Source organism: Pontibacter sp. SGAir0037, assembly GCF_005491705.1.
In the GTDB taxonomy this organism is placed as follows: Bacteria; Bacteroidota; Bacteroidia; order Cytophagales; family Hymenobacteraceae; genus Pontibacter.
Genome location: NZ_CP028092.1, coordinates 3516402 through 3631744, shown reverse-complemented (window position 1 = coordinate 3631744; position 115343 = coordinate 3516402). Strand labels below are relative to the sequence as shown.

The window sequence follows — 115343 nt, the reverse complement described above, 5'->3', positions numbered from 1 at the left end:
TAATGGCATGAATGGATTCTATGCCTAAATTATGCACATGGCTATGTAAGGTGGTTACATCGCTGAAGCCTACAATCCACTTCGGATTGCTTACAAAAGAGCTGAAGTCGACTTGATCTATAATGCGGCTGGTGCCATAGCCGCCTCTTGCACAAACAATACCTTTGATAGCGGGATTGTCCAGCATTTGCTGCAGGTCTTCTAGCCGCAGCGCATCGTCTCCGGCAAATTGGTTGTAGCTGGCTCCAATGGTTTTCCCCAGCACCACCTCTAAACCCCACTGTTCAAACGTCTGAACGGCAGCTTCTAGTTCTGGAAGTGCTATCTTTCGGGCTGTTGAAATAATGGCAATTTTGTCTCCCTGCCGGAGTGGTTTTAGCATAAGATATCTGGAATAGTAGCAAGCGAAGTTAAGCCTTTTTGAACGACAATTTGCTAGCCTGCTTTTTTTTAGACAAATTCGGAACCTTAAATATAGCAGGGAGCTACAATTGAGCTTAAGTGCTGCTCAGGTTTCCGCTGTTATCGAATTAATTTTTATGAGCCAAATACAAAAGAAAAGATCTGCTATCGACAAGTTTTTATCGGTAGTTGAGCGAATCGGAAATGCCCTGCCACACCCGGCTACTTTGTTTGCTGGTTTTGCCTTACTTGTTATTATTTTATCCTGGGTAGCCAGTCAGTTCGATATGGCTGTTACACACCCGGGTACAGGAGAGGTTGTAACACCTGTTAACCTTTTATCAACAGAGGGTCTGCACATGATCCTGACCCGGATGGTTACTAATTTCACAGCCTTTGCTCCGCTGGGTACAGTGCTGGTATCTTTATTAGGTATAGGTATAGCCGAGGGCACAGGGCTGATTGGTGCGGTGCTGCGCCTGGTGGTGCTGTCGTCTCCGAAGCGCCTTCTCACCTTTGTAATTGTGTTTGCAGGTGTAATCTCCAATACTGCCAGTGAGGTAGGCTATGTGCTGCTGGTGCCTTTGGCTGCCGTTATCTTCCTGGCTGCGGGTCGTCATCCACTGGGTGGCCTGGCAGCTGCCTTTGCCGGTGTGTCGGGTGGCTATAGTGCCAATTTGCTGCTTGGTACAGTAGATCCGCTTTTAGCAGGTTTATCTACAGAAGCTGCCAGAATTATCGACCCGGAGTATACCGTAAACCCTGCTGCCAACTATTACTTTATGTTTGCCTCTACCTTTATTATTGCAGCCTTAGGTACCTGGGTAACAGAAAAGGTGGTGCTGCCCCGCTTAGGAGAGTATGAGGGCGATGAAAAGCCACAAAGTATTGATAGATTAAATGCGCAGGAAAAGCGTGGATTGCTTTACGCTACCATTGCCCTGCTGCTTATGGTGGCCTTTGTGTTGGGTGGTTTAATTCCTGAGAATGGCTATCTCCGCGATCCTGAAACAGGGGAAATATTGCATTCGCCTTTTATGTCGGGTATAGTTGCCTTCATTTTCCTGATTGCAGCCATTGCGGGTATCGCATACGGCATAGGAGCTAAAACTATTAAAAACGACAGTGATGTGATGCGGGGTATGTCCAAATCAATGGAAACCTTGGGTTCTTATATTGTGCTGGTATTCTTTGCGGCGCAATTTGTGGCTTATTTCAACTGGACAAACCTGGGGCTGATATTAGCCATTAATGGTGCAGATGTGCTTAAAACAATGGGGTTGAGCGATATCCCGCTTATGATCATGTTTATACTGGTGGCAGCTGTCATTAACCTGGTAATGGGTAGTGCCTCGGCCAAATGGGCAATTATGGCGCCTGTTTTTATCCCTATGTTCATGCTGCTGGGGTATACACCAGAGTTTACGCAGGTAGCTTACCGTATAGGCGATAGCGTGACCAACATTATTTCCCCTATGATGTCTTATTTCGCACTGATTGTGGCCTTTATACAACGGTACGATAAAAAAGCAGGTATCGGAACGGTTATTTCTACCATGCTGCCATACACAGTGGCCTTCTTTATTGGCTGGACCATTCTGCTGATCATCTGGATATTGCTGGAGTTGCCTATAGGCCCGGGAGCTCAAATGTACATGCCTTAGTGCGGAGCTGATTATGAATGGAGCGTATTGCGAATTAGATCGAGGAAGTTCTGATACTATTTAACCTGACATAAAAGGAAGAGGCGCTTTGCATATGTGTCTTGCAAAGCGCCTCTTCCTTTTTAGCTAGCTAAAATTACTTTATAAACTTATAGCCTAAGCTCAGGATAAACTGTTCGTTTAACACAGAAGGATCAGTACTTAAAGAGGAGGTGAAGTTGCGCTTAATGCGCTCGTAGCGCAGGTCGAGTGTCAGGCTCGAAATATCTATACCTACACCAGCCTGTAAACCAAAATCAGTTTTGCTTTTGTAGCTTTCAAGGCTTCTGTCGGTGCCTTCATACTCATTCAGCATGATAGAGGCAACCGGGCCAGCCTGCACTCTAAAGAAATTCAGTAAGTTAACACCAACTGTAACCGGAACATCTAATCTGGAAAATTTAAACTCTTCTTCTGAGTTGGTAGGAGTGGCAGTTGTCTGATCCATAAAGGTAATTTTACCTCCTGAAGACGCAAACAGTGCTTCGGGCTGAATAAAGATGCTGGCTACCTGAATCCGGGCGAAGAGGCCACCGTGGTAACCGGTAATGTTTTGTGGATCCCTGTATTGAGACGTGTTGTCAGTTCCATCAATGGAAACTTTAGAAGAACTTACACCTCCCTTGATACCAAGTGAGAACTGTGCTTGAGCTGACATATGTAGTGTAATGACAGCCAGGATTGTTAAAAGAAAAGATTTCATAAATGGATAAATTTAATTCAACAGTTTTATTTTGCTAAGTTTTTAAGTCTGATAACGTACCAGGTTATATTTTCATACGCCACAATAAAAATATAGGGTTTCACCTGTGCATCAGGTTGCTTCAGAAACCCGATGCCTGGTAACCTAAAATGGGATTAGTTGCCGAAAATTAACTAAAAGGAATTTAAAAATAATCAAACCACCGTTAAATATATACTTATCTTAATATTTATATAAGGTGGTGTATCGGGTGCAATAAGCTCATGTATGTAACTAGCTGTGGTGCCGCGGCTAAGGCCATACAATGGCACTTGCTTCTATCTCTACTAACTGCTCCGGATGAATGAGTGCCTTAACCTCTATTAATGTGGAAGCTGGTTTAATAGCGTGAAAGAACTCGCCATGTGCACGACCAACAGCTTCCCACTGGCTGATATCGGTTACGTAGATACGGGTTCTGATTACCTGTTGTAGGGTGGCACCAGCCTCCTGCAAGGCTTTTTCTATTTTTTTCAGAATATACTTTGTCTGTTCGTAAGCATCACCCTTTCCAATAACAATGTCCCCTTCGGTTGCTGTGGTGCCTGCTACTTCTATAAATGGCCCTGCTTTTACAGCCCGGCTATAGCCGATAAGGTCTTCCCATACGGCACCCGAAGAGATGTTTAATCTGTTGTTTTCCATAGTCTTTGTTAAAGTTCAGTGGCAAGTATAGGTAAATTACTGCATCTCAGAATAAAATTTTCTGCTAAACTAGCTATAAGGGTGAGCCTCCGAAAAAGCATGTTTGGCAGATAACAGTCAGTTTAAGTTGCCCATAATTGTACAGCCTGCGTTTAAAACATATTTTGCCTGTATTCCTCAGACATTATTTATAATTTAGATGCTGGAAACCTGAAAGAGCTATGCGTTTAACCAAGAAGCCTGTACTTTGCAACTACTATGTTACCTACCGCTGTAATGCAAAGTGCTCATTCTGCGATATTTGGGAAAAGCCCTCGCCTTACATTACACTAGAAGATGTGCGGCAAAACCTGCTGGATATGAAGCGGCTGGGCGTACAGGTAATCGATTTTACAGGTGGTGAGCCCTTGTTGCATCGGCAGATTGATGAGATGCTGGGCATGGCACACGATATGGGTTTTATTACTACCCTTACAACAAATGGCATGCTTTACCCCAAGCTGGCACAACGGCTTAAAGGAAAAGTGGATATGCTGCATTTTTCCTTGGATTCTGTTCATAAAGAGACGCATGATACAGGCAGAGGTGTGGCTTGCTACGACTTTGTAATGCAATCTATCGAAGTAGCAAAAAGTTTAGGAGAACGACCGGATATTCTTTTTACCGTTTTTAAACATAACCTGAACGAACTGGAAGAGGTTTACGAGAAGATTATCCTGCCAAACAAGCTGCTGCTGATCCTGAACCCTGCTTTTGAGTATAATGATATTGATGCCGGTGAGCGACTAACAGAGCAAGAGTTGGATTTTCTGACGGCTTTTGGCAAGCGCAGGCAGGTATACCTGAATGATGGCTTTGTGCAGTTGCGCCGCGATGGCGGCAACCATATAGATAAACCTGTGTGTAAAGCGGCAAGCACTACACTTGTGATATCCCCGGAAAATGAACTGGTGGTTCCGTGTTATCACCTGGGCGAGAAAAGCTTCCCGATAAACGGTAATTTGTTTGAGCTGTATACTTCTAAAGAGGTAGAGGCCTTAAAAGCACTGGAAGGCAGACTGCCAGGTTGCGAAGGCTGTACCATTAACTGCTACATGCAACCAAGCTTTGCCGTTGAAGTAAACAAGTATTTCTGGGAAGCGCTGCCAAGTACGTTAAAGTATAATCTTTACAAAGGAACCTGGAAGCGTTTACTGCCTTTTTAGCGCATCATTTCTAATCATCATTTATAAATAAAAGTACAAATGCCTGTTATTCTTCCTGTAAAAGGTATAAGCCCGGAGTTCGGTAACAATTGCTTTGTTGCCGAAAATGCTACAATTGTTGGAGATGTTGTTTTAGGAGATGATTGTTCGGTCTGGTTTAATGCTGTTATCCGGGGTGATGTAAACAGCATCCGAATTGGCAACAGATCTAATATTCAGGATGGTGCCGTTATCCATTGTACTTACCAGAAGGCTGCTACTACTATTGGTAACAATGTATCTGTTGGCCATAATGCCATTGTGCATGGTTGTACAATAGAAGACAATGTGTTGGTGGGCATGGGCTCTATTGTTATGGATAATGCCCTGGTGCAAAAGAACACCATTGTGGCAGCCGGAGCTATTGTGTTGGAAAATACTGTTTGCGAATCGGGCTGGATATATGCAGGTATACCCGCCAAAAAAGTAAAGCAGCTTAGCCAGGAGCAAATAGATGGTCTGGATAAAGTAGCCGGTAATTATGTGATGTATGGCAGCTGGTTTACAGACTCGCAGTAGGAAATTACCTTTCGGTAACCTCTTCCTGGTATTCCTCTTTTACTTTAAATAACACCCATTCTACACGGCGGTCTGTTTTTTCGGTTACCCGCACATCGTATTCATTAAAGCTGGCAATCTCGTTCAGGTTTTCCGGTATTTGTCCGTAAATCATGGTAATAAGTCCGCCTACGGTTTCGTAATCTTCGCCTTCCGGCAGCGGGTAGGGTAGGTAATCGTTTGCGTCTGAGATAGCAGCGGCTCCGTTTACTTTATACTCAAAATCATTCACCAGTTCTACAATCGGCACCTCTTCATCATACTCATCCTGGATCTCACCCACCAGTTCCTCAATAATATCCTCAATTGTTACAATACCGGATACACCGCCAAACTCATCGGTTACAATGGCAATATGCATGTGGCGGCGCTGGAATTGCTGTAGCAGCCGGTTGATCTTTTTCGTTTCAGGAACAAAGTAAGCCTGGCGCATGAGCTTGGAGATAATAATTGGTTCACCTAAGCGCATCAAGCTAAGCAGGTCTTTGACATAAAGCACCCCAACAATGTTGTCTACGGTACCGTCATACACAGGCAGGCGCGAGTAACCTTCTGTATGGATTACCTGCATCAGGTCTTCTTCTTTAATGTTCACGTCTATGGCTACCATACGGGTGCGCGGCACCAGTATCTGCTTTACCATGCGTTCGTTAAACTGAAATACGTTCTCAATCAGCTCCTGCTGCGACTCTATAATCTGGCCGCTCTCAGCACTTTGTTCAAAAAGCAGGCGGAGTTCTTCGGCCGTGTGTACCTCAACACCATGCATAGGGCGTATACCCATTCCTCTGAGCACCAAGTTTGCCAGGCCGTTCAGCAACCATATAAAAGGAATAAATAATACATAGAAGAAGCGAAGCGGAAGGGCTACTGCCAATGTCGTAGACTCGGATCGTTGTATCGCGATAGATTTAGGTGCCAGTTCTCCGAATACAATGTGCAGCACTGTAATCAGGGCAAAAGAAAATGGTAACGCAATCTGGTGAGCAAGTGCGTCGCTTCCCTGAAAGCCGAAAGCATGCATGATGTTGATGATGATCTGTGCAACCACACTTTCACCGATCCAGCCCAAACCAAGCGATGCCAGCGTGATACCTAGTTGTGTGGCAGATAAGTATGCATCCAGATGGCCCAGCATGTGCTGGGCAAGTTTAGCCATCGAATGGCCGGCCTGGGCCCGGAGTTCTATCTGTGACGATCGTACTTTTACAATGGCAAACTCAGCGGCCACGAAAAAGCCGTTCAGGAGAACCAGGACTATGGTCACAATAATATTTAGAATCATAGCAAGTGGGGCTGTGCAAAATACGTTTATAGATAAATATACATATAAAAGCACAATGGCTGCAAATGCAGATGCGACAGCCCGTTTAGTTTGCTACAAAGTACGTATACCGTAGCTGAAAAGACAAAAGGATATAGAATATTTAATTTATTACCAGCCTTAGTAGCTGCTATTACTTTCCTTTTCAGCAGAGTCAAACAGTTCTCTTACATTTTCTGCCGATAATCTGCTCAGGAATATTTTTTTAGCCTCTGCTTCTGATATCAGTTTAAAGGTATGTGCATTAGGATAGGTGTCCTGTAAAGGATTACAGAATGTATAGATATACTCGTTGGCATATGTTCTGTAAATGATGTGAAAGTTATGGTGCTCGTCCCGAATCAGCTTAATCGCTTTAAATGTATTCTCGAACTCTCTACCACATTCTGTTACAAGGGTTGCAGTTTGATACTGGTTGTTTTGTAAATTTAGATTCATACAGTAGTTGTACCTTCATTGCTTCTGAGTTTTTGCAATACATTTACAGCCCGAATTAAATTCCTGATTTACAGGTGCGTAGTATGTTAATTAGCGAATGAATAAATTTAATATGTAGAGTAGCATAATTTTAATGCTAATACACTAAGTAATTAGGGATATTAAATTTATTATTTGCTTAAATAACTGTTAATCAGCTTTTTATCTGGTGTTGCTTAGCCTTTGTTATTTGGATGTAAACCAGGTGCTTCATTTATTTCTTTATGCTGAAACACCATTTATACTTGCTAGCTGTTATAATGTGGGAAACAAGGTGCCAGGTAACAGTGGGCAAAGCTTTGTACCTGGAGGCGAACCAGGAAATATGTGTTTATAGAGGCTTTGCTTATTTTAGGCTTGCTGCAGGAGGTGTTTGTCTGATATGGAAAGCAGGCAACACGTTACTGTATTCTTTCAGTTTAATTTCTTTATTTTTGTACTTCCTTCTAAAGGTAATTTCACTGTCTTATGTTGATTAACAACAGGTGCAGAATTTTATATACGAATCAACCAACATGAATAGAACATTCCTTTTAAAGCCGTTTGTATTTACTTTTTTACTGATGGCTATATCGCTGTTCACACAGGCTCAGATTCTGAAGCCAGCAGTCTGGAGCTATGCAGTTTCTGATAAACAGGTTAAAGTAGGCGAAGAAGTAGAGTTGATCTTTAATGTGCGCATCGATAAAAACTGGTATTTGTACTCCACCGATTTTGATCCTGATCTGGGGCCGATGGTAACAGAATTTAAATTTACCAAACACCCGTCTTACGAGCTGGTGGGTAAGGTAAAGCCTGTAAATCCAAAGAAAAAATACGATGAGCTATGGGACGGTGAATATACTTATTTTGTAGGTACAGCGCAGTTTCGGCAGAAAATTAAGGTGCTCCAGCCAAACCTGCTGGTAAAAGGAACTTACGAATACCAGGTATGTACTGATGTAGACGGAAAATGTATTCCGTTTGACGACAGCTTTACTTTTGATAACAGCCAGATACAGGTAGCAGCAGCTGCTCCGGTTGCAACGCCTGCTCAACCTGAGCAAAAACCGGAGGCGGCTCCGCAAAAAACACAAGAACCATCCGGGGCACAAACGCCAGGTATTGGTACAGAATCAGTGCCTGCCGACGAGGCCGCTGCGGTAGCAGACAATGATTTGGCAACTACTGAAGCAGCTACGCAAGACACCACAACATTAGCGGCTTCTTCCGGAAATGGTGCCGGTGCAGCTTCAGAAGCACCTGTTTTGCCAGTAACAGGTACAGACAATAGTTCTGAAAGCCTTTTCGGTTTTTTTTTGGTCGCTTTTATCTTTGGCTTGGGAGCACTGTTAACGCCATGTGTCTTCCCGATGATTCCCATGACGGTGAGCTTCTTTACAGGGGGCAGTGCTAACAGAGCACAGGGAATTTTTAAAGCCTTTCTTTATGGCATTTCCATTATTGCCATTTATACATTAGTGGGTACGGTCGTGGCAAAACTTTTTGGTGCCGACGGAGCGAACTTTATTAGTACACACTGGCTGCCTAACCTTATCTTTTTCTCTGTATTCATTATTTTTGCCATGTCGTTCTTCGGGTTGTTCGAAATCACACTCCCGAGCTCTTTCCTGACAAAAGTGGATGCACAGGCAGACCGCGGAGGTTTTTTAGGTTTGTTTTTTATGGCATTTACGCTGGTGCTGGTTTCTTTCTCCTGCACCGGGCCAATAGTAGGTAGTATATTGGTAGCATCGGCAGGAGGGGAAACCTTACGACCTGTAGTAGGCATGTTTGGCTTCTCTTTAGCCTTTGCCTTACCCTTTACTGTATTTGCAATTTTCCCTTCCTGGTTAAGTACCTTGCCCAAGTCGGGTGGCTGGTTAAATTCCGTAAAGGTAGTGCTGGGCTTTATAGAGTTAGCACTTGCACTTAAGTTTTTAAGCGTGGCCGACCAGGTGTACCATTGGGGAATTTTAGATCGTGATGTTTACCTGGCTCTCTGGATTGTGATTTTTACGCTGATGGGTTTTTACCTGCTGGGCAAGCTGAAGTTCTCTCACGATTCTGATCTTCCTTACCTGAGCGTGTCTCGCTTGTTTCTGGCCATTGCTACCTTTGCTTTTGTTGTTTACCTGATTCCAGGCTTGTTTGGCGCACCGCTCAAGGCACTGGCAGGTTACCTGCCACCGCAAAGCACACACGACTTCGACCTGAATGCCATTGTTCGGCAGAATGGAGGAGGAGCAGGCACACCTGTAACTGATCAGCTTTGTGAGCAGCCAAAGTACGCCGATTTCCTGGAGCTGCCGCACGGCCTGCAAGGCTATTTTGACCTGGAGCAGGCAAAGCGTTGTGCTGCAGAACAGGGAAAGCCCATCTTTATCGACTTTACCGGACACGGTTGTGTAAACTGCCGCGAAATGGAAGCTCGTGTCTGGTCTGATCCGCAGGTGCTGCAGCGCTTACAGGAAAACTTTGTCGTGGTGGCCTTGTATGTGGATGATAAAACAGAGCTGGCCCAAAGTGAATGGTATACCAGCAGCTACGACGGAAAGGAAAAGACAACGCTTGGGAAAAAATACGCCGACTACCAGATCACCAAATTTAACGTAAATGCGCAGCCATATTATGTGCTGATGGATGAGAACGAGAATGTACTGGTAAACCCGATTGCGTACGACCTTCATGTAGCCAACTTTGTAAACTTCCTAGATGCTGGTGTGGCAGCTTACAAAGCAAGAGAAGCGGTAACTGCAACCCGTTAGGAGCCTTTTGTTGTGTAGTAAATGTCGTGTGTTCAGCTAAAGGTTTAGACCATAGTTTGGTTGCTCTGAAACGGGAGCTAATTATAGCCGCTGAATCAAAAAAGCACCCTGCCAGTTTTAGCAGGGTGCTTTTTGTTATAATGGAACAGATCTAATTAGTATATGAGAACTAATTATTTCGCTTCGTTGTAACGACGCGTTACTTCTTCCCAGTTTACAACATTCCAGAATGCGCTGATGTAGTCAGGGCGACGGTTCTGGTAGTTCAGGTAGTAAGCGTGCTCCCAAACGTCCAGGCCAAGAATTGGTGTACCACTGCAACCTTCTGAAAAAGGCATAATTGTTACATCTTGGTTTGGAGTAGAGCATACTTCCAGTTTACCGTCTTTTACACACAGCCATGCCCAGCCAGAACCAAAACGGGTAGCAGCGGCTGCATTAAATTTTTCTTTAAACTGGTCGAAAGAACCAAAAGCGGAATTGATAGCCTCTGCTAGTTCGCCAGATGGCTGACCACCACCGTTTGGCGAAAGGATAGTCCAGAACAGGTTATGGTTGTAGTAACCACCACCGTTGTTGCGAACTGCTTTGTTATCAGCCGGAATGCTGGTTAAAATTTCTTCAATAGACTTACCTTCTAAGTCAGTGCCCTGGATGGCATTGTTCAGGTTGGTAGTGTAAGCCTGGTGGTGTTTTGTATGGTGGATTTCCATGGTGCGCGCATCGATGTGCGGCTCCAGAGCGTCGTAAGCGTAAGGTAGTTTCGGAAGTTCGAAAGCCATAGTTTTATAGATTTATATGTTAAAAATACTTGTACATACAATTATTTAATAATGTACGTCTTCGTTCAAAGTTAGTTAATTTCTTTTATTAGCAAAGAACGATGCCATAAGTTCCGCGCACTCCTGGGCTTTCACGCCGCTAACCATTTCGGTTTTAGGGTGTAGCAAATTTCCTATCCGCCTGTAGCCGCGCTTGGGTTCCGGTGCTCCGAACACCACTCTCTTCAGCTGTGCCCAATAACTGGCTCCTGCGCACATCACACAAGGCTCCACCGTCACAAATAGGGTGCAGTCGTGGAGGTACTTGTTGCCGAGGTATTCGGAAGCAGCTGTAAAGGCCAGCATTTCGGCATGAGCAGTTACATCGTTCAGCTTTTCGGTCTGGTTATAAGCCTTTGCAATAATTCGGTTTTTGCATACTATAACGGCCCCTATCGGAATCTCTCCCTCCTCAAAAGCATACTGCGCCTGCCGGTATGCCTCCTCCATAAAGTAATCGTCGTTGTAAAGTGATAAAAAGTCGTCCACGGTCCTTAAGTTTATTTTCTGGTTTACTGTAGTTCTGGTAAAGATCTTTTATAGCAGCACTGCTTCAGTTTACCCGAAATTATAAAAAAAAGCCCCTCCGGAAAAGGAGAGGCTTGAGAAAGTGTAGCTTCAAGAACTAACAGGAGACTTACATCTTAACCGAATTCATGATGTCTCGGGTAGTTTCCTGCCAGTCGCTTTTCAGCATGAAAGGAACGTGCATGGTAAAGATATATAGCTGATCTCCTTTTATAGTATACTGTACGATGCTATACTTCTGTACAGGAGCCAGGTTAGTGTTTCCGCGTTCATCAGCAACAGAAGAGACAAACTCAAATATTATAAACTCATTGCCTTTTACCTGTGTGATCTCCTGGCGAATGAAATCTACTTTGGTGAAACGCTCCATGATAGAGGCCTTGTAGAATTCTCGTAGCATGCCCAGGTCCTCCGGGCGGAAGCGGGACGGTTTCTGGGTAACGCTGAAATCGATTTGCCCATTCGGACTGGAGTATACAGCCAAAGGCCGGGTTGTAGCAGGGTACCGTCGTGCAATGCCATCGTCGGGCATAGGCGTAAAATCGCTGGGCAGCATGACACTGATTTCTTTGGTAATGTTTATTCTCTTAAGCTTGGTGTTGGCAAAGGCAGCGCCAGCTATTAGTATAATAACCAGAAAGGCTAAATATCGCATGTTCATATATTTCAGGAGTGCAAAAATATTAATTCTTAACTATACTTTAATCTACTAAAAGTCGCTTCTGCAATTATTTTGCCAAAAGCCTCAGCGTCTGTTGCCTAAAGCGTTTTGTTCCGGAATATCTTCTTTCAGAGAATCTCGTTAATAAAGTATAGCCCAATGGGGTTATAGGTATAACAGCATCATTCTTATTAATAGTTTAGAAATATGTTAGATAATATTATAAATGGGGTAAAAGGGCAGCTTTCAGGTGAACTGCAGCAAAAGTTTAATATTAATCCTGATCAGGCAAACCGTTCTGTAGATATGGCAAAGGATAACCTGAGCCACGGATTAAAGAAGGAGGCAACAGGAGGCGATTTCGGAGGCATTATGGATTTGCTGAAAGGGAAGAAAGCACCGGCTGAATCTTCGGCTGTAAACGGTATGACAAATAAATATATCAGCGATCTTACTTCAAAGCTAGGTATTCCGAGCCAGGTGGCAAATCAGATTGGCCCCTTTGTCATGACGTTCCTGATGAACAAGGTAACCGGTAAGGTGCAGTCTGATGGAATGGGACAAACTGATATCATGGGCATGTTAGGCGGTGGCTTAGCCGATAAACTGCCCAAAGGTATAGCCGATAAACTGGGAGGTTTCTTTAAATAGCAGATACAGTTAACAGAGTTATAATAAAGAAGCCGCCTCTAGCAGAGGCGGCTTCTTTGTTTCTTATTTGGTAGGTTATGTTGCGGACCAGGCATCTAACTTACATCTCACCTTAAAAAAGAATGCCTGGTATTATCGGGGCATTAGCTTGCCGACAATGTTTTTGTATTATCTTCCGGGTTGCGGTCAATAAGTTTGTTTTGTGGGTCTATACCTGCTTTGGCTGGCTGCTCATCTACAATAAATTCAAACTTGTTTTCGCCTGATTTTACTTTATGCTTTTTCAGGTAAAGCGGCTTGTCCTGCCAATGGCCGCCTATCTTCTTGCGGGCTATAACGCCTACATCTACCCAGTCATGCAAAGGTGCTGCTGTTTCGGTGCCAAGGCTGTCGGCATAAAACTTTTTCGCATCAACGGTTAGCGTTACTTTGTACTTCCCGTTGTCGAGCTTGGTATACTTGGCATCTGTGGTTTTATTCTCATACAAGGTAATGTTCTCAAACATATCGGTTACCAGGTACTGCAGCGAGTCAGGGGTAGCCTGGCGGATGTACTGCATAAACTCAACAGAATTGGTATAGGGCGCTTCCTGGAAAGCTACCTTGCGGATGTATTGTTGCAGCGCATTATTTAGCTTATCCTCCCCGATATAATCAGCCAGAGCATACATTACCAGGCTGCCTTTGCGGTAGTGGATGTAGCCCTGGTTCTCTACCTTGTAAAGCGGCATCTCTTTTTTTGTTTCGGAGGTGCGGCCAAGCAGGTAGGTGTTTAGCTCGTAGCGCAGGAATTTGTTCATTTTCTCCTCGCCATATTGTTGCTTCATCACCATCAGGGCGCTATACTGGCTCATGGTTTCCGACATAAGTACCGAACCCTGCACATCTCCGCCGATTACCTGGTGTGCCCACCACTGGTGTGCTACTTCGTGCGCGGTTATATAGAATGGATAATCAATATCCTCGGGATTCTTTTCGTCTACATTAGCAATAAAGCCAATCGACTCCGAGTAAGGAATGGTATTCGGGAAAGACTGCGCGAACGATTGATAACCCGGGAACTCCAGGATGCGCACCTGCCTGTGCTGGTAAGGGCTGAAGTTGGCAGTGAAGTAATCCAGAGACTTCTTCACCCCATTGATCATACGGTCGAGGTTATACTCGTGGCCTTTGTGGTAATATATTTCGATGGCTACTTCTTTACCGTCTTTACCTGTCCATTTAGCCTTCTTTACCTGGTAATCCGCAGAAAGAAAAGAATAGAAGTTCAGGATTGGAGCATCCATTTTATAGTGAAAATAATGGCGGTCGCCTTCTATCCAATCGCGCTGCAGGTAACCGGGAGCTATAGCCGTTTGCCCTTTCTTAGTGCTTACTACGGCTTCAAAATTAATCCAGTCGGCTTCACTGCTGATATAGGTATTGCGGCGGGCTAGTGAGTCGTTTACATCGGCCATGCGCTCTTTCGGAGACAGACCGTGTTCTTTGCGCACATTATCTTCCGATAGTTCAAAGGCTGACTGGTAACCGATTTTAGGCAGGTACTGGCTGTTGATAAAGGTGCCATTATATACAATACTGGTATTAGAGCCACTGTTTCGGAACCCTTTGGTCTCGAAGTTCAGGTCCATGTCGAGGCGCATAGAATCTCCGGGCTGCATGGGCTGCGCCAGTTTGTAAATGTAGTACTGATTGTCTTTGTCGTTGAGTACGAGTTCGGCCTTCTGGCTAAACTCCAGTTTACGCACATTGGCTTCATCGGCCAGCATCAGGTGCAGGGAGTCAATCGGTTGGCTGTGCTTGTTCTTGATCCAGAAGTACCCTTTAAAAGAAAAAGCACGCTCATCCGGGAAAATAGCTACATTCAGGTTTACATCTGTAATACGAGGCTGCGCAATGCCGTCATACTTCTTGTACTTCTTCTCAAAATCTGCCTGGCGTTCTTCCTGCTCGTCGGAAGTACGGTAAGTATTCAGGATGTTGGTGTTGTAGAAGATAAAGCCACCTGTAACCATAAATACAGCCAGTGCGGCTCCCGTAACAAACAGAGTAGACCTGGTAAGTTGCAGGCTGGCCAGCTTAAACCGCCACTTCAGCATCGATTCTGAACCCCGCACCCATAATAAATTGGCTACAATGGCAAGTAACAAAGCAAAGGCAGCCCAATAAACTTTAAAAACAGTAAATGGCCACACAAAATGCCCATAGCCATTCATGGCAGAGTAAGTGATGCCTGGTGTTGAGTTAAAAGAATACAGGTTGTGCTCCCAGCCCAGCTGCCCTTTAAAGATGTTGAGCAGGTAGTACACCACCATTACAAAGTGGCCCAGGTATTTGTTGTTTACCAGCACCTGCACCAGCATAGCCAATGCGCAAAGGCCGATGTAATCTACCAGCTTAATGCCAAACAAGCCTTTTACATATACATCGAGTTCATAATTGTAATAACCTTTAAAGGTTTGTATGATAATGCCGCAGAACATGATCACGGCTAACAGCACCACCTGAACCAGCACTAGGGCCGTAAGTTTAGACGCAAAAGGCACCCAGTTCGGAATAGGAAGGGCGTCATAAATCTGGTTGATGCGGTTGTCCCGCTCGCGCCACACCAATTCACCTGCATAAAAAGTAATAATGATCAGGAAAAAGAGGGCAAACGTGCCATTGAGTACCTGCACTACCTGCGATGTTACAGGAAAGAAATTAGTGTCGTACATCTTGCCGATCTGGGAGCCTGTCACGAACAGGAACATAACGCCTGCCAGGGTGATGGCAATAAAATAAACACTTTTCACCACACCCTTAAATTCCAGCTTCGAGAGCTTAAAGTACTGGCTCAGGCTCAGGTTAAAAGAGAAGTACTGGTTTACTTTCGGCAGTTGCAGGCGGTCAGTAGGAACAAAAGCACCTACAGCTTCGGCACTGGATTTTCGGCGAAACAGTTTAACGCCCTGGTTGGCAAAGGAGAAACTGAAGCGGAAATAGCAGAAAGCCAGTAGCGCCAGCCCTATTCCCACCCAAAGGGCCCGGTTCAGGAGAATATAGTCACTGAAAGGCAGCATCAGGGTATTGCGTTCTGCCGTTGTCCAGTAGCGCTGGGTAAAATAGACGGCTGAAGCACCCATGGGATCTAAAATGTTAGCCCACATTTCATTATCCAGATCACCGGTTAAAGCACTGGAAACGCCATACAGCACCAGGAACAGCACGCCGCCTACATAAATAGAGAGGGCACTACGGGTAAGGGTGGCAAAGGTAAAGAAGATGGCGCCAGTCAGCAGCAGGTTCGGGATAACAATGGTCAGGTAAGGCTGGATATACCACATTAGGTTAAACGGACCCAGCTTCTCAGGCTCCATCCAGGGCATGATGGAGGCAAACATAGCGCCGGCCGCTACACCTAAAAACACAAAGAGAGTAACCAGAAAGGAGCCTGTAAAACGGCCAAAGATATAGCCCGCTTTTGTAATAAGCGAGGTATAGTACAGCGAGTGGGTTTTATGCTCAAAGTCCCTGAAAATAGGTGTACCCATCATAGAACAGGTAATCAGTACGCCAAACCAGCTGAGCAAGGTAATGATCCAGTTGATCTGGTATGGAGAGTTGGCAAATACTTTTCCTCCGCTGGCATCGCCTATTATTACACCTCCTCCAAAAGCGCCACCCAATGCTATCATGGCCAGGAAAGCCATCAGGAAGAGCAGCATAAAGTATATGTAAGTAGCAGGGCGCTTCATCCTGTACTTTAATTCAAAAAGAAATATCTCTGAGAACATGGGTTAATTCAATTAGAAATTAAGAATTAAAAATTAGGAATGGGGGCTGTTTCTAATTGGCAACCAGTTCTTGCTTATGACTCTCTGCCTGGTCACGCAGTGCTGCTTCTTGAATTTTACTGAAGTATACATCTTCCAGGTCGGCTGCTACTGGTTCAAACTCAGGGCCTGGCTGTACATCGCTGACCACGTGGATAATGGTTTTACCGGCAAACAGGCGCGAAGAGATTACCTGGTGGTGTAGCTGATGCTCAACCAGTTCTGACTTATGGATAAACTTGCGCCAGATACGGCCATTCAATTCGTTGATCACCTGCAGCGGATCACCGGTTAAAAGTACCTCCCCCTTGTTAATGATGGCAAAGTTGCGGCAAAGGTCGGTTACGTCTTCCACGATGTGGGTAGACAGGATAACGATGATGTTTTCACCAATCTCGCTGAGCAGGTTGTGGAAACGGTTACGCTCTGCCGGATCCAGGCCGGCTGTTGGCTCATCCACAATAATAATCTGCGGGTTTCCCAGCAAGGCCTGCGCAATACCAAAGCGTTGTTTCATACCGCCGGAGTAGCCGCCCAGGTTTTTCTTGCGCACTTCGTAGAGGTTCGTCTGCTGCAACAGCGCCTTTACAATTTCCTTACGCTCTTTAGAATTGCTGATGCCTTTCAGAACTGCAAAGTGGTCGAGCATTTCTTCTGCCGAAACTTTAGGGTATACTCCGAACTCCTGCGGCAGATAGCCCAAAACCTTGCGCATTTCTTCTTTGTTGCGCATCACATCCAGGTTGCCGAGCATAATGCTGCCTGTGTCTGCTTCCTGAAGTGTGGCAATGGTTCGCATCAGGGATGATTTTCCGGCTCCGTTAGGACCAAGTAAGCCAAACATCCCTTTTGGGATAGTCAGGGTAATGTCTTTTAGAGCCTTGGTGCCGTTTGAGTAGGTTTTAGATAGGTTCTGAATGACTAAATCCATAAGTGAGATCGGTTAGGTAAGATGTATAAAGTAATTTAAGTAAGGTATATCTTACTCATATTCAAAATATACTATACCAACCCCTCACATTTATCGACAAATCTTGCAGAGCAGAATATAAGCAGATGGAGCCAGAGGAGTATAGTTCCCGGTGAAGCTTAAATCTGAAACTATTAAACTGTTCTATAACAGGTGTGGCGTTTCATTTTTAGTATTTTAAACTAAATTTGCAGCCACTAACAGCTACTATACCTGATGCCGGAAAACATACAAGCCTTGGTTTTAAAGTTCCTGAAGTTTGGCTTGGTAGGTTTTTCGGGGCTTGTGATTGATTTCGGCGTAACGTTTCTGGTAAAGGAGAAGCTGAAGTGGAACAAGTATGTTGCCAACAGTATGGGCTTTATACTTGCCAGTGTCAACAACTATACCCTCAACCGCATCTGGACCTTTAACAGCCTGGACCCGGAAATTGGCTGGCAGTTTTCGAAGTTTATGCTGGTGGCGGTTATCGGCCTGTTTTTTAACAACCTGATTGTATATCTGCTCACGGAGCGTGTCAGATTTAACTTTTACCTTTCAAAATTCTTCGCTATTGTGATTGTGTTCCTTTGGAACTTCCTGATAAACTACCTCTATACGTTTAATTAGAACCACCCTTACTCCCAGAAGTAAATTTTACTTTGCTGGTAATTCATCGAAATCTTTCTGGCACTGAAGAAGGGATAGCCTAAAAGCCCATCGATGCTGAGGCCGTAACCCTGGTTCATGTGCGAGATATCGGAGAACACGTAATGCATGTTGCTGTAGTTATGCCCGTTAACGAAGGTGGAGTTAACGTAGGCTTCCTGTACCGATACCTGTCCCTGGTTTGCACCCGATACACGGCCTGTTTTGCTTTTACGATAGTCTTTAGGGCTTAGCTTGTTTTGGCTCCTGAGATCGATCAGGTTAGCCTCCGCGCCTGTGTCTAACCCAAAGTATAAGGTCTGTGTGCCGATTTTTGCTGCTACTACAGGTATGTGTGCCTGTAGGGTAAAGTCCATTTCAGCTTTCGGTTTTACGGCTTTATGAAAATCTGTGGCATCAGGCTTAAAAAGCGTCAGCAGCTTGTTTTTGTAGTCGAGCAGTACCTCGTAATCCTTTAAGGTGCTGTAGCCGATCAGGCCGTCTATAGGGCGGTTGGTTATCTTTTCGAGGTGAGACAGATCCAGGGTAATCGCCTCTACCTGCTGCTGGTGCAGGGTTCCGAATTCAAAGTCCGGCACCTCTACCCGTTGGAGTTGCAGAGCTCCTGAAATACCTTTTCCCTCCAGCGTGTCAATAGCTTTGGCTGCCAGCCGGGGGTGCAGCACCAGGATAGGAGCACCCGAGTCCAGTATAAAGTTGGCAGGCTTTCCGTTTACCTTCACTTTTACAAACACCAGTCCGCCTTTCAATTCAAAAGGAACTTCTATTTTAGCAGGTACAGGCGGTGTTACTTTCGGTCTGGAAGTAAGGGGCGAGGTATAAATGGTGACAGCTAGCAGTAAGCTGATAAAAGGTAATAGCATGTATAGTTGCGTTTTCATAGGTTGTTTCACGCACCTGCAAAAGCAAGAAGTGCACTATAGAAACACGTCTTGTTGGTTATTTAGTTTAGTATGATGTAAAACAGATCATCTACGTGTTGTTTTTAGGTACATGCTACCGAAACTATTATTACTTTTGCAACAGTAAACTACTTTTAATACTATGCTCCGAACACATACTTGTGGCGAATTAAGAATTGATAATGCAGGCGAAGAGGTTGTACTAACAGGATGGGTACAGCGCCTGCGCGATAAAGGCGGCATGCTCTGGATAGACCTGCGCGACCGCTATGGCATTACACAGCTTTCTTTTGAAGAGGGTAATACGGCTCCTGAACTGTTAGAGCAAGCTCGTAACCTAGGCCGTGAGTATGTGATAAAAGCCGAGGGAAAAGTAGTAGAGCGGTACTCTAAAAACGATAAGATCCCAACAGGTGCTATTGAGCTGCGGGTAACAAAACTGGAGGTGCTGAACCCTGCCAAACTGCCGCCATTCCTCATTGAGGATGAGACCGACGGAGGCGATGACCTGCGCATGAAGTACCGTTACCTGGATTTGCGCCGCACGCCTGTGCGTAAAAACCTGGAGCTTCGCCACCGCATGATGCGCGAAACCCGAAATTACCTCGATAGCCTGAACTTTATAGAGGTAGAAACGCCTGTGCTTATTAAATCTACGCCAGAAGGCGCCCGCGATTTTGTGGTGCCTAGCCGTATGAACGAAGGCGAATTCTATGCGCTGCCGCAGTCGCCGCAAACATTTAAGCAGCTGTTAATGGTATCGGGCTTCGACCGCTATTTCCAGATTGTAAAATGCTTCCGCGACGAAGACCTGCGTGCTGACCGCCAGCCGGAGTTTACCCAGATCGACTGCGAGATGTCTTTTATTACGCAGGAAGATATTTTAAATACATTTGAAGGCTTTATCCGCCACCTGTTCCAGCAGGTAAAAGGTGTTACCATAGACACATTGCCTCGCATGACCTATGCCGATGCTATGCGGCTCTATGGCTCCGATAAGCCGGATACCCGTTTTGGGATGCAGTTTGTAGAGCTGAACGATATAGTTAAAAACAAAGGCTTTAAAGTATTTGATGATGCCGAACTGGTAGTGGGCATCAATGCCAAAGGTAGTGCCGGTTATACCCGCAAGCAACTCGACGAACTGACCGATTTTGTGAAACGTCCGCAGATAGGTGCCACAGGGTTGGTGTATGCGCGTGTGCAGGACGATGGCAGCATTAAATCATCCGTAGATAAATTTTACTCACCGGAAGACCTGCAAGCCTGGGGAGCTGCTTTTGAGGCAGAACCAGGAGATTTACTGTTGGTATTAGCCGGAGGTAAAGACAAAACACGCAAGGCCCTGAACGAGCTTCGCCTGGAGATGGGAGAGAGGCTGGGTCTGCGCGATAAAAACGTATTTTCACCGCTTTGGGTCGTAGACTTTCCGCTGCTGGAGTGGGATGAGGAAATGGAGCGCTACCACGCGATGCACCACCCGTTCACGTCGCCTAAGCCTGAAGATCTGCACATGATCGAAACGGCTCCGGGTGAGATTCGTGCCAATGCGTATGATATGGTAATCAACGGGGTAGAAGTAGGTGGCGGTTCTATCCGTATCTATGACCGTGGGGTGCAGGAGCAAATGTTCAGTCTGCTTGGCTTTACCAAAGAAGAGGCAGTGGCACAGTTTGGCTTCCTGATGAATGCCTTTGAGTACGGAGCGCCTCCGCATGGTGGTATCGCCTTTGGTTTTGACAGGCTTTGTTCTTTGTTCGGTGGTGCCGACTCTATCCGCGACTTTATTGCTTTCCCGAAAAACAATTCCGGGCGCGATGTAATGATAGATGCGCCTTCTCCGATTGCTGATGCGCAACTCAAAGAGCTGCATATAAAGCTGAATGAAGTTGCTGCAAAGTAAATCTTCGGAAACCATAAAACAGAAGCGGCTGCCTAACCTAGGCAGCCGCTTCTGTTTTATGGCAAATCCGCATGGCTTTTAATTGTGCCGGGTTTAGTTTTTCACCACGACGTATCTCCTTCGTGGTTGCTAAATCCGAAGCCAGGCTGGTAAGGTATTCCTTTGCCGTTCAGGTGGTTCCAGATATCGACCTGCATTTTGAGCTGGTCCAGCTCCAAGAACTCCTGCCACCGCTCCTGGTCCTCCTTCGGAAACTGCGCCATCATCTCTTTCAAATCAATCTTTCTGCCTTCCTGCTGCCACTCCTGTAGCTGTGGGTCGGTGCGGAGCATGTGCTCTATTTTAATGCGAAAGTAGGTGTTCAGTTCTTTGTATCTTTCTTCGTTCCAGTTCTCCATCAGGCTATAAGAATTAGAAATTGTAAATTAAAAATTAAGCCTGCGATATAGCTTAATTAAATAAACATACGCAAAACCGGAGAGAATCAAAATACCGGGCTTTTTAGTGCAATCAAACAATCTTTACCAAAGCTAAACTTACTGCTGCCATTCAATGTTATAGTTTATCATATCTTTCTGTAATTTCGAAGAATGGAATTTCAACTGACATCAGAATTTCAACCAACCGGCGACCAGCCAAAAGCCATTGCACAACTCACCGATGGGGTACAGCGGGGAGAACATGCGCAGGTGCTTTTAGGTGCTACCGGTACAGGTAAAACATTTACAATGGCCAACGTAATTAAAAACGTTGGAAAGCCTACGCTGGTGCTTTGCCATAACAAAACGCTTGCAGCCCAGCTATACGGAGAGTTTAAACAATTCTTTCCGAATAATGCGGTAGAGTATTTTATCTCTTACTACGACTATTACCAGCCAGAAGCCTATATCTCTGCCACCGACGTTTTCATCGAAAAAGATCTTGCCATAAACGAGGAAATAGAGAAGCTGCGGCTGCATACTACATCGGCTTTATTATCCGGGCGTAGAGATGTGGTAGTGGTGGCTTCTGTATCGTGTATCTATGGTATAGGTAACCCGGAAGAGTTTGGCAAAAATGTGCTGCACCTGGCGCCAGGGCAGCGCTACAGCCGCAACAACCTGCTTTATACTTTTGTGCAGATACTTTACAGCCGTACCGAAGTAGAGTTCACACGTGGAACGTTTCGAGTGAAAGGCGACACCGTGGATATTTATCCTGCATATGCCGACTTTGCTTACAGGCTGTATTTCTTTGGCGATGAACTGGAGGCCATACATCGTATAGATCCTGTGTCTGGCAAAAAGTTATCCGAAGAAAAGGCAATTACTTTATACCCGGCCAACCTGTTCGTAACAGGAAAAGACACCCTGAACCAGGCTATACATGAGATACAGTACGACATGGTAGCGCAGCACGAGTATTTCTTAAAAGAAGACCGGCCTGTAGAAGCGAAGCGAATAAAAGAACGTACAGAGTTTGATCTGGAGATGATCCGTGAATTAGGGTATTGCTCTGGTATTGAGAACTACTCCCGCTACTTCGACCGTCGTTCACCGGGGGCTCGCCCGTTCTGTTTACTCGATTATTTTCCGGATGATTTTCTGATGGTGATTGATGAGAGCCACGTAACGCTGCCGCAGGTGCGTGCTATGTGGGGAGGCGACCGCTCGCGTAAAGTGGCGCTGGTAGAATATGGTTTCCGCTTGCCAGCTGCTATGGATAACCGCCCGCTTACTTTTAATGAGTTCGAAAGCCTGATGCACCAGGTGGTGTTTGTAAGCGCCACACCGGGCGATTATGAGATGCAGAAATCGGAAGGGGTAGTGGTAGAGCAGATTATCCGTCCGACAGGCCTGCTGGATCCAGAGATTGAAGTACGACCAAGTGCCAACCAGGTAGACGACCTGCTGGATGAGATTGATAACCGTGTAAAAGAAGGTGCTCGTGTGCTGGTAACCACGCTTACCAAACGGATGGCCGAAGAACTGGCCAAATACCTGGACAAGCTTAGCGTGAAAGCTAAATATCTGCACTCCGAGGTTAAAACATTGGATCGGGTAGAGATTCTGCGTGAACTGCGGCTGGGCGAGATAGACGTGCTGATAGGGGTAAACCTGCTGCGCGAAGGACTCGATTTGCCGGAGGTAAGCTTGGTTGCTATACTTGATGCCGATAAAGAAGGCTTCCTGCGCGACCAGCGCTCTCTCATACAGACAATGGGACGTGCTGCCCGTAACGAAAAGGGTAAGGTAATTATGTATGCCGATCGCATGACAGGTTCTATGCAACGTGCAATAGACGAGACAAACCGTAGGCGGGCTACCCAGATGGCTTATAATGTGGAGCATGGCATAACCCCTAGAACGGTACTTAAAACAAAAGACGAGATATTTGAGCAGACCTCAGTGGCCGATGCGAAGAAGCGTGAGGTGAAAATATATGCCGGACCGGAGGAAGTTTCGATTGCTGCTGAACCGATCATACAGACTATGAAGCGGGATGAGCTGGAGAAACTGATCAAGAAAACGGAAAAGCTGATGGAAGCTGCTGCCAAAGAACTCGACTTCCTGCAGGCAGCCAAGTACAGAGATGAACTCGCAGAGCTAAGAAAGTTGCTGAAGTCGAAAAGAGATTAAACTTTTTAACATAAAGTAAAACAACCTGTTGCTTCTGCTATTGTTGCAGGAAAAGCAACAGGTTGTTTTTTTATTGTGATTTACCCAAAGCCAAGTATTGACTGCAGGATGAATAATCCATACATTTCATAAAATTAGTGTGTAGTGCTGAAATTTACCCAGAGCACATACCTCTGTTTGCTACTTAATTCCACCAAGCCAGGCTATGACAAAACAAATACTATACATTACGCTTGCTATCATTGTTGTCCCCCTATTTCTTTACTGCCTTTACCTGTTTAAGAAAGATGTCAGTAAGTCTTATAATACTTATAAGTTTAAGAAAGACAGGCTGAATAATAAGCGAACCAAAAAGAAAGATAAATAACATATTCCTGTTCCTCTTCTCCTATACCTTTTACAGGTTGTTTGAGAGTTTTACTATGTCGCCAGATACCACACCCTCTTTTGCTTTTCGGAAAGCAACGCCGGCCGATGCACAACTGCTCGCAGATTTAGGCTGGCAGACTTTTTACGAAGCCTTTGCCGCAGCTAATAATCCGGCAGATATGGAAGCTTTCCGGCCTACTATGTATAGCCTGGAATTACAGGAGGTTGAGCTGGCTGACCCGGCTACTGATTTTCTTATAGTAGAAAATGAAGGTGAGGCTATTGCTTATGTAAAGCTAACTGCCGGACCTGCCCCTGCCGAGATCAGAGCAGAAAACCCCATCCAGATAAGCCGGTTATATACGCTGGCACAATGGACTGGCTGTGGTTTAGGAGATAAGCTGATGCAGTATTGTTTAGAAAAAGGCAAACAGCAAGGGCATGATGTTATCTGGCTGACGGTGTGGGAGCATAATGAACGGGCAAAACGCTTTTACCGAAAGTATAACTTTACAGAAGCCGGCGAACTGGATTTTGTGCTGGGTGAAGATGTGCAGCGGGACCTGTATATGCAGCGGGAGCTATAAATAACTTATAAAAAAATTAAAGTATTGCCGGTTGCAGCTTTTGAAAAGTATTGTAAAGTTGTTGATAAGCTGTACTTGTAGTAGTACTATTTCTGTTTACAACCACTGTTTTTATCCTGAACCGGCCATTCTTTACCCGAATGGTAGTACCGGTATTGCTTTTTAAGTATCCTTCGAAAGTGCCTGTTACAGTATTATCTGTAAAATCGGTTACAGTTACCTGTATGCTGTTATTGCCGGAGTACCCCCAATAAGAAAAGTTATCCTGCAGACTGCCTTGGGGAGCGGTGCCCACTTTCTTTAGATCGAGCAACTCTATCTGCACGTTTTCGCAGTAGTCCAGGTTGGTGTGGGGGAGCACATAAGGCAGCGCCTTGGCAGGCATGCGGGTGTTAATAAAGTAAAAAGCAATCTGTATACTGTTCTCATTGTTTCTCCTGATCAGGTAAACGTTATCCAGCCCAATGCTTGTATCGTAGTACTGTGCATTAAAAGTAGTGTCGTGTGAAGGATACAGGTTTCCATGAGTGGTAGCCAAATGAATAGGCACGCCATCAAAATCGCCTGAAACAAAATAAGGAGAGGCCTTGTCATCAGGTGTGCATTCGCTCAAGAAGGGCAAAATCCCGCTTTTCTGCTCATCTTGGTCTAGAAAAGTTGTTTCACTCTCATCCTCACATGAAAATAATAAAGCAGTTAAGCAGAGGAACAAATAAGGGTAGAGGTGCTTCATTAACATAGTAAAGCCATTTTGAACTATGTAAAATTAAAAAAATAATTTTTATTGTTGTAAAAGTTATAACCTTATTTTTAATATATTTGTATATGAATTAACTTATATTTAATTGTAATAAGTGTATTTGGTTTATACTTGCTCCTTTATTTACAGATGAGGTTTATGTCAAACATATTTAACTTATTATAAGTATAGGGTCTGCATTTAGCCTTTAGAAAAACGAATGAAAAATATACTGCTTCTACTAATCCTGTGCGTCAATACGTCTGCTTTTGCGCAGAATGCTGCTCCTGTCATTATAAGCTATAGCTCCAATACAATTAATTCTGGTAATTCAGAAGAAGCATTACTTAAGAGCAGGTTAGAAAAAATATACCTGTCTGATCTGCACTGCAAAAAAATGATGGATTCTGTAAAAGTTACTTATGGAGAAAGTTCAGGAGAATGGAAGAAGTGTTCATCGCTGGTAAGAGTGCAGCACGAGGAAAACAGAAGACAGGTGGTAGAAATTTTAGACAAGTATGGGTGGCCGGGTAGAAAAGAAGTCGGGCTGGAGGGAAGTATGGCTGTTTTTCTTGTTTTACAGAATTCTGATAAAGCAACTATAGCCAAATACCTTCCGCTGTTAAGAGGTGCCGCTGCCAATGGCGATGCTCCTAAAAGCTCGTTGGCCATGATGGAAGACAGGTTCCGGATGCTGGAGGGTAAACCGCAGCTATACGGAAGCCAGGTAAAACTAAATGCGGGCACAAATCAGCATGAGCTTTACGAAATAGAAGACGAGTTAAGCGTGGATAAACGGCGTGCAGCAATGGGTCTGGGGCCTTTGCGGGAGTACCTGAAGCTCTTTGGAATTGAATATTTACCTCCTAAGGCCAGTGCTTCGCCACATTAAGGATTAGAAATGATAACTTGTTTCTAATGAATAAGCCGGAAGAGCACTGGCCGGAATCTTTTTTAAACGCTAAAGAAGCAGCAGGCCTTTTTCTCTTAATGTAAACCAGGTAGGAGAATGAAGAAACTCTGCAAACGTAAGGTTTGCCTCTGCCGGGAAGCTTTCTTCTAACTGCTGGAGTGTTACAGCCTGACTTTCCTCTGCCAGCAGTTTGCGAAGCAGATCAAACAGCCACTGCCCAATAGCGGCTGTTGTTTTTATCTGAAAATCTTCTGCTATCTCATAAAAAGTAAGCTCACAACGCTCCAGTGTCTGCCCTTTTTTGGCATACATGGTAAAATCGACCTCAGGCAGATTTCCCAACCAAAACACGCGCGCAGCTCTGCGTTCAGAGTCTGGCTTAACTGCCTGCTGCACGGCTCTGGCAATTAAATTCCGTTTGTGTGTGGTGCGAGGCACTTTAAAATCAAACCAGAAAGAAAGAGGCTCTTCCAGGGCCACGCCGTGCATATAGTTATAAATGGCTTTAGCCAATCCAGGGCCAAACATTTCATGGTCTGTTCCTGTAGGGTCCTCGTGCCATAGGTCGTTGTTGGCAAAGGGGCCTTCTTCCGGGCCCACCTTTACCACCCCATATTTTCCCGGATTCTTTCCTACAGGACTGTGAGCCGTCATGCTAAAGCGGTGCCAGTAGCCGGATTGAATTACATTATTAACAAAAAGCTGGCGCACCACTTCCAGCGAATCTATTGTTTCCTGGGCTGTTTGTGTTGGAAAACCATACATGAGGTAGGCATGAACCATGATGCCCGCCTGTGTAAAAGCATCGGTTACTCTGGCAACCTGTTCTATGCTTACTCCTTTTTCCATCAGGTGCAGGAGTCGGTCTGAGGCAACTTCTAAGCCTCCCGAAACCGCAATACAGCCCGACGCTGCCAGTAAACGGCATAAATCTGGAGTAAAGGTTTTTTCAAAGCGGATGTTCCCCCACCACGATATTTTTACGCCTCTCCTGATAAGCTCTATGGCCATGTCGCGAAGAGGTGCGGGCGGTGCTGCTTCGTCTACAAAATGAAATCCGGTCTGCCCGGTCTGTGCAATCAACTGTTCTATCCGGTCTACCAGCAAAGTGGCAGGAGCAACATCGTAACGGTTGATATAGTCTAATGTGATATCGCAGAAAGAACAGCGTTTCCAGTAGCAACCATGTGCAACGGTTAGTTTATTCCAGCGGCCATCGCTCCAGAGGCGGTGCATCGGGTTGATAACATCAATAACAGACAGGTAATTCTGGAGCGGCAGCCCATCATAGTCTGGTGTGCCTACTTCGGTATGAGGAACATCTTTATCGAGGCAGCCATTAATATAATCTACTTTATGGTTCTGCAACAGGAAAGTGCGCTGCAGAAAATCTACCTGGCGTTTGCCCTGGAGGTACTCCAGGAGTTTCAGCCACGGACCTTCGCCATCGTCCAGTGTTACAAAATCGATGTACTGGAACAGGCGGGGCTCGTGCAGGCTACGCAGCTCGGTATTAGGATAACCGCCACCCATCATCGTTTTTGTATGCGGGTAGTGCTGTTTGATGTATTGAGCTAATCTTAGCCCGCCGTATAAATTCCCCGGGAAAGGAATAGAGAAACCCACTACATCCGGTTGCACCTGTTGCAGGCGTTCTTCCAGTAGTTCCAGCAGCATCTGATCTACCAGGTTTGGCGCCTGTTGCAGTGCAGACTCCATAGAATCGAAGGTAGTGGCAGACATAGCTAAACTTTCTGCGTAGCGGCTAAAAGCAAAGTATGGGCAAACAGTTTCTTTGATAAGATCGCCTAAATCTTCTAAATAAAGAGTGGCCAGATAACGTGCCCTGTCGGTAATGCCCATACTGCCAAAAGCCCAGTCGATATCTTCAACCTGGTCGAAACGGGAAGCTTCCGGCAAATAGCGGCTATAGCTGATCTGTTGTGCCAGTGTATTATCTTTATTCTGAAGAAAACGGATAACAGGCTCAATGGTATTAAGGTATTCCCGCTTCAGGCGGAGCATGCGCAGACTATTATCCGTCAGGTTATAATTGCCCGTTTCAATTTGCTCAAAAATGCGTTTAAGGCCTTTGCGCGAAAACATTTTCAAGACCAGCTCAATACCAAAATCGGCCTGATCTACCTGGTAGCCCTGCATACCTAAAAAGCCTTTTAAATAAGCTGTGGCAGGATATGGTGTGTTCAGCTGCGTGAGCGGCGGCGTAATGAGCAGTATAACGGGTTTCTCCAAAATATGAATCTCTTAAATAAGCAGGGCAAAATTACTTCTTTCTGCTGGCTTTTCTAATGCTTACCTAATAACAGCTGCAACATGGCCGGAGGTTCATTGAAAAGCTTTTAATAAGGCAATTATGAGCAGATACTGTAAGTAGAGAAATTTAAATATATTATTAATTATATGTTTTGTTGATTTTATTATATTATTTAAAACATAATTATTTTTATATAAGTATAGTGATTTCATATTATGAAAGTAATTCTATAGCCAGAGCCTATGCTGAACAATGTACATATTTCTTTAATGGTGATGTTGATGATGGCAGCGACCATGTATTCTTTATACACGGAAACAGCATATTCTCCGAAAGTATTTACATTGCACGCAGCCAATAATAGCTACAGGGGCAAGGAGGCTGTTGCTCTTGGGGAGACGCAATCAGTGCATGAGGTTTTCTTTACCGATGAAGAACTGGAAGCTGGAGTTCAGATTGACAAAATTGCCTTTCTGGTAGATGACTTTGAAGGAGCAACCGAAGCGCTGATATCAGGCGACTTGAAATTTGCATCTACAGGCACAAGCGTATTTAAAACTTTAGGAGTATTTAATAAAATTAACCTGGAAGCGCTGGAAGATACAGGTAAGGAGGTAACTGTGCAAATGAGAGATGAGCTAGCAGTACAGGAGCTTATGCAGCTGATAAAAAGCAAGCGAACTGTTTGTTGAAATTGGAGCTTCCTCAGAGCGACAAAGAAATAGCAGCAGTTTTAGATTTCAGAATGTATATGGGAGAAAAGTAACCTTATCTGATTCTACTATAACAGGAAAAGCGTTTTGCTACAGGCCCTCCTGTTATAGTAGAATCAGGGCTTTACTACCGCACAATTTTATTTACACTATAGTTTACCGCAGGAATAATGCCAAGCACTGTCGTGCTCATTAATAAGAAAATGGCAAAGAAGGAGCGAAACCAGCGTAGCAAAAAGTCGGAGCTAAGGCCAAATGTATAAAGTTCGAGGGCAGAAGCTAACAGCAGGCTTAGCACTGCCAGAACAATTAAGGTGCGTTTTAATTTAGGGTTTATCGGTAACTTCCTCATATGGAATTAAATGTTCCCGCAAATGTACGCCAACTATTGTTACAGCGTATACTATGAATGTCCTTTTTCTGCTTCTTCTTCCTCTTTTGCCTGGCTATCGCCACCATTTTCTGATTCACCAGATTTGTTTGCTGGTGGTGAAGCAGGTTCAGTATGGTGCTGTACCTTTTCCACGTCCGAAGACATATCCTTTGTTGTCTCTTTTATAGTATTGTTCTCTGTATTCTCTTTCATCTTTTCTTGCCATTTGGTGTGATAGGTTTTACGTGAGACCGGAGCAGGATGGATGAAATTAACTCAGCTTATAGACTTGCGTACATTAGGACATATAAGGCCTTTAAAAGGCTTTGCAGAAACTAATTTTTGAGCTATGATAAGAACTATGATAAAAAATACAAGGTCGGCCTTCCTGATTGCAGGAATGGCTTTGCTAGGGCTAAGCTCTTGTAATACAGGAACAGATCCGGGTGAAACAAATACAGAGAGGAGCGATATCCAACATCCGCAGGAGCATGGTGCTAACAGAGAATATTCTGCCGGTACCGAAGACAAGGATACGACGAATCTGGAAAAATACTATGAAGGCAGAGACTCCACTACCTTTAATGACGGACCATATAACCAGGACGAGCAGCGCGAGAAGCGCGGACAATAGTGGCTATACTGTTTAAAAACGGCTGTGCCTGCTTTTGATTATCAAAAGCAGGCACAGCCGTTCTAGTTTGAGCTAACTATTATCTGAATACAAACCCGTTAGGGGCTATACCTACGCGAACAGAGTCTACAACTGCACCTGATGGGTTAAAACGCACTACCCAGCCATCTGTTGTGTAACCTGTTGATTTGCCTTGATAGATAAAGCTATTGGCTGGATCTACGCCCAAGGCATTAAAATCTGTTTTACGGTTGATGAGCGGTGTGGTCGCAAGCGCCGTAGCGTTTACATCCTGTTGGTATACTTTGTTGTTATACACATAGTATAATTTATCCTTTGCGCCGTTTGTAGTTAAGTTATGTGCTGTGGCTACATTGCTGCTGAAAGGAAGGGTGCTGGTTACCGTGTTAGTGCTCAGGTTGATTTTGGTCAGTGCGGCAGGTGTGCTTCCTTCCTCTAAATAACCTGTATAATCACTGTTGTAAACTTTCACGCCATTACTGATTACCCAAAGGGTATTGTTGCGGTCTACTACCAAGCTATTAGGTCTTGCCGTAACGGTGATATTGGTTTCCAAAGCATCGGTAGCTGTGTTGATAACCGAAACAGTGTTGCCACCGCCGTTGATGACATAAAGCTTGCTGCCTGCCAATACCAATCTTTCTGGGTTAACACCAACTTCTATGGTTTTGGTAACAGCATAGGTGTTTAAGTCTACCACAGCCACACGGCCATTGCCGCTGAAGGTAACGTACTCTGTTACATAGCCCTTGTTATCGTTTAGAGCAACAAAGTAGCGCGGCATCTCAAGTCCGGTGATTTCGCCCTCGGCCACAAAAGTATTTGCGTTTACAACGCTTACCTTCTGGCTGTTGTTCATCACTAGAAAAGCTCTGTCGCCGTGTGTGGCAACACTTTGTAGTACATCACCTAAAACAAGACCAGGGTTCGCTTTTGTGAAGATGTTGTTCTCTGCTTTTCCTGAGCTACGGTTGATGTAGCTAACTGAGGCGTTGGAAGCTCTGAAGTTTCCTTCATTAGACACCAGAACAGCGTTCTCTGCATACTCTCCTGAAGGGCTGTCGTTATCTTTATCGCAGCTGGTGAAGGCAAACGAGCCGCATGCTAACGCTGCTCCTAAGAAGAAGCGGCGCACTGTCGTAAACTTTTTCATTTATTTAATTTGTGTATTATAGTTAAGGAATTGTAAAGCGTAAGCTAAAAGTATAGCTGCGTCCTGGCATAGGCAGGTTCTGCATGGTTTTATAATCGGTATTGGTGGCATTATCGACACGAGCAGTAGCCAAAAGCTTGTTTTGCCCCAGTTTAAACTGCTTACCAAGCGATAGATTCAACAGTGCAAAGTGAGGCAAACTGCTCGTATTGTTATTATTGGTATAGCGTAACCCGTTATACATCAGGTAGCCCAGGAAAGTCCAGGAGCGGAAAGAGGCGTCGGTAGAGAGAGTAGCTTTGTGCAGCGGTACGTAAGCCAATTGAAGGTTTAGCTCCTCTGGCCCCTCATAAGAAGCCACTTGTTCTGAAGAGGCATAGGTATAACCTGCTGTAGCTCCCAGCGCTACCCCTCCTATTTTTTTACTCGCTCGTGAGCTTAGTTCCACCCCCTGTGAGCGGACCTTCTGCAGGTTCACCGGCGACCAATAGCCACGCGTTGGCATCCACTGAATCCAGTTATCCACCAGCATGTAGTACACAGTGGCTTCAGACTCTATTAAGAAATCCCCTGAAGAGTATACATGCCGCAGACCGCCTTCATAGTTCCAACCTTGTTCCGGCTTTAGCTCAGGGTTGCCTCCTGGCCTCCAGAACCTGTCATTAAGGGTTGGTACACGGTAGCTACCTGCTATATTTCCTTTCAGGTATAAGCTATGGTTGCTTTGAGAGAAGAAGTTCCAGTTAGCGCCTATGGTTGGCGTAGGAGCCGGGTTATAACCTTTGATAAACGTTTGGCGCAGGTTCAGGCTGAGGTTAAGTTGCTGCGAAGGGTCAAAGCGGAAAAGTATAAAAGCAGAACTCCTGTTTTCTTCCACAGCTCCACCATATCCATCTACATCTCCTCTGAAGTGTTGCAGGTTAATGCCTCCCCGCAGGCTCCATTGCCGGCCATAGGTATAGGTTTGCTCTGCCTGTAGCTGATAAGTTTTTATAGCTGTTTCGGAATGAGTTTCAACATCCGTATACTGAAGGTAATCTGAGAAGTAGGCTGTTTTTATATTTGTCTCGCCCCAGCGACTGCTCAGGTTGTACTCCGCCATGAGGCGCAGGTTTTTGTCGAGTTGGTTTGCATTTTGATAAGCGGCTCCCAGTGAAGGCTGTACTTCTCTATCGGTGGAGGTGTACCAGCTACGGAATGCCAGATAGCTTTTCGGGGAGAGGTGCCAGGTAAGGTCCTGCGTAAAGCCTTGCTGCTGCACTTCTGCGTTTTCCTGGGTTCTTTCAGGAGCGCCGAAGCGTGCATAATCTCTGTACGTAAACCTGTTCTGGGCCAAGTGCCAGAAGGCACTTGCTCCAACGGAGAGCTTCTGGTTTTTGTAGTTTACGGCAGCATTGGTATAGTATCTGCCAAAGCTGCCAACTTCCTGCTGCAACTCACCGCCAAAGCCTTTGCCTGTGTAAGCAGGAGAACTAAGCAGAACAGCCCCGCCAATAGCTCCGTTACCGTACGTTGAGCCTGATGCGCCATGCTGTACGGCTACTTCGCCCACACCACTTAAAGGCAGAGTAGCAAAATCACTCTGGCCAAGTGAGGGTAAGGCTATGTTTAAACCATTCCAGAGTACGGCTGTGTGAGAGGCACCGGTACCTCTGAAGGAGACGCTGGAAATGCCGCTCGCCCCGTACGTACGTACATAAACAGGCGTACGTGCCTGCAAAGCCTCCGCCAGGCTGCTTGAAATATACGTTCTGAGATAGGTGCTATCTAATGTGGCAATGCGGCTTCCGGCAGCAAATACTTCAGCAGGCTTGCCAAATATCTCTACTCCCTGCAGGTGCTGATACAGAGTATCCTGCTGTTGCTGCGCCCGGGCAACAAGAGGCACACCGGCATAAGTAGCCAGCAGCAGACAGAACAGAAAAAACGATTTTACCAACGTATAGCTTGCTTAAACCCCGAAGCATGCAAATGGGCAGACAGGCATAACAGCAAACGCTGGAAGAGCGGGAACTGTGTAGCTTTTTACCCGAAAGCATACGACAAAATATAGTCTGACTGGCAGGTCTCCTGGCTTTCTTCAGTTAGCCCGCCTTCCCATTCTGCTAAAGCAAAACAGTGGCTGTGGTGTTGGGCTAACCCTTTTAAAGAAGATTACAGTTGCGGGAACAGCATAGGTATTGCACCTATTTCCCTTTTAAGGCTTTTACAACAAGATGTAAAGGCCACCAATCTGGCCGCAAAGATAGCGTTTTATTTAAATAAATGAATCAGAAATAAGAAATGGGAAATAACTGCATTGCGAAGGGTTTTCTAACGCTGAAGCTGAAGCAGCCGTATCGAAGAGTGGACACTACCAAAACGTAATAACCTTGAAGCTAAATAAAGCATTTTATACCCGAGCAAATGTGGTGCAGGTGGCGCGTGAGCTATTAGGAAAGTACTTGTTTACAGATATAAACGGCACTATAACCGGTGGCATGGTTGTAGAAACAGAGGCTTATGCAGGTGAAGGAGACAGAGCCTGCCATGCACACCTGAACAAGAGGACGCAGCGCACCGAAATTATGTACCATGAAGGAGGAGTTGCTTATGTATACCTGGTGTATGGCATTTACCATTTGTTTAACATTATAACCAACATAGAAGGAAAGGCCGATGCAGTGCTGGTTAGAGCCATTGCGCCCGAAACCGGGGTAGCGGAAATGCTGCTGCGGCGGAAAATGCCCGCCGTAAAACCTAATCTTACTGCAGGGCCAGGAGTGATGAGTATTGCACTGGGTATAGATAAAAGGCTTTACGGAGCAGACCTGACAGGTGAGACTATCTGGCTGGAAGATAAGAAAGTAATTATACCTGAAGAGAACATTGCTGAAGGTCCGAGAATTGGAATAGACTATGCCGGAGAAGATGCCTTACTGCCCTGGCGGTTCTGGCTAAAAGGGAATCCGTGGGTAAGTAGAAAGAAATAGGAGCTTAAACTCTTTCCGGAAGGCCGAGCATAGCCCTGAACGACTCATTACCTACGGGCAGCTTTTTGAGGTTCTTTATTAAGAGTATAGCTCTGTCTATGCGTAATTGGCTGCTTTTTACAGAAGCAACATAATGTATTATATACCTTTGCTTACCTGGAGTTAACAGGTTGAATCGCTTGTTGCCTTCATCATCCTGCTGAAGTAGCTCTGCCAGTTCTTCTGGTATTTCCATGCCATACTTGCTTTCATCTTTAGCTAATGCCACTACTGCCTTGTCGCCTGCTTTCAGCTTTAGTTGCTTTAGCCTTTTTGTATTCAGGCTGATGTAGGCGCTGCCATTACCCAAAGCCATTAAGCCGCACTGAAAGGTAAGCTGATTATTTACGGTGCAGAGCAGCCTTACCTTTAGTTTTCCTCCTAATTGCTGCACAACAGGCTGTGGTACCTCCAGGTAATGCATGCCAACCAGGTATTCCAACCTGTTTATGGAGGTTTCAAACACAATGGGGGCTTCGGGAGCAGGCATAAAATTCAGTTTAAATAAATGCTTGACATAAATATATATAGTTATCGGCAATAAGCCATCCGTTCTGTATATAATCAGCAGCATAGGGTATGGTGCAGTATACCCACTCCCAGTTTTCTCTTAAATTAAATTTGCTTAATTATGTTTATATTGCCTGTTAATTAATGAATTATTTGCTGAATCTGCTTGGTTATAGGCAAGTAGTAGTGAAGGCAGCTACGGTGGTTCTTCGGCAAACAATAATGCTAAGCTTCATGAGCGAAAAAATAACCTTTACCTGGATAAAGTGTTTACTGGCGGTATTCTGTACGTTTGCCACGGTAGCACATACTGTGGCAGCATTGCCACAGCAGTACCGTTTTTCCCACCTCGATATAAATGCAGGACTTTCTAATAATCAGGTAAAATGTTTCCTGAAAGACAGTAGGGGCTTTTTATGGGTAGGCACTGCATCTGGCCTGAACAGGTACGATGGGTATAAGTTTAAGGTATTCCGGTACGATTCCAACGATTCTTCTTCTGTTATTAGCAACAATATTATAAAACTGTTCGAAGGGCCGGAGGGAGAGATATGGGTATTAACCTCCGAAGGGTTTAGCGTATATAACCCAAAAACAGAAAGTTTTAGCCGCCATAACAATGCTTACATAAAGCGTTATGCTTTGCCTGATGCTAATATAGAAGATATTGTAAAGGATAAGGATGACAACTATTGGTTTATTAGTACCGGACAGGGAATTACCAAGTATAACGCCAAGACAAAAAGGTCTATCAATATTAAAAATACCTTCTCCGGAAAAAGTTCTATCAGCACAAATTATGTTTCTGCTTTAGGCATTACGTCTAAAGGAGAGGTGTGGATAATCCATAGCAATGGTATTTTAGAAAAGCTGGATCGTGAAACACTGAAAGTGCTGGAACGAAACGACAAAATCTATACAAACTATAATCAGCAACTACAAACGTATGCCTTAACTATAGATAGCGATGATGATTTGTGGGTGTATTTGCCTGGCGCAGGTGGAGGCGTGTTTCTATATGAGCAGAATCATAAGCAATTGTCTCATATACATAAAGGATCTACACCTCTTAAATTAAACAACGATATTGTAAGAGGTGTGGTGGAGGGAGCCAAAGGAAAAATTTGGATTGGTACCGACCACGGTGGCATTAATATTATCCATAAAAAGGCTTCCTCTGTAGAATATGTGCTGCATAACAACGAGGTAAAAAACAGCCTTGCCCATAACAGTATCTACACGCTTTATAAAGACGGGGAAGGCATTATCTGGATTGGCACCTTTAAAAAGGGGCTTAACTTTTTTCATCAGAACATTATTAAGTTCCAGCACCTGGCGCACCAGACCTCGGATAAGAGTAGCTTGCCTTACGACGATGTAAACGCCTTTGTAGAAGATGAGAAAGGCAATCTTTGGATAGGTACAAATGGCAACGGGCTTCTTTATATGGATCGTGCCAGTGGGGCATATACCAGGTATACCCACGAGCCGGGTAATCCAAACAGCTTAAGTAGCGATATTGTAGTAAGCCTGCTTATCGATAAAAAACAGCAGCTATGGATTGGCACTTACATGGGTGGGCTTAACAGGTTTGATGGCAAAACGTTTACACATTATCAGAATGACCTAAAGAAGAAGCACAGTTTGGCAGATGATAATGTGTGGGAGCTGTTCGAAGATTCTAAAGGAAATCTGTGGGCAGGCACTTTGCATGGTGGTTTAGAGCTTTATGATCCACAGTTGGATGGCTTCAGGCATTCTATGGTGGGCTCGGGCGAATACTCTGTTCATTGTAACTATATTACCAGTTTGGCAGAAGACAGGCACGGGAACCTGTGGGTAGGCGGTGGCTATGGTATAGATGTAATTAACAAATACACAGGCAAAAGCTTCTATTTTTCGCATGATGCAAAACAGGCCGGCAGTCTGGTGAGCAACCATGTGATGAGTATTTACCGCGATAGTAAAAATAATGTCTGGATAGGTACTACAGAGGGACTGGATTTATACAATGAGAAAGACAATACTTTCCGGCATTTTACTATAAAAGATGGCCTTCCTAATAATACTGTTGTTTCCATTCTGGAGGATAGTAAACATAATCTGTGGGTTAGTACGCTAAATGGCTTGTCTCATGTGGTAGTTGACCGGGTAGGAGGCGACGCGCTGGCTTATACTGTTCAATTCAGAAATTATGATGAGCTGGATGGCCTGCAGGGGAAAGCCTTTAACGAAAATGCAGCCTTTAAAACCAGTAAAGGTGAGTTGTTGTTTGGAGGAGCCAGTGGGTTGAATATTATTCACCCGCACCAGATTGTGAAGAATGAAGTGGTGCCCCGTGTTGTGTTTACCGATTTACAATTGTTTAACAAAAGCATCGGAATTGGGAAAGAGGTTAACGGAAAGGTAAAGCTGGAGAAATCGCTTTTCGATACCGAATCCATAACATTGGAGCATAACGAGAACGTTTTTTCTATTGAGTTTGCGGCTCTGAACTTTTTCCACTCCGAAAAGAATATCTACAAGTATAAATTAGAAGGCTTTGATAAAGATTGGCACACATCCGATAGCCAGAACAGGAGAGTGACCTACACTAACCTGGACCCGGGCGAGTATCAGTTTAAGGTATTGGCGTCTAACAATGACGGTGTCTGGAATACAGAGGGTGCCACTCTTACGATTGTCGTACTGGCTCCTTTCTGGCAAACTACTACCGCTTATGTGCTGTATGTGCTTGTTGCTGTCGCTTTGCTGGTGGCTGTGAGAAAAGCTGAACTGAAAAAAGCGAAAGTTAAGTTTTTGCTGGAGCAGGAGCGAAGGGAGGCGCAGCAAACCCGGGAACTGAACCTGATGAAGATAAAGTTCTTCACCAACATTAGTCATGAATTCAGAACTCCTTTGTCTCTTATTCTGTCCCCGCTGGAAAAGCTGCTGTCTATTTCTGAGAACACAGAACAGCAAAAGCAGCTGCAGATGATGAACCGCAATGCAAAAAGGCTCCTGAACCTGGTGAATCAGTTGCTGGATTTCAGAAAGCTGGAAGTAGAAGATGTTAATCTGAGTCTGTCGGAAGGAAATATTGTTAAATTTATTAAGGAGTCTGTTAATTCCTTTTCAGATCTTTCAGAGAAGAAAAACATCTCTTTGGTATTTCATGCCAATATAGACCGCCTGCAGGCTTATTTTGACATGGATAAACTGGAGAAGATCCTGTTTAACCTATTGTCAAACGCCTTTAAATTTACTCCTGAAAAGGGTTCTATCAGCGTAAACTTAAATTGCTACGATAACGACTCCTCTTCGGAAGGCCTGAAATTGATTGAGATAAAAGTGCAGGATACAGGCATTGGTATCCCTAAGAACCTGCACGAACGGGTCTTTGAACGGTTCTTCCGAAACGATGTGCCAAGTAACCTGGTTAACCAGGGAAGCGGCATCGGGTTGGCTATTACAACAGAATTTGTGAAAATACATGGCGGTATCATAAAAGTTGACAGTGAACCGGGCAAAGGCAGCTGTTTTACAGTAACAATTCCGGTAAGAGAGATAGCTGCTTCGTTAGAGGCTATCGAAGCAGATGAAGCCGCAACTGATACTGCAGAAAGTGAAAGGGATGAGTTTGGATTGACAGGAGCACGTAAGCAGGCGACTGTAGCAAACCTGAACAGTAAGCCTATTGTGCTGATTGTAGAGGATAACGAAGATTTCCGGTTTTACCTGAAAGATAACCTTGGCACCCATTTTACTATTGTGGAAGCGCAAAATGGTAAAGAAGGCTGGCAAAAGGCTCTTTCCTGTATGCCGGATCTGATTGTGAGCGACCTGATGATGCCGGAACTGAATGGAATAGAGCTTTGTGAAAAGGTAAAAGGCGATTCCCGTACTTCGCACATTCCGTTTGTACTGCTTACCGCACATTCAGGAGAAGAACAAAAACTAAAGGGGCTCAACATCGGAGCGAATGACTATGTTACAAAGCCCTTCAGCTTTGAGCTGTTGCTAAGCCGAATCCGAAACCTGATTACCCAAAGGCAAATGTTGCAGAAGGTGCTGGAGAAGAAAATAAGTGTGCAGACCAGCGAAGTGGAAATCGTTTCTTTAGACGACAAGCTTATTCAGAAGGCTATAAAAGTAGTGGAGGACAATCTGGCGAACCCTGATTTTTCTGTGGAAATGCTCAGTAAAGAATTAGCCATGAGCAGGGTTCATTTATATAAAAAGGTTCTTTCGCTAACTGGTAGTTCTCCTGTTGAATTTATCCGCAAGATCAGGTTACAACATGCAGCGCAGCTATTGGAGAAGAGCCAGCTAACGGTAGCAGAAGTAGCTTACAAGGTTGGGTTTAATAACAGGAAGTACTTTACCAAGTACTTTAAAGAAGAGTATAAGGTATTACCTTCTCTGTATGCAGAGAGCAGGCAGAAATAAAAGCCATGAATACTTGACTATGGGTAAGTATTTACTTACTTTTGTAAAAGAGCGCTGCATAAGCTCTTGATCAGATTAGGTAAGGTTATTTTGGTTTAAATGATTTAGACAGCCTTGAGCAATCAAGGCTGTCTTTATTCTATGAATACCCTCAACAAAAAAGTAGATTAAACCTTTACTGAATTTAGTGCACCCCAGTGTCTTGCCCGGATTTATGCTTTTTTTCGAGTTAGACCTTCTCGTAAACATACAATTTAGCAGGTATAATAAGCTAAGCTTTAAAGGTTAAATGTTAACTTATAAAGTGTTTCTAAAACAATTATAGAGCTTTAGCCCCGCTTTTTCTTTGCTGCTTTTTCTTTAAATTTGATATTGTTGTAGTTGTTATTTAACATTTGATAGCTATAACAGAAACATCTGATACCCCTGCCTCATTTGATAACGCTCTACCTTAGGTACATGATTACTCCTCTTAGTGTGCAGTTTTATAAGTGATTGCTCACGAGGTGCAGTTTATTGTTAATTTACAATTTGCGCCATATGAAAATAGTGAACACCCTTTGTTTCCTCCTGCTGTTAACGCAGTATGTGCAGGGAAGCCCTAAAGTTTTAAGCTACCAAAAACTCGATGATGGAATAGTTGTAAAGCTGGAGCAGACTAATTCGGGAGATCCGCATACCCTCAGGCTTCGAGTAGTTTCTGATAAGATAGTGCAGGTTCTTGCTACGCCAACAGAAGTCACTAACAGACTGCAACCAAGTTTGATGGTTGTCAACAAGGCAGGCACTAAGCAAAAAGCTGACTGGGATCTGAAAGAAGAAAACAAGAACCTCACTTTAACTACTAATGCCCTTACTATAAAGGTGGATGGTAATACAGGCGCTATCACATTTTCAGATAAGAATGGCCGGGTGGTGCTACAGGAAAATTACGATGGCAAGCCTGTTTTTACTCCTGCTCAATTTGGACAGGAACAGGCATACCAGCTGCATAAAACTTTTCAGGCGGCTCCTGACGAAGCTTTTTATGGACTGGGGCAGCATCAGGCCGGCATTATGAACTACAGAGGCTATCAGGTGGACCTGACACAGTATAATGGCGTAGCAGTAGTGCCTTTTATGATGTCGAGTAAAAACTATGGCCTCTTATGGGATAATAACTCTATTACTAAGTTTGGTGATGTAAGACCTTATCAGCTACTGTCTAAGCTGACGTTGTATGGCAAAGACCAGAAAGCAGGGGGCTTAACCGCTACTTATGTGTCTGATCAGAAATCCGGCAAAGCGCCTATTGTTCGCCAGGAAAAAGAAATTGACTATGAATTTCTCAGTTCTCAGAAGAACTTGCCAGATGGGTATGCGCTGCAAGGAGGACTTGTAACCTGGGAAGGCTACATTGAAAGTGATGCAACAGGCAAGCATACCTTCCAGATGCCGGCTGCCGGTTATATAAAAGTATGGATTGATAACAAGCTGCTGCTTGACAAATGGCGTGAGGCTTGGAATCCCGGCTTAAATATTTTTACACATGAGCTTAAAAAGGGACAAAAGCACCCGGTTAAAATAGAATGGAATCCTGATGGCGGTGTGTCTTACCTGGCGCTACGCTACCTGGCACCGCAGCCTGAGCAAGACAAAAACAGGTTTTCTTTTGCCTCCGAAGCAGGCGACGAAATCGACTACTATTTTGTGTATGGCCAAAACAAGGATGAGGTAATCAGCGGCTACCGCCAGCTAACAGGTGATGCGCAGATTATGCCCAAGTGGGCCATGGGTTTTTGGCAAAGCCGTGAGCGCTATAAAACACAGGATGAGATTCTGAGTACGGTACAGGAGTTCCGTAAGCGCAAGATCGGACTGGATAATATTGTTCTGGACTGGTCTTACTGGAAAGAGGATCAGTGGGGAAGCCAGCAGTTTGACGAAACCCGTTTCCCGAATCCGGAGGGGATGATCAGAGAACTTCACGATAAATACAACACACACTTCATGATTTCGGTGTGGCCAAAGTTTTATGAAGGCATCGCAAATTATAAGCTTTTCAACGACAAAGGGTTGTTGTATAAACAAAGCATCAACGAAGGTATCAGAGACTGGATTGGGCAAGGGTATGTGTCTACCTTTTACGATGCTTATCATCCGGAAGGGCGTGAGTTGTTTTGGGATGTGTTAAATAAAAACCTTTACAACAAAGGAGTAGACGCCTGGTGGCTGGATGCAACCGAACCGGATATTTTGTCAAATGCTTCTATTGAACACCGAAAAGCATTGATGAATCCTACTTACCTGGGTTCTGCAGATAAGTATTTTAATGCTTATTCGCTGATGAACGCAAAAGGTATTTATGAAGGGCAGCGTGAAACGAATCCAAACGATCGTGTATTTATTCTTACACGCTCCGCTTTTGGTGGTTTGCAGCGTTATGGAGCCGCCACATGGAGTGGCGATATTGCTTCCCGTTTCGATGAACTGGAGCGTCAGATTCCGGGAGGGCTTAACTTTTCCATGTCGGGCCTGCCTTACTGGACAACCGATATCGGGGGTTTCTTTGTTGAAGATAAATATGACCGGCCAGACCCGAAAGGTGATGCCTTGGAAGAGTGGCGTGAGCTGAATGCCCGCTGGTACCAGTATGGCACGTTTACACCTTTGTTCCGTTCGCATGGCCAGTATCCGTACCGCGAAGTATTTAACATCGCTCCTGAAGATCACAAGGCTTACCAGTCTATCGTGTATTACAACAAACTGCGCTACCGCCTGATGCCTTATATTTATTCGTTAGCAGGCCAGGTATACCATAACGATTATACTATGATGCGGGCACTGGTGATGGATTTTGATACAGATAAGAATGTGTTGAATATCGGTGACCAATTTATGTTTGGGCCGAGCCTGCTCATTAATCCTGTTTATAAAAGAAATGCCACCAGCAGAAAAGTGTACCTGCCAGCCAATATAGGGTGGTATAATCTTTATGATGGTAGTTATCAGGAAGGTGGGCAAACAGTAGATGCTGCTGCACCGTATGAGCGCATGCCCATTTTTGTAAAGGCAGGAGCGATACTCCCTTTTGGCCCTGAAATAGAATATACCACACAAAAACCAGCAGATCAGATTACGCTTTATATCTACGGCGGAAAAGATGGCAGCTTTGAGCTTTATGAAGATGAGAATACCAACTACAACTATGAGAATGGAAAGTTTATCAAAATCCCGATCTCTTATAATGACGCTGCCAAGACACTAACCATCGGCAAGCAGCAGGGCGAGTTTGCCGGTATGCTGAAGAACAGAACTTTCAATGTGGTGTATGTAAGCCGGAACCAGCCAAAGGAACTTCAGTTTGATGCTAAACCCCTGAAAGTAATTAACTATAAAGGAAAAGCTACTTCGGTGAAGCTGATCTAACTGCTATGGCCCAGGGATTAAAACCAGCTACTGTTACCATTACTATAAAATAGGCTAAGATTTAGTTTAAAGAGAGTGCTTTTGTCACGCGTACAGGAATCTTCATATCTATGCTAAAATCAAAAAGTAAACCTTACAAACGTTTTGCGGCTGCCTGTGCTTTTGTGGCAGGTATAGCCTGGGGGCCAACAGCTGCCGGACAGTCTGCTACTGTGCCCTTACATGATCTGTCCTTTTTTCAGAATCCCGGCAAAAGCTGGCAGCTAGCTGCCGATGTTACAGCCGATCTGGGTAAAGCAAACATCCTGCATCCTGCTAAAGGGACAGGTGTTTTAGTGAATATGCCAAGCAAAAACAAAGGACAGGACCTGGTGTCTGTTGCGGAATATGGCGATGTAGACCTGGAACTGGATTTTATGATGGCAAAAGGATCGAACTCGGGCGTTTACCTGCAAGGCCGCTACGAAATTCAGCTGGAGGATAGCTGGGGGAAAAGCAATAGATCTGCCAGCAGCAATGGCGGCGTGTACGAACGTTGGGACGAAAGCCGCCCGAAGGGGCTGCAAGGGTTTCAAGGGTATGCACCTCGCCAAAACGTAAGCCGTGCCCCTGGCTTATGGCAGCATCTGAAGGTGTCATTTCAGGCACCCCGCTTCGATGCCAGTGGAAACAAAACCGAGAACGCCAAGCTGCTGCGCGTAGAACTGAATGGCGTAACTATTCATGAGAATGTGGAGCTGTTTGGTCCGACCAGAGGCGCCATCAGCAATACAGAGAAAGCAACAGGGCCTTTACGCTTTCAGGGTGATCATGGGGCAGTAGCCTTTCGAAACATTTTGATCAGCCATTTTACCAAGCCACGCCCTGTGCTAACAAATCTGGCTTATACTATTCATGGTGGCAGGTACGACCAAAGCAGGCAGTACCGTAATTTACCACCTGAAGCCGAAGGGCCTTCCGGCATCCTGACCTCCAACCTGGCTTATAAGTCGAAGCAGTTCCTGGTGCGCTACACAGGTACCCTGCAAATAAAAGATGCGGGCGATTATACTTTTAACCTGAATACCCCTGGTGGTGCAGGCATGGTGAGTATCAATAACAAGGAAGTAGTGCCGATGAATGAGTGGGACAGCAAAGGCAGTACTACGTTGCCTGCCGGTAACATTCCGTTCGAACTGCTTTACACCAAGTACATGGATTGGGCTGCGCCTGTGCTTAATCTTAAAGTATCCGGGCCGGGCTTACGGGAATTTATCATAAGTGATACAGAAGTAGGTTTAAGCGATGTGGTAGATCCTATTCTGGTAGATGCCCAGGATAAACCTGTGCTGCGAAGCTTTATGGATATTCCGGGAAACTATAGAGTAACGCATGCTGTATCGGTGGGCAGTCCTGCGCAGCTGCACTATACTTATGATATGGATCATGGCGCATTGGTGCAGTTGTGGAGAGGCGGTTTTATAGATGCTACTCCTATGTGGCATGAACGGGGCGATGGCTCATCAAGACCTGTTGGTTCTGTAAAACATTTTGGAAAGCCAACGCTCTCTATTGCAAAGCTTACCTCTGAGCAGGCAGCCTGGGCAACTGATACTACGGGGAGTTCTTACCGCCAGAAAGGATACAGCTTAACAACCGATGAGCAGCCTACCTTCTTATATGAAGCCTACGGCGTTAATGTGCAGGATGCAATTCGTGTGCTGGAAAATGGGCAAGGCCTGCGCCGTGAGGTAAATGTGCAAAATAATGGTGCTGGTTTATACATGCGTCTGGCCGAAGGAAGCAAAATTGAAGAGATGCCAAAAGGCATGTATTTAGTGGATGATAAAGCATACTATGTAAAAATTGAGGATGCAGGCGGAGCCAGGCCAGTTGTAAGAACAGTGGCAGGGCGTCAGGAACTGATCATTCCTGTAAAAGGAAAGGTAGCTTATTCCATTCTTTTTTAAACCAGAAGATGTTGTTACACATGAAGAATAGAAGTAAGAAAAATTTCTGGCGTGCCCTGTTTGCTGTAGCAGTGTTTGCCGGCACAGGTATTGCCGCACAGGCACAGGAGTCTCCGAAAGAAGAAGACTTCTTTAAAATTATGAGGATAAGTTCTCCGGAGGGTACTTTACTGGAGGTAGGTGGCCTAACTGTGCTACCTAACGGAGATGTAGGAGTATCTACGAGAAGAGGCGATATTTTTATAGTTGAAAACCCAACCAGTGCACGCCCGCATTTCCGCAAGTTTGCCTCTGGTTTGCACGAAGTACTGGGTTTAGCCTATAAAGATGGTGCCTTGTATTGTGCCCAGCGTGGCGAACTTACTAAATTAACCGATACCAATAACGACGGTAAGGCAGATCTTTTTCAGACAGTTTATGCCTGGCCATTGTCAGGTAACTATCATGAGTATAGTTTCGGACCGAAGATAGCACCGGATGGCTCTTTCTTTGTGTCTACTAACTTAGGTTTTCCTCCTTCCTGGTGGCACGCCATCAGTATGGTGCCCTGGAGGGGATGGTTGCTGCACATTACCGAAGACGGTAAAATGGAGCCATGGGCTACAGGCTTGCGTTCTCCGGCTGGTTTAGGAATGATAGACGGAGAAGTGTTTTATTCTGAAAACCAGGGAGACTGGGTAGCATCGGGTGGTATCTGGCACTTGAAAAAAGGAACCTTTGCAGCACACCCAGGAGGGCTTCGCTGGAGCAACAGACCTGAATCACCTGTTAAAATGACCATTGAGCAGATACATGCCAAGGTAGATCCGCGCAACGATACAGATGCAAGAGGCGAAGCTGTAAAACCTGAGAACATAGAAGGAGCCAAATTTAACACAATGTTCGAACTGAAGAAGGATTTCCCTGAAATGCGATTGCCTGCTGTTTGGCTTCCGCATGGTATTATGGGGATATCAAATTCTGAGATTTTGAAAATTCCAGACGGACATTTTGGGCCGTTCGAGGGGCAGCTGCTGATCGGTGATCAGGGGCAGAGCAAGATTATGCGCGTAATGCTGGAAAAAGTAAATGATGAGTATCAGGGTGCTGTAATAGATTTCCGGAGTGGCTTTCAGTCAGGTGTGCTGCGTATGGCCTGGGCCAAAGACCGATCTTTGTTTGTAGGTGAAACGAACCGTGGTTGGGGATCGGCGGGTGAAGCCAATGAGGGCCTGCAGCGCCTGGTATGGAATAATAAAGTGCCTTTTGAGATGCGCACTGTGCGGGCCATGCCAGACGGCTTTGAAATTGAGTTTACAATGCCTGTTGATAAAAAGTCGGCAGAGGACCTGGCTTCTTACGCTGTGGAAAGTTTTAGCTATAAGTACCATGCCGTGTATGGTAGTCCGCCGGTAAACCTGCAGAAATGCGTTGTTAAAGGAGTAAAAGTGTCGGATGATGGAATGAAAGCACGCATTGTAGTAGATAACCTGCGCCAGTCCTATATTCATACCATCTCTCTGAATGGTGTAAGAGCTAAAGAAAATTATTATGAGCTGGTGCACCCAACAGCATATTATACCTTAAATAATATACCTACAGGTCAGAAACTGGCAATGGGGGAAGTTAGTACAAAAAGATCTGCCGCTGCTAAAACTGGTTCTGTTGCAAATGCACCTGCCAGGGCTACAGCAAAAGCTTCTACTGCAAAACAGGCTGCAGCATCTAAGAAAGTACCTACTTTTGAAGATGTAAAGCCTTTGCTGGCAAAGAACACCTGTACAGCCTGCCACGCAGCAGATAAAAAACAAGTGGGCCCTGCCTTCAAAGATATTGCCAAGAGGAAGTATACCAGCAAACAAATCGTAGCGCTTATTCATAACCCGAAACCTGAAAACTGGCCAGATTATGCTACTCCCATGCCGCCTATGCCGCAGGTGCCAACAGATGAAGCATTAAAAATTGCCGATTGGATCAACTCCCTTCAATAAAAAATGATTTATTTGTAAGCTCCAACTGCTTCTGTTACAGGAGAGGTTGGAGTTTGTTTTATAAATACACTTTAAAGTCTACCTATGAACGTAAAGATGAAGTTATCTAAAAATCAAATTGCCTTAGCTGCCGCTTGTCTTGGACTCTGTGCTGTTTCCAATGTGCAGGCGCAGCAAAAAGTACCTGTTCCGCCTAAAATGTCACCTGAAATGACTGAGTTTTGGGAGCCTGAACCTCGTGTTGTAACCCCCGGACAAGGTACAGCAGCCCCTTCTGATGCTATTGTGCTTTTTGATGGAAAGGACCTGTCGCAGTGGAAGGCTAAGAATGGTAATGGAGAGGCTAAATGGCAGGTGAAAAACGGTGAGTTCACGGTTGGGAAAGGAGATATTTCTACCAAGAAAGAGTTTGGTGATTTTCAGCTGCATATTGAGTGGAGCGCACCGGACGAAGTTGTAAGTTCTAGCCAGGGCAGAGGCAACAGTGGTATTTTCTTGCAGGATCGTTACGAAGTGCAGGTGCTGGATTCGTACAATAACAGAACGTATTCTAACGGTCAGGCTGGTAGTATTTATAAGCAGCACCGCCCGTTGGTGAATGCAATGCGTAAGCCAACAGAGTGGAACGTGTATGATATAATCTATACAGCACCTAGGTTTAAAGAAGATGGAGCCTTATTTTCTCCAGCCAAAGTTACTGTTATCCATAATGGCGTGCTGGTGCAAAATAACACGGAGCTAAAAGGTCCTACTGAGTACATTGGTCTGCCTGAGTACAAAGCACATGGTAAAGCGCCTATCAGCTTACAAGATCACGGTAACCCTGTAGCCTATCGCAATATCTGGATAAGGGAGTTGTAGCAGAGCTTACCTTTTATAAGCAGCAAGGAGAGGAGGTGAAGGATATTTTACCTCCTCTCCTTGTTTATATAGTGATTGCATGCCCTTGCAAGTAACTCTTCGATGGTTCTAAAAACAGTCTAGCAGAGGTATGATACATTTTGGTCAAAAGAATGATAAAAAAGTTTCAAAACTGAGATTGCTTTACTAGGGTTGCACAGCCTATCTTTAGATGCATTTTAGAACATGTGATTAGTCACTGTTTTAGTGGAGCTGCTGCGAGATGTTTGGAGTAATCAATTATGTAATAACCAAGATGTGTTTTAGAAATTTTATAACATATAGTTTGCCACATCATCATCATTAACAAAGGTTTAATTATGATGATGCCAACGTTGGCGTCTTTGTTACAGGTATAGTAAGTATTTCTTCTGGTTAGGGTATGAGTGGTTGACTGAAAATAAGTAAACTGTATAAATAAAAATGCTATAACACAAGATTTGAAGCCTTTATAACCTGATTTTAGAGGGTGTTAACATTGTGTCTCCACATCAGAAACATTTTAGCTACTGCGGTTAAATCCTGATTATTATCTTTAGCTCAATTAAAAGGCCACTTTTAATTTTTTTTATAAGTGATTAATCACAAGTAGATAGTGTAAAAGTTTAAGTAATTGTAGTAGCTCTGCTACAAAACGGGTTAACAGGTTTAGAGACTGGAGGTGAGTGGAAGGAGTTAGGTTGATAAAATGAAAATAAGTTAAAACTAATATTACCAAAATCTATATTATATGAAGCATATTTACTATTACAGAGAATACTTTTCAGGTATTCCTGTATGTATTTTAAGTAGCAAATGGAAAATAGCACCGTTATTGGTTGCTGTATTTCTACTGCAGAGCATCTGCAGTTTTGCTCAAACAGCACAAACAATCACAGGTAAAGTTACATCAGCTACCGATAGAACAGCATTACCTGGAGTAAGTGTAAGGGTAAAGGGCGGTACAACAGGAACAGTTACTAATGCAGATGGTGATTTCACACTTCAGGCCCCAGAAAATGCGGTGCTGCAGGTTTCTTACATAGGCTTTACTACACAGGAAGTAAATGTAAACGGAAGGTCTCAGGTTAACATTTCTCTGGCAGAAGATCAGAAGATGCTTAACGAAGTAGTGGTTACGGGGTATGGTGAGCTAAGACGAAATGATATCACGGGTGCCCAAACAACCATCAGTTCAGCGCAAATTGAGAAAACTGTAAACACAACTATTGAACAAGCTATCCAAGGCCGGGCTGCAGGTGTGTATGTTACACAAAACACAGGCGCACCTGGTGGTGGTATTTCTGTAAATGTTAGAGGTGTTAACTCGATCAATGGTAGTAATGAACCTCTTTATGTTATTGATGGCGTACAAATTCAAGGTTCAACTTCTGCTTCCGGAACAAACCCTTTGGCGGCTTTAAATCCATCTGATATTGAAAGTATGGAGGTGTTGCAAGGACCTTCTGCGACAGCTATTTATGGCTCAAGAGCTACTAATGGAGTTGTGCTAATAACAACAAAACGTGGTAAGGCTGGTGAAGTGAGAATAAATTACTCTTACCTATATAGCCTACAAACGCCTCCCAAGCGATTGGCCGTTATGAATTTGCCGCAGTATGCTCAGATGGAGAATGAGTACAAAGCCATTGCCGGAGGAACAGTAAGAGAAGATTTTCTGGACCCTTCTTTACTAGGTGAAGGCACAGACTGGCAATCTGAATTATTTAACAATGCTCCCATGCAAAAGCATCAGGTAAGCTTAAGTGGTGGTGGCGAAAAAACTACCTATTACCTTTCCGGAGAATATTTAGATCAGGAAGGCATTGCTATAGGTTCAGGGTTTGATCGTTATTCGCTGCGATTGAATTTAGACAACCAAGCTAAAAAGTGGCTTAATATTGGAGCAAACTTTAATTATGCACAGACTAACGAAAGGTTATCAACAACTCAATCGAATATAATTTCGACAGCAATTCAACTGCCTCCTCATATTCCTGTAAGAAATTTGAACGGTACTTATGGTGGAGGTACTGTTACGTCAACTAATACGGCTGAGCAGTTTACTCCCCCTAACCCTATTGGCCTTGCTAATCTCACAACAAACGAATTAACCAGAAGGCAATTCTTAGGGGGGATAACATTAGGTTTCAAACTTATTGAAGGATTAGATATACGAACCTCCTTAAATGGGAATATAAATTATGCTAATTCACTTTATTTTTTACCAACATACCAATTTGGCTATCAACGGAATGTTGAAGCTACTCTTAATAATAGAGACGACATCAACACCTACTGGAACTGGAATCAGTTGATTCAGTACCAAAAGCAGCTTGGCAAGCACAGTATCAATGTTATGGCAACCCATGAAGCCCAGGAATCAACCTGGAGACAACTTTATGGTGAAAGACGCAAGTTCCAGACGAACGACATACTTGACCTGAATGCTGGTGATATTTTAACAAGCGTTGCGCGAGGCGGGCATGGTGACTGGGCAATGGAGTCTTACCTGGGAAGGATTAACTATAACTTTGGTGACCGCTATATTATACAGGCAGCTTTTCGTGCTGACGGATCGATCAACTTTGGGCCTGAAAATAAATGGGGATATTTCCCATCCTTATCAGCTGCCTGGAGAGTCTCAGAAGAACAGTTCTTTACTGTTCCGTTTGTAAGCGACTTAAGGCTAAGGTATGAAATAGGCCTTACAGGTAATCAGGGTAGTGGTGGTGCTATTTATGGTACACTTTCTCCTGGGCCTACAACATGGGGTACAGGTTTCATTGCAAACAGATATCCTAACCCGAATTTCCAGTGGGAGGAGACTAAAACAAATAACTTTGGTTTAAACCTAGGTTTATTTGATAATAGAGTACAGCTTGAGGCAGACTACTATATTAAGGACACCGATAACCTCATCTTAACTGCTACTTTGCCTTGGTACATGGGCACGAATGGTAATGGTGCTGTATCAGCTCCTTTGGTTAATATTGGTTCTTTGCGTAACAAAGGGTGGAGCTTTACCTTGAATACAGTAAACATTGATCATTCAAATTTCAGATGGGAATCTAATTTCAACCTATCTCATTTTAAAACTACGCTTAAAAGCCTTTCTACCGAAAATAGTATCCTTAACCGTACCACACGTGAATGGGGGGAATGGACTCAGCGCTCCATCGTAGGGCAGGCTCCATGGTTGTTTTATGGATATATAGAAGAAGGGATTTTCCAGTCAAGAGAAGAACTGGAGAACAGTGCTTTACCCGCTGATAATGACGGCAAAGAATATGCTATAGGGGAAAACAGCATTTGGGTAGGTGATGTAAAATACCGGGATGTTAATGGAGATGGTATTATTTCAGGAGAAGACCAAACCTTTATAGGTAACCCTTGGCCAAAATACTACGCAGGCTTTACGAACACTTTTTCTTATAAAGGATTTGATTTAAGCATCCTAATTACTAGCACCATAGGTAACGATATTTACAATTATCTGCGCAACGAGAATACAAATCCTAATAATATCAATCTTGGCCGCAACCTGTTTGTCGGAGCATTTGATTATGCTAAAGTAGCGGTTGATAACGAAGGGAATCCATATCTGTTGAATCCGGGAACTACAATCGCAAGAATGTCAGGAGGCAATAGGAACAACAACTTTGACCGTCATACTGATAAATATGTAGAAGACGGATCATTTGTAAGACTTAAAAATGTGACTCTGAATTACAATTTACCATCGTCAGTAACCGATAGAGTAAGCTTTATCAGGGGTGCCAGAATTGGTATAAGTGCACAGAACGTTGCTACTATTACCGGCTATTCAGGGTTTGATCCGGAAGTGGGGTCTCACGTAGGGGGCTTGGAAAACCCTAATTCTGCAGCCATAGGAGTTGATTACGGTCGGTATCCATTAACGCCAGTTTACTCTGTTAACATTGGTATTGATTTTTAATTTAAGACATCTGACAAAATGAAAAATAAATTTGTAATACTAAGCGGATTGTTGGCATTATCCCTTTTTACAGGGTGTGGGAAAGAATTTCTTGATAGGCCTCCGCAAGATACATTGGTTGATGCTATCTTTTTCAGCACCGATGACCAGCTTCTGGCAGCTTCTGCGCCTTTATATAGTGTCGTATGGAAAGACTATGCAGATAAGGCTTCCTGGGCACTAGGCGATTTAAGAGGAGGAACTACCTTTCGTGCATGGGGTTACAGAGATGATGTGTTGTTTAATACTACAGCTGTTTCTTCATCAAACAACGAAGCTTATCGTGCCTTTTATATTGTAATTGGTCAGGCAAATACATTAATTCAAAACATTAATACATATGCAGGAGCAGGCGTAAGTGAGGCCGTTAAAAATCATGCACTCGCTGAAGCAAGATTTATGCGAGCCACAGCTTATTATTATCTTGTTTCAAATTATGGTCCTGTACCTATTATTGAGAATAATATTGCTTTACTAAATGATAAAGACCTTACCCGAAATACAGTGGAGAGTGTTTGGGAATTTATCACAAGGGATTATCTTTTTGCTGCGGCTAATCTGCCCTCAAAGCCTGTACAACCTGGAAGAATATCAAAATGGTCGGCTGAAGGCATGTTGGCCAGAACATACCTTACAAGAGCAGGCGTAGGAAGTTCTGGTAAAACCAGGAATCAGGAATATCTTGATAAAGCAAAGGAATATGCGCAAAGAGTGATTGAAAGCAATGTTTATGCGCTGCTACCTAATTATGAAAACTTGTTTAGGTATCCTTATGATAATAATTCAGAATCATTATTTGAGCTGCAATGGGTTTTTACGACCGATTATGGCTATGCAAATACCATGGTTTCTCAGCTTACCTTTAGCAACGATATTGCAAATGGTGATGGTTGGGGAGGTGACCTAGGAGCATCCTGGTGGATGTTGAGCCTCTATGATGGATTGATTGACAAAGGGAACCTAAGTACAGAAGATGATGACGGTGTTCGGCCTGGCTTTACAGTTGACCAGCGTCTGAAAGCAACCTACATGTTGCCAGGTTTTCAATATCCTGAGATAAGCCAGACTGTAAGAAACGATGCAGGTGTAGAATCTGAACAGCGTTTAGTTTTCCCGGCTCCGGGAAATGATGCGGATCAAAGCTTTGCAAGCATTAAAAAATATGTGGTTGGTAAGGCGAAAGATGTAGGAGGCCAGGCTATAGCACAGCGTTATCCTAACAATACCTATATGTTGAGGCTTTCAGAGATGTATCTTACTTATGCTGAAGCAGCACTTGGTAACAATGCGTCGACTAATGATGCAAAGGCTTTGGAATATTTTAATGTGGTGCATATGCGTGCTGGTTTACCTGAATATGAAGATGCACTTACATGGGATGTAATATTCCATGAGCGCATTAAAGAATTTGCGATGGAGGGATTAGCTTGGTACGACTTAGTAAGGCTACATTATTATGATCCTGATAAAGCTTATAAAATTATAAACGAACAGGATAGGGGCCTTTTTGTAATTAAACCCGACCGAATGCCTAATCCTACTGGTTGGACTTTTACTAAAACATCCTGGTTTGAAGGCAGAAAAGCAAATGCAAATTCTGGGAATTTCCTCCTTCCAATACCTGCGGCAGAGGCAAGTCAAGCTCCTAACCTGAGAAAAGAGCCTGTACCTTATGACTTTGGGGGGTAATATCAATATTCATTGAGATAAAAATACTGCAAAATGAAATTAAATTATAAATCACTGCTGTTCCTTTTCCTTGCTTTTGCAATGGTAGGAATGTTCTCAGCTTGTTCGAAAGAAGATGATCTTCCGAACGATGGAAAGCCGGTCATTCAATATATCAGAATAACCAGACCTGATGCGTCTGATTCGCTTATTGTTAAGGCTGGCCAGGGCGCCATGATTGCCATTATAGGTCAGAACCTTCAGAACGCACGTGAAATCTGGTTTAATGATAGGCAAGGATCCTTAAGCCCGACTTTCATTACGAATACAACTATTATTACCAGGGTACCGACCCAGATTCCTACAGATATCACTGATAAGCTAAAGATTGTTTTTGCCAATGGAGAGGTATTGCTTCATGATTTTGAAGTTAGAATAAGCAAGCCGCTACTTACAAATTTAATGAGTGAGTATGTGAATGCAGGAGACATAGCCACCATAGTAGGTGATTTCTTTTACGAACATGAGCCTATTGTTGTAACTTTTACTGGTGGAGCACAAGGAGAAGTTGTATCAGTTGAGGATAATAACAGGTTGCATGTACGGGTTCCGGAGGGAGCAGAACCTGGGCCTATAACTGTTAAAACCTACTTTGGGCAATCAAAGTCGGCCTTCTGGTTCCGCGATAACCGAAACATTATTGCTGGTTTCGAGAATACCGATTTTTCTGGCTGGTGGCATGGAAAGGACTTTATCAAAGAATCAGATGCTGAAATAGAGGCAATTAATGGTAAGTTCATGCGCATAAATAGAAATCTTGGTGCTTGGGGCTGGTTCGAAATGTGGGTAGGAGAAGGTACAATAAAAGAGGATACAAAAAATATACCTGCCGATGCATTTGCAAATCCTGCTAAGTATAGCATGAAGTTTGAAATTAATACCTTGGCTTCGCTTACTGGTGCTGAAATTAAGATGTATATGGGAAATGGTGCTGTTGGCGACAGAGACAATGGCAGTTATACCTGGAAGCCTAACCTTAATACTGAAGGTGAGTGGCAAACTGTAAGCATTCCATTTGAGGATATTCTGGAGGCAAATAACAATGATAAAAATAAGTTCGAGTATAATCCGAACGGTTATGTTGTGTCCTTTCACTTTAGTGGTCCTCTGGCTGTAAATGCAAACTTTGGGCTGGATAATATCCGTGTTGTACCAACTACACTTTAATAGCAAGAGAATAAAAAAATTACATATGAAAAGTTTTTATAACATAAGGCTGCTATTGCTTGTATGCCTGGTAATATGTTTCGGTATCATTACCTCGTGTGACGACGACGATGATGCACTTACAAATTCGGGTGAGGTAGAATTATTAAGCTTTGGCCCGACGGGTGCTCAACACGGAGAAGAGCTGCGATTTATTGGTAGAAATTTAAATAAAGTAGAAGCTATTGTCTTACCCGGCGTTACAGTTGCTAAAGCAGATTTTAAGGCACAGTCATCTGAACTGATCACGCTTATAATACCGGCAGAAGCAACTGAAGGTAAGGTTACTCTTAAACTTGCTGGCGGGCAAGAACTGGTAACTAAAACTGTGCTAAGTTTCGAAGTGCCGGTTACTATTGCTACTATAACTGAAAAAGCAAGACCCGGAGCCAATATTACTATTACAGGTACTAAACTTAATTGGATAACAGGGGTTATATTTTCAACTGAACCCATTGATACGGTAGATGAGTTTGTATCTCAAACTCCTTCTGAACTAGTTCTTACTGTGCCAGTTAATGCGAAAACAGGCAAATTGCTGATTTTAACAGGTGGTACAGAGCCTTTAGAGCTTGAAACGGAAGAAGAGTTTGTTGTTGCATTACCAACTGTGACGGCTTTAGCGCCTGGCTTAGTCAGACATGAAGAAAACCTGACATTAACTGGTACTGATTTGGACTTGCTTGGAGCCATCGTATTTCCAGGAGGTACAAGAGTTTCTGATTTTGTTAGCCAAACAGCTAACCAGGTTGTGGTAAAGGTGCCTAATAATGCAAATGCCGGTTCCCTTACACTGGTTGCGAAAAATTCGTTAGTAGCAACAGAAACAGAGGTCGAATTAAAGCTTGTACTACCAGCAATCACCTCTATGACTCCGAATCCAGTTAAGCATGGTGCTAATCTTACAATAAGTGGTACCAATCTCGATCATGTAAAATCAGTCGTTTTCAACGGAGAAGGAGCAGTTGCCTCAACGTTTGTAAGTCAGAGCAGCAGCAGCATTGTAGTAACTGTTCCGAACAAAGCCACAGCCGGAAACCTAAAATTCATTACAAAACGTGGTGACTATTCTGTGACAACTGCGGCTGAACTTAGAATTGTTTTACCTGCCATTACAAATGCTACTCCATCACCGGTTGATCCTGGAGCTAACCTAACAATTACAGGTACTAATCTGGATCTTGTTAAATCTGTAGTGTTCAATGGTGATGCTTCTGTCTCAAACTTTGTAAGTAAAACAGCTAGTCAAATTGTTGTTACCATACCTAATAATGCCAGAAGTGGTGCTCTAAAATTAGTAACAACCAGTAACTTTGAAGTAACAACCCAAACTGAAGTTGAAGTTGTTTTACCTGCTGTAACTTCTCTTACTCCTTCCCCGGTACTGCCAGGTGCATATTTAACACTTAATGGATCTGGTTTAAATCTGATTAAAGAAGTACGTTTTGTAGGAGGCGCAAAAGTAACAAGCTTTTTAGCTCAAACAGCTTCGCAGATCATTTTAGGTGTACCTGCAAATGCAAAGACAGGTAAGTTAACGCTTGTAACTGTTCGTAATCTTGAAATAGAAACGAGCCAGACTGTTGAAGTTGGAACTGGCGGGCCGGCACCATTAGCTTATGCGCTATATGAAGATGCTTTGCAAAACGGATGGCAGGAATGGACAACAGGAGCTAATAAGCCTGATCTAGCTAATACAGAGCATGTACTTGTTGGATCAAAGGCCATAAAAGTGAATATAAACCAATGGGGATCCTGGGGCGGTGGTTTTAGTACAGCGGCTGCACCTGCCGGAAAGTATACTGAATTTACATTTTGGGTATATGGTGCTCCAGGTGTAAATGGTAAAGTCAGGTTGCTTGTTAATCCAGGTAACTGGGATGATCGAACAACATTTACTGTTGTAGAAGGCAAATGGACAGAGGTTACTATTCAACTGGCTGATCTTACAGATAACAATGGAGTCAGAAACCCAGCCACCTGGTCTGACATTCGGTTCCAATCAGAGATAAGCGGAGAGATGTGGTTTGACCACATTGGGTTTAGGTAATAGATTTTTTTTCAACAGTAGAAAGAGGCTATCCTTGATACGGGTAGCCTCTTTGTTTTTACTAAAGAACATATGTGAGGATATGCCATAGACAATGTACCTGCTAAACATACAATTATAAGATTGTGTACGATGTTAGCTTTTGTTTTACTGGTTGCTATGCCAGGAGTTTCTGAGCAAAAATTAAAATTAAGATGCTACTCTTTCTGGTTGCGCCACTAAAAAAATATAAGCAGCTTGTCCAGGAGGAAATGCTGTAGAACAAAAAGAGATGCATTTTATACGATGAACATAGCCCCCTACACCCGAAAAGGGAAAACCAGTATAGTAGCAAAAGATGGTATGTCGGCTTTTTGATGAAGTATAGGTGTAGTAAATGCTCACTCTGTTAATGTTTTCCGTGCCAATTTAAATGCTCAACAACCACTCTTTTTATAAAACTCACCAGGTTTAATCTACTGCTTTTATCTGATTAATCTCATAAAGGGTACAATCATGCGATGCCCTTATACCTCTTATCATCAGGCAGAATGTTTTACACTTCAGTAGACATAAATCTACTATTACCTATTTCTTTGGCTTAAGCAGAAATCTGGTATAATGGCAAATAATATAATAAAATGAAGTTATTGTGAACAATGGCTGAATTTGCAACAATGCTTCCTATAGTTTTAAAGTAATAGTTGCTGGCAGTTTTCATAAGATTTGCTTTAAGCAGTTCTGTTATTAGAAACTTAAAAACACCTTCGAAATAGCTTTAAATAGACCTTTAACATTTTAGGTATACATCAGAAACATTTCATCCGGTACAGCTATTAAGTAATTGGTAACTTTAAATTCCGACTAAAGGTAATATTTGACCGCTTGGGTATAAGTGATTGCTCACGAGGTATAATTGTATAAAAATAAGAAAGGAGAAAAAGCCGACCGAACTTAATAAAGTATGAACGAATGGAAGACACATCAGACAATAAGATAGCTGAAGGATCAGCAGTTAATCTCAATACAATAAATTAAAATTTACATTAACAAAATCCATAGACACAATGAAGCATCTGTACTTTCACAGGAAATATTCAGTGGATAATCCTGTAAGTATTTCATTCAGAAAATTAAAGTATACTCCCTTGCTGGTAGTATTAATGCTATTGCAGAGCATTGTTGGCTTTGCACAAACAACTCAAACTATTACAGGTAAGATAATTTCGGCCGCAGATAATAGTGGGTTGCCGGGTGTAAGTGTTCGGGTAAAAGGAACAACTACCGGTGCTGTTACTAATGTGGAAGGTAACTTTACCCTGCAAGCGGCAGAAAATGCTGTACTCCAGGTGTCATATATTGGCTACGTAACACAGGAAGTAAGTGTAAACGGCAGGTCACAGCTAACTATAGCCCTGGCAGAAGATCAGAAAGTGCTCAGCGAAGTAGTTGTGACTGCCTTGGGAATAGAAAGAGAAACCAAATCTTTAGGATATGCAGTTTCTGAAGTATCTAATGAGCAAATAACTGGTAACGGCGAAACCAATCCGATTTCCTCGCTGGCCGGTAAAGTGGCAGGTGTAAATGTTTCCGGTAGTACTGCCGGCCCCACAGGATCGAACCGTGTTGTTATTCGTGGTATCCGTGAATTGAATGGAAACAACCAACCGCTCTATGTGATAGATGGCGTGCCAGCCGTAAATGGAAATGTCGGAGGTGGTGTTGGTACTGGTGTTTATGGTGGAGGCTATGACACAGGTGATGGTTTATCTGATATAAACCCTAACGATATTGAGTCTATTTCTGTGCTGAAAGGCTCTGCCGCAGCAGCTCTTTATGGTAGCCGTGCCTTAAATGGAGTAATTCTGATTACAACTAAGTCTGGTAAAAACAGAAAAGGCTTAGGGGTAGAGTTGAACAGCAACACCACTATTGACCAGATCAGCACTGTGTATAAAGACCGGCAGCAAACTTATGGCCAGGGGCAGAATGGGGTATTTCCCAGAGATGCGATAAATGCCAATGATATAACTCAAAACTGGGGCCCCAGATTCGGCGATCCTAATTTTGCAGAGCGTATACAGGCAGATGGTTCGATTCGACCTTATCAGATAATTGATGATAATGCGCAGTCTTTTTACCGTACTGGTAGAACGTTATTAAATACAGTGGCAGTAGTTGGTGGTAATGAAGAAACCAATTTCAGGGCCTCTTACTCAAATACTGATATTGAAGATGTTTTTCCACAAAGCGGTGTAGACAGAAATAACATTACGCTAAGGGCTTCTAGTAAAATTTCGAAAGGGTTAACCGTAGATGGTAAAGTAGCCCTGACAGATGAAAGAGTAAGATTTCGACCTGCTTTAGGTGACGAACTAAACAATATAGGTAACGCATTGGCTGGTCTTGCTTTAAATTTTGACCAGGAGTGGCTGCGTTATTATGAAAATGAATCCGGTGCCTATATACCATACAGTGGTGATCAGTACAGAGCAAACCCATACTGGACCCTGAATAGAACAAATAATGCCAGTTCGAAGCGCAGAGTAAACGGATTACTTAATGTGGGTTATAAGTTTAACGATATGTTTAACCTGAACCTGCAGGCGGGTACAGACTTTTTCAGGTTTAGTAACCAGGTATTTGAAGACATTGGTACGCCTACAAGGGTGGGTGGTTCCTTAAACCTGTTCGAGTCAAACGTTAGCGAAACGAACTATCAGGGTATTTTTAACTTCAACAAAGATGTAACAAGCGACATCACGGTTGGAGCTTCCTTCGGAGGTAACATTATGAGGTATCGTAGCGAAGGAACACAAATATTAGGAACACAGGCCGGCAAAGCCGGTGGCGATAACATTACCAATTTTGCTAATGTTAATGTTACGCCAATTCCAGGAGACAGAGATATTTACTCTGTGTTTGCTACTGCTAATTTTAGCTTCAGAGACTATCTTTTCTTTAGCCTGCAAGGCAGACAGGACTGGGCCTCTACATTAACAACAAAAGAAAATACAAATGATTATTCCTTCTTTTATCCGGCAGTTGATGCGAGCCTTGTCCTGACAGATGCTCTAGACATAAAATCAGATGTACTATCATTTGGTAAAATCAGGGCAGCTTATGGTCAGGTTGGCAGTGACTTTTCGCCTTATCAGACAAACTTTGCTTATAGGCTAACGGGCAGGTATTACAACGGCATGCCAATGGGTGAAATTTTAGGTACAACCATTCCAAATGCTAACCTGAGACCACAAATCAAGACTTCTTTCGAACTTGGGGCTGATGTGCGTTTATTCTTGGATAAAGTAGGCATCGACTTTACCTTCTATAATGAGGTAACAAGTGATGTCCTGCTGCAAATTCCGGTACCAACTACAACCGGTTTCGAAAGAGCCGCTCTGAATGCGGGTGAGTTAAAAAATACCGGAGTTGAAATTTTATTACGTACCACTCCAGTTGAACTTGCCAATGGTTTCCGTTGGGACCTGTCTGTGAACTTTGCTAAAAACAGAAATGAAGTAGTACAGATTACCAATGAACTGGATGCCTTTGTAGTTGACCAAGCCCGTTGGGCAAGTGCCCAGATTGTGGCACAAGTGGGCAGACCTTTCGGAACTATTGTAGGTCCTGCTCTTCTTCGTGATGCGCAAGGTCGAATTGTACATGATGCCAGCGGATTACCCATGAGAACTCAGCAAGAGGATATTGTTCTGGGAGAAACTCTGGCTGATTGGACAGGTGGTTTAACTAACTCTTTCTCTTATAAAGGATTTGAGTTACGAGGTACGCTTGATATAAGAAAAGGCGGGGATATTTATTCTATGACAAACCGACAGATGTATCAGAACGGATCCCACATCGATACAGAGGCCGGGCGTGAATCCTGGAATGAATATCAGCAGGCGGTAAGAGCTTATCAGGATGCTAATCCGGGGGCTTCTAGTGCCGAAGTAATGGCTAATGTGCCGCAAAACGGGCGTGGGTTTATAGGTGCAGGTGTAAATGAAAACGGAGAGGCAAACACTGTTCCTGTTTCTCCATCTGCTTACTGGAATGCATATGCACAGAGTCCTGAAGGCTTTATATATGATGGAAGTTATATAAAACTAAGAGATCTGGGGCTAAACTACACCTTCGACAGGACAGTTTTAAAAGGATTACCGATTCAGTCTATCACGGTTGGTGTTATAGGCAGAAACCTGGCTATTCTTTACAAGAATGTCCCTAATATCGATCCGGAGTCAAGCTATAATAACAGCAATGGGCAAGGCTTTGAGTATGGCTCACTTCCTGCAAGGAGAAGATACGGTGTTAACCTGGTAGTAAGATTTTAATTAAGAAAAGAATGAAAAAAGTATCCTTTATAGTTGCAGCCATACTTGTGGTATTACAAGGTTGTACAGATCATTTTAATGAATTAAATGTAAACCCGGCTAGTTTTGCGGAAGTTGAACCGGGTACGCAGTTAACTAAAATACAGCTCGACATGACAGGCAACAGAGAGCTTGTCTGGTATGAAGACCTGGGAATTACATCACCACTAGCTCAACAACTGAGCGGCTCCTGGTGGGTGCAGCATGGCGGGCAATACCGCACTACAGAAAGAAGTCATTTTTATTCGTTATGGGAGCAGACGTATCCCAGGGAAATAAAAAACATAACCGATATTATAAGGGTTACTGCAAATGATCCGAATCAGGTAAATATGAATTCTGTAGCCAGAATGATGCGGGTATACATATTTGCCAAGCTCACAGATTTATATGGAGATATTCCTTACTCTGAAGCAGCACAAGGTTATACGCAAGGAATATTTCTTCCAAAATACGATAAACAGGAAGCCATATATGCTGATTTCTTTAAAGAGTTAGATGAGGCTGTAAGGGGCATGGACAATGCAAGGCCTAGAGCAACAGGTGATATCTGGTACAGCGGCGATGTGAACAAGTGGCGTAAATTTGGTAATTCTCTGCGGTTACGCTTAGGGATGAGACTAACCAAAGTAAATGCTGCTGAAGCACAGAAACAGGTAGCAGCGGCTATTGCTGCGCCTGGTGGTTTAATGGAGTCTGTTGCAGATAATGCTGTAACCAGGCACGCTGCAACTCCTTTTACAGCCGGCTCCGGAGACATTACAGGTAATGGCAGATCACAGGTATTCCAATCTACAAATAATTCTGAAAGCTACAGGCTGACAAGACCTTTGGTTAATCTGATGAAGAACCAGAACGACCCGCGCCTGTTCATTTTTGGCGGCACTTATCTGAAAGTAGAAGCAGGAGGCATATATCCGGGAGATGCTGAAAGCAATCCTGCAGCTAACGATATTACGCCATACTTACAAATGGGTATTGAGCCTGGCTACTTTGCCTGGAGTGCTTGGGCAGATCAACCAAATGTAAGAGTTGCCGATGGCCAAACAATTACGGTTGGCTCACAAGAAAAATTTATGCAGCCAAGCAAATATGTAGCGGCTCTAAATGCACCATTTTTTCATTTGACATATGCAGAAGTGAAGTTTTTGCTGGCAGAAGCTGCTGTACGTGGTTGGAATGTGCCCGGATCAGCTGAGGAAAACTTTATGCAAGGCCTTGAGGCAGCAGTTGCATCGGCTGAACAGTACCCTGGTGCTCCTGCCACTTCTACCACTGCTTTAAATACGTTTAAAGAAAGCTATGCTTCGATTTTTGGAGGCGGTAATACTCAGGATAAACTGGAAGCTATTGGTGAACAGTTGTGGTTAAACTTCTTCTTAAATGGTGCTGAGGCTTATTCTAGCTGGAGAAGAACCGGCTATCCTCAACTGGTGCCGTTTACAAGAACTCCTGAAGGAGAGGTAAGTACAACAAATGGCGTTATTCCTAGGCGTTTGTTTTATCCGTCATCTGAAGCTATACAAAACAGCGCGAATTATAACGAAGCCATCAGCAGAATGGGCGGCGACAATTGGCTGAACCGTGTTTGGTGGGATGCACAGTAATCTGAATTATAGCATAAAGCTTTAGAATATGCTGCTGAAAGCGAAGAAGGTGGCAAAGGGCTAACTTATAATCTGTACAAGATGTACCTGTAAACCGGCTCTAAACAGATCAGCCCAAAGCACTTCTTCAGCTTTCTTAAAATTTTAATTCACATCAGAAATGAAGATGTAACACAATAATCTAAACTAAGATGAATAAGATTTATAAGTTTTTTTGGCTCCTGGCTGTTCCTCTACTATCATTCATGGTAACAGGATGTGTTGATGAGGAGGATTATGTTGACCTACATCCTAGGATAGCTTCTATTGCTCCGGTAAGAGGTGTGCCAGGTACAGAAGTGACGATCATGGGGAGAAACTTAGCTGGCATTAGTTCAGTAAGAATTGGAGATTTGGAACTTGATGCAGGTAACTTTCGCATAGCAGGAGATAACAGCATTGTTATAACTATACCAGAAGATGCGGAGGCAGGAAGCCAGCAGGTAAGGTTAACAGGTTCTTCTGGTTCTTCGGTAGTTAATTTTGAAGTACAAGGTGCGGTTGCAATGCCTGACTATGTTATTTTTAATGATGCGCTTCATGCTGATTGGGAAGCATGGGGTGGCTGGGGAGGCGTTGCCTCTGATATGGCCAACAATGAGAATCCGATGGAAGGTGCAGGCACAAGAAATATGAAAATATCTTGGAGCGACGCTTGGGGTGGTTTTCAACTGCACCCAACAAATCCGAACCCATTCAGGCTGGCAGATTACTCCAGAGTAATGATATCTGTTATGGGTGGTGCAGGTATGGATGGAAAGAAAATCCATCTATTCATAAAAACCACTGCTGGAACAGAAGGTCCTAAAAAAGAGATTGTGCTTACGGAAGATTATGTGTCTTATAGCATTCCTCTTTCTGAACTTGGAAATCCTGTTGATATAAATGAGCTAAACCTTCAGAATGAAGAGGGTGGAACACTTATTTATGTAGATGCCTTTGGACTAGACTAGCGGATAGAACTAAGTAGTTGCGGTTATGATGCCCTTATAAAGCATAAACAATAAATCCTCCTGCCCGTGAGATACACGTTGTACCTGGGGCCTGGAGGATTTATTGTTTAAGAAGCTGCTAGTTTTATTTTTTATCTTGATCATATCATGCAGATTACTCAAAGCTTACAGTAACATTGTAAAACGAAAATACAGTTATGTCAATAAAGGCTATTTTTCTTCAATTCATTATTTTAGTTTGTTGCATCTGCATTTCCTGCTCCTCTGCCCAGCAGAACTCGGATGCAGGAGAACAGACTGCTGTGGTAACAGATGCCATTCGTTTAAACCAGGTTGGTTTTTATCCTAATGCTGAAAAGCTTGCTGTTTTAGTGGGAGAACATGCAGGAGGAAAATTTTTTATAAAAACAGCTGATTTGAAAGAAACCGTTTTTACCGGTGACCTTTCTGCCTCTAAAGCCTCTGAATTCTCGCAGAAGCCTACCCGCGTGGCTGACTTTACTGCTTTTACAAAGGCAGGCAGCTATGTGGTAGAGATTCCGGGTGTTGGCCACTCGTATGCATTTGAGATTGCAGAAAATGTGCATAGAGATGTAGCAGTTGCAGCTATAAAAGGCTTTTACTACCAGCGTTTGTCAGTAGACTTGCCGGAGCAATATGCAGGTAAATGGCATCGTGCCGCTGGCCATCCGGATAACAAGGTGTTTATCCATCCCTCAGCTGCTTCGCCTCAACGACCAGCCGGAGCTGTTATTTCTGCTCCAAGGGGGTGGTATGATGCCGGAGATTACAACAAGTACATCGTTAACAGTGGCATTACCATGGGTACTATGCTGTCGGCTTACGAAGATTTCCCAGCTTTTTACAAAGCCTTGGAATTGAATATTCCGGAAAGCGGCAATAGCGTACCGGATCTGCTGGATGAAGTGCTGTGGAACCTGCGCTGGATGCTGGCTATGCAGGACCCTTACGATGGCGGTGTGTATAACAAACTAACAAATCCTTCTTTCGACGGTATGATTATGCCTGCTGAAGCTACCAAACCAAGGTATGTAGTGCAGAAAGGTACAGCGGCCACTTTAGATTTTGCAGCAGTAATGGCACAGGCAAGCCGTGTATACAAAGCTTATAACAATGAGTTTCCTGGCTTGGCAGACTCCTGCTTAACTGCAGCAACAAAGGCCTGGGCATGGGCACAGAAGCATCCGGATGTAAACTATGATCAGAATGCCATGAACAAGAAGTTTAAACCTGAAGTAACAACGGGTGCTTATGAAGATAAAGATTATAGAGATGAATTTATCTGGGCTGCTTCTGAACTATATGTTACCACTAAAGATGAAAGCTTTTATGCAGCAGTAAATATGTTCCCTGACAATGACATGCCGTTGCCTTCTTGGCCGCAGGTTCGCTTGCTGGGCTATTATACCTTAGCCCGCTTTCAGAATAACTTAACAGCTGCAGCAAAGAAAGATTTTCCAGAACTTAAAAAGCGTATGGTTTCTTTTGCTGATGAACTTGTAGAAGGTGTTGCAACGAGGTCTTATCGTACCGTAATGGGCAAGTCAGAAAAGGATTATATTTGGGGAAGTAGTTCCGTGGCTGCTAATCAGGGTATAGCTTTAATACAGGCTTATAAGTTAACATCAGATAAAAAGTATTTGCAGGCAGCGCTCAGCAATATGGATTATCTGCTGGGTAGGAACGCAACAGGTTATTCTTTTCTGACAGGTTTTGGAACAAAATCAACGATGCACCCGCACCACCGCCCTTCTATAGCAGATGGTATTGAGGAGCCTATACCAGGACTGCTTTCCGGTGGAACCAATGCCAATGCTGCTAAACAAGACAAATGTACCACCTACCAGTCAACTTTTGCCGACGAAGTATACACAGATGATGATTGCTCTTATGCTTCCAACGAAATTGCCATTAACTGGAATGCGCCATTTGTTTACCTGGCAGGAGCAGTAGAAGCATTGCAAGGAAATACAACATTTTAATAGAAGTATAGTGTTAACCGCTTATGCCAAACTATAATGTTTCATGTGAAAAAAAGGCCGCAGTGTATGCGGCCTTTTTTATATTTTCCAGTACTCAGGTTAAGAATTACTTCTGATTATCCTGCTCATTATCTGTTCGGTTCTGAGGCGTATAGTTATTTACACCAGGATCACCTTTCGCATCTCTTTCCAGGCTATTAGATGTATCAGAACTATTGCTTTGTGACTTTTTCGTCAGTTCATCCTGTTTCTCCTGGCCTTTAGCCAGATCTTTATTATCTCCGTTCATAATCTTCTTCCTTTAAAGTTAAGTACTACTAAACTCATTGTACGATAGCAGGAGGTACTTGTTTAATTCCTGAAGTCCCTGCTTTGCCGGCCCTGGTCAGCTCTCATAGAATTGGCTGCTGCCTTATGCCAGTCGCGGGAGTGCCTGCCGGAGCTGCCGGCATTATTGGGTGTAGTCTTGTTATAAGAAGCTTGTTTTAAACCTGGAGACTTGCTTGTAGTTACTGTTTCTTGTTTGTTCTGAAGGTGCTTTAAAGTAGGTATCATAGCTCTTAATGGTAATATTTTATTTTTCATGAATTAAGTAGCTAGTTTTTACGGTCTTATGCCGAAGGTGTTCCTTATATAGTGAATTAAATTGGGAATGAACCGGAGGCAAAAACTTTTTGGCAAATCAAGACTACAGGCTTTTGCTGCCGGTCTGTTGTAAAGAATAAATACACCTCGCCACCCTCTTTTATACCTGTTTTCTTTCTGATAGCAGCTACGGACTCCGGGAAGTTCCGAACTGTAATATTTGCCTTGTGGGAGGGCGGAAGTTTTGCAAGCAGCTCTTTTTTATGGTAGCGACTTGTGCCTAAGCATTTGAAAGTGCGGCCCGGAAAGTTAGCTATAAGAGTTTGTGAGGTATACAGGTGGCTGTTTGGATGAAGCTTAGCAACTTTATAAATAGAACTAAGCGATTTGTATGCTCCTGCTTTTAGAATAGCGGCATTCGGTTCATAAATATATGTAGCCGGCTCCAGGTACTCTACCATTACGGTTTCTTCCTGCTCTTTCGTAAATGTGATCTGCTGTATTTCCCCATTCGGCAGCAGGTTTACTGCTACACGCGCTATTGTATCAGATTCCTGGTTCCGGATCAGGTAAAGCACCTCTTTGCATTCATTCTGAACAGCTACCACCCATACCTTTGCTACCTTCCCAAGCTGAGCCAGGGCTAGTCCTATATCCAGCATAGGAGATGTTTTAAGAAGAACAGCTTTGCTTTTTTTCAAGAGAAGAGGCAGAAGATGGAGTACATCAGGTTGGCAGTCTTGTAGCAGGTGTAATTTTTCTTTTTGCTCTCCGCGCCTGGCAGGATCTAAAAAGATAACATCAGCCATACCACTATATTGCTCTAAAAAAGCTTCAGCTGTATTGTTCTCGGCCTCTATGTTCCGGGCACCAAGTAACAAAAAGTTGAATGCCGCTATTTCTGATAGCTCAGGCTGTTGCTCAATGTGAATAACTTTACGAAAGCTCTTGGCGAAGAAAAAGCTATCTACACCAAAGCCACCTGTCAGATCGATCAATACATCACCTGTAACCAAGGATGCTTTATAAGCTGCTGTTTGCTCAGAAGAAGTTTGTTCTACAGATAAAGTCGGAGGGAAAACAGTATCAATAGAAGAAGTCCAGGTTGGTAATTTAAAAGCCGCCTTCTGCCTTGCCTGTATTTGCTGCACAAGATCTAGTACAGCCAGGTTGGAGTAGCGGCCTGACTGCAAAATTAATAGCGAAGGATCATGCTTAAGATGCTCTTGTATAAATTCCTTTTCTTCTAAAGTAAATGTGCGCATTCCGGAGCTAAATTTTAAATAAGATACAAAGTTATGAGAGCAGGGGGATTTATAATTGAAAGTTTTGTTTAATGATATGATGCAATTTTTAAACAATGTGAGTTATGAGGTGTTGTATAAGTATGGTTAAACATTATAAATAATAATTCCTATGAAAAAACTCTTAAGACCGTTACTTTTAATCCTTTTACCAGCACTTGCATTATCTAGTTGTAATGATGATGATACTACAGAACCTACTGTTTATCAGGCTCAGGTAATGGCTGTGCACGCATCCCCTGATGCTCCCGGTGTAGACTTACTGGTTGATGATGTTAAGGTGAACTCAAGTGCATTAGTTTATCCTAACAATACAAACTACCTGGAAGTACCTGAAGGCACACGTAATATTAAAGTTAATGCTGCTGGCACTTCAACCTCTGTTATAGATGCAGACCTGGATCTGGAGCGTAATAAGTTTTATACGATATTTGCTGCGGACATGCTCTCAGAGATAAAACCCATTGTATTAGAAGATGATCTAACAATGCCGGCTTCAGGTCAGTCGCACGTACGTTTTGTGCATTTATCTCCAGATGCACCGGCCGTTGACGTTGCTGTACAAGGAGGTCCGGTTCTATTTTCAAACAGAAGTTTTGAATCTGCAACGGCCTTTACACCAGTAGCTGGAGGAACTTATAATTTAGAAGTGCGTCCGGCCGGTTCAACCGATGTAGTTTTATCTGTACCGAATGTACAACTACAAGCCGGAAAAATCTATACGATATTTGCAAGAGGATTTTTAACACCTCCAAACGGTAATAATGATGCGCTTGGGGCACAAGTTATTGTAAATAGATAAGATGGATTGAGCAATAATACAAACAACCAGTATTGCTGTTAAGGTAGTACTGGTTGTTTGTGTAATAAAGGTGCTTCTGAACAGAACCTTCAATTGTTGATGTTACGCAACAATTTATGTAGTTTTGCTGTTCTCTTAGAAATAAATGCACGAAAATGATTGATACACAGCTTAAGTACAAAGTAAAAGATATATCGCTGGCCGATTGGGGCCGCAAAGAAATCAGACTTGCAGAAGCAGAAATGCCTGGTCTGATGGCTATTCGTGAAGAATACGGACAAAGCAAACCATTGGCAGGTGCACGCATTGCAGGCTGCCTTCACATGACAATACAAACAGCTGTACTTATTGAGACTTTGGTAGAGTTGGGTGCGGAGGTTACCTGGTCTTCGTGTAATATATTTTCAACTCAAGACCATGCTGCTGCTGCCATTGCCGCTGCAGGTATCTCTGTTTATGCCTGGAAAGGTATGACAGCTGAAGAATTTGACTGGTGTATTGAGCAAACGTTGTTTTTCGGTGAAGATCGCCAGCCACTTAATATGATTCTGGATGATGGCGGTGATTTAACTAACATGGTGTTGGATAAGTATCCTGAGCTTGCAGCCGGAATCAAAGGTCTTTCTGAAGAAACAACTACAGGCGTTCACCGCTTATACGAGCGTATGAAAAACGGTACCCTTCCAATGCCTGCTATCAATGTAAACGACTCTGTTACCAAATCTAAATTTGATAACAAGTACGGCTGTAAAGAATCTTTGGTAGATGCGATCCGTCGTGCTACAGATGTGATGATGGCCGGTAAAGTAGCTGTAGTGGCTGGTTACGGAGATGTAGGTAAAGGATCAGCTGCTTCTTTAAGAGGTGCCGGTGCCCGTGTTATTGTAACTGAAATTGATCCGATATGTGCGCTTCAGGCCGCAATGGATGGTTTTGCAGTTAAGAGAATGATTGATGCCGTAAAAGAGGCCGATATTGTGGTTACTGCTACTGGTAACAAAGATATCATCAAAGAAGAGCATTTCCGTTCTATGAAAGATAAAGCCATTGTTTGTAACATTGGCCACTTCGACAACGAAATTGACATGGCCTGGCTGAACGGCAACTACGGTCATACAAAAGATGTTATAAAACCGCAGGTTGACCTTTATAACATTGAAGGTAGAGACATTATTGTATTGGCAGAAGGACGCTTAGTAAACCTTGGTTGTGCTACTGGGCATCCGTCATTTGTAATGTCTAACTCTTTCTCAAACCAGACGCTGGCGCAGCTGGAGCTTTGGGCTAATGCCGAGGCATACGAGAACAAAGTGTATACTTTACCTAAGCATTTGGATGAGAAAGTAGCCCGTTTACACTTAGGTAAAATTGGAGTGGAACTGGATGAGCTTACACAGGAGCAGGCCCAATATATTGGAGTGGAAGTAGAAGGACCATTCAAACCTGAGTATTACAGGTATTAATTCTGATATACTAAAACAACAGAGGCCGATGCAATGCATCGGCCTCTGTTGTTTTATAGCTGGTAGAGTATCATTCCGAAAATGCACCAGACATAAAACATATTTTCAAATTTAATTCTTACTTGGGGTAATTAGATTAAATTTGTAACTCTGTTTTATGGTTCCTAACCTTGCAATTCATGAAAGTTAGTGGTTTTACCTTTGTGCGTAATGCCGTAAAGTACGATTATCCCATTATAGAGGCTATCACATCTATAATCCCTTTATGTGATGAGGTGGTAGTGGCAGTAGGCAATTCTGATGATGGTACATTAGAGCTGATACAAAGTATCGCTTCCCCTAAGATTCGAATAATTGAGACAGTGTGGGATGAGAGTTTGCGCATAGGCGGGAGGGTATTGGCTGTAGAAACGGATAAAGCTTATGCTGCAATAGCTCCTGATGCTGATTGGGCAGTTTACATACAGGGCGATGAGATAATGCACGAAGATTATCTGAATAATGTTCGTGAAGCAATGCTACGGTATAAAGATGACCCACAGGTAGATGGGCTACTCTTTAAATACAGGCATTTCTATGGCTCTTATGACTATGAGGGTGATGCAACCAGCTGGTACAGACGTGAGATACGTGTAGTTCGTAAGAGAAATGATATTTATTCTTACCTGGATGCCCAAGGTTTTAGAAAGGGGCAAAACCAAAAGTTACGGGTAAAGCTTATTGATGCATATATTCATCATTATGGTTGGGTAAGAGAACCACGAGCCTTGCAGCAGAAGTATGAAAACAGCCGTAAGTTTTGGCATTCAGATGAATGGATAGAAGAGCACATTGTAAAAGCGGAGCAATTTGACTTTTCAGATATAGAGCCGATTAAATTGTTTGAAGGAAAACATCCTGCTGTGATGCATGAAAGAATTGCGAGAAAGAACTGGAGCTTCAGCCGTGACTTGAGCAAAAAACATTATAGGTTTAAAGACAAGTTTAAGCTATTTGTTGAACGATTAACAGGGTACCGACCGTTTGAATATAAAAACTACAAGATTGTTTGAGTTTTTTGATATGAAGCTTTAGAAGCGTTTGTAGAGATCTTAAAAATTTTTAATTCCCTATTACTACAATACCTATAAAGTTTTAATATAAGTTAATGGCTTTTTGACGGTTATTTGAGCTTTGCTGCTAGTTTATATAAACTAGTGGTTCTATAAAAATTAATATGGCAAATCCCCGAATCTTAAAACAGGTAGACCCAGATTACTCATACTTGTTTTCCATATGTACTATTGTTAATAATCAAGATGAGTACTATGAGATGGTGCAAAGTTTTGAAAAATGCGGTTTTGTAGATGATTGCGAATATTTAATAGTAGATAATTCTCATACTAATGCTTTTGATGCATACAAGGCTATTGCTGGCTTCTTTAAACAAGCCTTAGGAAGGTACCTAATAATTGTGCATCAGGATGTAAGATGTTTAGATACTAAGGTTGAGTTAATCAAATGTTTGCAGGATTTGACCACTAAAGATCCAAAATGGGCGCTATGTGGTAATGCAGGTGGTAATGGTTATCATGCTAAAGTTTTTCATATTAATAATGATGGTATAATCATGTTAAATGAAGACTTACCAGCAAAAGTGAATTCACTTGATGAAAATTTATTAATTATTAATAGAGCAACTAACCTAACCATATCAGGAGACCTAACAGGCTTTCACTTGTATGGTACTGATCTTTGTATTATAGCAGATATACTTGGCTATACAAGTTATGTAATTCCATTTATGGTAAATCATTTAAGTGAGGGAAATTTAGAGGCTTTAAAAGAGCATATTCCTGACTTTTTGTATGCCTATGGGAAAAAACTAAGAAGCCGGTATGTTGAAACAACATGTACTAGATTCTATTTAAGTAATACTGAATTTAAAAATAAAGTATACAATAATGTTCGTGTAGTTTTCAATATTGTGAAAGCTGTAGAGCGATTTAAGTGGATAATCCGAATAGTTAAAGAAGGTAAGAAGCACAAAAAGATAAAAGTTGATAGGCTTTCATCACGAAAGGGCTATCAATTATTTTTGTAAATTAAACTCGAAATTTAATCCCTTTTAAATTTATTAGTTCTTTATCCTTTAAATTGCTTAATATAAAATTATTAATCTCTTTTAAAGTTTTCCTACTTTTAAGGTTTTGTGCAAGCATATTGAATTGGTTTTTAGATTTAGCTATCTCTTCTTGTGTGTTTAAAAACAGGTATAAGGATTTAGCATAATGCCATTTCAAAGATAGGAGTCTGAAGAGTAACTCAAGAAAAAGCTGAAGGAACCATAGAAATTTTGTTAACCCCTCCAAATGCAGAGCATGTAAATACATTTTATTACGATTATAAATCGTTTGAATGTAATTTTTTCTACATTTCTTTTTAATAGTAGTTGTTGCTTGATGTCTGCAAACACTGTTGTAGTCATAGTAACATTTAAAACCTAAGCGCCAAGCTCTTAACGAAAGGTCAACATCTTCTGAATAAAAGGGAGAAAACAACTCATTAAATCCTTGAAGTAGTAAAAACTTATCCCGGTCTATAAATGCATTTGCTCCTGAAATGTATAAAGAGTACAAACCTTCTTCCATCTTAGTATCATCAGTGAGTAAATAATTACCAGATGTCTTAAGTTTAGCGCCATGAAAGGAAGGAAGCTTTGCACCATCCTGTATTTTTTCATCATCCCAGCCTACTATTCTTCCCATAACACCAAAGGTGTCAGCTTTATTGAAATATTTTAATTGACTTTCAAAATAGGTAGGAGTTAATTTTACATCACTATTTAATATTAAAACTTTATCATAAGCAGCTGCTTTTACACCAATATTACATGTAATTGAAAAACCACTATTTTCTGATTTTGATATTACTTTAATAGAAGAGTAATTCTTACGGAGAAATTCTATAGAGCCATCAGTAGAGCAATCATCTACAATTATTATCTCCGATGGCTTATTAATATTTTGTAAAGCTTGTTTTATAGTAGGTAGGGTGTGTTCAAAAAGATGAACACCATTGAAATTAGGAATTATCACAGAAATACCGAAAACCATGAATCAATATATTAGGATAGATTATTTAATATTAAAGCTCTTTTAAACAGTAATTTATTTTAATCCCAATGAAAGTTGTTGAGAATTGTAAATTGGTCTAAGCAGAATCTAATGCTGCTTTTGAATTGCTTTATAACGGCATCAACTATATACAGTCTACTTCGCTAACTTATTCAAAAGTAAACTAGGTAAAAGTAGTATTTTGTTTATCTGATAGTATAAGCTTGCCTTATATATATTTAGGCGCTCAGGACTAGACTTCCCTAGATTTTTGTATATAGTATCTATTGCAATAAAATTTTTCTTCCGATGTTTCAGTAATGCCAGTTTAATTTTACCGGAGAAGTTTTTTATCAATAAAGACAAAACTGTATCCCATTTTTTTAACTGTTGTACTTTAGGTATCTCACTCCATACTCCACCTTCATGAACCCTATATTTTGCCATAGTCTCATTTAAAAACTTTATCTTCCCATACCTAGCATTCAGTAGGTGTAAAGGGTAATCGCCAACAATGGAAGCAAAATACCAGTTAGGGAATTTAAGTTTTTTATTTCTATAAATACAAGATACAGTATGTATATAGCTATTTTGCGCCAAATTTACAATAGTTGTAACCTCTGCCTGATCAGGGTTTGATAAGTAGTTCCTCTCCGGATGCTTTTCATGAATTACCTCAACTCTGTGAAAGCAAATAGCAAAATCAGGATTAGCCTCCAAAAAATCCACTTGCTTTTGTAATTTGTAAGGGTCTGTCCAATAGTCATCTCCTTCACATAGCGCGATGTATTCCCCTGTGCAGTTTTCTAGTGTTTTTACAAAGTTCTGCATCATACCGAGATTGCTTTCTGGAAGGAGAAGGCGGATTTTATGAGGGTACTGCTCCTGATAAGACAGAAGTATATTTCTGGTGTCATCTGTAGAGCAATCTTCTCCTACAACTAATTCATAACTGAAATCAGTTTCCTGCATCATGATACTTTCTACTGCCTGAGCAATAAATTTTTCATGATTATAAGTGATCATGCAAATACTTACTTTAACAGACATATCAGTTGTAATTAATTTGAAAATTTAACAATACGAGCAGGTATACCTACTACTTGGCTAAAGGAGGGAATGTCTTTTGTAACGATAGCACCTGCTCCAACAACCACGTGATCTCCTATTTTGATATTAGGTAATACTTTGGCTCCTGTTCCTATTATTGTAAACTCACCCACCGATACTCCTCCTGTAAGAATAACGCCCGGTGATAATTCAGTGTACCTGCCAACACTAACATCATGGTGTATCTGTACGCCGGCATTAATTAATGCGCCCTCTCCTATAATAACACTGTTTGTTATTATAACACCTGTCATAATATTTATTCCTGCTCCTAGTTTAACCTCATGATTTCCTATAGAAGAAGTAGGCGCAATAACCGATCGCAGTGTTCCCCCTAAATCTTTAAACTTATTAGCCAAGTTACATCGCAGCTTCGGATTTCCTATACCTAACACAAAATCAGCATTGTCTTCTAGTACTTTTTTTGCTTCGTTTGCAGACCTTAAAATCGGGTAGACTCCGTAAAGCAACTGTGGGCTATCAGGAGACACATCATCATAAAAATAAAGGTGATCCAATTTCTTGTTGATACTTAAGACACTTAAAATGTCTTTTGCATGCCCTTTTGCTCCAATTATAATCATCTTCAGTAGTTTTGAGCCCTTAATAAAGCTCTGCAAATCATATCGACTTCTTCAAACGACAGGTCGTGGTAAAGCGGCAGGCAAAGGACCCTTTTGGAAATATCATCCGACACCTCCATTTTTTGTCGTGGCTCCACATAGTTAAGTGTCTCGAGAGAAGGGTAAAAATACCTCCTGGGATATACATAGACACCATGCAATGCTTCCACTGCCTTTACTAGAGAAGCCTCAGTATTAAATATGATGGGATAGTAAGCGTAATTGTGTTGCCCCTCTGCCTGCTGCTGCGGCTTTGTGCAGTTCAAGTTTACAAGCATTTTATCGTATCTGGCAGAAAGCTCTTGCCGACGAGCAAGTATCGCTGATACATATTTTAGGTTGCAAAGCCCCATAGCTGCATGAAACTCACTGTTTTTGCCATTAATTCCCACACCGTAGAATTTCTCGGGGCCATTATGCCCGAAGTTACGCATAGAGGCAATGTCTCTTGCGATGGCTGCATCTTGTGTAATTATAGCGCCACCTTCTGTAGTGTGAAATAGCTTAGTGGAATGAAAGCTAAGGGTGCTGATATCCCCATAATGAAAAACGGAGTTCCCTTTGTAGCCTGTTCCAAAAGCATGGGCACCGTCATAAATAACACGCAACTGATGTCGGGTGGCAATATCATGTATAGCTTTAATATCACAAGGGTTTCCATACACATGGGTAGCCATAATGGCGGATGTGTTGGGAGTGATGGAGGCTTCTATTAAATCAGGGTTTAGGTTTAATGTTTTCGGATGTATGTCTACAAAAACAGGAGTACAGCCTTCCCACACAATGCTGCTGGTAGTGGCAACATAGGAAAATGGAGTGGTTATAATTTCTCCGGTAAGACCTAAAGCCTTAATAGCTATCTGTAAAGCAATAGTGCCGTTTGTTACAAAGAATAAGTGCGGCACGCCAAAATATTCTTTTAACTTTAACTCAAGTTCATTTACCAGTGGGCCATTATTAGTTAGCCACCCTCTACTCCAGATGCCATCTACATACTGTTCAAATTCCTCTCTGGGAGGCAGAAATGGCTTTGTAACGTTGATCATTTATTAATACCTCTCTAAATGGAAGCTGCATCAGCAATTATGACTCATAGAAATAATTAAGCCAGAGCTTGAGTGATAAAACCTGACTAAAGCAAAGATAGCTGGATTTAATCTTATTTTGAAATGAGCTTCAGGCTTGCCTTTTAAACTACTATTTAAAATGAATGAGTTCTAATGTATAATAGTTAATATAAAAGGGGAAGCAGTAGAATTACTGCTTCCCCTTTTATATTAACTTCAGAAGTTTTATTAAATAATATTAAACCTCGACATCAGGTTCTTTTTATAAGATTTTCCAATCGGGATATCGCCTTTGGAGAACACGACAGAGCTTTCTTCCAGCGCGTCTATTTTATCAAGGTTAGCAATATAAGACCGATGCACACGCACAAAATTGTTAGAAGGAAGCTTATGCTCCATGTCTTTAAGCGTAGAACTGACCAGGTACTTTTGGTCGGCTGTTACAATGAATGAATAGTTATCGTAAGCTTCTACCCATAAGATTTCGTTGTAATGAACTTTAATGATCCGGTGCTTTACTTTTACAAAGATATAGTCTGATAAAACATCCTGCTCTTTGTTGTTAACAGGCACAGGTGCAGTCTCTGCTTCTTTTGTATCTGTTTTCTGATCGTGTTTATAGAGGGCAATCTCTATAGCCGATCGTAAATTGTTTTCATCAAAAGGCTTTACAAGAAACCCGTCGGGCTCTGTTTCTTTGGCTCGGTCTATAGTAGCTTTATCGGCATAGGCAGTTAAATAGATGAAAGGTATTCCGAACTCCTCTTTTATTTGGGAGCCAAGGGTTACACCGTCTGCATTACCGCGCAGATTAATGTCAAGAAGAACAAGATCGGGTTGTGTTTCCCGAATCATATTAAGGGTGTCTTCGCCTGAGTCTATTGCACATGTCTCATAACCTAGCTCTTCCAGGCACGCAGCAATATCCTCTGCGATTATGACCTCATCTTCTGAAATAAGGATCTTTGGTTTTGTCATAGCATTAGGTTAATACGTATAAATATAAATTATGATGATAGATCGAAATAAAGAATTGAACTTGTGCCATGGTTGCTGCTGAATGTAACGGAGCCATTAAGCTTTTTGGCCAAAGATGATATTAGTTGTACACCGAAAGAGTTCTCTTTGCGTGTTTCAAAATCGAAAGGCAAGCCTTTGCCATTATCACACACAGATAGTATATAACTTTGATTATACTGGTGGCGAAGTTCAATCCGAAGTATACCTGTACTACCCTGAAAAGCGTATTTCAGGGTATTTGATATGAGCTCGTTTACGATAAGACCAAGTGTTATGGCCGAATCTATATCAACTTTTATGTTGGGTACATGTAGCTCCAGCGCTATTTGTTTGGTGGAGGTGCCATAGGAAGCATACAGGCTTTCGCATATACCTCTTATATAATCATCGAGGTCTATGCTGGAGAGGTCCTGGTGCTGATAAAGGCGCTCGTGCAAGAGCGCCATGGAACGAACCCTGTTACGCAGTGCCCGCATTACATCCAGCGTAAAATCATCTTTTAGCTGCCGGGCCTGGAGATTTAGCATACTGATGACAATCTGTAAGTTGTTTTTAACCCGGTGGTGTATCTCCTTCAGGAGAATCTCTTTTTCAAAATTTTTCTCTTCAAGCTGCTTGGTGCGATGTTTTACTTTAAGCTCTAGTACGGCGTTCATCTTCACCAGGCTCTTTTCCCGCAAACGGGCTACACTTACGGCGGTGCTGCCAACTACCAGAAGTAAAACAGCAATAAACCACTCCCGCTTCCAGATTGGCGGAGTGATAGAGAAAGTATAGTTCAGGGGATTGGAGGTCCAGTACCCATCGTTGTTCTGGGCCATGAGCTGAAATGTGTACGTCCCGGGTGCCAGCCCATCAAATGAAGCAAAAGACTGTTCTGTTGGTTCAGACCATTGCTCCTGGTACCCTTTTAGCCTGTATCTGTACCTGATCTGTTCCGGGTCAGATAAACAAATGCCCTTATAGTTGAAAGAAATATGGTTTTGATGATGAGCCAGTCGTAAATTTACAGGCAGGCCCGTTGTGGAATCTGTTTTATATCCCATTTTTGGCCAGTCAGTGTCCTGCATAAACAGCTTTATGGAATTTAATTGGCAGAACGGCTGTACCTTGTTATGCCTTTCTTTATCGGGCATAAACTGAGTTAGCCCTTTGGAAGTGCCAAACCATAAATTCCCATCTGCTGTCTGCATAATAGCATTATGGCCAACTTCAAGACCTGTAAATCCATCTTTAGAGTTGTAGGTATAAATGGTAAGCTGATCCTTCGGACTAAGGAGGTTAAGAGGCATTTTGGCAACAGAACGGCTGGTGCCTATCCACAAATTATCCGATCGGTCTACATATAAACCCGTAATACCTTCATTTGGTAACCCATCTTTTTTGGTGATCAGCCTTGGAGAATGCCAGTTGTTGTTGAAGGCAATAAGGCCGTAGTTGAAGCCTCCAAAAAACAAAGTGCCGTCTTTTGCTTCTGTTATGGCGGTTACTTCTCTAAAGTCGAAGCCAGCGAGTGCCGGGTGAGGCTCCAGTTTACCATCAACAAAATAAAATACGCCGTTCTCGGCTCCAATCCAGATTTGGTTGTCTCTGTCTATGTGAACAAAATAAGCTTTCCCCAAAGGAGTTGATTCGTTTACCTGGGGCCGGATGAGGTTATGCCGGGATTTTATAGCTACTCCATCAGCGGTGGCAAACCAGAGATTGCCGGCAGTGTCTGATAAACAATAGTATATGTCATCTGTCGGAAGGCCTGTGCTTTTACCATAGATTTTAGAGAAAGAGCCTCCTATTCTCCAAACCCCTTTATTAGTACAGGCTAATATCGTTTTGGTATTAATAGCCTGAAGTGTATAAAGCGTAAGATCATCTGGCCATTTAGGATCGGAAAGCCATTGTAAATGGTCGTTTTTGAAATATGCCAGCTGGCCATTTTCTGTTGCCAGCCACAGCCTCTGCCCTTCATCTTTTATGAGTGCTGCTATTCGAGAGTCCTTGGCTGCTTCGCCATTCGGATAATGTATAAACCAGGGGCTTCTGTACTGTTGCATACCATGGCCGTTTGTCCCGATCCATATATTTCCTTCCAGGTCAGCTTGTAGGCAAAGGATACTATTGGTTAAAAGCCCGTTTTCAGTCGAAACAAGGTTAAATCTTTTCCCATCATACCTTAGTAGCCCTTTGCTTTGTAATCCTATCCAAATGTTGCCATATAAATCTTTGGTAAAGGATTGAATAACAGAAGGAGTGGCGGCAAGGGGAAGTTTTAGAGGAGTAATTTTTTTTAACTGATGCTGTAGCAGCCCATTTAAAGTACCTATCCAGATGGTGCCTTTATTTTTCTCTATTAGACAACTGATGTTATCCGAGGTTAAGGTGCTGTTGCCAGTATGATAATGAGTTAAGCCATTATCATCAATTCTATATAAGCCCTGAGTAGCACTGCCTGCCCATAAAGCTCCGTTCGATGAAACCAGTAAAGAGGTATAAGCCTGGTCTGGCAAATCATCTAGTTTTCTATATGACCCGTCTTCAAAAGTAAAAACCCCACTGTCGCTGGCCAGAATAATTTTACCGAGTTTATCTTCTGTAATTGCTCTTATGCCTGTAAGCGCAGCGCCAGAATTGCTAGTATAAGTTATAAAGCTTGTGCCGTTAAACACCGATAATCCCATATCGGTCCCGACCCATATGTTTTTTTTACTATCCTCAAACAAAGTATAGATATTGGCGCCGGTCAGGCCATCGCGTTTGGTAAAAGTAAAAAAGGCAGTGCCATCGAAGCGACTAAGACCGCCTCGGGTACCAATCCACAACTGACCTTTATGGTCCTGAATTATTGTGTTTACCTGAGATTGTGGAAGCCCTTCTTCTAATGACCAGTTTCTGAAATTATACTGCTGGGCAAAGAGGAGCAAAGGGTAAAGCAATAGTATTGTAAGGGTGAAGCGCATTAATAAGATAGTAAACTTGCTTACATACGTTAAAAGTGATTATTGTTTTACATAGCTTGTTTTGCGGAGAGTATTATGATATACATATACTTATTTTAAGAAATTTTGTTGTTATAAAATGAATAAATAAATGGTTTGGCTTAGGTTTCATGTTCAGCAGCTTTTAAAGCTGCTGAACATGCTTAAAACCACTACTGGAGCGATATTTTACTGTTCAGGACGCAGGTGAAAGCCATAGCTAAAATCTTTTTTACAGGCAATTGCGTTAAAATATCTGATTAAGCACTTCTGCATATCTTTTTGCGCCAATTCTGCACCTGCCGTACAAATTTTAATTTCAGATTGCGTGCTGATTGTACAGATATAGCGCAGGAAGCCATATTTAAGCTGGAAGATGATTAAGACTTGTCGTTGCTTGAAACCCTTATGGAGGAAGCGCGGTATGTAATTAAAATTTCTATATTTGCGTATTAATGCGCTACTGAAAGGCTTTATCAAAAGTTCAAAACCAAATTAGATGAGCGAACAATCAGGTAAACAGATGAGTAAGGAGGAAAAGGACGCCAGGTTCGAGGCAGAACTATTGCCGGTTCTGGATCCTCTGTACAATTTTGCCTATAGGCTCACCTTAGATGAAGACGACGCAAATGACCTGGTTCAGGAAACTTACCTGAAAGCTTACCGCTTCTTCGATTATTTCGAACAAGGAACTAATGCAAAAGCATGGCTGTTCCGAATCCTGAAGAACTCGTTCATTAACGAATTTCGCAAGAAGAGTAAGCAGCCCGCTAAGGTAGACTATAGCGAAGTTGAGGGGTATTACAACTCCGATGATGTTGAAGGTGAAGCTGGCGTAGCCACAACAACCGACATGCGTACGGAGAGTGTACAAGACCTGATCGGGGATGAAGTGGCAAGTGCTCTTAATGCTTTGCCCGTTGACTTCAGAACTGTTATCATTCTATGTGATCTGGAAGGCTTTACGTATGAAGAGATGGCCAAAATACTGGACATTCCGATTGGTACGGTTCGCTCCAGACTCCATCGTGCGAGAAATTCTTTAAAGGAGAAGTTGGAAAAATATGCTAAAACCATGGGATATAATAGTTAAAGAACTTTAGTTTTGAGTTAAGATGGAATCGAAATTTACGGAAGCCTACCAAAAAACGACTGATGACTGTCAGGAGACTGATTGTGATAAGGTCATTGAATTACTAAACACCGTTATTGATGGTGAAGCCACTGCCGATGAGCAGCTTTTTTTTAACAGTCACATCGATAATTGTGTGTCTTGTTTCGAAAGCCATCAGAAGCAGCAACTGCTAAAAAGCCTCGTAAGTGGGCACCTAAAACGTGTATTAGTTCCAGAAGCGCTGGTTCTTTCAATAAAAGCCAAAATCCAGCAAACCGTATAAACACCCCTAATGCAACAAGGCAAGATTATCATTTTTTCAGCTCCATCCGGAGCCGGTAAAACTACCATTGTAAAGCACCTGTTATCGATTAACCCGCAGTTAAATTTCTCAATATCGGCCTGCACGCGCGACAAGCGTGGGCGAACCGAAGAAAATGGCAAAGATTATTATTTTATTACGCCAGAGGAGTTTAAAAAGAAAATATCAAACGATGAGTTTGTAGAGTGGGAAGAAGTTTACGAAGGAGCGTTCTACGGAACGCTTAAGTCAGAAATACAACGCATCTGGGACAGCGGAAAGCATGTGATCCTGGATGTGGATGTTAAAGGAGGATTAAGTATAAAGAACTTTTACAAAAATCAGGCTTTAGCGGTGTTTGTGAAACCGCCCTCTATAGAAGAACTTGCCAGCCGCCTCACAGCCCGCAATACCGATTCCGCGTCCAGCATTTCGAGCAGGGTGTTTAAAGCTAAATTTGAGCTGAGCTTCGAAGACCAGTTTGACAAGGTTATCGTGAACGACAATCTTGAAAAAGCCTTTGCTGAAGCCGAAAAGCTGGTAAACGATTTTATCGGAACCAAGCAACCTGCTAACGTATGAAGGTAGGGCTGCTGTTTGGCTCTTTTAATCCTATTCATATCGGGCATCTGATAGTAGCTAATTTTATGGCTACTAACACTGAGCTAGATACTGTGTGGCTGGTGGTATCACCCCAAAACCCGTTTAAGCCCAGCAATACACTGTTGCATGAGTTCGACCGGCTGCAGATGGTTACGCTTGCCATTGCCGATAACCCTAACCTGGGCGTATCGAATATTGAGTTCAGCATGCCGAAGCCAAGTTATACAATAGATACGCTTACTTACCTGCAGGAAAAGTATCCGAGCTACAGCTTTGTGCTGATTATGGGGGAAGATAACCTGCCATTGTTTCCAAAGTGGAAGAATTACGAGCGCATACTGGAGTACCATCAGGTATATGTGTATCCTCGTTCAGGATCGATAACAACTGAACTGCCAGAGATGCCGAACATCAAGTTTATAAAAGCTCCTGTTTTAGATATTTCGGCAACGTTTATCAGAAGCTGTATCAAAGAGGAAAAGTCTATCAAGTACATGGTGCCGGATGAGGTGGCATCTTATATCAAAACCCATAAACTATACATCTGAAAGTACGGCTTAAGCTGACAAAGTGAAAAAGGCTGACCTGTAACTACAGGCCAGCCTTTTTCACTTTGTTAAAGATACAGTACAAATTTTTAATCTCAGTTGATATGAATCAAGGCCAGTGTGGCTTCACATGGAAATAAAGCATATGTAAAAGATTAAGGATGTCCAGATCACTTTCTGTATGCTAACGTGCTGGTAGTGTAAAAAAATATCTGGAAACGGAAAACTTACGTGTGGTGTACCTTGTGGTTTAAAAAGGGGGAAGCCTGTAGAAACTACTTCTTTAGAGTAAAGTGGTGTAAGCAGCAAGGTGGGGGATAGCTAAAATTATATATTATAATGATTTGCACCCTCCTTTGATGAATCTTGATTAATCAATTAAAATTGTAAACTATTGGAGGTAAGGGTTATCAGAATTGATTTTTTTCGTATTTTATATATTGGCGGATGTAAATGATTGTGAAGCACGCCATTATAGGGTATAAAATCTAAATTTAGACCAATGAGCAGATTAAAAATTTTAACAACAGTAATTGTCTTTTTTTGTGTAAGCCATTTAGGTTTCGGGCAGTACGTGCAGGAGTATGAAATGAAGAAAAATATAACGCCACTCGAAAACTCATTAGCTTATATACAGCAACTGGAGCCACTGAAGTTTGAGTACAAAACTGACGAGTACGCCAAATTAAAGTTACCAAAGGGGCAGACCTATGGTTTCCTGACTGAAAATGTACAGGAGATCCTGCCTGATTTAGTAAGTACAGAAACACGGTCTTACTTCGTTGGGAAGAACAATTTAAAACGAGCTACGGTAAAATATACTGATCTGGAAAGCCTGGTGCCGATACTGGTAGGAGCCATACAGGAGCAACAGCAGCAAATTGATGAATTAAAGCGGAAACTCGAGGCCTTACAGGCAGAATAACAACAGAAAGGGCTGCCAATAATATGGCAGCCCTTTCTGTTGTTATCACTTACAAGTACGCCTGGTGGATGTACTATAGCAAATTATATTGTCATGATCTCTGCCTCTTTCTTGCTAAGCAGCTCATCAATCTTTACAATGTAAGCATCTGTTAATTTCTGCACTTTGGCTTCTGCATCGCGTACAGCGTCTTCCGATGTTCCTTCTTTCTGAAGTTTTCTGAGTGCATCATTCACATCTTTGCGGATGTTGCGGATACTTACCTTACCTGCTTCAGTTTCGCCTTTTACCTGCTTTACCAGCTCACGGCGGCGGTCTTCGGTCAGGGCAGGTATATTTAAGCGTATGGCATCAGCCTCGTGCTGTGGGTTCAGATTAAGATCGCTGTTTTTAATAGCTTTGCCGATTTCGGCCAGCATATTTTTTTCCCAAGGCTTGATCAAAAGAGTGCGGGCATCCGGAGCAGTTACGTTTGCTACCTGTGCAATTGGAGTAGGAGAACCATAATAGTCTACCCGAAGGCTATCTACCATGGCTGGTGACGCTTTTCCTGCGCGGATTTTAAGAAGCTCTGCATTTGTATGTTGCACTGCTTTTTGCATAGACTCCTCTGCTTCGCTGAGGTAAAACTGAATTTCTTCCGTCATATCAATTTTAGCTTAATAAGATTCTGATGATACTATAGATATAGTGTGTCTACAATAATACTAATTTTTACCTGAACAGTTTTAGGCACAGGTTATTCAAAGATAATAGTGCAGCTACCTGTTACAGCGACTGGGCAATCTCATCCATAGATACAAGAGTACCAACTTGCTCTCCTTGTATCAGGCGTTTTAAGTTGCCAGAAGTGTTCATATCAAACACAATAATAGGAAGGTTGTTTTCCTTGCAAAGTGTAAAGGCTGTCATGTCCATTACATTCAGGCCTTTTTCAAATACATCCTTGAAGGAAATGTTTTGGTAGAAGATTGCGTCTGGGTTCTTTTCTGGGTCAGCTGAGTAAATACCATCTACTCTGGTGCCTTTTAATACCACATCAGCTTCGATTTCGATAGCCCTTAAGCTGGCAGCCGAATCGGTTGTAAAGTAAGGGTTTCCGGTTCCGGCACCAAAAATTACAACACGCCCTTTCTCCAGGTGCCTTACAGCACGGCGTCTGATATATGGCTCACAAACTTGCTGAATATTAATGCCTGACAATAAACGGGTAAATACACCTGTTTTCTCTAAAGCACTCTGAAGCGCCATGCTGTTTATAACAGTAGCTAACATACCCATATAGTCGCCCTGTACACGGTCCAGGCCAACTTTTTCAGCCTGCACGCCTCTAAAGATGTTACCGCCGCCAATTACTACAGCTACTTCAACACCCAGTGCGGATACTTCTTTAATCTCCTGCGCGTACTGCATCAGCCTGTTAGAGTCTATGCCGTACTGCTGCTCACCCATCAGCGCCTCGCCGCTTAACTTCAGCAATATTCTTTTATACTTCACGATCGTATGTATATGTTATAGGTTAAGTTTGCAAATATACGGGCAGGCAGTAAATGCAACCCGCAGGCAACAATAATTTATTTAGAACAGGATTAACACCTGGTTCTTTTCTACGTTCTGTTTTACAGCCACCTTCACTTCCTTCACTACGCCATCTCCAGGAGCTTTCAGGATATTCTCCATTTTCATTGCTTCCAGAATCATAATGGGATCGCCTTTTTTTACTTCCTGCCCTGGCTGCACCTTAATATCCAGAATCAAACCAGGCATAGGAGCCTTCACATCGTTTACCTTTTGCGTGTTGGCATCGCTCATTCCTAACTGGTCCAGCAGTAGGTCAAAACGATCTTTTACCATTACGGTTTGTAATGCGCCGTTAATTTTAAAGGTAAAACTTTTGGTTTGATAATCTGCCTGCACGAGCTCTGCCGTATAGGACTTGTCGTCCTTGATAATATGGAAAGTTTTGGGACCGATAGGAGATAAATCCCAGTTAAAAGGATTTCCGTCAAGAAGAATAGTGTCTTTCTGAATATCAACCTGCCTGGTTTTGCCGTTAGCAGTTTTTATCTGGAGCATCGCGTTTATCTGGTTTTAGAGCTTAAAGATAATTGATTTGTCAGAGTATTTTAAGAAATTGACCTCAAAATTATAAATCCACTTATGAATAATAGGTTTTTAAGTATAGTTGGTTTGGCAGCAACCTTGGCTTTTACAGGCGGCTGTGCATCCAATAAGAGTGTTTCTGGGCCGGAGCAACGTGCCGTAGTAGTAACAGATACAGTATCGCAGGCTACAGAGACGGTTCCTGTATGGGCGCCTAAAAAACATAGCTTTAACCCTTCCCGCACCCGGAAACATGATTTGTTGCACACCAAGCTCCGTGTAAGCTTCGACTGGGAAAAGCAATACCTGAAAGGTATAGCAGAGCTTACACTAAAACCATACTTTTACCCGCAAAACACCTTGGTGTTAGATGCCAAAGGATTTGATATCCATAGCGTAGGTTTAATGAAAGGGTATGATGCCACTCCTCTGAAATATACTTATAACGGGTTGAAGCTGAGCATTGATTTAGGTAAAAAGTATACTCGTGACGAAAAATATACCATTGAAATCAATTACACAGCCAAGCCTAACGAGCTGGTAAGCACAGGAGGCAGTGATGCAATAACCGAAGATAAAGGCCTGTACTTTATTAATCCGCTGGGAGAAGATCCAGGCAAGCCGCGTCAGATTTGGACGCAGGGTGAAACAGAGGCTAACTCTGCCTGGTTTCCGACCATTGATTCTCCAAATGAGCGTATGACACAGGAGATTTACATTACAGTAGATCCTAAGTTTACGACACTGTCGAACGGTACGTTTGTATACTCCCGCAATAATGCAGATGGCACCAAAACAGATTACTGGAAGCAGGAACTTCCGCATGCGCCTTACCTGGCTATGATGGCCATAGGAGAGTATGCCGTAGTAAAAGACAAGTGGCGCAATCTGGAAGTGAATTACTATGTAGAGCCGGCGTATAAAAACACGGCCAAAAAGATTTTTGGACACACACCGGAAATGATGGAGTTCTTTTCAAAGAAACTTGGTGTGGATTATCCGTGGGCAAAATATTCACAGGTTGTAGTGCGGGATTTTGTATCCGGAGCTATGGAAAACACCAGTGCTTCTACTTTTATGGAAGACCTGCAACTGAATGAGCGCGAACTCTTGGATAAAAACTGGGACTATATAATTGCGCATGAGTTATTTCACCAGTGGTTTGGTGATTATGTTACAACAGAATCATGGGCAAATCTGCCTCTGAACGAATCTTTTGCAAACTACTCTGAATACCTGTGGGCAGAACATAAATATGGTGCCGACCAGGCCGCATATCAACAGCTAGACGAGCTTAGCCAGTACCTGACGGAGGCAGAAACAAAGCGGGAGCCACTTATACGTTACCATTATGCCGACCGAGAGGACATGTTCGACAGCCATTCGTATGCAAAAGGAGGAAGAGTATTACATATGTTGCGGAAGTATGTTGGAGACGATGCTTTTTTTGCGGCTCTTAAACTATACCTCACGCGCAACAAGTTTACGGAGGTGGAAATAGCGGAACTGCGCATTGCCTTCGAAGATGTAACAGGTGAGGATCTGATGTGGTTCTTTGATCAATGGTTTATGAAGCCGGGGCATCCGGAGTTGCAAGTGGAACATAGCTACCAGAGCGGCCAGCTTCAGGTTCGTGTAGTGCAGCAACAGGATACGCTTTATCAGCCCGTTTACAGGCTTCCATTAAAAATATCAGTATGGGCAGGAAACAAACGCACAGATTATCCAATTGAAATAACGCAGGCAAACCAGGTATTTACCTTGCCGGTAGCCAGCCAGCCCCAATTAGTGCTGTTTGATGGTGATCAGCAGCTTTTAGGGGTGGTCAATCATACAAAATCAGATGAAGAGCTTGCTTCTCAGTTCAGGTTAACAAATCAATTAATACCTAAACTCGAAGCGCTATCGAAGCTCCAGGAGAAGGTTACATCCCCAGCTGTTATGCCTCTGTTTCAGGAAGCCCTAAAAGATAAGTTCTGGTATGTAAGAAGTGCTGCATTAGATGCTGTTAGCAGCTTAAGTGCAGAAGAGGCATCGGCCTTCAAAGATCAGATACAGCAGATGGCTGTAAACGATAAAAAAGGAGAAGTACGGGCAGGTGCTTTGTTGTTAATGGCAAATTGGGGCGGTGATGCCTATACAGATATGTACATGAAAGCACTGCGTGATAGTTCTTACCAGGTAGCAGCTGCAGGAATATTAGCCTATGCGGGTACAGGTGCGCCAGATGTAAACGCGCGGTTAGCTCCTTTTGAAAAAGAAAACAATGAAGAAATTGTAATCGCGCTATCAAGTTTTTATGCAGTAAACGGAGGACCGGAAAAATATGATTGGTTTATGCAGAAGCTCAAAAATGCCAAAGGAAGCGGGTTATATTATTTACTGCAGGGGTTTGCAGCTTACCTGGCATCAAATAGTCAGACAAATACCCCGGACGCAATAGCTGCTTTAGCAGATCTGGCAAAGAATCATAACCTCTATTATGTTAGAATGTCGGCCTTCCAGGCGTTAACTGTCATGAGTGAGAAGCCGGAGGTACAGGAGTTGCTAAAAGAAATAAAAGAAAATGAAAAAGATAAACGCCTGATAAACATGTATAACCAACTGCCACAGCTATAATGTTGAAAAAAAACTGATATTTTTTTTCAGGAATATTTGACTCTAATGAAAAACCGCTTAATTTTGCATCTCCTTAGAACGAAGAACGCAATGCGGCTCAGAATTCAAGGGAAAACGTTCTGCTAAAATTGATGTTTAGTAGTAGTCGGGGAGATTCCAGAGTGGCCAAATGGGACGGACTGTAACTCCGTTAGCGTAAGCTTTCGAAGGTTCGAATCCTTCTCTCCCCACGGATGATTGAACGAATAGTTGAGGGTTTGAGTAAGCTTTTTAGTTAATTCATTCTTTCAATTATTCATTCTTTCAAAAAGCAAAAGCGGGAGTAGCTCAGTTGGTAGAGCGATAGCCTTCCAAGCTATAGGTCGCGAGTTCGAACCTCGTCTCCCGCTCTTTTGAAGGTATTACAGACTTATGGGTTTAATGGGAAGGAATTTCATTTAGATGGATTTCCTTTTTATTATAAGCAGGGTTTTGAAAATTTAGGAAATTGCAAGCCGACGTAGCTCAGGGGTAGAGTACTTCCTTGGTAAGGAAGGGGTCGTGGGTTCAATTCCCATCGTTGGCTCAAAGTCCGTTACTTGTGCCGAAAGCACAATAATAAACTTAATCGTTTTTAACCTTAATTTAATATCATACAATGGCTAAAGAAACATTTGACCGTTCCAAACCGCACGTAAACATCGGTACAATCGGTCACGTTGACCACGGCAAAACTACCTTGACTGCTGCCATTACTACAGTATTGGCTAAAAAAGGTCTTGCTGCACTACGCGATTTCTCTTCAATTGATAATGCTCCTGAAGAAAAAGAAAGAGGTATTACAATTAACACTTCTCACGTAGAGTATGCAACTGAAAACCGTCACTATGCTCACGTTGACTGCCCTGGTCACGCTGACTACGTGAAAAACATGGTTACAGGTGCTGCGCAGATGGACGGTGCTATTCTTGTAGTTGCTGCTACAGATGGTCCGATGCCACAAACTCGTGAGCACATCCTTCTTGCTCGTCAGGTAGGTGTACCTCAACTTGTAGTGTTCATGAACAAAGTGGACATGGTAGATGACCCAGAGCTTCTTGAGCTTGTTGAGATGGAAATTAGAGAACTTCTTTCTTTCTATGAGTTCGATGGCGATAACATTCCTGTTATCCAGGGTTCGGCTCTTGGTGGATTGAACGGTGATGAGAAATGGGTTAAAACTATCGAGGAATTAATGGATGCAGTAGATAGCTTCATTCCGATTCCAGCTCGTTTAACTGACCTTCCATTCTTGATGCCAGTTGAGGACGTGTTCTCAATTACTGGTCGTGGTACTGTTGCTACAGGCCGTATCGAGCGTGGTGTAATCAACTCTGGTGAGCCAGTAGAAATCCTTGGTATGGGTGCTGAGAACCTTAAGTCTACAGTTACTGGTGTTGAGATGTTCCGTAAGATCCTTGACAGAGGTGAAGCTGGTGACAACGTAGGTCTATTGCTTCGTGGTATTGAGAAAACTGATATCCGTCGTGGTATGGTTATCTGTAAGCCAGGTTCTGTGAAGCCTCACACTGTATTCAAAGCAGAGGTTTACGTTCTTTCTAAAGAAGAAGGTGGACGTCACACTCCATTCTTCAACAAGTACCGTCCACAGTTCTACTTCAGAACTACAGACGTTACTGGAGAGATCAAACTTCCAGAAGGAGTAGAGATGGTTATGCCTGGTGATAACATCACTATTGAAGTAACTCTGATCAACAAAGTAGCCATGGAGAAAGGTCTGCGTTTCGCTATCCGTGAGGGTGGTAGAACTGTAGGTGCTGGCCAGGTAACTGAGATCCTTGACTAATAATTTATTATTCAAACCCGTTTCTGAAAAATAATTTAGGAACGGGTTTGTTTTTAAAATACTTTTGAATAAATTTGCACTCCATTTCAAAAGTGGCGTGCATTTTTTTACGGGTGTAGCTCAATTGGTAGAGTAGTGGTCTCCAAAACCATTGGCTGGGAGTTCGAGTCTCTCCACCCGTGCAATTTCAACCTTTAGTAAGACAAACAATGAGCAAGTTCAAAAGCTATATAGGCGATACAGTTGAGGAGATGAAACAAAGAGTCTCATGGCCGGCTTATGGTGAGTTGCAGAACAGTTCAGTACTTGTGCTGATCGGATCTTTGATATTTGCTCTTGTTATTGGTGCAATGGATTTTGTATTTGATTCTTCACTTTCTTGGTTTTACAACCAATTTTAAGGTAAGTCTATGGCTGATTTAAAATGGTATGTAGTACGCGCGGTTAGTGGTCAGGAGAAAAAAGCGAAAGCTTATCTTGAAAACGAAATTATAAGACAAAATCTTGGAGAATATGTTCCTCAAGTTCTTATACCTGCTGAAAAGGTGTATGAAATGCGGGGAGGTAAAAAGAGAATCAGAGAGCGCAATTTCTTTCCAGGCTATGTTTTAGTTCATGCAGATCTTTCTCATGGTGAAGCAGAACATATTATAATCAGTACACCTGGAGTAATTGGCTTCCTGGGTTCAAATGAAGGTGCGGCTGTTAAAAAGCCTGTTCCTCTTCGCCAATCAGAAGTAAACAGAATTCTGGGTACTGTAGATGAGGCAGAAGAACAAACAGAAGTGCTTGATACGCCATTTATAGTTGGAGAAATGGTGAAAGTGATGGATGGTCCTTTCAGTGGTTTCTCAGGTACTGTTGAAGAGGTGTTTGAAGAGCGTAAGAAGCTTAATGTAATGGTGAAAATATTCGGAAGGAATACACCTGTTGAGCTGAATTATATGCAAGTAGAAAAAGAATCGTAGTAAATATATAAATGGCAAAGGAAATAAAAGGTTACCTGAAACTTCAGGTAAAGGGAGGTGCAGCGAATCCATCGCCACCGATTGGACCTGCACTTGGTTCCAAAGGTCTGAACATCATGGAGTTCTGTAAGCAGTTTAATGCTAGAACACAGGATAAGCCAGGGCAAGTGTTACCAGTTTTAATTACTATCTACACTGATAAGTCTTTTGACTTCGTGATTAAAACTCCACCTGCTCCAATCTTGTTAATGGATGCTGCAAAAATTAAGGTTGGTTCTAAAGAGCCTAACCGTAATAAAGTAGGATCTGTTACTTGGGATCAGATAAAAGAGATCGCAGAAACCAAAATGCCTGATTTAAATGCTTTCAAACTGGAGTCTGCCATGAGAATGGTAGCTGGTACAGCAAGAAGCATGGGTATTACAGTTACTGGTAACGCTCCGTGGAACGAATAATTAGAGTTAAAGGATAATGGCGAAGATAAGTAAAAACAGAAAGGCTGCTTTAGCTAAGGCAGACCTTACAAGAGAATATTCTTTAACAGATGCCGCTTCTGTAGTTAAAGATATCACCTTCACTAAATTTGATGCCTCTGTTGATATCGACGTGCGTTTGGGTGTTGACCCACGTAAGGCTGATCAAATGGTGCGTGGTATCGTAACACTGCCTCATGGAACTGGTAAAGAAGTAAAAGTATTGGCGCTTGTAACTCCTGACAAAGAGCAGGAAGCTAAAGATGCCGGTGCTGACTACGTTGGCCTAGACGACTATATCCAGAAAATCGAAAAAGGCTGGACAGATGTTGATGTTATCATTACGATGCCTGCTGTAATGGCTAAAGTTGGCCGTTTAGGTAGAATTTTAGGGCCTCGTAACCTGATGCCAAATCCAAAATCTGGTACAGTTACGCAAGATGTAGCTAAGGCTGTTAAAGAAGTTAAAGCTGGTAAAATCGACTTTAAAGTTGATAAGACTGGTATTATTCATACAAGCGTTGGTAAAGTTTCTTTCTCTGCCGACCAACTTGCTGCAAATGCTGCTGAGGTTATTCAGACCCTTAACAAACTGAAGCCTTCATCTGCAAAGGGTACTTATATTAAGAGTATAACATTGTCGAGCACAATGAGCCCTGCCGTAATCGTTGACAAGAATTCAGCTATCTAAGAACATGACCAGGGAAGAAAAAGAGATAATCATAAGAGAACTGACTGAGAGGTTCGCTACAACGAACTACTTCTACATCACAGACGCTTCAACAATGTCTGTAGCAAGCATCAACCAGTTCAGAAGATTGTGCTTCGACAGAGGTATAGACTATAAAGTATATAAGAATTCACTTATTAAAAAAGCACTAGAAACTATAGACGCTGATACGTCAGCTCTTAATGGTGTTTTAAAAGGTGCTTCTGGAATCTTATTCTCTGCTGAAGCTGGTAATGCACCTGCTAAACTAATTAAAGAATTCAGAAAAAGAGGAAATCAGCTTCCATTACTGAAAGGTGCATACATTGATGCTGGTATTTACATTGGCGATAACCAATTAGATACACTTACCAACATCAAGTCTAAAAATGAACTTATCGGTGATATCATCGGTTTACTTCAGTCGCCTGCTAAGAATGTTGTTTCTGCACTTCAGAGCAGCGGTGGTAAACTGGCAGGTATCCTGAAAACTTTGTCAGAGAAAGAATAATTTTAAAAACGTAATCAATAAGTAACTTTTAATTTCAATAAAATGGCAGATTTGAAAGCATTCGCTGAGCAGTTAGTAAATTTAACTGTGAAAGAAGTTAATGAACTAGCTACAATTCTTAAGGACGAATACGGTATCGAGCCAGCTGCTGCTGCTCCAGTAATGGTTGCTGGTGGTGGTGCTGCTGAAGGAGGAGCTGCTGCAGAAGAAAAAACTTCTTTTGACGTAATCCTTAAGTCAGCAGGTGCCTCTAAATTAGCAGTTGTTAAACTGGTAAAAGAGTTAACTGGTCTTGGCTTGAAAGAAGCTAAAGAACTGGTAGACGGCGCTCCTAAGCCTTTGAAAGAAGGTGTTGCGAAAGACGAAGCCGATTCACTGAAGAAATCTTTAGAAGAAGCTGGTGCTGAAGTAGAGGTTAAATAATCTCACTGAACCAACATACCGAGAACAGGTAGACCTGGCAATTTCGTCAGGTCTTTTCCTGTTTGTATATGGATTCAATTTTGAATCCTTTTTTGCCGTCAGATTGGTCCATTTTCTGATGGTTTGTAACAGATTGTAAACGTTAAAATTCCAGGGCTTTGGCTAAGAATAAAACGACAGAGCGAATCAATTTTGCCTCTATTAATCCTGTAATCGACTATCCTGACTTCCTTGATGTACAGTTGCAGTCGTTCCAGGACTTTTTCCAGCTGGAAACACCAGCTGAAAATAGAGCACAGGAAGGCTTGTTCAAGGTTTTTGCCGAGAACTTTCCAATCTCTGATTCTCGAGAAAACTTCGTGTTGGAGTTCATCGATTATCATATAGATCCACCGAAATACTCTGTAGATGAATGTATCGACAGAGGTTTAACATATTCTGTTCCTTTAAAGGCAAAGCTTCGTCTGATCTGTAACGATGAGGACAATGAAGACTTTGAAACAATTGAACAAGAAGTTTTCCTGGGTAACATCCCATACATGACTGAAAAAGGCTCCTTCGTTATTAATGGAGCTGAACGTGTTATTGTATCTCAGTTACACAGATCACCAGGTGTATTCTTTGCACAAAGTAAGCATACGAATGGTACTAAATTATATTCTGCCAGAATTATTCCTTTCAAGGGATCTTGGGTAGAGTTTGCTACAGACGTTAACAACGTAATGTATGCTTACATCGACCGTAAGAAGAAATTCCCTGTAACAACGCTATTACGTGCTATCGGTTATGGTACGGATAAAGACATCTTGGATCTGTTTGGTCTTTCAGAAGAAGTACCAGCTACTCCGGAAAACCTGAAAAGCGTTGCTGGTAGAAGACTCGCGGCACGTGTTTTAAAAACATGGACAGAAGACTTTGTTGATGAGGATACAGGTGAAGTTGTTTCGATAGACAGAAACGAAGTTCTGTTAGAGCGTGATTCTGAAATTACTTCTGATGACATAAGCGTTATTTTAGATTCTGGTGTGCAGTCTATCATTTTGCACCGTGAGAATGTAAACATAGCGGATTATGCTATTATATATAACACCTTACAAAAAGATAACTCTAACTCTGAGAAAGAAGCTGTAGAGCAGATTTACCGTCAGCTTCGTAACACAGAGGCTCCGGATGAAGAAACAGCACGAGATATTATTCAAAAGCTTTTCTTCTCTGACAAGCGTTATGATTTAGGTGAAGTTGGTCGTTATAGAATCAACAAAAAGCTTGGTCTTGATACAAACTGGCATGCAAAGGTTTTAACAAACGAAGACATTGTTCTTATTGTGAAATACCTGATCGGCCTGATCAACTCTAAAGCTGTTGTGGATGATATTGACCATTTGAGCAATCGCCGTGTAAGAACAGTAGGAGAGCAGCTATATGCGCAGTTTGGTGTTGGTCTGGCTCGTATGGCCCGAACTATCAAAGAGCGTATGAACGTTCGTGATAACGAAGATTTCAAGCCTGTTGATCTAATCAACGCGCGTACTTTATCTTCTGTTATCAACTCCTTCTTCGGAACAAACCAGCTTTCTCAATTCATGGACCAGACAAACCCTCTGGCAGAGATCACGCACAAGCGTCGTGTATCAGCCTTAGGACCCGGTGGTCTTTCCAGAGAGCGTGCAGGTTTCGAGGTACGTGACGTACACTATACTCACTATGGCCGTTTATGTACAATTGAAACACCGGAAGGTCCGAACATTGGTCTGATATCTTCTCTTTGCGTTCACGCTCGTGTAAACCACATGGGCTTTATCGAAACACCTTACCGTAAAGTAAACGAAGGTGTCGTAGAAATGAGTGGCGCTGTAGAATATCTAACAGCTGAAGAAGAGGATACACACCACATTGCTCAGGCTAATGCCATTATAGACGAGTCAGGTAATTTTATCAACCCGACTGTTAAAGGACGTTTCGAAGGTGACTTCCCTGTGGAGAAACCAGAAACATATACTTATATGGACGTTGCTCCGAACCAGATTGTATCGGTTGCGGCTTCGTTGATTCCATTCCTGGAGCACGACGATGCTAACCGTGCACTGATGGGATCGAACATGCAACGTCAGGCTGTACCTCTTTTAAAACCAGAAGCACCAATTGTTGGTACTGGTTTGGAAAGAAGAGCTGCCATCGACTCAAGAGCACTGGTTATTGCTGAAGGTGATGGAGAAATTCATTATGTGGATGCTAACAGGATTATTGTAAAGTATGACCTGACTGACGAAGAAAAACTTGTTTCTTTCGATGCAGAGTATGTTACTTATGAAATGATCAAGTTCAGAAGAACTAACCAGGACACCAGTATCAACCTGACTCCTATTGTGAAAAAGGGTGAGCGTGTAGTAAAAGGCCAGCCGCTTTGCGAAGGTTATGCAACAAACCAGGGAGAACTTGCTATCGGTAGAAATATGCAGGTAGCGTTCATGCCTTGGCAAGGATATAACTTTGAGGATGCTATTGTAATTTCTGAGCGTGTAGTACGCGAAGACATATTTACTTCTATTCACATTGAAGAGTTTGAGCTGGAAGTTCGTGAAACAAAACGTGGTGAGGAGGAATTAACTTCTGAAATCCCGAACGTAAGCGAAGAAGCAGTTAAAAACCTGGATGAGAATGGTATCATCCGTATAGGTGCTGAGGTACGCGAAGGAGATATTCTGATTGGTAAGATTACTCCTAAAGGAGAAACTGATCCGACTCCGGAAGAAAAACTTTTACGAGCAATCTTCGGCGACAAAGCAGGAGATGTGAAAGATGCATCGCTTAAAGCGCCACCTTCATTAAATGGTGTTGTTATTGATACTAAACTTTTCTCAAGACCTAAGAAAGACAAAAACCTTCGTGCTAAGTCTAAAAAAGAGGTTGAAGAGCTGAAAGTTAAATACTCTAAAGATCTTACAGCTATTAAAAATGTGATGGTTGATAAGCTTGTTAACTTGCTTGATGGCAAGACTACAAACGGCGTAAGACATAAATTCGGCGATGAGATCTTAACAAAGGGAGCTAAGTTCTCCAGAAAAAATATCATAGAAGCACTGTTCCCTGAGAAGAACCCATACAAGGACGAAAGTAACTATGCGGTTCCTGAGGAAGTGAATATGTTCAAAGATCTGATTCTGGAAAACTGGACAAACGACGAGCAAACGAACTCAATGTTGGTACAGCTTGTTAAGAACTATAACAAGCGCCGCAACATTACATCTGCACATTTCAAACGTGAGCGATTCACATTAGAGGTAGGAGATGAGTTACCAGCTGGTATCGTACAGTTAGCCAAAGTATACATTGCTAAAAAGCGTAAGCTTAAAGTAGGTGATAAAATGGCTGGTCGTCACGGTAACAAAGGTGTAGTTGCCCGTATCGTGCGTGAAGAAGATATGCCATTCCTGGAAGATGGCACACCAATGGATATTGTACTGAATCCGCTGGGTGTACCTTCAAGGATGAACATTGGTCAGATTTACGAAACCGTACTTGGTTGGGCCGGAAAAAAATTAGGTAGAACTTATGCTACTCCGATTTTTGATGGTGCAACAGAGGATCAAGTTTCTGCGGAACTGGCTGAGGCAGGTCTTCCGAAGTTTGGCCGTTCTTACCTGTACGACGGTTTAACAGGTGATCGCTTTGATCAGCCGGTAACAGTAGGTGTGATTTACATGCTGAAGCTGGGCCACTTGGTAGACGATAAAATGCACGCCCGTTCAATCGGACCATACTCACTTATTACGCAGCAGCCGCTTGGTGGTAAAGCACAATTCGGTGGTCAGCGTTTCGGTGAGATGGAGGTGTGGGCGCTTGAGGCATTCGGTGCATCAAACGTTCTGCAAGAAATTCTTACAGTAAAATCAGATGATGTGATTGGCCGTGCAAAAGCCTATGAGGCGATTGTAAAAGGCGATGTATTGCCTAAACCAAATATCCCTGAATCATTCAATGTATTGATTCACGAGTTAAGAGGTTTGGCTCTCGAAATTACATTAGAATAATAAAGTAAATGCTAAGCGCTTTGGTTAACTCCGAAGCGCTTAGCGCACTTTATACTGTTAAGCTGTAAAGCATATCATTGTATCGACATTATTATAATAATATGGCATTTGCAAAAAATAAAAAATTAACTCAGGACTTCTCTAAAGTAACGATAAGCCTTGCTTCGCCAGAGTCGATTCTGGAGCGTTCTAATGGAGAGGTAACAAAGCCTGAGACCATAAACTATAGAACCTATAAGCCTGAGATGGGTGGTTTATTCTGCGAAAGAATATTCGGACCTGTGAAGGACTGGGAATGCCACTGCGGAAAATATAAAAGAATCAGATATAAAGGCATTATCTGCGACCGTTGCGGCGTAGAGGTGACTGAGAAAAAAGTGCGTCGTGAGCGTATGGGCCATATTGAGCTTGTAGTTCCGGTAGCACATATCTGGTACTTTAAATCGCTTCCGAACAAAATAGGTTATCTGTTAGGCTTACCAACAAAGAAGCTCGACCAGATCATCTACTACGAGAGATATGTAGTTATTCAACCAGGTATTCTGGCAGAAGACGGTGTTAATAACCTGGACTTCTTAACAGAAGATGAGTACCTGGATATGATTGATAAGCTCCCACGTGAGAACCAGTTGCTGGATAACAACGATCCAAACAAGTTCATCGCGAAAATGGGTGCTGAAGCATTACAAATGTTGCTGGAGCGTACGAACCTTGACGATCTGTCTTATGAACTTCGTCATGCTGCTGCACATGAAACTTCTCAGCAACGTAAGGCAGAAGCGTTAAAGCGTCTGCGTGTAGTAGAAGCTTTCCGTGATGCTGCAACAAGAATTGAAAACAGACCGGAGTGGATGATTATCCGCATGGTACCTGTTATTCCACCAGAGCTTCGCCCACTTGTTCCCTTGGATGGTGGTCGTTTCGCAACTTCTGATTTGAACGACCTTTACAGACGTGTAATTATCCGTAACAACCGTCTGAAGCGTCTGATCGAAATTAAAGCGCCTGAAGTAATTCTTCGTAACGAGAAGCGTATGCTGCAGGAAGCGGTAGACTCTCTGTTTGACAACTCACGTAAAGTGAACGCTGTTCGTGCAGAAGGTAACCGTGCGTTGAAATCACTTTCTGACATGTTAAAAGGTAAGCAGGGACGTTTCCGTCAGAACTTACTTGGTAAGCGTGTTGATTACTCCGGCCGTTCTGTAATTGTGGTTGGTCCTGAACTGAAGCTGCACGAGTGTGGTCTGCCTAAGAACATGGCAGCTGAGCTCTTTAAGCCGTTCATCATCCGCAAGCTGATCGAAAGAGGCATTGTGAAGACTGTGAAGTCAGCTAAGAAAATAGTAGACCGTAAGGACCCTGTTGTTTGGGATATCCTGGAGAACGTGCTGAAAGGCCACCCAGTGCTCCTTAACCGTGCTCCTACGCTCCACAGGTTAGGTATTCAGGCATTCCAGCCAAAACTGATCGAAGGTAAGGCTATCCAGCTGCACCCACTGGTGTGTACTGCGTTCAACGCCGACTTTGACGGTGACCAGATGGCGGTGCACGTTCCTCTGGGACCTGCTGCTGTACTGGAAGCTTCTATGCTGATGCTTGCTTCGCACAACATCCTGAACCCTGCCAACGGTGCTCCTATTGCGGTACCTTCTCAGGACATGGTACTTGGTCTGTATTATGTATCAAAGGGAAAGCGTAGCACAGAAAATGAAAAAATTGCTGGTGAAGGCATGAGCTTTTACTCTGCAGAAGAAGTTATCATTGCTATTAATGAAGGACGTCTTTCTAAGCAGGCTTACATTAAAGTAAGAGTAAAGGTAAAAGACGAGAAAGGCGAGCTTGTTACAAAGTTAATCGAAACAGTAGCTGGCCGTGTGCTTTTCAATCAGTTTGTACCAGAAGAAGTAGGATATATAGATGAACTGCTTACGAAGAAAAAACTTCAGCAGATCATTTCGCGCGTGTTCAAAGAAACAGGAATGGCGCGTACTGCTCACTTCTTAGATGATATCAAAACTCTTGGATTCCAGTCGGCCTATAAAGGTGGTCTGTCAATGGGTCTTGGAGATATCAATATACCAGCTGAAAAAGATGCTCTGGTTGAACAGGCTAAAAGAGAAGTAGATGCTGTATGGCAGAACTACTCAATGGGTCTGATCACAGATAACGAGCGTTACAACCAGGTGATTGATATCTGGACTCGTATCAACAACCAAATCACTGAAACGTTGATGCGTCGTCTGGAAAATGATGATCAGGGCTTTAACTCGATCTTCATGATGATGCACTCAGGTGCCCGTGGTTCTAGAGAGCAGATTCGTCAGTTAGGTGGTATGAGGGGTCTGATGGCGAAACCTCAGAAATCGCTTCAGGGGTCAGTAGGTGAGATTATAGAAAACCCAATCCTTTCAAACTTTAAGGAAGGTCTGGATGTAATCGAGTACTTCATCTCTACACACGGTGCTCGTAAAGGTCTTGCTGATACAGCGCTTAAAACTGCGGATGCCGGTTACCTGACTCGTCGTCTGGTAGACGTTTCGCAGGACGTTATTGTGAACGAAGAAGACTGCGGTACACTACGTGGTCTGGAAGTAAGCGCACTGAAGGACAACGAGGATATTGTGGAGTCACTGTCTGAGCGTATCCTGGGCCGTGTAACAGTACATGATGTGTTCGATCCTATTACAAATGAACTGATTGTAGAGTCAGGTTCAGAAGTAACAGAAGAAATTGCACGTGCTATTGAAGCAACAGCTATCGAGACAGTAGAGATCCGTTCAGTATTAACCTGTGAATCTAAGCGTGGTATTTGTGCTAAATGCTATGGCCGTAACTTGGCAACAGGCTTTATGGTGCAGAAAGGTGAGGCTGTTGGTGTAATTGCAGCACAATCTATCGGTGAGCCAGGTACACAGTTAACACTTCGTACATTCCACGTGGGTGGTACTGCCTCTAACATTGCTGTTGATGCAACAATTAAAGCAAAATTCGGAGGTAGAATAGAGTTTGAAGATGTTCGTACAATTGAAACGATCAATAATGAAGGTGAACCTGTTAAAGTAGTAATGGGTCGTTCTGGTGAAATAAAGATTGTTGACGTAGCTACTGGGAAAGTATTTATCAGTAACCACGTTCCTTACGGATCTTTCATCAGCGTTAATGATGGACAATTAGTAGAAAAAGGTGATCAAATCTGTAGCTGGGATCCATATAATGCGGTTATACTTTCTGAATTCGATGGTGAGGTCTCTTACGAATCGATTATCGAAGGTATCACATACCGTGAGGAGTCCGATGAGCAGACAGGTTACCGTGAAAAAGTTATTATTGATACCAAAGATAAGACACAAAACCCTGCTATAGTTGTTAATCCGAAGAATGGCGAACCGAAAGGCTATAATATTCCGGTAGGAGCACACTTAACAGTAGAGAATGGTGAGAAAATCAAAGCCGGGCAAATCCTGGTGAAGATACCTCGTGCAATTGGTAAAACAAGAGACATTACAGGTGGTCTGCCACGGGTAACGGAATTGTTCGAAGCCAGAAACCCTTCTAACCCGGCAGTTGTGTCAGAAATTGATGGTGTTGTAACATATGGCAGCGTGAAGCGTGGTAATCGTGAAATTTACATTGAGTCGAAAGACGGTGTGAAGAAAAAATACATGGTGCCGCTTTCCAAGCACATCCTGGTACAGGACAATGACTTCGTACGTGCAGGTATGCCATTATCTGACGGTGCAATTACACCAACAGATATCTTAAATATTCAAGGCCCGGGTGCTGTACAAGAATACCTGGTAAATGAAATTCAGGAGGTATACCGTCTGCAAGGTGTGAAAATCAATGATAAGCACATCGAGGTAGTTGTTCGTCAGATGATGCAGAAAGTTGTTATCATTGATGCTGGTGATACAAGCTTCCTGGAACACCAGGTAGTTGATAAAGTGAACTTCATGGAAGAAAACGACAGGATCATCGACATGAAAGTGGTGGAAGATGCTGGAGATTCTGTGAACCTGAAGCCAGGTCAGATTGTAACGGCAAGAAGGCTGAGAGATGAAAACTCCAGCTTAAAACGTCGTGATATGAAACTGGTAACAGTACGTGATGCGTCACCAGCTGTATCAAGACCAACGTTGCAGGGTATTACCCAAGCTTCATTAGGTACGCAAAGCTTTATTTCAGCGGCATCATTCCAGGAAACAACTAAAGTACTGAGCGAGGCTGCCATCAAAGGTAAGGCAGATGAATTGCTAGGCTTGAAAGAAAACGTAATAGTAGGTCATCTGATTCCGGCAGGTACAGGCTTAAGAGAGTATCAAAAGCTGATTGTAGGAAATCAGGAAGAATACGATTCGCTGGTAGAGTCAAAGAAAACCTCTACAAGATCAAGACAGCAGGAGTATCAGAACAGATAATTTAAGTGGCAGTGGAAAAGCAAAATCAGATAAATATCGAGCTGACAGAGGAAGTGGCAGAGGGGGAGTATGTAAACCTTGCCATGATAGCGCATTCAAGCAGCGAATTTGTCATAGATTTTATTAAACTCATGCCAGGACTGCCTAAAGCAAAAGTAAAATCAAGAGTAGTTATCACGCCGGAGCATGCCAAAAGATTATTGGCTGCTCTGGCTGATAATATTCAAAAATTTGAGGAAAGCTTTGGGGAGATAAAACAAGCACAAGACGCTCCATCATTCCCAATGAACTTTGGGGGAACCATGGGACAAGCTTAAGGTGCTAATAATTAATGAATTAAAATTTTGATATTGCAAACCAATTTGTATACCTTTGCAATCCGAAATTTTGAGTGGAAAAAATCTATAATTAACAGATTGTAAATGCCTACTATACAGCAATTAGTAAGAAAAGGAAGAGAGAAATTAACATCAAAATCAAAATCTCCTGCCTTAGATTCATGCCCACAGCGCCGTGGAGTATGCACCAGAGTATATACAACTACTCCTAAGAAGCCAAACTCTGCCATGCGTAAAGTAGCAAGGGTAAGGTTAACGAACGGAAAAGAGGTGAATGCTTATATCCCTGGTGAAGGACACAACCTTCAGGAACACTCCATTGTGTTGATCAGAGGTGGTAGAGTAAAAGACCTTCCAGGTGTACGTTACCATATTGTACGCGGTGCATTGGATACTGCCGGTGTTAACGGAAGATTACAAAGCCGTTCTAAATACGGTGCTAAAAGACCAAAGCCAGGCCAGGCTCCAGCAGCTGCAGGTAAAGGCGGTAAGAAAAGATAATAGATAGAGTTATATAATACAATGAGAAAAGCAAAGCCTAAAAGTAGAGTTCTCCTTCCGGATCCAAAATACAAAGAAACGTTAGTAACACGCTTCGTGAACTACCTGATGGTAGACGGAAAGAAGAGTATTGCTTACGGAATATTCTATGATGCTGTAGAACTAGTAGAGCAAAGAACGAAAGAGAACGGTCTTGAAACTTGGAAAAAAGCATTGAACAATGTGATGCCAAGCGTAGAGGTAAAAAGCCGCCGTGTAGGTGGTGCTACTTTCCAAGTGCCGACTGAGGTTCGTCCGGACCGCAGAGTATCTCTGGGCATTAAATGGATGATTTCTTACGCTCGTAAAAGAGGTGAGAAAACAATGAAAGACAAATTAGCTGGCGAAATAATCGCAGCTGCAAAAGGTGAAGGTGCGGCCGTTAAGAAAAAAGACGATACGCACAGAATGGCAGAGGCAAACAAAGCATTCTCACACTTTAGATTTTAATTAATGGCAAGGGATTTAAAATTCACAAGAAATATTGGTATTGCCGCTCACATCGATGCTGGTAAAACAACAACGACGGAGCGTATTTTATACTATGCTGGAGTAAGCCACAAAATCGGTGAGGTTCACGATGGAGCTGCAACGATGGACTGGATGGAGCAGGAGCAGGAAAGAGGTATTACTATTACTTCTGCTGCGACAACAGTTAGCTGGCCTTACAGAGGTGATAACTACCATATCAACATCATCGATACTCCCGGACACGTTGACTTTACAGTAGAAGTTAACCGTTCTCTTCGTGTATTAGATGGTCTGGTGTTTTTGTTTAGTGCAGTAGATGGCGTAGAGCCACAATCTGAAACTAACTGGAGACTTGCTGATAACTACAAAGTAGCTCGTATTGGTTTCGTAAACAAAATGGACCGTTCCGGTGCTGACTTCCTTGCTGTATGTAAGCAGGTGAAAGAAATGCTGGGAAGTAATGCAGTTGCTCTGCAGTTACCAATCGGTGCAGAAGATAACTTTAAAGGTGTAGTTGATCTGGTAAATAACCGTGGAATTATCTGGAATGAAGAAGATAAAGGTATGACCTTTACAGAAGTTCCAATTCCGGATGACATGGTTGAAGAAGCTGCAGAATACAGAGAAAAACTTCTGGAAGCAGTGGCAGAGTACGATGAAACTTTAATGGAGAAGTATTTCGAAGATCCGGATTCAATTTCTGAAGATGAAATCTTAGCTGCTTTACGTGCTGCAACTATAGATATGGCCATTGTGCCGATGCTTTGTGGCTCTTCTTTCAAAAACAAAGGTGTACAAACAATGCTTGACTATGTGATGGCGCTTTGCCCTTCACCTCTGGATAAAGAGAGCATTGTAGGAACAAACCCTGACACTGGTGCTGAAGTTGCGCGTAAGCCAAGCGAAAGCGAACCATTTGCAGGACTTGCCTTTAAAATTGCTACTGACCCTTACGTAGGTCGTTTATGCTTTGTTAGAGCTTATTCTGGTGTACTGGAATCTGGTTCTTATACATTCAACACACGTTCAGGTAACAAAGAGCGTATATCCCGTATCTTCCAGATGCATGCTAACAAGCAGAATCAAATCGAGAGATTATCTGCTGGTGACATCGCTGCGGTAGTAGGATTTAAAGACATCAAAACCGGAGATACACTTTGCGATCAAAATGCTAAGATCGTATTGGAGTCTATGGAGTTCCCAGAGCCGGTTATTGGATATGCTATCGAGCCTAAAACTCAGGCTGACTCAGATAAAATGGGTATGGCTATTGCTAAACTCGTTGAAGAGGATCCAACACTTCAGGTAAACACTGACGAGGAAACTGGTCAGACGATTTTAAGAGGTATGGGTGAGCTTCACCTGGAGATCATTATCGACAGGATGAAGAGAGAGTTTAAAGTTGAGTTGAACCAAGGTGCACCTCAGGTTGCTTACAAAGAAACAATCACTAAAACTGTTGAACACCGTGAGGTATTCAAGAAGCAGTCTGGTGGTCGTGGTAAGTTCGCTGACATCGTGTTCAATATGGGACCACGCGACGACGACAAGCAAGGGCTTCTGTTCGAAAATGCAATTGTAGGTGGTGTAATTCCTAAAGAATTCATTCCGGCTATTCAGAAAGGTTTTGAAGAGGCTATGAAGAATGGTATTCTGGCAGGTTTCCCACTTGACTCTATGAAAGTGCGATTGTTCCATGGCTCTTTCCACGATGTTGACTCTGATTCACTTTCATTTGAATTAGCTGCACGCCAAGGTTTCAAAGAAGCTGGAAAACAATGCGCTCCTAAACTTCTTGAGCCAATTATGGCTGTTGACGTTGTTACGCCGGATGAATATACTGGTCCTGTAACTGGTGACTTGAACAGAAGAAGAGGTATCATGAAAGGTATGGATACGAAAGGAACTTCAACAGTTGTTAAAGCTGATGTTCCACTTTCAGAATTGTTCGGTTACGTAACAGATCTACGAACTATCACATCAGGTAGAGCTACAGCTTCTCTTACTTTCTCTCACTACGAGCAAGTACCACAGAACTTAGCAGATGGCATTATTGCAAAATTAAAAGGAACTGCAGCTAAATAGTAGTAAAATAATGAATCAGAAAATTAGAATTAAGCTTAAGTCTTACGACCATAACCTGGTAGACAAATCTTCTGAGAAGATTGTAAAAGCTGTGAAAGCTACTGGTGCTATCGTAAGCGGACCAATTCCTCTTCCAACAGAGAAAGATAAATTTACAGTATTGCGCTCACCACACGTAAATAAAAAATCACGTGAGCAGTTCCAGCTTTGCACATACAAAAGACTAGTTGATATTTACTCAACCAGCTCTAAAACAGTAGATGCACTTATGAAGCTTGAACTTCCAAGTGGTGTAGATGTAGAGATCAAAGTTTGATAAAACAGATCTAAGTATATAAAAAAAGAGAACTGAGAAATCAGTTCTCTTTTTTTATAACTGCATGGTTTAGAAATATTTTAGAAGAAAGTTGCAAAGAGAAATATTAATTCATTATCTTTGCACTCCCTTAGCAAAACTGAGGGCTTAAATATTTATATCCATCTTTTAAAAAACAAGTTGAATGCCTGGAATTATCGGTAAAAAAATCGGAATGACAAGCCTCTTCACTACAGATGGTAAATACACTCCTGTAACGCTTATCCAAGCTGGGCCATGTGTAGTTACTCAGGTGAAGACGGTTGAGACTGATGGCTACGCAGCTGTACAGCTTGGCTACGGTGAAAAGAAGTTAAAGAGAACTACTAAAGCCGAAGCTGGTCACTTTAAAAAAGCTAATACGTCACCTAAGAAAAAGGTTGCCGAATTTGATGTAGAAGGTATCAATCCTTCTCTTGGTGAAGTTATAGATGTAAATCTGTTCATAGAAGGAGAGTACATCGATGTAGTAGGTACATCAAAAGGTAAAGGTTTCCAAGGTGTTGTAAAACGCCACAACTTTGCCGGTGTTGGCGGACAAACTCACGGTCAGCACAACAGGGCAAGACACCCTGGATCTATTGGTGCTTGTTCTTGGCCTTCAAGAGTATTCAAAGGAATGCGCATGGCAGGTAGAATGGGTGGTAACAGAGTAAAAGTTCAGAACTTAACTGTGTTACGTGTTATTGCAGATAAAAACCTTTTGGTAGTTAGTGGCTCCGTACCTGGTGCCAAAAATTCTTACGTGTTAATTGAGAAATAAAATGGAGCTTTCTGTATTGAATATCAAAGGTGAAGATACAGGTAGAAAGGTTACCCTTTCTGATGCTGTATTTGGTTTAGAGCCAAATGAGCATGCGATGTATCTTGACGTGAAGCAGTACCTGGCTAATCAAAGACAGGGAACGCACAAATCTAAAGAAAGAAACGAAGTAGCTGGTTCTACAAAGAAAATCAAGAAACAAAAAGGTACAGGCGGAGCCCGTGCAGGTAGCTTAAAAGCACCATTGTTTGTTGGTGGTGGTAGAGTATTTGGTCCTAGACCAAGAAACTATAGCTTCAAGTTGAACAAAAAGTTGAAGAACGTAGCTCGTTTATCAGCTCTTTCTCTTTTAGCACGTGATAATAAAGTGGCTTTAGTAGAGGCAATTAACTTAGATACTCCTAAGACAAAAGACTTTATTGCCATTTTAAATAATATTCAGGCTACTGGAAAAACACTTATTGTTACTTCTGGTGTAAATCAGAATGTAGTGTTATCTAGCAGAAACATACCAAAGGTAAAAGTTTCTACAGCAAGTGATATTAATACTTATGATCTGCTAAATACTGAGAAATTAGTATTGGTAGAAGATTCAGTTAATGTTTTAGAAAACCTCTTTAGCGCAAAATAATGAACGTTCTTAAAAGACCGCTTGTAACAGAAAAATATGCTGCCTTAAACGAGGTTGGAAAGTATGCTTTCGAGGTTGAAAGAAAAGCCAATAAAGTAGAAATCAAAAAGGCAGTTGAAAAACAGTATGGTGTTACTGTTGAAAAAGTAGCAACCATCAGAACTCAAGGAAAACTGAAAAGCAAGTACACAAAATCAGGTGCAGTATCTGGTCGTACAGCTTCCATGAAAAAAGCAATTGTAACCCTGAAAGAGGGTGAAGTTATAGACTTTTACAGCGGTATATAATTAATTAGAAATGGCTTTAAAAAAGTTAAGACCAACAACACCAGGTCAAAGATTTAGAGTAGCTCCAGCTTTTGATGAAATCACAGCTTCTACTCCAGAGAAATCTTTGTTGGCACCATTATCAAAATCTGGTGGACGTAACAATTCTGGTAGAATGACAATGCGCTATATAGGCGGTGGTCATAAAAGAAAATACAGAATTATTGATTTCAAGCGTACTAAGCATGGTGTTCCTGCTACAGTAAAAACAATTGAGTACGATCCGAACAGAACTGCTCGTATTGCTCTTGTATTTTATGTAGACGGTACGAAAAGCTATATCATAGCTCCAGCTGGTCTGCAAGTAGGTACTCAAATTATGTCAGGCCCTGGAATTGCTCCAGAAGTAGGAAATTGCCTGCCATTATCAGATATTCCTCTAGGTACTATTATCCACAATATCGAGCTGCAACCAGGAAACGGTGCTGTTTTAGCAAGAAGTGCAGGTTCATATGCTCAGCTAGTTGCAAGAGAAGGCCGCTATGCTACTATTAAGCTTCCTTCAGGTGAGCTACGAATGGTATTGGTTAACTGTTATGCAACAGTAGGAACTGTTTCTAATGCCGACCACATGAACGTTAAGCTAGGTAAAGCTGGTCGTAACAGATGGTTAGGCAAGCGTCCACGTGTAAGAGGTGTAGCCATGAACCCAGTTGATCACCCTATGGGTGGTGGTGAAGGTAAGTCTTCAGGCGGTCACCCTCGTTCACGCAAAGGCTTATATGCTAAAGGCCTTAAAACTAGAAACAAGAATAAGTATTCTGAGAAACTTATAGTTAATAGAGGAAAGAAGAAATAAGAAATGGCTAGATCATTAAAAAAAGGGCCTTATATTGACTATAGGCTCGAGAAAAAAGTAGCTGTTCTGAATGAATCAGGAAAGAAATCTGTAGTAAAGACATGGTCTCGCAGATCAATGATTTCTCCTGATTTTGTTGGACATACATTTGCAGTACACAACGGGAATAAATTCATACCGGTTTATGTTACTGAAAACATGGTTGGACACAAATTAGGTGAATTTGCTCCAACCAGAAACTTCAGAGGTCATATTGCTAAAAAAGATAAAGGCAAGCGTTAAGATGGAAGCAGTAGCAAAATTAAGAAATGTGCCTACTTCTCCTCGTAAGATGAGATTAGTGGCAGGCTTAGTACGCGGTAAAAGCGTTTCTAGAGCTTTAGGGTTACTTAAGTTCGAGCCTAACTCTGGCGCTGCTAAAATTGAAAAGCTATTATTATCAGCTTTAGCAAACTGGCAGCAGAAGAACGAAGACGAAAGAGTAGAAGATGCAAACCTTTATATCAAAGAAATCTTTGTTGATGAAGGTAAAATGTTGAAGCGTCTTCGTCCGGCTCCTCAAGGCCGTGGTCATCGTATCAGAAAGAGATCAAACCATGTGACAGTTGTTATCGACAGCATGACTGAAGAGCAACTAGAGCAGAAATCAAAGAAATCTAACAAAGCCAACAAGTAAGAAATGGGACAGAAAGTAAATCCAATCGGTTTTCGACTAGGAGTTATCAAAGGATGGGATTCTAACTGGTATGGCGGTAAAGATTTCGCTGATAAACTGATCGAAGACGAGAAAATCAGAAAATATATACTTGCGCGTATTCCTAAAGGCGGTATTTCTAAAATCATTATCGAAAGAACCCTTAAGCGCATCACTATTACTGTTAATACTGCCAGACCAGGTGTTGTTATCGGTAAAGGTGGCCAGGAAGTAGATAAAATTAAGGAAGAGCTTAAAAAACTTACAAACAAGGATGTTCAAATTAACATCTTTGAAATTAAGCGTCCTGAACTAGATGCTAAATTAGTTGGAGAGTCTATTGCTCAACAATTACAGGCTCGTATCTCCTTCCGTCGCGCTATGAAGCAAGCTATTGCTTCTGCTTTACGTGTTGGTGCCGAAGGTATTAAAGTGCAGGTGTCAGGTCGTCTTGGTGGTGCTGAGATGGCAAGAACAGAGCATTATAAAGAAGGAAGAACTCCTCTTCATACACTTCGTGCCGACATCGACTATGCATTATCTGAAGCTCAGACAGTGTATGGTAAACTTGGAATTAAAGTATGGATCTTCAGAGGTGAAGTTTATGGTAAAAAAGATCTTACTCCAAATGCCGGTTTAGAAAGCAAAGGACCTGGTGCATCAGGTGGTGGTAATGAAAGACGTGGTGGCAATGACAGACGCGGTGGCAACCGAAACAAAAAATCGGATGGTGTCGGTGGTCAGAAGCGCAACAATAAGCCACGTCAATAATTGTTTGTTAACATTATTAAGTTTTAGAAAATGTTACAGCCTAAAAGGACTAAATATAGAAAAATGCAAAAAGGCCGTGTGAAAGGTCTGGCTCATAGAGGCAGTACTATTTCATTTGGTTCCTTTGCAATCAAATCACTTGAAGCATCATGGATCACAAGCCGTCAGATTGAGTCTGCACGTATTGCCATGACAAGAGCCATGAAACGTGAGGGTCAGGTGTGGATCCGCATATTCCCTGACAAGCCTGTTACGAAAAAGCCTGCTGAGGTTCGTATGGGTAAAGGTAAGGGTTCTCCTGAGTATTGGGTAGCCGTTGTAAAACCTGGTACAATCATGTTTGAGTCTGATGGTGTTCCTTTGGAAGTTGCAAAAGAGTCGTTGCGTTTAGCTGCTCAGAAGCTTCCTGTTAAAACAAAATTTGTAGTACGTAGAGATTACGTTGAGAAATAGTATATGAAAAATTCAGAGATAAAAGCTTTGTCTTTAGAAGAACTGAAAGAAAGGCTTAACACTGAGAGCTCCAACATGCAAAACCTGCGTTTTGCGCATGCTATATCTCCGTTGGAGAATCCGATGAAAATTCGTGAGACTAAGAAGGCGATTGCTCGCCTGAACACAGAGATACGTCGTCGTGAAATTGAAGCTAACTCTTAATAGTCATTAAATCATGCAAGAGAGAAATCTTAGAAAAGAAAGAAGTGGTAAGGTTGTTAGCAACAAAATGGACAAGTCTATCACTGTGCTTGTAGAAAGCAGAATGAAGCACCCGATCTACGGTAAATTCGTTAGCAAGTCTACAAAATTCATGGCTCACGACGAGAAAAATGAGTGCAACATCGGTGATACGGTACGCATTCAGGAGACACGTCCGCTTAGCAAAAATAAAAACTGGCGTTTAGTAGAAATCATAGAAAGGGCGAAGTAAAATGATACAGCAGGAATCAAGATTATCTGTAGCTGATAATAGTGGAGCAAAAGAAGTTCTTTGCATCCGCGTATTAGGTGGTACAGGAAAGAAATATGCTTCTATCGGTGATAGAATCGTAGTAACTGTAAAATCAGCCCTTTCTTCTGGAAACGTTAAGAAAGGAACTGTTTCTAAAGCAGTTATCGTTAGAACAAAAAAAGAAATCAGAAGAAAAGACGGTTCTTATATCCGTTTCGATGATAATGCCGCAGTATTGTTAAATGCTAACAATGAACCACGTGGTACTCGTATTTTCGGACCGGTAGCACGTGAACTTCGTGAAAAGCAGTTCATGAAAATTGTTTCGTTAGCTCCTGAAGTTCTTTAACCCTAATTCAGAAATTACAAGATGAATAAGAAAAAACTTCATGTTAAAACTGGCGATACTGTTAAAGTGATTGCTGGTGATGAGCGCGGCAAAACAGGCCGCATCACAGCTGTTAATATCGAGAAGCAGAAAGTAGTAATAGAAGGATTAAACCTGGTAACTAAGCATACCAAGCCTAGTGCAAAAAATCCTCAAGGTGGTATCTCAAAAATAGAGGCACCTATCCATGCTAGTAATGTAATGCTAGTAGATGCTAAAGGAGAGACTACTAAAACTGGCAGAAGAAAAAACAGCGAAGGTAAATCAGAGCGTTATTCTAAAAAAACAGGAGAAGTAATCTAAGATGGCTACTACAAGATTTAAAGAAAAATATCAGTCAGAGGTAGTGCCTGCCCTGAAAGAGAAATTCCAGTATAAAAACGTAATGCAGGTTCCTAAACTGACTAAGATCTCTATCAATAAAGGTATAGGTGCTGCAGTAGCTGACAAAAAGCTTGTTGATATTGGTGTTGATGAATTAACAACTATCACAGGACAGAAAGCAGTTGCAACCATTGCTAAGAAATCTGTTTCTAACTTCAAACTTCGTGAAGGCATGCCAATTGGAGCACGCGTTACCTTGAGAGGAGAGAGAATGTATGAGTTCTTGGACCGTCTTTTAACTATCGCCCTTCCACGTGTACGTGACTTCAGAGGTGTTAGTGATAAAGGTTTCGATGGCAGAGGAAACTACACGCTTGGTGTAAAAGAGCAAATCATTTTCCCTGAAATCAGTATTGATAAAATTAAAGCCATTAGTGGTATGGATATCACTTTCGTAACGACAGCTAAAACGGACGAAGAAAGTTACGAACTGCTGAGAGCTTTTGGTATGCCTTTCACTAATATTAAGAAATAAGAAAAATGGCGAAAGAAGCAATTAAAGCAAGAGAGCTTAAAAGACAGAAACTGGTAGCAAAATATGCTGCTAAAAGAGCTGAACTGAAAGCAAAAGGAGATTACGAAGGACTTGATAAACTTCCAAAAAACGCTTCTCCTGTTAGACTACACAACCGTTGCAAATTAACTGGCAGACCACGTGGTTACATGAGAAAGTTCGGTATATCACGTGTTACTTTCAGAGAATTAGCATCAGCTGGTAAAATTCCTGGTGTTACAAAAGCAAGCTGGTAATTTTTTCTTCTTGTAGTAAGAAAGAACAAAAGATATTTGTATCTTTGCGGCTCGCTTATTAAAAAGCATTCATTATTTAAGTGATTCATAATGAACACAGATCCAATAGCAGATTATTTAACTAGAGTGCGTAACGCTATCAAGGCTAACCACAGAGTAGTTGAAATACCATCTAGCAACTTAAAAAAAGAGATAACTAAAGTACTGTACAATAAGGGGTACATCCAGAGCTATAAGTTCGATGACTCTACAGTACAGGGCACAATTAAAATTGCCCTTAAGTATAACCCAGCCACAAAGCAGCCTGCTATTGTGAAGCTTGAGAGGGTTAGTACGCCAGGTCTACGTAAATATGCCGGTCATGATAATCTTCCGCGTGTATTGAATGGTTTAGGCGTGGCTATCTTGTCTACATCTAAAGGTGTAATGACAGAGAAAGAAGCAAAGTCACTTAATGTGGGTGGCGAAGTATTATGTTACGTTTATTAATAGGAGGATAGACAATGTCACGTATAGGAAAATTGCCAATCACCCTGCCAAATAACACAGAAGTTACTGTTAGTAATGATAATGTTGTAACGGTTAAAGGACCGAAAGGTTCTTTAAGTACTTCTGTTGATAAAGATATTGCTGTGAAGCAAGAAGATAACAGAATCATTGTGGAGCGTCCAACAGAACAAAAGCGTCATAAAGCTATGCATGGTCTGTACAGAGCGCTTATTAATAACATGGTGGTAGGTGTTAGCCAAGGTTATCAGGAAAAGCTCGAGCTAGTTGGTGTGGGTTACAAAGCATCTGTTCAAAATAATGTATTGGAGCTAGCATTAGGATATTCACACAATATCTTCATGACATTACCGAAAGAAGTAGTTGCTAATGCAGTTACTGAAAAAGGTAAAGCACCGGTAATCACACTTGAATCGAATGATAAGCAACTATTGGGTCAGGTTGCCGCAAAAATCAGATCTCTGCGTAAAGTAGAACCTTACAAAGGTAAAGGTATACGTTTCGTAGGTGAAGTTGTAAGAAGAAAAGCTGGTAAGACAGCGTCTAAATAATCATCATCATGTCTGTTAACAAAGTAGAAAGAAGAGTAAGAATTAAGAAAAGCATCAGAAACAAGATTTCTGGTACTTCTGAAAGACCAAGATTGTCTGTGTTTAGAAGTAATCGTGCTATCTATGCTCAGATAATTGATGACACTACAGGTAAAACACTTGTAGCTGCCTCTTCAGTAAAGCTTGATGATGCTTCTAAAGTGAACACTGAAACTTCAAACAAAGTTGGTAAGGAAATAGCTGCAAAAGCCCTTGAGTTGGGAATATCGCAGGTAGTATTTGACCGTTCAGGTTACCTTTACCATGGCAAAGTTAAATCATTGGCAGAAGGCGCTCGCGAAGCAGGCCTTAAATTCTAAGAGATTATGTTGAAGAATAATATACGTAGTGTAAAGGCTAGCGAAATTGAACTAAAGGAGAGAGTAGTTGCCATTAATCGCGTTGCCAAAGTAGTTAAAGGTGGTAGAAGATTTAGCTTTGCTGCTATTGTTGTTGTAGGTGATGGGAATGGTGTTGTAGGTTACGGATTAGGTAAAGCTAACGAAGTAACAGATGCTATTGCCAAAGGTATTGATGATGCAAAAAAGAATCTTGTTAAGGTTCCTTTGTATCACCATACTGTTCCTCACGCAATGGAAGGTAAGTATTCAGGTGGTTTCGTTTTAGTGAAGCCTGCTGCGGCTGGTACTGGTGTAATTGCTGGTGGTGCAATGCGTGCTGTTTTAGAAAGTGCTGGTATTAAAGATGTACTTTGCAAATCAAAAGGATCTTCTAACCCGCATAACGTGGTTAAAGCTACTTTTGATGCTCTTTCAAAAATGCGTGATCCATTGGCTGTTGCTCAGCAACGTGGAGTTAATTTACAGAAAGTATTTAACGGTTAATTGAGATGGCTAAGGTTACTATAAGACAAGTAAAAAGCATTATAGACAGACCAAAGAACCAAAAGCTGACAATTAAAGCTCTAGGTCTTGGTAAGATAAACAAATCAGTAACTGTTGAATTAACTCCTCAGATTGCTGGTATGGTTAACAAGGTTCACAATTTAGTAGAAGTAAACGAAATATAACATGTACCTAAGTTCATTAAAACCTGCAGAAGGATCTGTAAAGGCTAGAAAAAGAATAGGTCGAGGAACTGGTTCTGGTAAAGGTGGAACCTCAACCAGAGGTCACAAAGGTGCTAAGTCACGTTCTGGATACTCTCAGAAATCTGGCTTCGAAGGTGGTCAGATGCCACTTCAGAGACGTGTGCCTAAGTATGGCTTTAAAAACTTTAATAGAGTTGAATATACTAGTATCAACCTAGATGTTATTCAATCTTTAGCGGAGTCTACTAAAGAAACTGTATTCAATTTCGATTTCTTTAAAGCGCACGGACTAGTTTCAAAGAATGATAAAGTGAAAATCTTGGGAAGAGGAGAAGTTTCTACAGCAGTAGAAGTACACGCTCACGCATTCTCACAGTCTGCAAGTTCAGCTATTGAAAAAGCAGGAGGTAAAACAGTTGCTCTTTAACAGATATGAAGAAGTTTATAACAACAATTAAGAACATTTTTGCAATTGAGGATCTTAGAGTACGTATCTTAAATACTCTAGGCTTCTTGGCTATTTTCAGATTAGGTTCTTATGTTGTTCTTCCAGGGGTTGACCCTAACCAGTTAGCATCTAATACAGCCGGTATATTCGGCTTGTTAGATACATTCTTAGGTGGCGCATTCAGCAATGCGTCCATCTTTGCGTTAGGTATCATGCCTTACATATCTGCTTCTATCGTGCTGCAGTTACTTACAATTGCAGTACCTTATTTTCAAAAGATGCAGAAGGAGGGTGAGTCTGGTCGAAAAAAAATCAACCAAATCACCCGAGTTCTTACTATCGTTATTACATTAGCTCAGGCAGTCGGTTTTGTAGCTACTATTAATGCTGAAGCAATAGCGATTAATACTACTCTTTTCACAATCACTTCTATGATTGTTTTAACATCAGGTACCATATTCTGTATGTGGCTTGGTGAAAAGATTACTGATAAGGGTATTGGAAATGGTATTTCTATGCTGATTATGATCGGTATTATCTCACGTTTCCCTAGTGCAATCATTTTCGAGGCGACTTCAAAGCAGCTGAATGGCCTGCTGTTGTTTATTTTTGAGTTGGTTATTCTATTCTTCGTTGTAATGTCTGTTGTTATGCTGACACAGGCTGTAAGAAGGATTCCGGTTCAATATGCTAAGCAAGTAGGAGGAAGTTCTTTGTACAGTGGTCAAAGACAGTTTATTCCTCTGAAAGTTAATGCTGCTGGTGTAATGCCAATCATCTTTGCTCAGTCTTTAATGTTCTTGCCTTCTATGATAGCATCCATTTGGGCTGATACAAGTGATATAGCTAACTACATCGGTACAACATTCGCTGATTTTACTTCATGGCAGTACAACCTGGTATTTGGTTTGATGATTCTTATCTTTACCTACTTTTATACTGCTATCACTGTTAATCCTAACCAGATTTCAGATGATCTGAAGAGAAGCGGTGGTTTTATTCCTGGTGTGAAGCCTGGTAGAGCTACTTCTGAATACATTGATGAAATTTTAACCAGAATCACATTACCGGGAGCCATTTATCTAGCCTTAGTTGCTATTTTCCCTGCTCTGGCAATGTTGTTAGGAGTTACAAGAGAGTTTTCACAGTTTTTTGGAGGTACTTCTCTTATTATCATGGTGGGTGTTGTGCTGGATACACTACAGCAAATCGAAAGTTATTTATTAATGCGTCATTACGATGGTATGATGAAATCTGGAAAACTACGTGGTCGTACAGAGAATATAGCCATGGTATCTTAATAGATGGTATTTTATAAAACTGAAGAAGAAATTGAGCTAATTCGCCAGAGTGCCCTTATATTAAGTAAGGCACATGGCGAAATAGCTCGTCTTGTAAAAGAGGGTATATCAACAGCTGCTTTAGATAAAAGAGCTGAAGAGTTTATTCGTGATAATGGCGGTGTGCCTTCTTTTAAGAATTATAATGGTTTTCCCTACAGTTTGTGTATATCTGTTAACCAAACAGTGGTACATGGAATGCCTAGTAGCTACATTTTGAACGATGGAGACATTATCTCTGTTGATTGTGGTGTTTACTATAAAAATTTTCATAGTGACTGTGCTTATACACATCCTGTGGGAAATGTTTCTGAAGAAGTTT

At 42.4% G+C, this 115343-nt stretch carries 103 protein-coding genes, 4 tRNA genes and 1 riboswitch (2 of these 108 cut by a window edge); of the genes, 76 read left to right on the top strand and 31 right to left on the bottom strand.

The window, feature by feature from the left end:
* On the bottom strand, window positions 1-382 hold the start of the coding sequence (locus C1N53_RS14865) for an LD-carboxypeptidase (RefSeq protein WP_137760059.1). Its footprint begins 512 nt before the window's first position; the window shows 382 of its 894 coding nt (coding positions 1-382); it begins with the start codon at window positions 380-382; its stop codon lies beyond the left edge, outside the window.
* Window positions 383-539: 157 nt separating this feature from the next.
* On the opposite strand from C1N53_RS14865, the gene C1N53_RS14860 reads away from it, so the two are divergent.
* Complete coding sequence (locus tag C1N53_RS14860) at window positions 540-2066, top strand: AbgT family transporter (protein WP_137760058.1); 1527 nt, start codon at window positions 540-542, stop codon at window positions 2064-2066.
* Window positions 2067-2202: 136 nt separating this feature from the next.
* On the opposite strand, the gene C1N53_RS14855 is transcribed toward C1N53_RS14860, so the two are convergent.
* Complete coding sequence (locus C1N53_RS14855) at window positions 2203-2808, bottom strand: porin family protein (protein ID WP_137760057.1); 606 nt, start codon at window positions 2806-2808, stop codon at window positions 2203-2205.
* A gap of 291 nt (window positions 2809-3099) precedes the next feature.
* Window positions 3100-3492, bottom strand: coding sequence for a RidA family protein (locus C1N53_RS14850; protein WP_137760056.1), 393 nt, complete (start codon window positions 3490-3492; stop codon window positions 3100-3102).
* Window positions 3493-3713: 221 nt separating this feature from the next.
* Here C1N53_RS14850 and C1N53_RS14845 point away from each other — a divergent pair, with 221 nt between their 5' ends.
* Window positions 3714-4697, top strand: coding sequence for a radical SAM protein (locus tag C1N53_RS14845; RefSeq protein ID WP_137760055.1), 984 nt, complete (start codon window positions 3714-3716; stop codon window positions 4695-4697).
* A gap of 39 nt (window positions 4698-4736) precedes the next feature.
* Entirely contained in the window at window positions 4737-5255 is a 519-nt protein-coding gene (locus C1N53_RS14840) for a gamma carbonic anhydrase family protein (protein WP_137760054.1), read from the top strand.
* Window positions 5256-5259: 4 nt separating this feature from the next.
* Here the strand turns inward: C1N53_RS14840 and C1N53_RS14835 are convergent, their stop codons facing one another.
* On the bottom strand, window positions 5260-6579 hold the full coding sequence (locus C1N53_RS14835; RefSeq protein WP_137760053.1) for a hemolysin family protein: 1320 nt from the start codon (window positions 6577-6579) through the stop codon (window positions 5260-5262).
* Window positions 6580-6738: 159 nt separating this feature from the next.
* A complete protein-coding gene (locus C1N53_RS14830) occupies window positions 6739-7056 on the bottom strand; it encodes a hypothetical protein (protein WP_137760052.1) in 318 nt (105 codons plus the stop codon).
* A 554-nt stretch (window positions 7057-7610) separates the two neighbouring features.
* On the opposite strand from C1N53_RS14830, the gene C1N53_RS14825 reads away from it, so the two are divergent.
* Window positions 7611-9842, top strand: a complete 2232-nt coding sequence (locus tag C1N53_RS14825) for a protein-disulfide reductase DsbD (protein ID WP_137760051.1) — start codon at window positions 7611-7613, stop codon at window positions 9840-9842.
* Window positions 9843-10015: 173 nt separating this feature from the next.
* On the opposite strand, the gene C1N53_RS14820 is transcribed toward C1N53_RS14825, so the two are convergent.
* The 3 genes from C1N53_RS14820 to C1N53_RS14810 all read right to left on the bottom strand — a co-directional run bounded on the left by C1N53_RS14820 (window position 10016) and on the right by C1N53_RS14810 (window position 11846).
* Complete coding sequence (locus C1N53_RS14820) at window positions 10016-10624, bottom strand: superoxide dismutase (RefSeq protein ID WP_137760050.1); 609 nt, start codon at window positions 10622-10624, stop codon at window positions 10016-10018.
* 75 nt (window positions 10625-10699) lie between these two features.
* On the bottom strand, window positions 10700-11152 hold the full coding sequence (locus tag C1N53_RS14815) for a nucleoside deaminase (RefSeq protein ID WP_256377477.1): 453 nt from the start codon (window positions 11150-11152) through the stop codon (window positions 10700-10702).
* A 148-nt stretch (window positions 11153-11300) separates the two neighbouring features.
* Entirely contained in the window at window positions 11301-11846 is a 546-nt protein-coding gene (locus tag C1N53_RS14810; protein WP_240773232.1) for a hypothetical protein, read from the bottom strand.
* Between the two features lie 213 nt (window positions 11847-12059).
* Here C1N53_RS14810 and C1N53_RS14805 point away from each other — a divergent pair, with 213 nt between their 5' ends.
* Window positions 12060-12503 carry a DUF937 domain-containing protein gene (locus C1N53_RS14805; protein ID WP_137760048.1) on the top strand — a complete coding sequence of 148 codons (444 nt, stop codon included), beginning with the start codon at window positions 12060-12062 and terminating at the stop codon, window positions 12501-12503.
* A gap of 143 nt (window positions 12504-12646) precedes the next feature.
* Here the strand turns inward: C1N53_RS14805 and C1N53_RS14800 are convergent, their stop codons facing one another.
* Together C1N53_RS14800 and C1N53_RS14795 are read right to left on the bottom strand one after the other, a co-directional pair.
* On the bottom strand, window positions 12647-16279 hold the full coding sequence (locus C1N53_RS14800) for a M1 family aminopeptidase (RefSeq protein ID WP_137760047.1): 3633 nt from the start codon (window positions 16277-16279) through the stop codon (window positions 12647-12649).
* A gap of 52 nt (window positions 16280-16331) precedes the next feature.
* The gene (locus C1N53_RS14795; protein WP_137760046.1) at window positions 16332-17249 is read right to left on the bottom strand and encodes an ABC transporter ATP-binding protein; all 918 of its coding nucleotides are present in this window, start codon (window positions 17247-17249) and stop codon (window positions 16332-16334) included.
* A 255-nt stretch (window positions 17250-17504) separates the two neighbouring features.
* Here C1N53_RS14795 and C1N53_RS14790 point away from each other — a divergent pair, with 255 nt between their 5' ends.
* Window positions 17505-17897, top strand: coding sequence for a GtrA family protein (locus C1N53_RS14790; protein ID WP_206077579.1), 393 nt, complete (start codon window positions 17505-17507; stop codon window positions 17895-17897).
* Window positions 17898-17905: 8 nt separating this feature from the next.
* Here C1N53_RS14790 and C1N53_RS14785 read toward each other — a convergent pair whose 3' ends face one another.
* A complete protein-coding gene (locus C1N53_RS14785) occupies window positions 17906-18817 on the bottom strand; it encodes a retroviral-like aspartic protease family protein (RefSeq protein ID WP_137760045.1) in 912 nt (303 codons plus the stop codon).
* A 163-nt stretch (window positions 18818-18980) separates the two neighbouring features.
* Between C1N53_RS14785 and aspS the strand changes: the two genes are divergently transcribed.
* Entirely contained in the window at window positions 18981-20741 is a 1761-nt protein-coding gene (aspS, locus tag C1N53_RS14780) for an aspartate--tRNA ligase (protein WP_137760044.1), read from the top strand.
* A gap of 101 nt (window positions 20742-20842) precedes the next feature.
* On the opposite strand, the gene C1N53_RS14775 is transcribed toward aspS, so the two are convergent.
* Window positions 20843-21139, bottom strand: a complete 297-nt coding sequence (locus C1N53_RS14775) for a hypothetical protein (RefSeq protein WP_137760043.1) — start codon at window positions 21137-21139, stop codon at window positions 20843-20845.
* A gap of 192 nt (window positions 21140-21331) precedes the next feature.
* Here C1N53_RS14775 and uvrB point away from each other — a divergent pair, with 192 nt between their 5' ends.
* Complete coding sequence (uvrB, locus tag C1N53_RS14770; protein ID WP_137760042.1) at window positions 21332-23359, top strand: excinuclease ABC subunit UvrB; 2028 nt, start codon at window positions 21332-21334, stop codon at window positions 23357-23359.
* Between the two features lie 422 nt (window positions 23360-23781).
* A complete protein-coding gene (locus tag C1N53_RS14765; RefSeq protein WP_137760041.1) occupies window positions 23782-24315 on the top strand; it encodes a GNAT family N-acetyltransferase in 534 nt (177 codons plus the stop codon).
* A 16-nt stretch (window positions 24316-24331) separates the two neighbouring features.
* Here the strand turns inward: C1N53_RS14765 and C1N53_RS14760 are convergent, their stop codons facing one another.
* Window positions 24332-24928: a hypothetical protein gene (locus C1N53_RS14760; RefSeq protein ID WP_137760040.1), complete on the bottom strand. Its 597-nt coding sequence runs from the start codon at window positions 24926-24928 to the stop codon at window positions 24332-24334.
* 346 nt (window positions 24929-25274) lie between these two features.
* On the opposite strand from C1N53_RS14760, the gene C1N53_RS14755 reads away from it, so the two are divergent.
* Window positions 25275-25946, top strand: a complete 672-nt coding sequence (locus C1N53_RS14755; protein WP_137760039.1) for a DUF6624 domain-containing protein — start codon at window positions 25275-25277, stop codon at window positions 25944-25946.
* Window positions 25947-26015: 69 nt separating this feature from the next.
* On the opposite strand, the gene C1N53_RS14750 is transcribed toward C1N53_RS14755, so the two are convergent.
* Window positions 26016-28220 (bottom strand): radical SAM protein, encoded by a 2205-nt coding sequence (locus C1N53_RS14750; RefSeq protein ID WP_137760038.1) that lies wholly within the window; start codon window positions 28218-28220, stop codon window positions 26016-26018.
* Between the two features lie 264 nt (window positions 28221-28484).
* On the opposite strand from C1N53_RS14750, the gene C1N53_RS14745 reads away from it, so the two are divergent.
* Window positions 28485-28934: a hypothetical protein gene (locus tag C1N53_RS14745; protein ID WP_137760037.1), complete on the top strand. Its 450-nt coding sequence runs from the start codon at window positions 28485-28487 to the stop codon at window positions 28932-28934.
* A 148-nt stretch (window positions 28935-29082) separates the two neighbouring features.
* On the opposite strand, the gene C1N53_RS14740 is transcribed toward C1N53_RS14745, so the two are convergent.
* Window positions 29083-29307: a DUF2798 domain-containing protein gene (locus C1N53_RS14740; RefSeq protein ID WP_137760036.1), complete on the bottom strand. Its 225-nt coding sequence runs from the start codon at window positions 29305-29307 to the stop codon at window positions 29083-29085.
* A 51-nt stretch (window positions 29308-29358) separates the two neighbouring features.
* Window positions 29359-29541 (bottom strand): hypothetical protein, encoded by a 183-nt coding sequence (locus C1N53_RS14735; protein ID WP_137760035.1) that lies wholly within the window; start codon window positions 29539-29541, stop codon window positions 29359-29361.
* 148 nt (window positions 29542-29689) lie between these two features.
* Here C1N53_RS14735 and C1N53_RS14730 point away from each other — a divergent pair, with 148 nt between their 5' ends.
* The gene (locus C1N53_RS14730) at window positions 29690-29962 is read left to right on the top strand and encodes a hypothetical protein (protein WP_137760034.1); all 273 of its coding nucleotides are present in this window, start codon (window positions 29690-29692) and stop codon (window positions 29960-29962) included.
* Window positions 29963-30041: 79 nt separating this feature from the next.
* Here C1N53_RS14730 and C1N53_RS14725 read toward each other — a convergent pair whose 3' ends face one another.
* Together C1N53_RS14725 and C1N53_RS14720 are read right to left on the bottom strand one after the other, a co-directional pair.
* A complete protein-coding gene (locus C1N53_RS14725; protein WP_137760033.1) occupies window positions 30042-31136 on the bottom strand; it encodes a YncE family protein in 1095 nt (364 codons plus the stop codon).
* A 22-nt stretch (window positions 31137-31158) separates the two neighbouring features.
* The gene (locus C1N53_RS14720; protein WP_137760032.1) at window positions 31159-33075 is read right to left on the bottom strand and encodes a TonB-dependent siderophore receptor; all 1917 of its coding nucleotides are present in this window, start codon (window positions 33073-33075) and stop codon (window positions 31159-31161) included.
* A gap of 103 nt (window positions 33076-33178) precedes the next feature.
* A riboswitch (cobalamin riboswitch) is annotated at window positions 33179-33384 on the bottom strand.
* Window positions 33385-33508: 124 nt separating this feature from the next.
* On the opposite strand from C1N53_RS14720, the gene C1N53_RS14715 reads away from it, so the two are divergent.
* Window positions 33509-34108: a DNA-3-methyladenine glycosylase gene (locus C1N53_RS14715; protein ID WP_137760031.1), complete on the top strand. Its 600-nt coding sequence runs from the start codon at window positions 33509-33511 to the stop codon at window positions 34106-34108.
* Window positions 34109-34112: 4 nt separating this feature from the next.
* Here C1N53_RS14715 and C1N53_RS14710 read toward each other — a convergent pair whose 3' ends face one another.
* A complete protein-coding gene (locus C1N53_RS14710) occupies window positions 34113-34637 on the bottom strand; it encodes a YdeI/OmpD-associated family protein (RefSeq protein WP_137760030.1) in 525 nt (174 codons plus the stop codon).
* A 254-nt stretch (window positions 34638-34891) separates the two neighbouring features.
* Here C1N53_RS14710 and C1N53_RS14705 point away from each other — a divergent pair, with 254 nt between their 5' ends.
* The 13 genes from C1N53_RS14705 to C1N53_RS14645 all read left to right on the top strand — a co-directional run bounded on the left by C1N53_RS14705 (window position 34892) and on the right by C1N53_RS14645 (window position 65229).
* Complete coding sequence (locus tag C1N53_RS14705; protein ID WP_137760029.1) at window positions 34892-39085, top strand: hybrid sensor histidine kinase/response regulator transcription factor; 4194 nt, start codon at window positions 34892-34894, stop codon at window positions 39083-39085.
* Between the two features lie 540 nt (window positions 39086-39625).
* Window positions 39626-42493 (top strand): TIM-barrel domain-containing protein, encoded by a 2868-nt coding sequence (locus C1N53_RS14700; protein WP_137760028.1) that lies wholly within the window; start codon window positions 39626-39628, stop codon window positions 42491-42493.
* 110 nt (window positions 42494-42603) lie between these two features.
* Entirely contained in the window at window positions 42604-44442 is a 1839-nt protein-coding gene (locus C1N53_RS14695) for a DUF1080 domain-containing protein (protein ID WP_137760027.1), read from the top strand.
* A 20-nt stretch (window positions 44443-44462) separates the two neighbouring features.
* The gene (locus C1N53_RS14690; protein ID WP_137760026.1) at window positions 44463-46412 is read left to right on the top strand and encodes a c-type cytochrome; all 1950 of its coding nucleotides are present in this window, start codon (window positions 44463-44465) and stop codon (window positions 46410-46412) included.
* A 96-nt stretch (window positions 46413-46508) separates the two neighbouring features.
* Window positions 46509-47273, top strand: a complete 765-nt coding sequence (locus C1N53_RS14685; protein WP_206077578.1) for a DUF1080 domain-containing protein — start codon at window positions 46509-46511, stop codon at window positions 47271-47273.
* Between the two features lie 769 nt (window positions 47274-48042).
* Entirely contained in the window at window positions 48043-51249 is a 3207-nt protein-coding gene (locus C1N53_RS14680) for a TonB-dependent receptor (protein ID WP_137760024.1), read from the top strand.
* An 18-nt stretch (window positions 51250-51267) separates the two neighbouring features.
* Window positions 51268-52977 carry a RagB/SusD family nutrient uptake outer membrane protein gene (locus C1N53_RS14675; RefSeq protein ID WP_137760023.1) on the top strand — a complete coding sequence of 570 codons (1710 nt, stop codon included), beginning with the start codon at window positions 51268-51270 and terminating at the stop codon, window positions 52975-52977.
* A 33-nt stretch (window positions 52978-53010) separates the two neighbouring features.
* On the top strand, window positions 53011-54183 hold the full coding sequence (locus C1N53_RS14670) for a glycan-binding surface protein (RefSeq protein ID WP_137760022.1): 1173 nt from the start codon (window positions 53011-53013) through the stop codon (window positions 54181-54183).
* Complete coding sequence (locus tag C1N53_RS14665; RefSeq protein ID WP_168194038.1) at window positions 54143-56272, top strand: IPT/TIG domain-containing protein; 2130 nt, start codon at window positions 54143-54145, stop codon at window positions 56270-56272. Before C1N53_RS14670 ends, C1N53_RS14665 begins: the two co-directional genes overlap by 41 nt.
* Before the next feature lie 1046 nt (window positions 56273-57318).
* Window positions 57319-60588, top strand: coding sequence for a SusC/RagA family TonB-linked outer membrane protein (locus C1N53_RS14660; protein WP_137760020.1), 3270 nt, complete (start codon window positions 57319-57321; stop codon window positions 60586-60588).
* Between the two features lie 11 nt (window positions 60589-60599).
* Complete coding sequence (locus C1N53_RS14655) at window positions 60600-62234, top strand: SusD/RagB family nutrient-binding outer membrane lipoprotein (protein WP_137760019.1); 1635 nt, start codon at window positions 60600-60602, stop codon at window positions 62232-62234.
* A gap of 191 nt (window positions 62235-62425) precedes the next feature.
* A complete protein-coding gene (locus tag C1N53_RS14650; RefSeq protein ID WP_137760018.1) occupies window positions 62426-63226 on the top strand; it encodes an IPT/TIG domain-containing protein in 801 nt (266 codons plus the stop codon).
* Window positions 63227-63423: 197 nt separating this feature from the next.
* The gene (locus tag C1N53_RS14645; protein ID WP_137760017.1) at window positions 63424-65229 is read left to right on the top strand and encodes a glycoside hydrolase family 9 protein; all 1806 of its coding nucleotides are present in this window, start codon (window positions 63424-63426) and stop codon (window positions 65227-65229) included.
* Between the two features lie 106 nt (window positions 65230-65335).
* Here the strand turns inward: C1N53_RS14645 and C1N53_RS14640 are convergent, their stop codons facing one another.
* The 3 genes from C1N53_RS14640 to C1N53_RS14630 form a co-directional block, all read right to left on the bottom strand.
* Window positions 65336-65518, bottom strand: a complete 183-nt coding sequence (locus C1N53_RS14640) for a hypothetical protein (RefSeq protein WP_137760016.1) — start codon at window positions 65516-65518, stop codon at window positions 65336-65338.
* 62 nt (window positions 65519-65580) lie between these two features.
* Window positions 65581-65814 carry a hypothetical protein gene (locus tag C1N53_RS14635; RefSeq protein WP_137760015.1) on the bottom strand — a complete coding sequence of 78 codons (234 nt, stop codon included), beginning with the start codon at window positions 65812-65814 and terminating at the stop codon, window positions 65581-65583.
* A gap of 56 nt (window positions 65815-65870) precedes the next feature.
* Window positions 65871-67079 (bottom strand): class I SAM-dependent methyltransferase, encoded by a 1209-nt coding sequence (locus tag C1N53_RS14630; RefSeq protein ID WP_137760014.1) that lies wholly within the window; start codon window positions 67077-67079, stop codon window positions 65871-65873.
* 151 nt (window positions 67080-67230) lie between these two features.
* Between C1N53_RS14630 and C1N53_RS14625 the strand changes: the two genes are divergently transcribed.
* From C1N53_RS14625 to C1N53_RS14610, 4 genes are all read left to right on the top strand, one after another.
* On the top strand, window positions 67231-67920 hold the full coding sequence (locus tag C1N53_RS14625; protein ID WP_137760013.1) for a DUF4397 domain-containing protein: 690 nt from the start codon (window positions 67231-67233) through the stop codon (window positions 67918-67920).
* A 155-nt stretch (window positions 67921-68075) separates the two neighbouring features.
* Entirely contained in the window at window positions 68076-69383 is a 1308-nt protein-coding gene (gene ahcY / locus C1N53_RS14620) for an adenosylhomocysteinase (RefSeq protein ID WP_137760012.1), read from the top strand.
* A 179-nt stretch (window positions 69384-69562) separates the two neighbouring features.
* On the top strand, window positions 69563-70435 hold the full coding sequence (locus C1N53_RS14615) for a glycosyltransferase family 2 protein (RefSeq protein ID WP_137760011.1): 873 nt from the start codon (window positions 69563-69565) through the stop codon (window positions 70433-70435).
* A 164-nt stretch (window positions 70436-70599) separates the two neighbouring features.
* Entirely contained in the window at window positions 70600-71466 is an 867-nt protein-coding gene (locus tag C1N53_RS14610) for a hypothetical protein (RefSeq protein ID WP_137760010.1), read from the top strand.
* Window position 71467: 1 nt separating this feature from the next.
* Here C1N53_RS14610 and C1N53_RS14605 read toward each other — a convergent pair whose 3' ends face one another.
* From C1N53_RS14605 to C1N53_RS14580, 6 genes are all read right to left on the bottom strand, one after another.
* Window positions 71468-72478 carry a glycosyltransferase family 2 protein gene (locus tag C1N53_RS14605; protein ID WP_137760009.1) on the bottom strand — a complete coding sequence of 337 codons (1011 nt, stop codon included), beginning with the start codon at window positions 72476-72478 and terminating at the stop codon, window positions 71468-71470.
* Between the two features lie 156 nt (window positions 72479-72634).
* Window positions 72635-73528 carry a glycosyltransferase gene (locus C1N53_RS14600; RefSeq protein ID WP_137760008.1) on the bottom strand — a complete coding sequence of 298 codons (894 nt, stop codon included), beginning with the start codon at window positions 73526-73528 and terminating at the stop codon, window positions 72635-72637.
* Between the two features lie 11 nt (window positions 73529-73539).
* Complete coding sequence (locus tag C1N53_RS14595) at window positions 73540-74172, bottom strand: acetyltransferase (RefSeq protein ID WP_137760007.1); 633 nt, start codon at window positions 74170-74172, stop codon at window positions 73540-73542.
* A gap of 2 nt (window positions 74173-74174) precedes the next feature.
* Window positions 74175-75257: a DegT/DnrJ/EryC1/StrS aminotransferase family protein gene (locus tag C1N53_RS14590; protein ID WP_137760006.1), complete on the bottom strand. Its 1083-nt coding sequence runs from the start codon at window positions 75255-75257 to the stop codon at window positions 74175-74177.
* 249 nt (window positions 75258-75506) lie between these two features.
* The gene (locus C1N53_RS14585) at window positions 75507-76256 is read right to left on the bottom strand and encodes a LytTR family DNA-binding domain-containing protein (RefSeq protein WP_137760005.1); all 750 of its coding nucleotides are present in this window, start codon (window positions 76254-76256) and stop codon (window positions 75507-75509) included.
* A 29-nt stretch (window positions 76257-76285) separates the two neighbouring features.
* Window positions 76286-79252 (bottom strand): two-component regulator propeller domain-containing protein, encoded by a 2967-nt coding sequence (locus tag C1N53_RS14580; RefSeq protein WP_137760004.1) that lies wholly within the window; start codon window positions 79250-79252, stop codon window positions 76286-76288.
* A gap of 517 nt (window positions 79253-79769) precedes the next feature.
* On the opposite strand from C1N53_RS14580, the gene C1N53_RS14575 reads away from it, so the two are divergent.
* The 5 genes from C1N53_RS14575 (at window position 79770) to C1N53_RS14555 (ending at window position 82761) form a co-directional block, all read left to right on the top strand.
* Entirely contained in the window at window positions 79770-80363 is a 594-nt protein-coding gene (locus C1N53_RS14575; RefSeq protein ID WP_137760003.1) for a sigma-70 family RNA polymerase sigma factor, read from the top strand.
* Between the two features lie 22 nt (window positions 80364-80385).
* Entirely contained in the window at window positions 80386-80667 is a 282-nt protein-coding gene (locus C1N53_RS14570; protein ID WP_137760002.1) for an anti-sigma factor, read from the top strand.
* A gap of 9 nt (window positions 80668-80676) precedes the next feature.
* Entirely contained in the window at window positions 80677-81267 is a 591-nt protein-coding gene (gmk, locus tag C1N53_RS14565) for a guanylate kinase (RefSeq protein ID WP_137760001.1), read from the top strand.
* Window positions 81264-81836: a nicotinate (nicotinamide) nucleotide adenylyltransferase gene (gene nadD / locus C1N53_RS14560; protein WP_137760000.1), complete on the top strand. Its 573-nt coding sequence runs from the start codon at window positions 81264-81266 to the stop codon at window positions 81834-81836. Before gmk ends, nadD begins: the two co-directional genes overlap by 4 nt.
* Before the next feature lie 502 nt (window positions 81837-82338).
* Complete coding sequence (locus C1N53_RS14555; protein WP_137759999.1) at window positions 82339-82761, top strand: tail fiber domain-containing protein; 423 nt, start codon at window positions 82339-82341, stop codon at window positions 82759-82761.
* Between the two features lie 83 nt (window positions 82762-82844).
* On the opposite strand, the gene frr is transcribed toward C1N53_RS14555, so the two are convergent.
* From frr to C1N53_RS14540, 3 genes are all read right to left on the bottom strand, one after another.
* A complete protein-coding gene (gene frr, locus C1N53_RS14550) occupies window positions 82845-83408 on the bottom strand; it encodes a ribosome recycling factor (protein ID WP_137759998.1) in 564 nt (187 codons plus the stop codon).
* A gap of 121 nt (window positions 83409-83529) precedes the next feature.
* A complete protein-coding gene (gene pyrH / locus C1N53_RS14545) occupies window positions 83530-84258 on the bottom strand; it encodes a UMP kinase (RefSeq protein ID WP_137759997.1) in 729 nt (242 codons plus the stop codon).
* 81 nt (window positions 84259-84339) lie between these two features.
* Window positions 84340-84837 (bottom strand): biotin/lipoyl-containing protein, encoded by a 498-nt coding sequence (locus C1N53_RS14540; RefSeq protein ID WP_137759996.1) that lies wholly within the window; start codon window positions 84835-84837, stop codon window positions 84340-84342.
* A gap of 84 nt (window positions 84838-84921) precedes the next feature.
* On the opposite strand from C1N53_RS14540, the gene C1N53_RS14535 reads away from it, so the two are divergent.
* The 41 genes from C1N53_RS14535 to map all read left to right on the top strand — a co-directional run.
* Window positions 84922-87483: a M1 family aminopeptidase gene (locus C1N53_RS14535; protein WP_137759995.1), complete on the top strand. Its 2562-nt coding sequence runs from the start codon at window positions 84922-84924 to the stop codon at window positions 87481-87483.
* Between the two features lie 147 nt (window positions 87484-87630).
* Window positions 87631-87713 (top strand) — tRNA-Tyr (locus tag C1N53_RS14530).
* Window positions 87714-87799: 86 nt separating this feature from the next.
* Window positions 87800-87872 (top strand) — tRNA-Gly (locus C1N53_RS14525).
* 104 nt (window positions 87873-87976) lie between these two features.
* Window positions 87977-88048, top strand: a tRNA-Thr gene (locus C1N53_RS14520).
* A gap of 72 nt (window positions 88049-88120) precedes the next feature.
* A complete protein-coding gene (tuf, locus tag C1N53_RS14515; protein WP_137759994.1) occupies window positions 88121-89308 on the top strand; it encodes an elongation factor Tu in 1188 nt (395 codons plus the stop codon).
* A gap of 109 nt (window positions 89309-89417) precedes the next feature.
* Window positions 89418-89490 (top strand) — tRNA-Trp (locus tag C1N53_RS14510).
* A gap of 27 nt (window positions 89491-89517) precedes the next feature.
* Window positions 89518-89709: a preprotein translocase subunit SecE gene (gene secE / locus C1N53_RS14505; protein WP_137759993.1), complete on the top strand. Its 192-nt coding sequence runs from the start codon at window positions 89518-89520 to the stop codon at window positions 89707-89709.
* Window positions 89710-89718: 9 nt separating this feature from the next.
* On the top strand, window positions 89719-90276 hold the full coding sequence (nusG, locus tag C1N53_RS14500; protein WP_137759992.1) for a transcription termination/antitermination protein NusG: 558 nt from the start codon (window positions 89719-89721) through the stop codon (window positions 90274-90276).
* Window positions 90277-90287: 11 nt separating this feature from the next.
* On the top strand, window positions 90288-90731 hold the full coding sequence (gene rplK, locus C1N53_RS14495; RefSeq protein WP_137759991.1) for a 50S ribosomal protein L11: 444 nt from the start codon (window positions 90288-90290) through the stop codon (window positions 90729-90731).
* 16 nt (window positions 90732-90747) lie between these two features.
* Entirely contained in the window at window positions 90748-91440 is a 693-nt protein-coding gene (rplA, locus tag C1N53_RS14490; RefSeq protein ID WP_137759990.1) for a 50S ribosomal protein L1, read from the top strand.
* A 4-nt stretch (window positions 91441-91444) separates the two neighbouring features.
* Entirely contained in the window at window positions 91445-91969 is a 525-nt protein-coding gene (rplJ, locus tag C1N53_RS14485; RefSeq protein WP_137759989.1) for a 50S ribosomal protein L10, read from the top strand.
* Window positions 91970-92011: 42 nt separating this feature from the next.
* Window positions 92012-92392, top strand: coding sequence for a 50S ribosomal protein L7/L12 (gene rplL / locus C1N53_RS14480; RefSeq protein ID WP_137759988.1), 381 nt, complete (start codon window positions 92012-92014; stop codon window positions 92390-92392).
* A 158-nt stretch (window positions 92393-92550) separates the two neighbouring features.
* Window positions 92551-96423: a DNA-directed RNA polymerase subunit beta gene (gene rpoB / locus C1N53_RS14475; protein WP_137759987.1), complete on the top strand. Its 3873-nt coding sequence runs from the start codon at window positions 92551-92553 to the stop codon at window positions 96421-96423.
* 101 nt (window positions 96424-96524) lie between these two features.
* On the top strand, window positions 96525-100841 hold the full coding sequence (rpoC, locus tag C1N53_RS14470) for a DNA-directed RNA polymerase subunit beta' (RefSeq protein WP_137759986.1): 4317 nt from the start codon (window positions 96525-96527) through the stop codon (window positions 100839-100841).
* A gap of 11 nt (window positions 100842-100852) precedes the next feature.
* Entirely contained in the window at window positions 100853-101158 is a 306-nt protein-coding gene (locus C1N53_RS14465) for a DUF3467 domain-containing protein (protein ID WP_240773231.1), read from the top strand.
* Window positions 101159-101263: 105 nt separating this feature from the next.
* A complete protein-coding gene (rpsL, locus tag C1N53_RS14460) occupies window positions 101264-101680 on the top strand; it encodes a 30S ribosomal protein S12 (RefSeq protein WP_137759984.1) in 417 nt (138 codons plus the stop codon).
* Between the two features lie 21 nt (window positions 101681-101701).
* Complete coding sequence (gene rpsG / locus C1N53_RS14455; protein WP_137759983.1) at window positions 101702-102169, top strand: 30S ribosomal protein S7; 468 nt, start codon at window positions 101702-101704, stop codon at window positions 102167-102169.
* Between the two features lie 3 nt (window positions 102170-102172).
* Window positions 102173-104275, top strand: coding sequence for an elongation factor G (gene fusA / locus C1N53_RS14450; RefSeq protein WP_137759982.1), 2103 nt, complete (start codon window positions 102173-102175; stop codon window positions 104273-104275).
* 10 nt (window positions 104276-104285) lie between these two features.
* Window positions 104286-104591: a 30S ribosomal protein S10 gene (gene rpsJ / locus C1N53_RS14445; RefSeq protein ID WP_007654312.1), complete on the top strand. Its 306-nt coding sequence runs from the start codon at window positions 104286-104288 to the stop codon at window positions 104589-104591.
* A gap of 184 nt (window positions 104592-104775) precedes the next feature.
* Window positions 104776-105393 carry a 50S ribosomal protein L3 gene (rplC, locus tag C1N53_RS14440; RefSeq protein WP_137759981.1) on the top strand — a complete coding sequence of 206 codons (618 nt, stop codon included), beginning with the start codon at window positions 104776-104778 and terminating at the stop codon, window positions 105391-105393.
* A 1-nt stretch (window position 105394) separates the two neighbouring features.
* A complete protein-coding gene (gene rplD, locus C1N53_RS14435; RefSeq protein WP_137759980.1) occupies window positions 105395-106024 on the top strand; it encodes a 50S ribosomal protein L4 in 630 nt (209 codons plus the stop codon).
* Window positions 106024-106311, top strand: coding sequence for a 50S ribosomal protein L23 (gene rplW, locus C1N53_RS14430; protein WP_137759979.1), 288 nt, complete (start codon window positions 106024-106026; stop codon window positions 106309-106311). Before rplD ends, rplW begins: the two co-directional genes overlap by 1 nt.
* A gap of 10 nt (window positions 106312-106321) precedes the next feature.
* Window positions 106322-107149 carry a 50S ribosomal protein L2 gene (gene rplB / locus C1N53_RS14425; protein WP_137759978.1) on the top strand — a complete coding sequence of 276 codons (828 nt, stop codon included), beginning with the start codon at window positions 106322-106324 and terminating at the stop codon, window positions 107147-107149.
* A gap of 3 nt (window positions 107150-107152) precedes the next feature.
* The gene (rpsS, locus tag C1N53_RS14420; RefSeq protein ID WP_137759977.1) at window positions 107153-107431 is read left to right on the top strand and encodes a 30S ribosomal protein S19; all 279 of its coding nucleotides are present in this window, start codon (window positions 107153-107155) and stop codon (window positions 107429-107431) included.
* Between the two features lies 1 nt (window position 107432).
* Window positions 107433-107825, top strand: coding sequence for a 50S ribosomal protein L22 (rplV, locus tag C1N53_RS14415; RefSeq protein WP_137759976.1), 393 nt, complete (start codon window positions 107433-107435; stop codon window positions 107823-107825).
* 3 nt (window positions 107826-107828) lie between these two features.
* Window positions 107829-108614: a 30S ribosomal protein S3 gene (gene rpsC / locus C1N53_RS14410; protein WP_137759975.1), complete on the top strand. Its 786-nt coding sequence runs from the start codon at window positions 107829-107831 to the stop codon at window positions 108612-108614.
* Window positions 108615-108644: 30 nt separating this feature from the next.
* Window positions 108645-109067: a 50S ribosomal protein L16 gene (gene rplP / locus C1N53_RS14405; protein WP_137759974.1), complete on the top strand. Its 423-nt coding sequence runs from the start codon at window positions 108645-108647 to the stop codon at window positions 109065-109067.
* A gap of 3 nt (window positions 109068-109070) precedes the next feature.
* Entirely contained in the window at window positions 109071-109271 is a 201-nt protein-coding gene (gene rpmC, locus C1N53_RS14400) for a 50S ribosomal protein L29 (RefSeq protein WP_137759973.1), read from the top strand.
* 13 nt (window positions 109272-109284) lie between these two features.
* Window positions 109285-109542, top strand: a complete 258-nt coding sequence (gene rpsQ, locus C1N53_RS14395) for a 30S ribosomal protein S17 (protein WP_137759972.1) — start codon at window positions 109285-109287, stop codon at window positions 109540-109542.
* A gap of 1 nt (window position 109543) precedes the next feature.
* A complete protein-coding gene (gene rplN, locus C1N53_RS14390; protein WP_137759971.1) occupies window positions 109544-109912 on the top strand; it encodes a 50S ribosomal protein L14 in 369 nt (122 codons plus the stop codon).
* A 21-nt stretch (window positions 109913-109933) separates the two neighbouring features.
* Entirely contained in the window at window positions 109934-110254 is a 321-nt protein-coding gene (gene rplX, locus C1N53_RS14385) for a 50S ribosomal protein L24 (protein ID WP_137759970.1), read from the top strand.
* Window position 110255: 1 nt separating this feature from the next.
* Window positions 110256-110810, top strand: a complete 555-nt coding sequence (rplE, locus tag C1N53_RS14380) for a 50S ribosomal protein L5 (RefSeq protein ID WP_137759969.1) — start codon at window positions 110256-110258, stop codon at window positions 110808-110810.
* Window positions 110811-110815: 5 nt separating this feature from the next.
* Window positions 110816-111085 carry a 30S ribosomal protein S14 gene (gene rpsN, locus C1N53_RS14375; RefSeq protein ID WP_137759968.1) on the top strand — a complete coding sequence of 90 codons (270 nt, stop codon included), beginning with the start codon at window positions 110816-110818 and terminating at the stop codon, window positions 111083-111085.
* A gap of 90 nt (window positions 111086-111175) precedes the next feature.
* Window positions 111176-111574, top strand: coding sequence for a 30S ribosomal protein S8 (rpsH, locus tag C1N53_RS14370; protein ID WP_137759967.1), 399 nt, complete (start codon window positions 111176-111178; stop codon window positions 111572-111574).
* A gap of 14 nt (window positions 111575-111588) precedes the next feature.
* Window positions 111589-112143 (top strand): 50S ribosomal protein L6, encoded by a 555-nt coding sequence (gene rplF, locus C1N53_RS14365; protein WP_137759966.1) that lies wholly within the window; start codon window positions 111589-111591, stop codon window positions 112141-112143.
* Between the two features lie 8 nt (window positions 112144-112151).
* Window positions 112152-112502, top strand: coding sequence for a 50S ribosomal protein L18 (gene rplR, locus C1N53_RS14360; RefSeq protein ID WP_137759965.1), 351 nt, complete (start codon window positions 112152-112154; stop codon window positions 112500-112502).
* A 6-nt stretch (window positions 112503-112508) separates the two neighbouring features.
* Entirely contained in the window at window positions 112509-113027 is a 519-nt protein-coding gene (gene rpsE / locus C1N53_RS14355) for a 30S ribosomal protein S5 (RefSeq protein ID WP_137759964.1), read from the top strand.
* Window positions 113028-113032: 5 nt separating this feature from the next.
* Window positions 113033-113212: a 50S ribosomal protein L30 gene (gene rpmD, locus C1N53_RS14350; protein ID WP_137759963.1), complete on the top strand. Its 180-nt coding sequence runs from the start codon at window positions 113033-113035 to the stop codon at window positions 113210-113212.
* Window position 113213: 1 nt separating this feature from the next.
* Window positions 113214-113660, top strand: a complete 447-nt coding sequence (rplO, locus tag C1N53_RS14345) for a 50S ribosomal protein L15 (RefSeq protein WP_137759962.1) — start codon at window positions 113214-113216, stop codon at window positions 113658-113660.
* A 5-nt stretch (window positions 113661-113665) separates the two neighbouring features.
* Window positions 113666-114982, top strand: coding sequence for a preprotein translocase subunit SecY (gene secY, locus C1N53_RS14340; protein WP_137759961.1), 1317 nt, complete (start codon window positions 113666-113668; stop codon window positions 114980-114982).
* Window positions 114983-114985: 3 nt separating this feature from the next.
* Window positions 114986-115343, top strand: the 5' end (the start) of a protein-coding gene (map, locus tag C1N53_RS14335; protein ID WP_137759960.1) for a type I methionyl aminopeptidase. The gene runs 413 nt beyond the window's last position; 358 of the gene's 771 nt are visible here — the first part of the coding sequence; its start codon is at window positions 114986-114988; its stop codon lies off the right edge, out of view.

Excerpts from the sequence above, each read along its gene's own strand:
- rplA (WP_137759990.1), top strand. The coding sequence starts at position 90,748 with ATGGCGAAGATAAGTAAAAACAGAAAGGCTGCTTTAGCTAAGGCAGAC.
- rplB (WP_137759978.1), top strand. The coding sequence starts at position 106,322 with ATGGCTTTAAAAAAGTTAAGACCAACAACACCAGGTCAAAGATTTAGA.
- C1N53_RS14580 (WP_137760004.1), bottom strand. The coding sequence starts at position 79,252 with ATGCGCTTCACCCTTACAATACTATTGCTTTACCCTTTGCTCCTCTTT.
- rpmD (WP_137759963.1), top strand. The coding sequence starts at position 113,033 with ATGGCTAAGGTTACTATAAGACAAGTAAAAAGCATTATAGACAGACCA.
- C1N53_RS14610 (WP_137760010.1), top strand. The coding sequence starts at position 70,600 with ATGGCAAATCCCCGAATCTTAAAACAGGTAGACCCAGATTACTCATAC.
- C1N53_RS14855 (WP_137760057.1), bottom strand. The coding sequence starts at position 2,808 with ATGAAATCTTTTCTTTTAACAATCCTGGCTGTCATTACACTACATATG.
- C1N53_RS14650 (WP_137760018.1), top strand. The coding sequence starts at position 62,426 with ATGAATAAGATTTATAAGTTTTTTTGGCTCCTGGCTGTTCCTCTACTA.
- C1N53_RS14660 (WP_137760020.1), top strand. The coding sequence starts at position 57,319 with ATGAAGCATCTGTACTTTCACAGGAAATATTCAGTGGATAATCCTGTA.
- rplD (WP_137759980.1), top strand. The coding sequence starts at position 105,395 with ATGGAGCTTTCTGTATTGAATATCAAAGGTGAAGATACAGGTAGAAAG.
- rplR (WP_137759965.1), top strand. The coding sequence starts at position 112,152 with ATGTCTGTTAACAAAGTAGAAAGAAGAGTAAGAATTAAGAAAAGCATC.
- gmk (WP_137760001.1), top strand. The coding sequence starts at position 80,677 with ATGCAACAAGGCAAGATTATCATTTTTTCAGCTCCATCCGGAGCCGGT.
- C1N53_RS14695 (WP_137760027.1), top strand. The coding sequence starts at position 42,604 with ATGCTAAAATCAAAAAGTAAACCTTACAAACGTTTTGCGGCTGCCTGT.
- C1N53_RS14685 (WP_206077578.1), top strand. The coding sequence starts at position 46,509 with ATGAAGTTATCTAAAAATCAAATTGCCTTAGCTGCCGCTTGTCTTGGA.
- C1N53_RS14690 (WP_137760026.1), top strand. The coding sequence starts at position 44,463 with ATGAAGAATAGAAGTAAGAAAAATTTCTGGCGTGCCCTGTTTGCTGTA.
- C1N53_RS14625 (WP_137760013.1), top strand. The coding sequence starts at position 67,231 with ATGAAAAAACTCTTAAGACCGTTACTTTTAATCCTTTTACCAGCACTT.
- C1N53_RS14670 (WP_137760022.1), top strand. The coding sequence starts at position 53,011 with ATGAAATTAAATTATAAATCACTGCTGTTCCTTTTCCTTGCTTTTGCA.
- aspS (WP_137760044.1), top strand. The coding sequence starts at position 18,981 with ATGCTCCGAACACATACTTGTGGCGAATTAAGAATTGATAATGCAGGC.
- C1N53_RS14860 (WP_137760058.1), top strand. The coding sequence starts at position 540 with ATGAGCCAAATACAAAAGAAAAGATCTGCTATCGACAAGTTTTTATCG.
- rplF (WP_137759966.1), top strand. The coding sequence starts at position 111,589 with ATGTCACGTATAGGAAAATTGCCAATCACCCTGCCAAATAACACAGAA.
- C1N53_RS14675 (WP_137760023.1), top strand. The coding sequence starts at position 51,268 with ATGAAAAATAAATTTGTAATACTAAGCGGATTGTTGGCATTATCCCTT.
- rpsE (WP_137759964.1), top strand. The coding sequence starts at position 112,509 with ATGTTGAAGAATAATATACGTAGTGTAAAGGCTAGCGAAATTGAACTA.
- C1N53_RS14820 (WP_137760050.1), bottom strand. The coding sequence starts at position 10,624 with ATGGCTTTCGAACTTCCGAAACTACCTTACGCTTACGACGCTCTGGAG.
- C1N53_RS14810 (WP_240773232.1), bottom strand. The coding sequence starts at position 11,846 with ATGCGATATTTAGCCTTTCTGGTTATTATACTAATAGCTGGCGCTGCC.
- rplC (WP_137759981.1), top strand. The coding sequence starts at position 104,776 with ATGCCTGGAATTATCGGTAAAAAAATCGGAATGACAAGCCTCTTCACT.
- rpmC (WP_137759973.1), top strand. The coding sequence starts at position 109,071 with ATGAAAAATTCAGAGATAAAAGCTTTGTCTTTAGAAGAACTGAAAGAA.
- rplV (WP_137759976.1), top strand. The coding sequence starts at position 107,433 with ATGGAAGCAGTAGCAAAATTAAGAAATGTGCCTACTTCTCCTCGTAAG.
- uvrB (WP_137760042.1), top strand. The coding sequence starts at position 21,332 with ATGGAATTTCAACTGACATCAGAATTTCAACCAACCGGCGACCAGCCA.
- C1N53_RS14640 (WP_137760016.1), bottom strand. The coding sequence starts at position 65,518 with ATGAACGGAGATAATAAAGATCTGGCTAAAGGCCAGGAGAAACAGGAT.
- nadD (WP_137760000.1), top strand. The coding sequence starts at position 81,264 with ATGAAGGTAGGGCTGCTGTTTGGCTCTTTTAATCCTATTCATATCGGG.
- C1N53_RS14535 (WP_137759995.1), top strand. The coding sequence starts at position 84,922 with ATGAATAATAGGTTTTTAAGTATAGTTGGTTTGGCAGCAACCTTGGCT.
- rpsQ (WP_137759972.1), top strand. The coding sequence starts at position 109,285 with ATGCAAGAGAGAAATCTTAGAAAAGAAAGAAGTGGTAAGGTTGTTAGC.
- rplE (WP_137759969.1), top strand. The coding sequence starts at position 110,256 with ATGGCTACTACAAGATTTAAAGAAAAATATCAGTCAGAGGTAGTGCCT.
- C1N53_RS14765 (WP_137760041.1), top strand. The coding sequence starts at position 23,782 with ATGTCGCCAGATACCACACCCTCTTTTGCTTTTCGGAAAGCAACGCCG.
- secE (WP_137759993.1), top strand. The coding sequence starts at position 89,518 with ATGAGCAAGTTCAAAAGCTATATAGGCGATACAGTTGAGGAGATGAAA.
- C1N53_RS14605 (WP_137760009.1), bottom strand. The coding sequence starts at position 72,478 with ATGGTTTTCGGTATTTCTGTGATAATTCCTAATTTCAATGGTGTTCAT.
- rplO (WP_137759962.1), top strand. The coding sequence starts at position 113,214 with ATGTACCTAAGTTCATTAAAACCTGCAGAAGGATCTGTAAAGGCTAGA.
- C1N53_RS14725 (WP_137760033.1), bottom strand. The coding sequence starts at position 31,136 with ATGAAAAAGTTTACGACAGTGCGCCGCTTCTTCTTAGGAGCAGCGTTA.
- C1N53_RS14655 (WP_137760019.1), top strand. The coding sequence starts at position 60,600 with ATGAAAAAAGTATCCTTTATAGTTGCAGCCATACTTGTGGTATTACAA.
- C1N53_RS14745 (WP_137760037.1), top strand. The coding sequence starts at position 28,485 with ATGCTGAACAATGTACATATTTCTTTAATGGTGATGTTGATGATGGCA.
- C1N53_RS14540 (WP_137759996.1), bottom strand. The coding sequence starts at position 84,837 with ATGCTCCAGATAAAAACTGCTAACGGCAAAACCAGGCAGGTTGATATT.
- secY (WP_137759961.1), top strand. The coding sequence starts at position 113,666 with ATGAAGAAGTTTATAACAACAATTAAGAACATTTTTGCAATTGAGGAT.
- C1N53_RS14615 (WP_137760011.1), top strand. The coding sequence starts at position 69,563 with ATGAAAGTTAGTGGTTTTACCTTTGTGCGTAATGCCGTAAAGTACGAT.
- C1N53_RS14710 (WP_137760030.1), bottom strand. The coding sequence starts at position 34,637 with ATGCCTGCTCCCGAAGCCCCCATTGTGTTTGAAACCTCCATAAACAGG.
- C1N53_RS14645 (WP_137760017.1), top strand. The coding sequence starts at position 63,424 with ATGTCAATAAAGGCTATTTTTCTTCAATTCATTATTTTAGTTTGTTGC.
- C1N53_RS14840 (WP_137760054.1), top strand. The coding sequence starts at position 4,737 with ATGCCTGTTATTCTTCCTGTAAAAGGTATAAGCCCGGAGTTCGGTAAC.
- fusA (WP_137759982.1), top strand. The coding sequence starts at position 102,173 with ATGGCAAGGGATTTAAAATTCACAAGAAATATTGGTATTGCCGCTCAC.
- rplK (WP_137759991.1), top strand. The coding sequence starts at position 90,288 with ATGGCAAAGGAAATAAAAGGTTACCTGAAACTTCAGGTAAAGGGAGGT.
- C1N53_RS14755 (WP_137760039.1), top strand. The coding sequence starts at position 25,275 with ATGAAAAATATACTGCTTCTACTAATCCTGTGCGTCAATACGTCTGCT.
- C1N53_RS14740 (WP_137760036.1), bottom strand. The coding sequence starts at position 29,307 with ATGAGGAAGTTACCGATAAACCCTAAATTAAAACGCACCTTAATTGTT.
- rpsL (WP_137759984.1), top strand. The coding sequence starts at position 101,264 with ATGCCTACTATACAGCAATTAGTAAGAAAAGGAAGAGAGAAATTAACA.
- rplW (WP_137759979.1), top strand. The coding sequence starts at position 106,024 with ATGAACGTTCTTAAAAGACCGCTTGTAACAGAAAAATATGCTGCCTTA.
- C1N53_RS14585 (WP_137760005.1), bottom strand. The coding sequence starts at position 76,256 with ATGACAAAACCAAAGATCCTTATTTCAGAAGATGAGGTCATAATCGCA.
- C1N53_RS14735 (WP_137760035.1), bottom strand. The coding sequence starts at position 29,541 with ATGAAAGAGAATACAGAGAACAATACTATAAAAGAGACAACAAAGGAT.
- rpsG (WP_137759983.1), top strand. The coding sequence starts at position 101,702 with ATGAGAAAAGCAAAGCCTAAAAGTAGAGTTCTCCTTCCGGATCCAAAA.
- C1N53_RS14835 (WP_137760053.1), bottom strand. The coding sequence starts at position 6,579 with ATGATTCTAAATATTATTGTGACCATAGTCCTGGTTCTCCTGAACGGC.
- C1N53_RS14805 (WP_137760048.1), top strand. The coding sequence starts at position 12,060 with ATGTTAGATAATATTATAAATGGGGTAAAAGGGCAGCTTTCAGGTGAA.
- C1N53_RS14635 (WP_137760015.1), bottom strand. The coding sequence starts at position 65,814 with ATGAAAAATAAAATATTACCATTAAGAGCTATGATACCTACTTTAAAG.
- C1N53_RS14785 (WP_137760045.1), bottom strand. The coding sequence starts at position 18,817 with ATGAAAACGCAACTATACATGCTATTACCTTTTATCAGCTTACTGCTA.
- C1N53_RS14730 (WP_137760034.1), top strand. The coding sequence starts at position 29,690 with ATGATAAAAAATACAAGGTCGGCCTTCCTGATTGCAGGAATGGCTTTG.
- nusG (WP_137759992.1), top strand. The coding sequence starts at position 89,719 with ATGGCTGATTTAAAATGGTATGTAGTACGCGCGGTTAGTGGTCAGGAG.
- rpoC (WP_137759986.1), top strand. The coding sequence starts at position 96,525 with ATGGCATTTGCAAAAAATAAAAAATTAACTCAGGACTTCTCTAAAGTA.
- rpsN (WP_137759968.1), top strand. The coding sequence starts at position 110,816 with ATGGCGAAAGAAGCAATTAAAGCAAGAGAGCTTAAAAGACAGAAACTG.
- tuf (WP_137759994.1), top strand. The coding sequence starts at position 88,121 with ATGGCTAAAGAAACATTTGACCGTTCCAAACCGCACGTAAACATCGGT.
- C1N53_RS14825 (WP_137760051.1), top strand. The coding sequence starts at position 7,611 with ATGAATAGAACATTCCTTTTAAAGCCGTTTGTATTTACTTTTTTACTG.
- C1N53_RS14830 (WP_137760052.1), bottom strand. The coding sequence starts at position 7,056 with ATGAATCTAAATTTACAAAACAACCAGTATCAAACTGCAACCCTTGTA.
- ahcY (WP_137760012.1), top strand. The coding sequence starts at position 68,076 with ATGATTGATACACAGCTTAAGTACAAAGTAAAAGATATATCGCTGGCC.
- C1N53_RS14700 (WP_137760028.1), top strand. The coding sequence starts at position 39,626 with ATGAAAATAGTGAACACCCTTTGTTTCCTCCTGCTGTTAACGCAGTAT.
- C1N53_RS14680 (WP_137760024.1), top strand. The coding sequence starts at position 48,043 with ATGAAGCATATTTACTATTACAGAGAATACTTTTCAGGTATTCCTGTA.
- C1N53_RS14555 (WP_137759999.1), top strand. The coding sequence starts at position 82,339 with ATGAGCAGATTAAAAATTTTAACAACAGTAATTGTCTTTTTTTGTGTA.
- C1N53_RS14630 (WP_137760014.1), bottom strand. The coding sequence starts at position 67,079 with ATGCGCACATTTACTTTAGAAGAAAAGGAATTTATACAAGAGCATCTT.
- rplX (WP_137759970.1), top strand. The coding sequence starts at position 109,934 with ATGAATAAGAAAAAACTTCATGTTAAAACTGGCGATACTGTTAAAGTG.
- rpsH (WP_137759967.1), top strand. The coding sequence starts at position 111,176 with ATGAACACAGATCCAATAGCAGATTATTTAACTAGAGTGCGTAACGCT.
- C1N53_RS14590 (WP_137760006.1), bottom strand. The coding sequence starts at position 75,257 with ATGATCAACGTTACAAAGCCATTTCTGCCTCCCAGAGAGGAATTTGAA.
- C1N53_RS14705 (WP_137760029.1), top strand. The coding sequence starts at position 34,892 with ATGAGCGAAAAAATAACCTTTACCTGGATAAAGTGTTTACTGGCGGTA.
- rplL (WP_137759988.1), top strand. The coding sequence starts at position 92,012 with ATGGCAGATTTGAAAGCATTCGCTGAGCAGTTAGTAAATTTAACTGTG.
- rplP (WP_137759974.1), top strand. The coding sequence starts at position 108,645 with ATGTTACAGCCTAAAAGGACTAAATATAGAAAAATGCAAAAAGGCCGT.
- C1N53_RS14600 (WP_137760008.1), bottom strand. The coding sequence starts at position 73,528 with ATGTCTGTTAAAGTAAGTATTTGCATGATCACTTATAATCATGAAAAA.
- C1N53_RS14570 (WP_137760002.1), top strand. The coding sequence starts at position 80,386 with ATGGAATCGAAATTTACGGAAGCCTACCAAAAAACGACTGATGACTGT.
- rpsJ (WP_007654312.1), top strand. The coding sequence starts at position 104,286 with ATGAATCAGAAAATTAGAATTAAGCTTAAGTCTTACGACCATAACCTG.
- C1N53_RS14795 (WP_137760046.1), bottom strand. The coding sequence starts at position 17,249 with ATGGATTTAGTCATTCAGAACCTATCTAAAACCTACTCAAACGGCACC.
- rpsC (WP_137759975.1), top strand. The coding sequence starts at position 107,829 with ATGGGACAGAAAGTAAATCCAATCGGTTTTCGACTAGGAGTTATCAAA.
- C1N53_RS14775 (WP_137760043.1), bottom strand. The coding sequence starts at position 21,139 with ATGGAGAACTGGAACGAAGAAAGATACAAAGAACTGAACACCTACTTT.
- C1N53_RS14845 (WP_137760055.1), top strand. The coding sequence starts at position 3,714 with ATGCGTTTAACCAAGAAGCCTGTACTTTGCAACTACTATGTTACCTAC.
- C1N53_RS14575 (WP_137760003.1), top strand. The coding sequence starts at position 79,770 with ATGAGCGAACAATCAGGTAAACAGATGAGTAAGGAGGAAAAGGACGCC.
- C1N53_RS14595 (WP_137760007.1), bottom strand. The coding sequence starts at position 74,172 with ATGATTATAATTGGAGCAAAAGGGCATGCAAAAGACATTTTAAGTGTC.
- rpsS (WP_137759977.1), top strand. The coding sequence starts at position 107,153 with ATGGCTAGATCATTAAAAAAAGGGCCTTATATTGACTATAGGCTCGAG.
- C1N53_RS14850 (WP_137760056.1), bottom strand. The coding sequence starts at position 3,492 with ATGGAAAACAACAGATTAAACATCTCTTCGGGTGCCGTATGGGAAGAC.
- C1N53_RS14790 (WP_206077579.1), top strand. The coding sequence starts at position 17,505 with ATGCCGGAAAACATACAAGCCTTGGTTTTAAAGTTCCTGAAGTTTGGC.
- frr (WP_137759998.1), bottom strand. The coding sequence starts at position 83,408 with ATGACGGAAGAAATTCAGTTTTACCTCAGCGAAGCAGAGGAGTCTATG.
- rplJ (WP_137759989.1), top strand. The coding sequence starts at position 91,445 with ATGACCAGGGAAGAAAAAGAGATAATCATAAGAGAACTGACTGAGAGG.
- rplN (WP_137759971.1), top strand. The coding sequence starts at position 109,544 with ATGATACAGCAGGAATCAAGATTATCTGTAGCTGATAATAGTGGAGCA.
- C1N53_RS14800 (WP_137760047.1), bottom strand. The coding sequence starts at position 16,279 with ATGTTCTCAGAGATATTTCTTTTTGAATTAAAGTACAGGATGAAGCGC.